Here is a 115343-nt window from a genome sequence, read left to right as displayed (position 1 = left end):
ATCGTGCCACCGGAAAAATCGAACACAAGATATTTAAGGATCTCATCAATTATTTTGACAACGACGACGTCTTGATTTTCAACGACACCAAAGTGTTTCCGGCGCGACTTTATGGTAATAAGGAAAAGACCGGTGCTGAAATTGAGGTGTTTCTGCTGCGCGAATTGAATCAGGATCAGCGTTTGTGGGATGTTCTGGTAGATCCGGCCCGGAAAATTAGAATCGGCAACAAACTTTACTTTGGGGAGGACGATGCCCTAGTGGCTGAAGTGATTGACAACACCACTTCCAGAGGACGCACCCTGCGCTTTCTGTACGACGGACCCTACGAGGATTTTAAGAAAACCCTCTATGGTTTGGGAGAAACCCCGCTGCCCAAATTCATTAAGCGGGAAGTGGAGCCAGAAGACAGTGAGCGCTATCAAACCATTTTTGCTCAGAACGAAGGGGCTGTGGCAGCGCCCACAGCCGGTCTGCACTTCAGTCGTGAATTACTCAAACGCCTTGAAATAAAGGGCGCTCATTTTGCGTACATCACCCTGCATGTGGGCCTGGGTAACTTTCGCTCGGTAGATGTGGAAGACCTGACCAAGCACAAAATGGACTCCGAGCAAATCCTGATTTCGGAAAATGCAGCCAACATCATCAATCAGGGCAAGGACAAAAAGAAAAGGGTTTGTGCCGTGGGTACAACTGTAATGCGGACCCTGGAGAGTTCGGTGAGTACTTATGGTCATGTTAAGCCTTTTGAAGGGTGGACCAACAAATTTATTTTTCCGGCCTACGACTTTAATGTAGCCAACTGCATGGTCTCGAATTTTCACCTGCCCTACTCCACCCTCCTGATGATGTCGGCGGCTTTTGGTGGCTACGATCTGATTATGAAAGCCTATAAAACAGCTGTGAAAGAAAAATACCGCTTCGGAACCTACGGAGACGCCATGCTCATCATATAAAAGAGAACCTTCCGATGAATAATTTAATAAAAAGCACAAAGGGAGCAGAGGCTGCCTTTGTGCTTTTTTACTTACCTTTAAGCTTCGTTGACCCCATTTAAGGCTGAGCTATGATTAAATTTCTGGTGCCGGTTATTTTTACGGATTACTCGCTCCACGCCGTGCATTACGCACTGACCCTGGCAGGGAAATTTCCTGCAGAGGTGACACTCTTGCACTGCTTTGGCGACTATTTGCCACGTGAAGCGAAGGAGGAAGGCGAGCGATCGGACAACAAGCATCTCGAGAACCTCGAAAACCAAGAGCAGGCTGCCCGCCAGCGTTTGGAGCAATTCCGTGAGGAAAATTCAGCCCACTTAAGGGCTGGTCAACAACTCTCATTGCAATGCCGCTTCGAATATGGCTACCCGGAAGATTTAATTCCGAAAATCAGCACGAAGGAACGCTTCGATGTGGTGGTGATGGGGACCAAGACCAAAGGCGAAACCATTAAAGAAACCCTTGGAAGCATTACCGGAGATGTGATTCGGAAATCTACCGTTCCGGTACTGGCGGTTCCTGCCCAGGCGGCAGCACACCCCGAGTCGCTTTCCCGCATTTTGTTTTTACTGGAACGCAACGACAGAGACTACCTTTCCCTGCACCACCTCATCCGACTTGTCTCGGCCTTTCCCACCGAAATAAATGCCGTTTTGTATTGCAAGACCCGTGCCGATAAAAACGACATTCGCAGGATGGATCAGCTCCGCAGTTACTGCGACAGCACTTACCACCATGTGAAAATTAATTTTGACATTATCACCGGCAGGAACTATATTGAAAGTCTGGAAAGTTACCTGGCAGAAAATCCGGCCGACTTGCTGGCCATGACCCGCCAAAAGCGCAAGAGTTTGCGCAAACTGTTCAGTCCTTCCATAACCCGTCAGCTCTTGTTCCGATCCGACCAGCCTTTGCTGGTGTTTCAAAAATAAACCATTATACCGCCAAGCATTATGGGAAGCAAAAAAATGAGAATAGGAATTTTGTCGGCCGGGGGCGACTGCCCCGGTATCAATGCGGCCATTCGTGGTGTGGGCAAAACCGCCATTGTGGAATACGATATGGATGTGGTCGGCATTGTCAACGGCTTCAGCGGATTGGTTGAAAAAGAGACCATAGAGCTGAACGAGCAACTGCTCTCGGGCATACTTACCCTGGGAGGAACCATTTTGGGAACTTCACGCCTGAAACCCTTCAAGGTGGTGGACGGGGAAGACCCGCAACACAAGCCCGGCTTAATTAAAAAGCACTATGAAGAACTGGGCCTGGAAGCCCTGGTCTGCATAGGCGGCAACGGCACCCAAAAAACAGCAAATCTACTGGCCCAGGAGGGACTGAATGTGGTTGGGATACCCAAGACCATAGACAACGACATTTGGGGCACGGATTTGACCTTTGGCTTTGATACAGCCGTGCACATTGCCACAGAAGCCATTGACCGCCTGCATACCACCGCCAACTCGCACAAACGCGTCATGGTTATTGAGGTGATGGGCCACCATGCAGGCTGGATTGCCTTGCATTCGGGCATAGCCGGAGGTGGTGACGTAATTCTGGTACCCGAAATACCCTATTGCCTCGAGAGTGTTTTCGACTGTCTTTTAGAACGCAGCCGCAAGAAAAAACCCTATTCCATTGTAGTAGTGGGCGAAGGAATAGAAAGAGCCAGTAAAAAATCAGCGGGGGCCTACATTGCCAAGCAAATTCGTAAAAACACCGGCCTGGAAACCCGTGAAACCATATTGGGCTACATACAGCGAGGTGGCAGTCCCACTTCCACCGACCGCATCCTGGCCACCCGCTTTGGGGCCCACGCAGCGGCCCTCATCCATGAGAAACAGTTCGGCACCATGGTGGCCCTGCGCAACGGCGAAATCACCTCCATACCCCTGGAAGAGGTCGGCGGAAAAACCCGCCTGATTCAGCCCAACAATTCGCTGGTACTAAAAGGGCGGCACCTGGGGGTATGCTTCGGCGATTGCAGCGAAATCAAACAAAAATCATAAATAGTTGAAGAGAGATATGACCCAAGAAGAAATAAGTAAACTGAATGCGTCTCTAGAGGGGGCGAGTCCTCAGGAAGTATTGAAAAAAGTCCTCCAAAAATTTGGCGATAAAATAGCCCTGTCGTCCAGTCTGGGTGCCGAAGACCAGGTGTTGACCGACATGCTGATGAAGATAAATCCTCAGGCACGCATCTTTACCCTGGATACGGGGCGGCTCTTTCCGGAGACCTACGACTTGATTGACCGCACCTCGCGCAAATACAAAACCAAGATAGAGGTGTTTTTTCCCGAACATCAAAAGGTGGAAAAAATGGTGAATGAAAAGGGCATCAACCTCTTTTACGAGAGTGTGGAGAACCGGAAGTTTTGCTGCCACCTGCGTAAAATAGAACCCTTGCAACGTGCCTTTGCCGAATTGGATGCCTGGATTTGTGGTCTTCGTGCGGGACAGGCCGTTACACGTAAAGACATTGCCCTGGTAGAATGGGATGAAAACAATGGTCTGGTAAAGGTAAATCCGTTGGCCACCTGGAGCGAAGAAGCGGTTTGGGCCTACATTCACGAGCACAAGGTGCCCTATAATGTGCTGCACGACAAAGGCTTCCCTTCCATTGGCTGTCAGCCCTGTACCCGTGCCATAGAGCCCGGAGAAGATGTACGGGCCGGTCGTTGGTGGTGGGAGAACCCCGACACCAAGGAGTGTGGCTTGCACAAACGCTGAAAACCAAAAAATTTAAACGCAATAAAAAGACCGGCCCAGTGGCCGGTCTTTTCTATTTTATCTCCTCGTAATCGACGTATTCCCCTTCATCTGCAACTTTTCCGGATCCGCTGTGACCCTTCTTAGGTGCAGTATGAATGGTCACCTCTCCCTCCTGCTTTTGTTGCTGCTGCCTGAAATTATCGAAACGACTGCCGTGCTGTTCCTGCATTTTTCTTAAACGCCTGGCCAAAAACCAAGGTAAAACCACCCGAAACAACAAACGAAACAAATAGTAAAAAAGCGCAAAAATCAGCAGTATTCTTAACAAAACCATAACTAACCTCCTACTTACTTAACGATAGGCCAAAATCTCCCTCCCTGTCCTTATCTCGTTCAGGGCGACATTCAACACCTCATCCACCTCACTAAAAATAGGATAAAATCCATCGTTGTCGAAAATATTGCGGGCAATATAGGCATTCAACTCCACTTCAATCAGCCGTTGGGACAGACGGAAATCCTCCGCACTATAGGCCACCCCTTTTTCTTTTGCAAAAGCAATGAGCTCCTTAATGAGCGACTGGGCTTTAAGATGCTCATGCAAGGCGTCTACCGTCTCAAAACGCTGCAATTGAATGCGATTGTCGTCGCTGTATTTGAGCGCATACTGGTAAATCACCCCCTTGTCGCGCAGCTGAAAATAATACTCTGAAAAAGCGGTGGTATCGCGCGCTACAAAAACATCGGGCATAACGCCCCCTCCGCCAAAAACCAGACGACCACCCCGGGTGGTAAAACGCAGCGACTCGTCCAAAGTAATGCTGTCCCGCTCAAAAAACTCACCATGTTCAAAACGGTCCAGGATGTCGCGATGATAATCTTCTACCCCGTTGCTGTAGGGCTTCTGAATGCCCCTTCCGCTGGGCGTATAATATCTGGCCACCGTCAGGCGCAAGGCCGATCCGTCGGGCAGCGGAACTTGCTGCTGCACCAGGCCTTTGCCAAAGGATCGTCGCCCCACAATGAGGCCCCGGTCGTTGTCTTGCAAGGCCCCTGCAAAAATTTCACTGGCCGAAGCGCTGAATTCATCAACCAGCACCGTTACACCCATGTCCTGACAAGAGCCCATGCCGTTGGCAAACACATCCTGGCGGGGACTGGCTTTCCCCTCGGTGTACACAATGAGGTCGCCCTTGGCCAAAAACTCGTTGGTCATGGCAATGGCCACATCCAGATAGCCCCCTGAATTACCCCTTAAATCGACAATAACATTTTGGCAATTATGGGCTTTTAACTTGGCCATAGCAGTAAGAAATTCCTGATAGGTATTGCGTCCAAAACGGCTTACTTTGATGTAGCCCACCGTATCGGTGACCATGTAGGACACATCTACACTGTAAACGGGAATGGTCCCCCGAATGATTTCAAAGTCGATGAGCTCAGGTCGATCGCTGCGCTGAATGCCGACATTAACCCTGGTTCCCATTTCGCCACGCAGCATACCAACCACCTTGTCGTTACCCAAACCCACCCCGGCAATAAGACTGTCGTTAACGGTAATGATGCGGTCACCAGGAATGATGCCCAGCTTTTCGGAAGGCCCGCCGGAAACCACACTGATCACCAGCACCGTGTCGTTTTGCATGCTGAATTGAACGCCAATCCCGCCAAAATTGCCCTCCAGTTCCTGGTTGGCTTCCTCCAAATCTTCAGCGGGAATATAAACGGTATGCGGATCAAGCTGCTTCAACAATTCGGGGATCATTTCCTCCACCAAATCGTCTTTACGAATGGTATCCACATATTCCTCTTCGATAAGATTTAAAATGGCATCGAGTTTATTGGTTTGAGGATAAATAAACATACCTCGACCCTGTTGGCCGGGACCGGCGGGTTGCCACGACTTGCCCAGCAAAAAACCGCCAGCCAACACCAGGGCAAAAAAGAAGGGAAGTAGAATTTGTTTTAATGTGTTGTTGTAACGCATGGATGGTTCTGCTTTTCCTGTAAAAATATAAACACTAGGGAATCTGAAGCACTTCAATACCGGCTCTACGGAGCAACTGAATGCCGTCCTCTACCCGATAGGACTCACTAAAAACCACCCGAACGATACCGGCCTGAATAATCAGTTTGGCACATTCGATGCAAGGAGACGAAGTAACGTAGAGGGTAGCCCCATCGCTGCTGTTGTTGCTGCGGGCAACCTTGGTTATGGCATTGGCTTCAGCATGAAGCACATAAGGCTTGGTAACATCAGCGGCATCTTCGCATTCATTTTCGAAGCCGGAGGGCGTTCCGTTGTACCCATCGCTGATGATCATTTTGTTTTTTACCAGCAAGGCGCCCACCTGACGGCGTTTGCAATAAGAGTTTTGGGCCCAAATGGCCGCCATGGCCAAATAGCGCTTATCCAGCAAATATTGCTTGCTGGTAGTATCCTTGGCTGCGTCTTGTTCCATGTAGTTGAATAAAAGTCTTACAAAAGTAACAAAGATAAACGGTTTGAGTTGGTGATATTTTCATAATTCGTAAAAAAATGAAAACTTGCACACTGTTTGATTACAAGCAAACAACTAAAACTCATTTAAACTCAAAACCATGAAGAAAAGTTTTTTTTTGTTATTGATGGTGTGCTTCACCGCTTCAGCAGCCTTTACCCAGACCAAAATGTGGGTAGGCGGAACCCTCAGCGTAGCCAGCTCGGACAATGGCACCAGCCAGTCGGCCACCACCTTTATGCCTCAGTTTGGCATGCACCTCAATGAAAACTGGTCGGCAGGAGGCAGCCTGGGCTTCAGTTCCTCCAAAACAGAAGCTGGAGGTATAGAAAGCAAATCAAACGTCACCTCCATCGTGCCCTTTGCCCGCTATTGGATCAGTCAACCCGGAACCTTCCGCTTCTTTGGCCAGGGCGAACTGCCCCTGCGTTTCTATGGTGGAGAAGTAGATGGCAACGACTTGGACAGCTACAACTCTGTGGGCCTGGTGCTGCGACCCGGTGTAGGCGTTTCGCTGAGCGAACGCTGGGGCTTAACCATGTTGATGCCACCGGTCTTTTCGTTTGTTAACACCGACGGCAACAGCAATTTTTACCTGGGCATCAACGACGGATACAATATCCAGGACTACATTCTGGATACTTCCCTGGGCATCATTTATAAGTTTTAAAGAATCGGGGGGCTGTTTGCAAAAACAGCCCCCTTTCTTCATCGGGACATCTGTGACTTTTTAAATTCACTGGGCGCTTGTCCGTACTTCTCCTTAAAACATTTACTGAAATAACCGGCATCCGAAAAGCCAGCTAAAATGGCCACTTCGGAAATGTTGTAGGCTTCCTGCTCCAATAAGCTGAGCGCCTTACGTAAGCGATATTCCTTTAGAAATTCACTGGGCGCCTTACCGGTCAGGCGCTTCATCTCCTCAAAGAATTTGCTTCTGCCCATACCCAGTCGCTGATAAACCCAGGCCATCCGAAAGCCGGGCTGCGTATGCAATTCCTCCAGTATCTTGAGCACTTCCATTAAAAAAGCATTGTGCTGCCACTGCGCAAGAACTTTATCGGCGGCCTTTTGCTCGCGCCGCTGCAGCCAAAGCAGAAGCCGTTTCCTGATCAGAAAAAGCAGTCCCACAGCCAATAAAGCATAAAGCCCATAAGCCCAGTTTTGCTGCCAGGGAGGATGCTGAATGTAGACAGGAATTTTCAAAGAAGCTGTCTTCTCCTGCAAATCGGCCTGCTCAACACCAATCTCCAAAAGATAGCTACCAGGTGGCAAACGGGCATAATCCACACGGTGCTGCTCGCCCAAACGACGAGGTGCCTCATCGTAACCCCTTAAAAAAGCCGTGTAGCTGGCCCGCTGCGACCATTGGGGATGCAAGGCAGTCCATTCAAAACCCAGGGTGTTTTGCCTGTGCTTCAACCGCAAGCCATCCATAAAGGGCAAGGCCTGCGGAAGTGCCGGGGAAGTCCCCGGCCGAAGCTCCTGTCCGTGTAGATAAAAACGTGTAAACCGCAACGCAGCATCTGCAGCTGGACTTTCGAGCGCCTCGGGCTGAAAATAGTAAACGCCATCCATAGTGCCATAATAAAGAACGCCTGAGGGCGAACGAGCCACTGCACCTTCCGAAAAAGTCGCCTCCCGAAGCGCACCCGGTAGCGCGAAGCGCTGAAAACTGTTCCTGTCGGACTGGTAACGCAACAATCCCTTACCCGACGACAGCCACAAGTCGCCCTGCAAATCGTTGCACAAGGTCAGTACCGAGGCGCCTGCTGGACCTGAAGGGTCGGCCAGTCTTTCAAAGACCCAGGGGCCCTCCGGCCCTTCCTCGGAGCACAACTGCAAGAGTCCAACACCAAGCACCGCGAGTAAAAGGATCCCCCGGGAGCTGCGACTTACCCAAAACACATCGCTGCCCTGGAATCCGGTCACCTGGGGCGACTGATGATGAAGATGCGAAAAACGAAAGGTGGAGGCCGAAGACGTGGTCCTGTCGGGCGTGCCAACCAACAGGCCCTTAGTGCTGGCCATCCAGAGTCTGTCGTCTGTGTCCACAAACAAGTGTCTTATCCTATCCGCCAAATCAACAGGGTAGCCCAGCTCTTCGGCCGACCAAATACGTCCCTGCGCATAACGGTTGAGTCCGCCCCCGAAAGTAGCCACCCAAACACCGCCACCGGCATCTTCTGCGAGACTGTAAATATGGTCACTACCGAGTCCGTTTCCGCCGTCACCCGAATGAAAATGATCTACCTTAAAACCCTCCTGCAAATTGCCACTCAGAATAAATAAACCCTGTCCACGGGTCCCCACGAAAATCCGTCCGTCGCTGTGCTCCATTAAGGCATAAATACGCCCGCTGTCCACCCCGCCCAAAGATTCCGTTTCCCATAAAACGTCTCCTGCCTCATCCATCACAAACAAACGGGGAGCCTTGGTGGCCACCCACAAATTTCCCTGGCTGTCGCACATCAGCGCCCTAACCTCATTATCTATACTCAGTCGCCCCTGCCCACCGGGCTGCCATTGACGAATTTGCGCCGAGGCCAAATCTACCTTCTCCAATCCTTTAAAATAGGTGCTCATCCACACCACATCCGCCTCATCAATGTAAAAACAATGCACAAAATTAGAAAAACGACTGTCGGGCTCACCAGGCTGGTTAAAAAACCATGCCAGGCGATCTTCTTCAGGCAAATAGCATCCAAAGCCGCCCCCTTTAAGCGTGGTCCATACACGGCCCCGCGCATCCTCCACTATCCCCATCTGCGCTTCGGAACGTAAATCTTCAGGAACAACAAGCTGCTGCAAAAAGTGCTTAACCTCCCCCTTGTCCAAATCGATTTTAAAAACTCCGGCCCGATTGGTTTCAACCCAAAGCCGCCCCCCGGAATCGGGAAAAGTCTTCAATACCATGCCATTTCCCCTTAAAGGAAAATGCTGCATCAAACGACCGGTGGCAACATCAACCACCCACACCCCCTGCCCCCGCGTTGCTGCATAAAGTTGGCCCTGATGGTTGCTGCTTAAGTGTCCCAAAGCGGACTGCCCGGGCAAGGAGACTTTCTGTAACAGCTCGCCTTCCCCACGCCACAACCACAAACTGCCTTCCTCGGTACCCAAAGCCAGGCCCTCCTGGGTTTTTAAACTACACAAGACTTTCTCGCCATCGAGAGAGAAAGCCTTCAAGAAAGAGAGCTTCTCCCCCGGACCAGCAAGATGATAAAGCCGGGCAGCACCAGGGGCCGTCAGCCAAATTTGTCCCCGCGCATCCTCTGCAAGCACCGGCATAGGCGTTGAGGGGTCCCACCCGAGATCCTCCAGCTCATATTCAACAGCTTGCACCGCCAGTCCGGTTTCCTGAGTACAAAGCTGCAAAAGATTCCCTCCCTGGGACAGCAAAAAGACACAACCATTGGAAGCAAAAAACCAGGAGGCAAGGGGACCCTCACCGGGTCCGAAATACTCCAGTTGCTCCAACTTATGACTCCACCTAAAAACCTGTTGATCGGAGGTCCACAACCACAAATACCCCAGTTTATCCTCGTGCAGGCGTTCAATCCGATTGGAGGTTCCCGGACGAAGATCTCCGGGCTTATAAACCACAAATTCTCGACCATCAAAACGATTGAGACCATCCCAGGTAGCCAGCCAAAGAAATCCACGTCGGTCTTTAAGCATGGCAGAAATATTTCCGTGCGAAAGACCATCGCGCGTGGAATAGTGCGCAAAATGTGCAGCCTGAAAAGAAGCCTGAACATCGCCATAAGAAGAACAAGCCAAAAGAATCATCAGGCTAACGAGACCTATTTTAGTATTAATGGACATGGTACGAAATTAAGCATTGGGGCCCTCAACCAAGGGGGGAGAAAATACCCCATTAAGATAGAGGATTTAATGGGGAAAAAAAGAATGCACCGCAACAAACTCCTTTAAACCGCTCAGCAACAACACCAACAGCCGAACCAGCAAAATGACTCAAACAAATGGTTTGCCTGGTATCGCCGGACAATATTACTGCTTATCCGGCAAAATTTTCAAGTCGCAAGGCCGAAAGCTCTTTACATTTAGCTCAGGTTCAACCAAATCTATTAACACAATAATTTTTAAATTATGAAAGTAAAAATCTACCCCTTGGGCACAGCCCTTCTGCTGCTGTTGACCCTTTTATCGGCCGGCCGACTGACCGCCCAGACCAAAGCAGAAGTGTGGGATTTCGGAGCAGAGGTCCTGGACACTGAAGTTTATGACAACCAGCTTAGTGTTGCCACCATCAACGGCTGGTACGACACGGGCATTACTCCCGGAAGCAACGGCAACGTACTGCCCTCGGCATGGACCGCAGGACGCGTGAGCTGGACCGGTGGCGGCAACGATCGTTTGCGCTCGACCAACACCGAACTGACCCGCTACGATGAAAACATTTCCAATTCAGATGGGTATACGGGTCGACTCTATGTCAACTCCGGCGCCAATACCACCCGCTATCTGAGTCTCCAACTGGAGGAAGACGATGAAATAAGCCTGGTGGTGAAAACCGATGCAGGTGGAAATTTGGTCTTTACCCACGAAGAACAGCCCGAAGTCCATACAGAGGAAAGGGCGCTGACTTCAGATGTAACGACCCTCGAATTTGTAGCCCGCGCAGCGGGGACCTATCGGATCTACGACAATCAGGGTAAACCCAGCTATTTCCGAATTATTCGCAAGGCGGCCCGCTACATCACAGTCAATGGCAGCATCGACCGTACGGCTGCAACTGATTTGCCGGCCAGCTATGCCTTGACTTTCACGAATGAGGCCGGCAAAAGTTGGACAACCACAGTCAGCGACGATGCTTACAGTTTGGCTCTGCCCGCAGGCTACGCTTATACTGTGGCGCTGAAAGACACCCCGGGCTTTATTCTCGAAAGCGGTGAAACACTGGCCGCCAGCGATACCGACTTTAACCACAACCTGGCCGTTAGCAGCATCGAACTGGTAAGCGTGAGTGGAGCCTTGGAAGGACTGGCCGCCGGAGACCTCATCGAAAGTCTGGTGTTTAGTCCCGCCCCAAATGAGGGCAGCGGCTTTATTCCCCAAGCCCTTGTAGATGTGGACAACAACAGCTACAGTGTTGAGCTGGAACCGGCTTGCACCTATACCGTGCACGCCACTGGGATCAACGACTACTACCTGAGCACTTCTACCATCTTGGTAAACGAAGCAGCTACGCAAAACCTGGTGTTTACCAGGAAGACCGTACACCCGGTAAGCATCACCACCACCGGGCTGCCCGAAGGGGCAGTGACCGGACTGCAACTGATTTTCAGCAACCTGAATGAGGAAGGTTACAATTACAGCTTTAGCGGCACCGATGGGATCAGCTTGCGCAACGGCATTTATGAAATACAGGTGGGTGGACTGGACAATCAGCCCCTCCAACTGGCTCCGACATCCTACCTGCAGGTGAACGACGAGGCAGCAGAGAAAAATCTGGAATTCAGACCCCTGACCACCTGGTCCTTCGACGACATGACCATCACCGCCTCAACAGCCAATTACAAGGGCTTGTTGTTGCAAGGGACATTGGCCAACGAAATTGCGAAGGGACACCTGGCGGCCAAGCCGGGAGCAAGCATTCAGGTACCTGTGGATCCAGGTCAAAAACTGGTGGTGGGCTACTACTATGCGGCAGATTTCAGCATAGAAGGGGGTCCCGCCATTACCACCGCCAGCGGAAGCACCAGTCAGCACGAAAGTGCGGAATACCTCTACCAGGGAAGTACGGCCGGCACCGTGACCCTTACCATTGGGGAGGGCGCCGGAACCACCTACCTGACCAGCATCAGCCTCCGTCCGGCGGTCGCCTACAGCGCCACCCTTGAGGTAGGAAGCAACAAAACCTACCCGAGCATTTCAGAGGCCTTGGAAGCAGTGCGTAACATGAACCGGACAGCCGACCAGCGCGTTACCTTACTCATTGATCCGGGCAACTACGAAGAGATGCTGGTGGTGGATGTGCCCTCCGTCACTTTAAAAAACGCCGGGTCCAATCCCTCCATCCAGCTGGCCAACAGCGGCGTTGACATTGAAGACGGCGCAGTACGCATCACCTCCTATTATGGTCACGGCTACAGTTACTTCAGCATGGCGAGCAACCAAAAGTGGGATGCCGATGTGCTTCGGGTGAACAAGGAAAACAATGCCTTATCCTATGAGAATAAGGGTGCGGGTACCACCAATGGGTCCTACTGGAACGCAACAGTGGTGGTGACTGCCGATGGATTTGAAGCGGAAAACATCATTTTCGAAAACTCTTTCAATCAATACATTTCACAAAAGGAAGCCAACGACGTGGTGGTTCCGTGGATCAGTGGCAGCAAGGGCGACCGTCCCACCGATTACGGAAATACCGCCGTACAGGACAAGAGCTTTGTGGAAAGAGCGGCGGCGCTTGCCATCGCGAAGGGAGCGGATAAGGTGGTCCTCAACAACTGCCGACTGGTTGGCCATCAAGACACCTTCTTTGGGGGTTCTGGTGCACGTGTAGCTGTTTACAAGGGAGCCATAATGGGTGGAACCGATTACATTTTTGGTGATATGAATGCCACATTTTATCGGAGCGACTTAGTGTTGAACACCAGCGACGCGAGCAGTGATGTAGCTTACATAACGGCAGCTCAGCAATCTGGCGGTCGCGGCTACCTGATGTACCAGTGCAACATAGTCTCTGCCGTACCGGGTCGCGACAATGCTTCGGCGCAGCCCTCCAAGCCCGGCTACTTTGGCCGCCCCTGGCAAGCCAACACCAGCGAAGTCGTGTTTTTTGAAACACAAATTGCGGCCTCTGAACATCCTGATTTCAGTGGACAGTCGCTGATCTACCCCGTGGGCTGGATGAGCACATTGGGCGGCGAATCGCCATATATGTACGAGTATGCTACTCAGGAGGCTGCAGGGGTGGACAATCAGGCCTCCCGTGCCAGCTGGTCGACCCTGCTGGAAGCTCCCCGTCTCTCCGACGATACTGAAATTACCCTTCTGAATTTCACCAAAGGAAGCGATGGATGGGACCCACTGAGTGCACTCATTGCCGACGAAACAACCGGGCTTCTTTCACCCAAAGCAGAATTGGATGTGGACCTGACTGTGCTTGGTGAAACCCTGCATGTGAACGGGGTGCAGACTCCCCTTCAAATACAGGTCTACAACCTGCAGGGCAGTTTGCAGGCCCGCTACTTTGTGAGCGGCAACGCCGTACTGTCGCTGAGCAAAGGCTTCTGGATCATCAGAGCCACAGCAGGAACCCAACAGAAAACAATGAAAGTCTGGATCCCTTAAGGTTTAGTACCTTTCAACGAGAAAAATACACTCAGCAATAAATAACAGAGGGTGTCCCGAAAATCGGGACACCCTCTTCTGCTGTAACAGGCATAATTCCGTAGAAACAAGCTGGTATATGTTTAACTCCGGGCCGCCATAAGAAAAGCCGCTTTCAGTCCACAAGCATCATACCGGGATGGCTGCCGGTAAGGCAGCGACCACCACCCTCTTCCACCACAAAAGTATTTTCGATGCCGACCATCCCCACTCCTTTTATGCCTTTTTTGGGCTCTACGGCAAAAACGGTACGGGCTTCCAGAGGCTCATCAAAACCCTCGGCCAAAACAGGCAGTTCATCCACAGCCAATCCAATAGCGTGCCCCAAAAACTTCACGCGTCGCGCACCATAACCCATAAAGTTTTCCTGAAACTGGGGCGACAAACTTTCCATAACACTGCGATAGATGTCTGATGGCCGGGCGCCGGGCTGTAGGGCTGCAGCAATCCTGTGCTGTATATCCACGCATTGCTCGTGAATCCGCAGCGCCTCATCCGGCAGGCGTCCCCCAAACTGATAAACCAGGGTTTTATCGGTATGGTATCCATTCACAGCCAGCCCCATATCCACAAAAACCAACTCTCCCTTTTTCAGGCGCCGCTCCCGGCTGCCCAAACCGGGCATGGCGGGTTGTTGACCGTAGTTCCCTCCGGGACCGTTAAAACTGGTTGGGTAAAGGGAGCTTTCGCCAAAGCCCAGCTGCCCCACCACCATTTCCGTATCGAACATGTTAAAACGGGCCACACCCATGTGCCCTTCCTCCAACATCACCCCGTACAAGCGTCCGGCCAGTTCAAACTCCGTCATTCCCTCTTCCAGAATCTCGGGGACCCGCACCTCAAGAACCCGCTGGTGGCGACGACCGGCCTCCTCCATGTGGGCCAATTCCCAAGGGCTTTTCACCGCCTTAGTCATGCCCAGGTCGTAATCCATACTGTGGTACTCCGCAAAGGGAAAGTGTTTTTGAAAACGTTGATACATCGAAAGGGGAACAAACTCCGTCTCCAAATGCACACTCCCGGGCAAGTTCGGATAGGCAGCTGCCGCATCCCGGTAACTGTTCATGGGCCGAATATCCTTAAATGCTGATTCCTCGCGGCTGCGCTCAAAGCTGCGGCGTACCCAAAGTACAGGCTCGCCTTCACGGGGCAACACCAGCATGCCCTCCGGCATACACCCACAGAAATACAACAGGTTCATTTTACTGAAAACCACGGCCATTTCCCATTTCGGATGGCGCGCATTCATGCGCTGACGGAAACGAAGCAGACGCTCTTCCAGTTCAGTTAATGGAGTAACACAAATCATTATATTCAAGTTAAATATTTATTTTGAGTAAAGTTTTACTTTAATTTATTCGAAGACTGCTGATCCTCAAGTGCTGTCGGCAACCAGGTGGATGTTCCCCGGCTGAAAAACACTTCCGGACAAAGTTCCGCAGCGGCTTTGGTGCTCAGTTGCTCCGACCAAGGCACCCTTTCACAAGTAGCCGCGCCCGCCCCCGTATTGTTGTACTCGAAATAGCGGGCACTTTTATCGCGTTGGGTGCCCGACCAGTTGCTCCAGCCTTCCGCTGCAATATGTGCACCCAGGGTAGAACTGCTCACCAAAACCCAGGCATGGTCGCGCCAGGGCCGACCCAGGTAAACCTTAGAGACGTCTTCAGCCGCGGTAAACCGACAAGCCCGGAACCAATATCCGTAGGCTTCCTTTTCAGGGGTACTGGCGGCGGTGATGTAGGAGTTGGCCAGACTGTGAATTTCGCAAGCGTCAAACAAAGCGGTGGAAGCGCCGAAAATAAAATCGGTGGTGCCGCTGATAAAGCAGTGCTTAAAATACTGTCGTGCCCCTTCTCCGGCAGCGTAAACCGTATCCTGGTGACCCAGAAAGCGACAATTCACAAAACTGCAACGATCGCCCTCCACATGCAGGGCAACGGCTTGCCCTACAGGACCAGCGGCATTTTCTACCGTAATGTTCTCCATATGAAAATCATTGGCCTCCACCTTAAGCGTATAAGTGTGAAAGGTGCTGTTGCGACCCAGGGCTATTTTATCGAAATAATCACTGTAGGTAATAATCACACTGTCTTTATTTTCACCAATTAGCGACAGATCTGTATTCCAGGAATAAACCCTTACCTTTTCTGCATAAATACCATTTTTGATGAAAATCTGAATGGGGGCATCAGGAAAAGCCTTGGTGGCATCAATGGCTGCCTGGATGCGCTTAAAATCCCCACTGCCATCGGCGGCCACTGTATAATCGTAAAAGGCCTCCGCCTTTAAACTTACAGAGCAAACAATGCCCATAAACAGCAATGAAAAGAAGCCGATCTTTTTACCTGTATTCATGTCGTCTAAATAAAATATCAACAATTAATAGAACAATTGAAACATCAAACATACCTGGTTGTATTTAAATTAGCCAGCTACCTCGATAACGCTCAAGGCGTTAACTGCAAACAAATTAAAGGTGGTGTGGCTTTGTTAAACCTTTGGGTTTGTGTATTTTTGCGAAGCCCACATTTAGAAATTTCAGTTTCCCACCATGAATCATTCTGTTCTTCTTATTATTGCGCTCTTGTTAATGAGCCTTCGCATCGATGCCAAATCTAAAGAAGTAGACTCACTGCTTTTGGTCCTCGACAAAGAAATGAAAAACAGAGCAAACTACACAAAGAAAAGGGAGACGAGAATCAGCTTTATAAAAGAGTCTTTGACCGATAATGCCGTTTCGAAAAATCGGTATGACCTTAACAACAGACTGTTTGAAGCCTACAAGCCCTTTGTTTGTGATTCAGCCATCCACTTCTTAGAACTCAACCTGAAAATATCTAAAAATCTGGGAGATAAAAACAGTTACTACGATACGGCTGTTAGGCTGGCTGTCCTTCTTTCATCCAGCGGTATGTACAAAGAAGCTGTAGATATTTTGGACCAGGTCCCTAAAGATTCACTTCCAGAAGAATTGGAGATACAGTTGTTTTACGCCTATGATCATGTCTATGGTGAGTTGGCATTTTATTCACGGTCTGAGCTACTTAAAGCCACCTACAACAAAATTGCCCATGGCTATAAAAACAAACTGCTGCAACTCCTCAACACCCAGTCGGACCTGTATTTGAGCATGTTGGAAACAAGCTACCGTGACTCAGGAAACATTGATTTGGCATTGGAAACCAACGACAAAAGAATGTCTCTACTATCACCAGAGGACCCCAGCTATGCCGTGGTTGCCTTCCACCGCTCTCTTGCCTATCATAAGCAGGGGAATCAGGTTTTAAGAAAAAAGTATCTCATTCTTTCAGCTATTGCCGACACCCAATCTGCCATCAAAGACAACGCCTCCCTTACCCTTTTGGCCAACATACTGTTTGAAGAAGGGGACCTCAAAAGAGCCTATAAATACATCAGGTACGCTATGGAGGATGCAAATTTCTATAATGCGAAACTTAGAAACATACAGATATCGGAAGTGCAACCGATCATCGACCGTACTTACAACTTGCGCAGTGAAAAGCAGAAACAGCACTTGCGTTTATTTTTGAGCCTATCCATACTGCTCTTTGTTTTCTCCATCCTGTCACTATGGATTATTAATACTCAAAAACGTAAACTTCAAATAACACATGGCAAGTTACAGAAATACAATGGACAATTGCAACGGCTAAATCTTGAACTGCAGGAGATGAACGACCGAATGCAACACATCAACAACAGTTTGGCTGAGGCCAACCACGTTAAGGAGGAATACATTGGCTTATTTTTAAACATTTGTTCTACCTACATAGATAAAATGGAAGAAATGCGAAAAATGGTCAGCCGGGAAATCACCAAAGGACGAGTGGCTGAACTGCTTACATACAGCAAGTCGGGCAGCTTCATCGACAATGAACTCAAAGAATTCTACAACAACTTCGACAACACCTTTCTCCATCTCTACCCCAACTTTGTCAAAGAATTTAACCATTTGCTGCAACCCGGGGAGCGTATAGAACTCAAACCTGGAGAATTGTTGAATACAGAGCTTCGGATTTTTGCCCTCATCCGGCTGGGAATCTCCGACAGTTCAAAGATTGCAGGATTGCTGCGCTACTCCGTCAACACCATCTACAACTACCGGGCAAAAATTAAAAGCAAATCTTTAGTACAAAGAGATGATTTTGAAAAATTGGTTATGGCCATACATGCACCGACCAAAGAAACGTACTACAGGGCACGATAACTAAAGTATTACTTTAAGCATTTTGCCCGAAGCAGATGTTCCTGACAAAGGCCTAAAATTACACTTTTAAACACTCCTGGAATTCCACGACGCTTCTAGCCCCTCCACTTTTTTCAGAAATAATCACACCTTTATTTGCTTGATAATTTGATGTTTAACCCCATTCATCATCGTTCAGAATCCACATTTCACCTATTCTGAATTGACGACGCCATGCGGTGACAATATCTTTGATTTGTTAATTTTTGCAAAATCATATCAAACGACAAAGGAATGAAAAAGACAAGCGCAAAGAAACGTCTGTGGTTTACAGCCATGACCTTTTTAATAATGCTTCTGTCAAGCCACAACCTCATGGCTCAGAACGTTACCATAAATGGTCAGGTGCTTGACACAACCGGCGAGGCCTTACCCGGGGTAACCATTTGGATACAGGGAAGCCAAACAGGAGCAATCTCCAATGCAATGGGCGAATATTCGATCTCAGCAAATGAAGGAGATGTGTTGATTTACACTTTTATAGGCTACACCAATGAAGAAAGAGTGGTGGGAGAAGATTCTACCATCAATGTAATTATGAGTTCTGACCTAATTGGTCTGGAGGAAGTTGTGGTTATTGGTTATGGTTCAGTAAAAAGAAAGGACGTGACCACCGCCATCTCCACAGTTTCGACAGATGACCTGGACCAGCGCCCCATTAACATGGTCTCTCAGGCTCTCCAGGGAAAAGCAGCAGGAGTATCGGTTACCCGTCCAAATGGGGAACCGGGCGCGGGCATGGTAATTCGCGTACGCGGAACCACTTCTATTAATGGCAGCAACGATCCCTTGTATGTAGTAGATGGTGTGCCCATGACCGATATCGCATTTCTTTCTGCCAACGATATTGAAAGCATTCAGGTATTAAAAGACGCCTCATCCGCAGCTATATATGGTTCAAGGGCGGCCAACGGGGTAGTAATTATAAGTACTAAAACAGGAGCTGTTGACAATGCCAGAATTACGCTTACTGCTCATACAGGGGTGACGCGTCTGGCAAACAAAATCGAACCGCTAAATGTGAGTGAGTACCGTGAGCTGTTGAGCGACATGGGATCTACCATTACCCTGCCCGACAACCTGAGCGACCAGACCGACTGGTACGACGAAACGTATCAGACGGCCAGAACTGAAAACTACCAAGTATCGGTCTCGAATGCCACGGAAAAACTTAGCTATTACATTTCTGGAGGATATACACAGGAAGAGGGCATCATCAATGTGGCCTTTTTTGAAAGGTATAACTTTAAAGCCAACATCGACAACCAGATAAAACCCTGGTTAAACATTGGCGCCAACATCTCCTATTCCGATTATGCCTCTAATGGGATCATATCGGGACAGGGTGCAAACCGTGCAGGGGTTGTTTTGTCGGTGATTAATACACCAACATATGCAGCTATTTGGAATGCAGAAAACCCGGGTCAATACAACAACCAGTTCTATGGAGCCAACATCACCCATCCGGTAGAGAACATGGCCCGGAGCGAAGACAACCGCAATGGCAATAACCGTTTGATAGCAACCGGGAATGCCCAAATCGACTTTTCTAAAAACCTGAGATTCAAGTCGACCTTAACCATGGATCGGAGCTATAACCACTCAACCACATTTCTGGATCCCATAAAAACCTCATGGGGTCGCTCTCAACATGGGGAAGCCAGCGATAATAGGTCTCTTGGCACGGTGATGATTTTTGACAACATCCTAACTTACAACAAGGATGTAGAAGCCCACAACTTTGATGTGATGTTGGGTAGTTCAGGCACTACCTCCAAGTGGTCGCAGAGTTCACAATCCGCTACCCATTATATTGATGGCAGCATTAAAACCATCAATGCAGGTAATAAATTGTCGCAGGGCAATGGCTCCTTTGCCGCCAACTGGGCCATCATGTCCTACCTGGGACGTATTGCATACAACTTTAACAGCAAATACCTTGTAACCGTTAATATGCGTGCAGATGGCTCTTCCAAACTGCACCCCGATCACCGCTGGGGTTACTTTCCTTCAGCGTCGGCTGCGTGGCGCTTATCTTCCGAACCCTTCCTTAAGGATGTCTTCTGGCTGGATGATTTAAAAATCAGAGGAGGGTGGGGTCAAACCGGGAACCAATCAGGCCTGGGGGATTATGCCTACCTCGAGCGTTATGGCATTTCGCGTCAGAATTGGTGGGAACCCGGAAAAGAAAACGCCACGGTAAATCTGTATCAAAACAGTTTACGAAACACCGACCTTACCTGGGAAACAACCACGCAATCCAACGTGGGTGTGGACCTAACCCTCTTTAACAGCCGGGTTAATCTAAGTGCAGACTGGTACTACAAAAGCACTACCGACATGCTGATGAATGTTTCGCTTCCTTCAGGATCGGCCAACGCCAGCTCCATAATTCGGAACGAGGGAGAAATGACCAATTCGGGTTTTGAATTCATGATCAATACACGCAATTTAACGGGTGCATTAAACTGGAATACAGACTTTAACATCTCCTTTAATCGCAACGAACTGAAAAGTCTGGCCCTCACCCAAATCTATTACGATGCCCGCACCAGCGACAACCTCAACGAGTTTGTGGTACGCAATGAGCCCGGTCGACCCTTGGGAGGCTTTTATGGTTACATTAGCGACGGGGTAGATCCTGAATCGGGTGAATTGATGTACCGCGACTTCAATCAGGACGGAGTGCTGTCGAGTTCTGACCGGACCTACATAGGTGACCCCAATCCGGATTTCACCTTTGGCTTAACAAATACCTTTGAGTACAAAGGCGTTTCGCTCAACATCCTCCTTCAAGGAAGTTATGGTAATGATATTTTTAATGCCTCACGCATTGAAACCGAAGGGATGTACGATGCTAAGAACCAATCGCGCGAAGTACTGAAGCGCTGGCGCATCCCCGGTCAGTTAACCGATATGCCAAAAGCGGGTTACGACATGAAAGTGTCTTCCTACTTTGTGGAAGATGGCGGCTTCATTCGGGTAAAAGATGTTTCGTTGGCCTACAACTTCTCCGGTGGCCTTTTGGAAAAATGGAACATTAACCGCATACAACCCTATTTTACGGCCAGCAATCTACTGACCTTCACCAATTACTCGGGCATGGATCCTGAGGTCAACCAGTGGGGTAATAGCGGGGCTGTTCAAGGCATTGACTGGGGCACCTACCCGCACACCAAATCTTTTGTTTTAGGTGTCAATGTTGAGTTTTAAACAAAAAAACTATTACACATGAAAAATAAATTCACATCTCTAATATTCATTTTGAGCCTGCTGGTATTTAATACTGCCTGCTCTCTGGACGAGGACCCGATTTCAGAATTTTCCGAAGTCGTTCTCGGATCAACAGATGACTCTGGCGACCGCATCAGATACAAAAACCGCAGCGAAGCACTCACCGCCTATGAAGGCCTTTACAACACACTTAAAGACCGTCAGGAACATTGGTACCTGGATTACCTCTTGCTGTCGGAAGTGCGTTCGGACAACGCCTATGCCGGGACCACGGGCTCGGAAGTTGTACCCGTTGAAAACAACTCTCTGGATGGGGGTAACAGCGTCATTAATCGTGACTGGAACAACTACCTGGCAGATATTGCCAAGGCCAATGTCCTCATCAACAACCTTGATTCGGTATCCGATGCTTCCCTGTCAGCTACAGAACGCCGCCAGTGGAAGGCAGAAGCCAAAATATTTAGAGCCATGATCTTACTCGACATGGTGCGCTTTTGGGGAAATATTCCCGTCATTACTCAGGAAGCTGGTGATATAACTGCTGAAAACATAGAAGAAGTATATCCCAGCTACTTCCCCAATCAAAAATCGGCCGAAGACGCTTACGCCCAAATCATCCACGACCTGACAACGGCCATCCCCTATGCGCCAACAAACAATGCTTCAAACAAAACCAAACTTTCTAAATCCGTAGCAAGAGCCTTGTTAAGCAAGGTCTATGCCGAAAAAACGGTGCAAGATCTGGACAAGGTCATTGCCTATGCCGACTCCGTGGTGGCAGATGGCTTCAGTCTGGTGGACGACCTGTCCATGCTGTTTGGCATGAATGAGGAAAGTACCGATGTAAAGGCACGCAACACTTCCGAATCCATTCTGGAAATCCAGTATTTCACCGGGGGTGGCAACTGGGTGACCTGGATGTTTGGACGCGACCTTCTAAATTATGATACACAATTCGAATGGGCCAAATGGATCACTCCCTCACGCGACCTTATCGCAGCTTATGATGCGGAAGGGGATGCGATTCGTAAAAACCAGGCCATAGTCTATTACCAGACCACATGGGCCAATTATTATCCATCGGACAACTATGCTTTCATGTATAAGCTGCGCTCAGCCAACAGCAGCATCATTAAGTTGCGCCTGGCCGACATTCTTTTACTTAAAGCAGAAGCTCTGGTAAAAAAAGGGGGTTCCGCCAACCTCGGGGCCGCAGCTGATATTGTGGACCAGATTCGCCAAAGAGCCCAGTTAGATGGTTTGGAGGCCTCTGTTAAAGCCTCTCCTGAGCAGATGCTTGACGCCGTTTTAAACGAGCGCCGTCTTGAGCTGGCCTTCGAGGGACAACGCTTGTTCGACCTCATCCGCAACAACAAGCTGCAAGAAGTGATGAATTCATTAAATCAACGTGACAGTGGCCGAATACCACAAATACGTGCTTACAATGATTTTTCTGAATTACTGCCCATTCCCCAAACAGTACTGGACAACAACCCCAATCTGGTACAGAATCCGGGGTACTAAACACCAATGCCAAGCATCCGGAATAAACCCGGATGCTTGGCCTTCAAAAAGAAAAGACGATGAAAATAAAATTCAAATTTACCTATCTAATTCTGGCGTTCAGCTTTTTAATGACTGCTTGTGGCTCTACCTCCTGCGATTCTAAAGAGGAAGCAATTAATACCGAGCCTGAACCGGGAATTATAGAGAAGGACGTGTATGTACTGGTTACATCAAACAACAGGGCCTTCGATCTAATGCGCAATGATGTGGACTTAAGCACCACCTCCAACATGTCGCCAAATACCATCACCCTGCAAACAGACACTAAATTTCAGGAAATGGATGGTTTTGGGGCTGCGCTGACCGGCTCCTCGTGCTATAACCTGATGCAGATGAGTCAGGCAGACCGCTCTAAATTCCTTATGGAAACCTTCTCACACGAAAAAGGTTTCGGCTTCAGCTACATTCGCATCGCCATTGGTTGTTCAGATTTTTCACTCAGTGAGTATACTTGTTGCGACACCCCTGGCATCGAGAATTTTGCACTGCAGTCAGAAGAGCTTGATTTTGTAATACCCATCCTTCATGAAATTCTGGAAATTAATCCTGAATTAAAGATATTGGGTTCTCCCTGGACTTCGCCGCGATGGATGAAAGTGAACAACCTAACCGATCTGCAACCCTATAACTCATGGACCAGCGGTCATCTGAATCCAGCTTATTACGACGACTATGCCTCTTACTTCGTGAAATGGATACAGGCTTTTGCCGGACACGGCATCCATATTTATGCCATTACCCCACAAAACGAACCCCTTAACAGGGGAAATTCGGCATCCCTGTATATGGGTTGGGAGGAGCAGCGTGATTTAGTTAAAAAGCTGGGACCCGCCCTGCAGCAGGCCGGCCTGGAGACCAAAATATATGCCTTCGACCACAACTACAACTACGACAATATGGCTGATCAAGTGGACTATCCCGTTAAGATTTACAACGACGCGGAAGCCGCTCAATATCTGGCGGGTGCCGCCTACCACAACTATGGCGGCGACAAAAATGAGCTGCTCGACATCCGGACCAAGGCACCGAACAAAGATTTAATTTTTACAGAAACATCCATCGGCACCTGGAACAATGGCCGAGATTTGAGTTCCCGCCTGATCGACGACATGGCAGAAGTAGCGCTTGGAACGGTCAACAACTGGTGCAGAGGAGTGATTGTCTGGAACCTGATGCTGGATTCGGAGCTCGGCCCCAACCGAGATGGCGGCTGCCAGACCTGCTATGGCGCGGTTGACATCAACAGTTCGGACTATAAAACGATCATTCGCAATTCGCATTATTACATTATCGCCCATCTTTCTGCCGTGGTGAAGCCCGGTGCCTGGAGAATAGGAACAAGTGGACTATCCGTAGAGGGGCTTACCTACTCAGCCTTTAAAAACACTGACGGCAGCTACGCTTTTGTCGCCTTGAACAATCGCGACCAGGCCCAGCCGGTCACCTTAAGCGATGGGGATAGACACTTCTCTTATGAAGTTCCGCCTAAGTCGGTAGCTTCATTCAGGTGGTAAGAATTAACAACTCATAAACACAAACAGCATGAAAAAACATCATTTAATACTCCTATCCCTGTTGTTTCTCTCCCTCATTTGGGCTTGTGATGATGAAACAACCACACAGGGACAGCCCCAATTAACAGTAAGTGGGGTGACGTCTACCGCATTCTTTGGTGACAGCCTCACCTTCAGTGCTCAGGTCAGCGATCTGGAGAATGTGCCTCTTTCGACTCTGAAGGCTCGTCTCTATTTTGGCAGTGAGCTGGTTTCAGAAACTATTATTCGAACCAAGAGTGAAGGGACTTATTCGGGTCAGCTGTATGTCCCATTTTTACCCAACATACCTAACGGCACAGCTGCTTTAGAATTTGTGGTGCAAAACATTGAATTTGCGACCAAGGTGCACAAGGTGGACTTAGCGCTATCACGGCCCGACTTCCCATACCTGACTTTGGTAACAACCGATGGCGAATACCCAATGGAAAAAATAGGTGCCAACCAATATGCGGCCACCGAAGATTTCCCCCAAAAAGTAAAAGCCATCATCAAAGCACCCGCTTTCGGCGAAAGGGGTAATGAACTGACTTTCGGGTGGAAAGAGGGTACGGTGCAGCACCATTCAGAAACGCCCATCTCCTTTTCCAACTCCAACGCCGGCACCTACGCCATCACCTTCAACACATTAACCTATGTTGCCTCTCCTTTCATTATCCTGCGCTTTGCAGGCTCTGAAATGGCGATGGTGGATGACAACAATTATAAGGTTGAAGAAGAACTCGAACAAAACACTGCGCTTTCCATTGAGGGCTTTAGTGATTTGGACGACTGGTGGATAGACCCGGATTTTCTGGAAGCTAATGGTGACGGAACCTTTACTTTTGTACCTGCCAGTGGAAAATACCGTGTAACGGCCAACTTCGAGCAGAAGTACTTCATTTTTGAAGTGATGTCGGGCAACGAACTGGCGACCCTGCAAGCAGACGGGACCGGAACGCTGTGGATTATTGGGGACAACATCGGCAAACCCTCACTGAGCAACACCACAGGCTGGAATCCGGATAAGGGCATATGCTTTGCTCCCCTCGGTGACAAGAGGTATCAGGTTACTTTGGTGGGCGGAGAAAACATCAGCTTCGACTCCATAAACTTTAAATTCTTTCATCAGAAAAACTGGGGAGGAGAGTTCAATCACAACACCTTACAAACAGACAGTGACCTGATATTCGTAGGCGATGGAGAAAACGGACGTGACTCTGGCAACCTCGGTTTAAAAGAGGGTGTTGTTTTGGAGGAGGGACGCTCCTATGTCTTGACCGTTGACCTGAGTGGCGGCATAGAACACGCGACGTTACATGTAGAAACCCTGTAAGCTTTCACACCTAACAGGATACCTGGAGACTGTTCCCTGTAGGAGCAGTCTTCAGGTTAAGCAGACAGAAACACTAATCATGTACCAATTAAATTCTTATCTTTAAAAGTTTCACAATTAACATTGAATCATATGAAGAAAACATTATTGGGTATTGTAGTGTCCCTGGGACTGGGAATTGGCACAACAATTGCCCAAGAGGTGCCGCTTTATCTGGACGACAGCCAAGAGCTGGAAACAAGGGTGGAAGACGCCTTACAACGACTCAGCACAGAGGAGAAAGTCGCCCTCCTGCATGCCCAGTCGAAATTCAGCTCGGCGGGTGTACCCCGTTTGGGTATTCCGGAAGTATGGATGACCGACGGGCCCCACGGCATTCGGCCGGAGGTACTGTGGGACGAATGGGAACAGGCGGGGTGGACCAACGACTCCTGTACGGCCTTTCCTGCGCTTACAGCTTTGGCAGCCACCTGGAACGAAAACATGGCGCTGCGTTACGGAGTGGCCATTGGGGAAGAAGCCCGCTACCGAAAAAAGACGGTACTCTTGGGGCCCGGCGTCAACATCTACCGCACCCCCTTAAATGGACGCAACTTCGAATACATGGGCGAAGATCCTTTTCTGGCCTCGAAAATGGTGGTTCCCTATGTAAAGGGCGTTCAAAGCAACGGCGTCGCTGCCTGTGTCAAGCACTTTGCCGTAAACAATCAGGAAACGGAGCGGGGCTCCATTGATGTTCAGGTGGACGAGCGCACGCTGCGCGAAATCTATCTGCCGGCTTTTAAGGCGGCGGTACAGGAAGGGGGCGCCTGGGCAATAATGGGTGCCTACAACAAATTCAGGGGCGAACATTGCTGCCACAACGACTACCTGCTGAATCAGATCCTGCGGGAGGAATGGGGTTTTGACGGCGTAGTCATCTCCGATTGGGGTGGCGTGCACGATACGCGTGAAGCCATTTTCAAGGGACTGGACATGGAGTTTGGCACATGGACCGATGGCCTGACCTGGGGCCAGGACAATGCTTACGACAATTACCATTTGGCCCTTCCCTATCTTCGTCTGATTCGCTCGGGGGAGGTGGGCACTGAGGAGCTGGATGCGAAGGCGCGTAACGTGCTGCGTCTCATTTTCAGAACGGAAATGAACCGAAACCGCCCCTTTGGCGCCTTTACCGGAGAGGAGCATTCTCGTGCTGCACTGGAAATTGCCCAGGAGGGAATTGTACTGCTCAAAAACGACAAACAGCTTTTGCCCCTGCAGGTAGCGGCGGGACAAAAAATAGCGGTGATTGGTGAAAACGCCATCAAAATGATGACCGTTGGCGGCGGCAGTTCCTCCCTGAAGGCACTTTATGAAATATCGCCCCTCGATGGACTTAAAGCTGCGCTGGAACCTCAAGCAGAGGTGTTGTTTGCCCGGGGCTATGTAGGAGATGTGGGCACCGAGTACAATAAGGTGAGCACAGGCCAGGATTTAAGCGATGAGCGCAGCGAAGCAGAACTTTTTGAAGAAGCTGAGGAGCTGGCCGCTCAGTGCGACTACGTCATCTTTATTGGGGGATTGAACAAGAGTCACCAACAGGACAGTGAGGGCAGCGACCGTCTGGCGCTCGACCTTCCTTACAACCAGGATGCCTTGATCCGCCGTCTGGCCGCCATCAATCCCAATCTGGTGGTGGTCAATATTTCAGGCAACGCTGTGGCCATGCCCTGGATCAACGAAGTGCCGGCCATCGTGCAGGGCTGGTTCTTGGGATCGGAGGCAGGAAATGCGCTCGCAAATGTACTTACCGGCAAAGTAAACCCCTCGGGCAAACTGCCTTTCAGTTTTCCGGTAAAGCTGAGCGACAATGCTGCGCACGCCCTGGGGGCCTACCCGGGTGAAAACGGCAACGTGGAATATAAAGAGGGCCTGCTGGTGGGCTACCGATGGCACGATGCTGAAGAAATAGAACCGCTGTTTCCCTTCGGACACGGCTTAAGTTACACCAGTTTCAGCTACGGTAAAATCCTCCTAAGCGACCGCGAAATGAAGGACCAAGGAAGTCTGACCTGCCGCATTACCCTTACCAATACCGGAGATCGCGCGGGCAGCGAGGTGGTTCAGTTGTACTTGTCGGACAAAAAATCGTCGCTGCCCCGACCTCCTAAAGAACTGAAGGGTTTTCAAAAAGTCACCCTGAAGGCAGGTGAAAGCCAAGAGCTGACCTTCACCATTAGTGCGGATCTGCTCCAATTCTATGACAACCAAAAAAAGGCCTGGGTAACGGAACCGGGTCGCTTTGAAGTGCTGCTTGGCTCCTCGTCTGGCGACCTCAGAGCCAAGGCCGGTTTCGACCTGAGATAACCGCTTTCTAAAACAAGAAAAATAAAGCAGTTTCCCCGGCCGGGCAAACTGCTTTATTTTTAAAGGGCTATATTTGATAAAAATTAAGGGTCCCGGAAAACAATTATCCCCTAACTTTGTCTCAGCTTTTTTAAACCCGGTCGTTTATGGAACTTCTTTCTCAACCCTATTTTGCTCTCTTCGTCATCATCTGCCTGGGCTTTGTGCTCGGCAACATCAAATTGGGCGGCGTATCGCTCGACATCTCAGCCATCATCTTTGTGGCCCTGCTCTTTGGCCACCACGGCGTGGTTATCCCACCGGTTATTGGCACTTTGGGACTCGTGCTCTTTATTTATACCATCGGGATGCAGGCGGGACCGGGCTTCTTCGATTCCTTTCGCAAACAGGGACGTTCGCTGATGGTACTCACAACCATAGTTGTTGTTTCCGCCTCTCTGCTGGCTTTTGGCGCATTTTACTATACGGGTATAGAGATGCCTGTGGCCCTGGGCTTGCTGACCGGTGCCATGACCAGTACGCCGGGCTTGGCAGCTGCTACCGACGTAACCTCATCGCCCCTGATTTCGATCGGTTACGGTATCGCCTATCCCTTTGGCGTAATTGGTGTGATTTTATTTGTCCGTCTCTATCCAAAGATTACCCGTGCCAACATCAAGAAGGCAGAAGAAGAATACGAAAAGGAAAGCCACCTGGGTTTCCCGGACATCCAAAGCCAGACTTTCCAGGTCGACAACGAAGCCATCATAGGCAAGTCGATCAAGGACCTGCGCATCCGCACGATGACCGGAGCGGTCATTTCACGGATCATGCACGAGGACGAATCCTTAATTCCCTCTCCCGAAGCCATCTTGCACAAAGGCGACCTGGTGAAGGCAGTAGGTACCGAAGAGGCGCTGGAAAAAATAAAGCTCCTGATTGGACATGCCACCGATAAAGAAATACCCCTGCACAAATCCTACGAAGTGCAATCGGTGCTGGTGACCAATAAGGATGCCGTAAATAAACCGCTGGGCAATTTCAACCTCTGGGCCAACTACCAGGCAACAGTTACCCGGGTGCGACGCAGTGGCATCGACATCACCCCATCGCCCTCTATGCGCTTGCAAATGGGCGACAAGTTGATGGTGGCCTGCAGCCGTGAAAACATGCGACAAGTGGGCAGCTTCTTTGGCAACAACGACAAAAAACTCTCCGATACCGATTTCTTTCCCATCGCCTTGGGCATCGTGCTGGGAGTGCTGCTGGGTAATCTCTCGCTGAGCTTTGGCAGCGGAACAGCCTTTACTTTTAATCCGGGTTTAACGGGCGGAGTATTATTGGTGGGCATGATTCTGAGTAGAATCGGACGCACCGGACCCATCATCTGGAGCATGTCGGGTGCTGCCACTCAGCTCTTGCGTCAACTGGGACTGATGTTCTTTTTGGTGGAGGTCGGCACCAAAGCCGGGGCCAATATGGTGGAAACCTTCCAGACTTATGGCATCAACCTCTTCCTGATTGGCGGGGTAATCACCCTGGTTCCGATGTTGCTGGCGGTGATTGCCGCCCGCTTTTTAAAGGGCATGAACTTCCTGACCCTTATGGGCACCATTACGGGAGCCATGACCAGTACGCCAGGCCTCGCAGCGGCCTCGCCATTGACCGACACCAATGCGCCAGCCGTGGCCTACGCAACCGTTTACCCCGTGGCCATGGTCCTGCTCATTGTCTGCATTCAAATCTTGTCCTTTTTCGGCTAAAAGCTCATTTCAACAGCAAGTTGTACTTTTTTGCCTGCCGCTTTTCCTGTTTAAGGCACGCTATGCTGCGGCATCAGCCTCCTTTGGTAATGAACTTTTGTCTGTGGGCGCAAATAATTGACAATTAATCTTAAATTTGTAGATTCAGGCTCGTTAAAACAACATAAGGGAACGATAGTTGCAAGACTGAGCACCTGTTAGGTGACGGTATTCCAAAAAAGCAAAAACAATGACAAGAAGACGTGGATTAAGCCCCAGAGGCTGGGTGGCAACCATCCTGGCCAGTTTGGTTATTTCGGTAACATTCATTGCCGCAGGCAACGACAAACGGAATTTTGAGATAGTAAAAAATCTGGATATTTTTTACTCCCTGTTCAGGGAACTGAACAGCTATTACGTAGATGAAACCGACCCGGAAAAATTGATCACTACAGGCATCGAAGCCATGTTGGAATCGCTCGATCCCTATACCACCTATATTCCCGAAGAAGATATGGACGATTTCCGTTTTATGACCACCGGAGAATATGGCGGCATAGGCTCCCTCATTACAAAACGGGGCGATTTTGTGGTGGTGTCGGAACCCTATGAGGGCATGCCGGCGCAGCAATCGGGACTCCGGGCAGGCGACCGCATCCTAAAAATTGACGGAGAGACCATGGAGGGCAAGGAAACCGGCCAGGTTAGTGAAAAACTTAAAGGTCCGGCCGGCACTGAAGTGAAAGTAACCGTAGAACGCCCCGGATCAGATAAAGAGTTAGAAATCAATATTGAACGACGCGTCATTCAAATCAATCCTGTACCCTATTACGGGATGCTCGATGAAAAAACCGGCGTTATCATTTTAAACAACTTCACCCAAAACTGCGCCGCAGAAGTGGAGAAGGCGTTTAAGGACCTAAAGCAGAACCAGAACATGGAACAATTGGTACTGGATCTGCGGGGCAACCCCGGTGGCCTGATGGACGAATCGGTGAAAATTGCCAACCTCTTTTTACCCCGGGGCAGTGAGGTCGTGAGTACCCGGGGCAAGGTTGAACAATGGGACAAAACCTACCGGGCCCCCCGTGAGCCGATCGACACCCTGATGCCTATGGCCGTTATGATCAACCGCGGATCGGCCTCTGCCTCCGAAATTGTAGCCGGCGCCTTGCAGGACCACGACCGGGCACTGATTATTGGTCAACGCTCCTTTGGCAAGGGCCTGGTGCAAACCACCCGCAGTCTGGCCTACAATTCCAGCCTTAAAGTAACCACCGCCAAATACTACATTCCCAGCGGCCGCTGCATTCAGGCGGTGGACTATGCCAAGCGCAACGAAGACGGCAGTGTGGCCCTGATTCCCGATTCGCTGATGAAGGAATTTCAGACCAAGGGCGGCCGGGTGGTACTCGATGGTGGCGGCATCTCGCCCGATGTAACCCTTGAACCTGAAAAGTACAGCAACATTACCATAGCCCTTATGATGCAACAAAGCATCTTTGACTTTGCTACGGAATACGTCGTTAAAAACACCAGTATTCCACAACCGCAAAACTTTTCAGTAAGCGATGAGCTCTACCAGAATTTCATCGGCTATGTAAAGAGTTTGGACGATTTTCAATATGAATCGGAATCAAACGACCAATTTAAGAAACTCAAAAGCGCTGCCCAGAAAGAAGAATACTATGAACTGGGTGAGGAAGCCTTCGCCGAATTGGAAAAAATTTTGCAGCCCAACGTTGAACGCTCCCTGGAGTTGGCCCAGGACGAAGTCAGCGAACTGCTGGCTATGGAGCTGATGCGCCGCTATTACTACCAACGTGGAGCTATCCTCTACAATCTGCGCTTCGACAAGGAGATTAAGAAAGCTGTGGGCACCCTCAACGATGCCGCCGCCTACCAGGGCATGCTCCAAGGAAGCATTCTTAGTCATGCCGGCGACCGGCGTTACAATTAAGGCATGTCAATCGAAATAGAGAAGGGCGTAGTCGCTGTTGCGACTACGCCCTTATTTTTTTCTACGGACTAAGTGCTTAAGGCGTCGGGTTCTGCTCGCTTCAAAAAAGCACCCCGGTTCCTCCTTAAAACAGCCATTCCACGAAAAAGTACCAGGTAAATACCCCAGTTACCACCAATTTCAACAAAACCCCGGTAAGCAGTCCCACAAAGGAGCCGAAGGCCGCCTTGAAGGCATGATTGGAATCGCTGCTGTTCAGCACTTCGCCCAGATAGGCACCCAGGAAAGGACCCAGGATAATACCGGGCAGACCAAAAAACAAACCCACCAGCAAACCTAAAGTGGCCCCCCAAACTCCGGCCTTGCTGCCGCCAAAGCGTTTGGTGCCCCAAATGGGCACCACATAATCGAGCAGCGTAACAACCACAGCAGCCACTGCAGACCACAGTAAAAAAGAAGGACTGAAATCGCCCCAGCGGCTCCAATGCAAAAACAACAGGGCTACATAGCCCAGCGGGGGACCGGGCAACACGGGCAGCACACAACCGACCCAGCCGGCCATCAAAAATAAAATCCCCAAAATAAGCAATACAAGATCCATAGCATTTGTGTTTGGGTTCTTTTAATGCGCCTCCAACCAAGAGCTGCCCTCACCCATATCCACCACCAGGGGCACCTTCAAGCTGCAAGCTTGCTCCATGGCTTCTTTCACCAGGCCCCTAAGCGCCTCCAATTCTTTGCGGGGCACGTCAAAGTTGAGTTCATCATGCACCTGCAAAATCATACGAGCGCCAAAGTTGCCGGACTTAAGTTTATTTTGAATGGCGACCATGGCCATTTTAATGATGTCGGCAGCCGTTCCCTGTATGGGTGCATTGATGGCGTTGCGTTCGGCCATACCACGAACCACCGCATTGCGGGAGTTGATGTCGGGCAAATGGCGTTTACGTCCGAAAAGCGTACGCACGTAGCCGTTTTCACGAGCCAGTCGCACACTCTCCTCCATATAACGTTTCACCCCCGGAAAACTTTCGAAATAGCCGTCGATTATGGCCTTAGACTCACTCCGCGGAATATTGAGTCGCTCCGATAAGCCGAAGGCCGAAATGCCATAGATAATGCCAAAATTTGCGGTCTTGGCCTTACGTCGCATATCGCTGGTGACCTCCTCGAGAGGCAACTTAAAAATGCGTGCAGCGGTAGCGGCATGGATGTCCTCCCCCCTGTTAAAGGCCGCCAACATACCTTCGTCCTCGCTCAAATGTGCCATCAACCGCAGCTCCACCTGCGAGTAGTCGGCACTCAAAAACACATGCTCTGCATCGGTGGCCGTAAAAGCCTTACGAATCTCCCGCCCCTCCTCATCGCGAATAGGAATGTTCTGCAAATTGGGATTGCTGCTGCTGAGTCGACCCGTAACCACCTGCGCCTGATTGTAACTGGTATGCAGGCGACTGCTTTGAGGATCGACCAGCTTGGGCAAGGCTTCAATATAGGTCGACAAGAGTTTCTTCAACCCTCTTTGTTCCAAAATCTTTCCAATAATGGGATGCTTATCGCGCAACTTTTGCAAGGTCTCTTCATTGGTGCTGAATTGTCCGGTCTTTGTCTTACCTGCTTTGGCATCGATCTTTAAATCTTCGAACAAGACTTCTCCAACCTGACGGGGACTGTTTACATTAAAATCGCGACCGGCCATGCTGATGATTTCTTTTTCGAGCGCCGTCAACCTTTCTTCCAGAACTTTACCCGATTCCTGAAGAGCCGGGACATCGATCTTCACGCCCACCGCCTCCATCTCAATTAAAACTTGAAGTAAAGGCATTTCTACTTCTGTAAAAAAGGAAGTAAGCTGCTCCTCTTCCAGGGCCTTTTGTAAGAAGTTCCGCAGCTGAAAGGTCAAATCGGCATCTTCTCCGGCATATTCTTTCACCTGCGCTAAGGGTACATCGCGCATACTGCCCTGCTTCTTACCCTTGGCACCTATCAGACTTTCGATGGAAACGGGTTTGTAACCGAGGTAAATCTCGGAAAGATGGTCCATATTGTGTCTTTGCCCGGGCTGCACCAGATGGTGCGCAACCATGGTGTCGAAAAAGGGACCGGCCAGTTTAATGCCGTAGCTGCGCAGCATAAGGGCATCAAACTTTAAGTTTTGCCCGATTTTCTGTATTCCCTCTTCTTCCAAAACAGGTTGCAATACGGCAAGGACTTTCGCCGCCTCTTCGCGTTGGGCGGACAGTGGGACATAATAGGCCTCGTGCGCCTTCCACGAAAAAGCGATGCCGACGAGAGCGCTGTCGCGCACATCCAAACCAGTGGTCTCTGTATCGAAGCAAAAGGCCTCCTGCATACCCAGCTCCACAGCTAGGGACTCCAAGGCCATTTCATTGTCGACCAGATAATAATTGTGCTTTACTTCATCTATAGTTTTAAGTGTTTCTGCAACGGCAGCCTGGGGCAGTTGCTCCTCCGAAAACAAAGACCCCTGCGCCGGGTTGCTTTTGGCGGGAGCTGCTTTGCCGCCACCGATGCGTTCCCACAGACTCCGAAACTCCAACTCGTCGAGCACTTTCTTAAGGGCATCCAGATCGGGCGCCTTTCGTTCAAAATCGGCAATTTCTGCCTCTACCGGCACATCGGTAACAATGGTGACCAGTTTCCGGGCCAACTCTACCTGCTCACGAAAGTCCAACAAATTCTGCTTTTGTTTGCCACTGAGCTCATCAATATGGGCATATACGCCATCGATGTCGCCATATTTCTCAATCAGATCCTTGGAGCGCTTTTCTCCAATACCGGGGCAACCCGGTATGTTGTCGGCCGTATCGCCCCAGAGCGCCAATACATCAATCACGTTTATGGGCTGCTGTACCCTGAAGTTCTCCTTTACCTCCTCGGGACCCAAAATTTCTACATCATTGCCGCGAGATTTGGGCTTGTACATTTTAACATCCTCTGCAACAAGCTGTGCATAATCCTTATCGGGAGTAACCATATAGGTATCGTAGCCGGTGCCACTGGCCTTTGTGGCCAGGGTACCGATGACGTCATCGGCTTCAAAACCGGGAATTTCAAGCAAAGGAATATTCATGGCCGACAGTATCTGCCGGATATAGGGAACGGCTGCTTTGATGTCTTCCGGTGTAGCTTCCCGATTGGCCTTGTACTCCTTGTAGAGTTCATTGCGAAAGGTGGGACCGGCATAGTCTATAACCACAGCCAGGTGACTGGGATTCTGATTATTAAGTATGTCGAGCAGGGTATTGGTAAAACCATAGGCGGCAGAGGTATTCTGTCCCCGCGAATTGATCCTTGGCGCCCGGATAAAGGCATAATAAGCCCTGAATATCAAGGCATAAGCATCAAGTAAAAAAAGTGTTTTTCTGTCTTCAGCCATTACAAAATAGTTTAGCTGCTAAATTTACACATTCAAAGGCAAATAGCCATAACCACCCCTGTACTACACAAAATAAAAATCTTCAAAAGGATTTGGAACAAACAAAAAGTTTGCTCTATATTTGCCCCAGCTATTGGTAAATCCTTCTTGTTCGAAGGGGGATTGTAAGGGAATGCCGTGAAAATCGGCAACAGTACCCGCTGCTGTAATTCCGTCTGTCGTTCGACAGAAATGCTTTCAGCTCTTCATGCCACTGCAGTAAGCCTTTTTAAAGGCGAATGTGGGAAGGCAGCTGAAAATCGGAAAAGTCAGAAGACCTGCCTTTATAGCTTTACACGAATTTCTTTGCTTCCGGGATTAGAAGCAGATGTTCAGGACAAACTGGTGACATCACCCCTTTATTCTGTACATTTTTTCATGGGCGCCCATATATAGGCAGCAGGGAATCGTGGCTTTAAATTGTTAACTTTAAACACTTTGTCATGCCTGAACCCGAAGAAACAAGAGCTCAATGGCCATCCATCGGCAACCGCTTTCGGTTTTATTTGTTGTTCTTTTTGCTGCTGCCAATTCTCTGTACCATGAAAACACCTGCACAAACACCTCGAAAAGCCCTGATATTGACCGCTTTCGGAACAAGCATTCCCGAAGCCTGGGCCACCTATGAAAGCATCGAAAAACGTTTTGCGGAGGCCTTTCCCGATTACGATATCCGGTGGGCCTTTACAGCAGCCTTTGTCCGCAAAAAATGGCGCAGCCAGGGACGCCATATCGATTCTCCGGCAAGTGCGCTGGCCCGCCTGGCTGACGAAGGTTACCAGGAGGTGAGCATGCAGTCCTTGCATGTAATCGGGGGGCACGAATACCATGACCTGATAAAGACTGTGCGAGCCTTGGAAGGCCTACCAAAGGGGCTGCAGAGGATTCACCTGGGCCGGCCTCTGCTTGCTTCGGACGAAGATTACCGGGAGCTTGCCCGTATTCTTACCCGTTACAGCCTAAACCATCGTCAGCCGGAAGAGGCCTGGTTAATGATGGGCCATGGTACGGGCCACGGTGCCAATATCAGTTATGCCGGACTCCAACTCTACCTGCAGGAAGAAGACCCCTTAATGCTTTTAGGGACCCTGGAGGCCTTTCCTGATTTGGAGCGAGCCATTCGAATTTTAAGCGACAAAGGATGTAAAACCGTTTGGGTGATGCCCTTGCTGACCGTAGCGGGCGACCACGTGGTGCGCGATATGGCCGGATCGGAATCGGACAGCTGGAAGTCCCGTCTCGAAGCAGAAGGTTATACGGTAAAAATTCACCCCCTTCCGCTGGGAGCCATACCGGAAATCGTAGACCGTTGGATAAAAAAAGCGAAAACTGCTGAGGCCAGCGCTCCTTAAACAGCACCAAGGCTTACAAATAATCATCTGACAATCACTTACTAAACCTACTTATGCAAACATTCAAAATGCTTGCACTGGCCTTGCTGTGCGCCATTGCAAACAAAAGTCAAGCCCAGAATATCGGACCCAATCCTCCTGCTGGTCTCATCAATCACGAGCTGAACGAAGTCGTTATTACGGGAACCTCAACGCCTCATGCCCTGAGCGAAAGTCCTATACAAACCGAAGTGTTGACCCGGCAAAAAATAGAAACGCTGCAAGTCGCCTCTCTCGAAGATGCCTTAAGTATGTTGAGCCCCTCCTTCAGCACCCAACCCAATGTAATGGGCAACAACCTCAGCATGAATGGACTATCGAACGACTACATCCTTATTTTGCTCAACGGAAGAAGGGTAATTGGCGATTTTTCAGGAAGCGTCGACCTGAGTCGCATCGATATGGACCAGGTAGAACGAATTGAAATAGTTAAGGGTGCGGCAGCTGCCCTTTATGGATCCGATGCTATGGGAGGAGTGATCAACATCATTACACGCAGCCAGCTGATCAACCCTTTGCAAGGAAGTTCGGTGAACCGAATTTCTGCATTCGGGACACGCAGCAGCAGCACATCGGTACAATGGCAGCAAGAGGGATTCAGCAGCCGTACCGGTTTTGTCTTCAAAACCACCGACGGTTGGCAGTTGAGTCCCTGGGAACTGGGGAAAGAAGAAAAGGTGCCCACTAAAAAAATGGCTATGCACCCCCAGAAAGATTTCCGTCTGGATCAGCATCTGGTCTATAACTACAAAAATTTGGAAGTGCAAGTGGGTGGAGCTTTGTACAAAAGAGAACTGTTTCGACCCACCGCCCATTACAGCAACGATTACCGTTTTGATGATCACCAATGGGAGGCCGCCCTGAATTGGCAACTAGCCAGACAACAAAAGCTAAAACTGGAAACCACCAGCCAGACCTTCAGCTATACCAAAGTGTTTACCCAGGAGACCGACGGATTTAAACAAGGAGAGGAAGATTTATCAAAACTTCAAAGACTCAACCAGCTGCGCCTGGTTGCCCAGCTTTTTCCCGGCGAAATGCAGCAACTGATTATTGGGGCTGAGTGGCAGGGCCATCACATGGAGAGCCCCAATTTACCTAAGACCGGGGTGCAGCGAACCGGGAAGGTACAAAAACAAGAATTGGGCTTATGGATCCAGGAAGAATGGGCTGCATTGCCGCAGCTGGACCTGGTGGTGGGATTCAGACACTCTTTTCACGAAGACTACGGTCACCACAGTGCGCCTAAGGTGGCGCTTCAATACAAACCGGGGCCCTTTCGCTTCAGAGCCAATGTGAGCGCAGGTTACAAAACGCCCACGCTGCTTCAACTCTACTATTCTGCCTTATCGTCACGGGGGTTACAAACCTACGGGAACACCGAGCTGGAGCCTGAAACCGGAATGTACACCAGTCTCTCTGCCGAGTACGTTAAAACCAACTTCTCCCTGGTCTTGAGCGGGTTTTACAACGACATACGCAAAATGATTGAGCTCCAGCTTCTGGATGAAGTCATCACCGAAAGTGAGTATCAGCAAGGCATCCGCAACAAAAAGCGCTACCAAAACCTGGGTGAAACCTACACCCGCGGAGTGGAGGCCATGACGGAATGGCGTCCTGCACAAGACTTCCAATTGTCGCTGGCCTACAGCTATACCCATGCCCGCGGTCGCAGCGAAGCTGGAGCCCCCTACTTACCCCTACCGAAAATCAGCGAACATGCAGCCACCTGTCGCCTGGGCTGGAACCGCACCTGGCAAAGCTACGTACTTCGACTCTCGCTCAACGGACGCTACGAAGGAGAAAAATATTTTGCAGATGGCAACAGCAAAGCTTATCAGCAATGGGACTTAAACAGTCTGCATACCTTCAAAAAACATCCCAAACTGCCCCTGACCCTGGGCGTGGGCATTCGCAACCTCTTTGACCAAACCGACAACAGCCCCTTCGGAAGCAACTACGCAAACATCGATCCGGGGCGCCGCCTTCAACTGAGTCTTCAAATTGCTTTCAATCGCTGAATCCCCACTGTCATGAAAACAAAAGGAAACAACCGCCTTTTGGCCGGGCTGATCCTGGTCCTCCTGAACGCCTGTTCGTCTCCGGCAAGGTCACCACAGCAGTCCCTTGGGCAAACTGAGATAAAATATGCAAGTGGATTCCGAATAGAGGCCATAGCCGGAGGAACGCTCATTTACCTGATGGAACCGGCCGACTCAACCCAGGTCCTTGCCAGAGTGGCATTGATGGAGCCTGGGGCCAAGGCCCCCGATGGCACCACGGCATTAGAGCTGCCCTTAAAGCGAATCGTGTGCCTTTCAAGCACCTACATGGGGTACTTCCTGGAACTAAATGCCCGCGATAAAATTGTAGGCGTTAACAGCTTTCGTCACCTGAACGACAGCACCATCAGGGCCCGTATTCTGAATGGTGAAATCCTTCAAGTTGGCAAGGAGGGTCATTTCAACGGAGAATTGCTGATGGCCTTAAGACCCGACGTGGTTTTCGTGTCTCCCTATAAAACAGGCGGTTACGAAGCCTTGCAGCATCTGGGACTTCCGCTGGTACCCGTGCCTGCCTATTACGAAGAAACTCCACTGGCCAGAGCAGAATGGCTGCGCTTATTCGGTCGCTTTGTATCTGAAGTGCACCGGTCCGACAGCCTTTTTGCCCAAACTGAGAAAGCCTACCTGCAACTGAAAAAACTTACGGCTTCCATCGACCAGCGTCCCACCATCTTCTCGGGTCGATTAAAAGGAAATGTTTGGTATGTGCCGGGCGGAAAGAGTTTTTACGCCCACTATTTTGCCGATGCCGGAGCCTCCTACCTTTTTGCCGACAACCTGGAACGCGGCGCCTTGAGGGTCGACTTTGAACAAGTGTACCAGCGGGCTGCCCGGGCCGATTTCTGGCGCATCTATTCCAACGTACCCGGCAACTACAGCCTCAGCCAATTTGCCGCAGAAGACCACCGTTACCCACTTTTTGACGCCTTTAAAAATGGACAAATCATTTACTGCAACATCCACGACCGGCCCTACTACGAGTTGGGACCGGTTAAGCCCCATTGGATTTTGGCCGATTACATCCATCACTTTCATCCCCAATTATTGCCCCATCATCAACCTTTCTTTTACCAAAAAATAAACTGATGCGCCCTACGCTTATCCCCCTAAAAACGCGGATCCTCCCGCAGAAGAACCTTCTTTTCCTGCTTTTGCTGTTCCTGGTTGCATTGTCCTTCCTGGCCAACCTCGTTTGGGGTTCGGTAAACATTCCTTTGGACTTCTTTTTTGGGGGCGATGAGGGCGACGAATGGCAAAGAGAAATACATGCTAATATCGTGACACGTACCCGACTCCCACAAGCGCTTGTAGCCACGGGAGCAGGTATGTCCTTGGCGCTGGCTGGCTTAATGCTCCAAACGCTATTCAGAAATCCTCTGGCCGGGCCCTCGGTACTGGGGATTTCCTCCGGAGCCAGTCTGGGCGTTGCTTTTGTTATTCTGCTGGCAGGTCCCCAACTCAGCACGCTGTTCCGACATTTTGCACTTTGGGGCGAGTTGTTGGTCATTGCTGCGGCCTTCACAGGAGCGCTACTCATTTTGTTGCTCATCTTAGGAACTTCCCTGCGTCTGCCCGGTACCCTGGGCATCCTGATTATAGGAATAATGGTGGGCTATTTGTCGAGTTCGCTGGTAAGCATGCTCAAATTTTTCAGTTCCGAAACAGATCTCCACAGCTACATCATTTGGGGACTGGGAAGCTTTGCCCGCCTATCTCCCCAAAGGGCGGTAATCTTCATTCTGCTGGCAGGGCTCCCTTCACTGGGGTTGCTGACCCTTGGAAAAACCCTTAATCTAATGGCTCTGGGCGAAAACTATGCCGCCAATTTGGGCCTCAACACCGCAAAAGCGCGTATAATAATCTTGCTGGTGGCAGGCTATCTCACAGCAGTAGTAACCGCTTTCTGCGGTCCCATTGCCTTCATTGGAATGGCCGTACCCCACCTTTGCAAATTTCTCCTGCGTACGGGCGATCATCGAACCCTTCTGCCGGCCACCCTGCTTTTGGGTGCAGCCACGGCCCTGCTCTGTAACCTCGCAGCACGTTTACCGGGCATGGACGCCACCCTGCCCATCAACTCGGTCACCGCCTTTGTTGGTGCTCCCGTAATCATCTCCCTCATTTTGTCGCGCCGCTTCCAGCATTAAAAAGCTACCAACATGTCCACCCTATTAAACTTTAATCAATTGACTACCGGTTACCTCCAAAACCGGAAAACACAAGAAGTAAGCACTCAACTCTCGGCCCTGCTGCGCAGGGGCGAACTAACGTGCTTACTGGGTGCCAACGGATGTGGCAAGAGCACCCTCCTGAAAAGTCTGTGCGGCTTCCTTCCTCCCCTATCGGGACATATCCAAATAAACGGTCGACCCCTTGAAATGCTCAACCGAAAAGAACGAGCACGTCAAATCGCTGTGGTGCTCACCGATCGGGTAGATAATCCCCTGCTTACCGTAGCCGAAATGGTGGCCCTGGGCCGAAGTCCACATACTAATTTCCTGGGCAAGATGAAACCCGCCGATCATGAAAAAACCTGGACGGCCATGGAAATGGCCGGAATTGCCCACAAAAGGGAGTCTCCCCTGAATCAACTCAGTGATGGCGAACGCCAAAAGGCTTTAATAGCCAAGGCTCTGGCACAGGACACTCCTCTAATCGTACTCGACGAACCCACCGCCTTTTTAGATCTTCCGGCCAGAGTAAGCGTCATGCATTTGCTTCGAAAACTTTGCAAGCAACACGAGAAAAGCATTCTGCTCACTACACACGATCTGGACCTGGCCCTACAAATGGCCGATCGACTTTGGTTACTCGGAAAGGGCCCCGGAATAATGACAGGTGCTCCCGAAGACCTTTTACTGCAAGGAAAACTGCAATCGCTCTTCGAAAACCACGGCATCGAAATGGATCCCAAAACAGGCCTGTTTCAGGTCCGCCACAGTTGCTTTCAAAAACTCCGTGTAGAAGGCCATGGCTATCCCTATGTTCTACTGCGACGGGCACTGGCCCGTCACGGCATTGCCCCTGCACCAGCCAACCATCCTCATCCACTCCATGTAAAAATTACGGGCCACGAAGTGCCGCTGTTTCATCTGCACTACGATGAAACCAGTCTGGTTCAGAGTCCCTCCATAGAACCACTGCTTCAAAAAATTATTCTTTTAATGAAACAAGACCCATCACTTTTCCAGGACCACAAGCACTTTTATAATAACCCAAATTCTGTACAATGAATAAACCACTGTTAACGCGCGCCCAACGAATACCATTGACCGCAGTAGGCCTCGGTCCGGGAGATCCCGATTTGCTGACGCTGAAGGGTTTAAAAACCCTGCAAAAGGCCCAGGTTATTTTTTACCCTGCCACCCTCAGTAAGGATGGCAGTTTCCACAGCTATGCCCTCCGGATTTTGGAAGCCCACTCTTTTAAAGCCCGCCTGTCGCCACTGATTTTTAGTATGCAAACCAGCCAACGAACAAAGGATTACGACAGTGCCTGGCTGCAGATAAAAAAAGAATTGGACAAGGACATAGCAGTCTGTGTAGTGAGCGAAGGGGATCTGATGCTCTATTCCACCTTTGGGAACCTGTTGTCGAGGGCTAAAGCTGCGAACTACCCCTGTAATTTGGTGCCCGGCATCACCTCTTGGCTACACGCCGGCGCCTTGGCCCAAAATCCCCTGGTGCAGGAACAGGAAAGCTTGTATATTATTGCAGCTCCAAACAGCATTGACGAAGTAAACCGGAAGCTGGCTGCCCACAGCTGCGTAGTTGTAATGAAACCCGCTCGACTGAACCACGCGTGGAGCGACCATCTGGCAGCTTGCGATCGACCCTTTTTCTACATCGAGCATGCAGGTATGCCGGAACAATTCTTCACCCACGACGCAGGTGACCTTAAAAACAGAACCATGCCCTACTTCTCCCTACTGATATTTTTTCCAACAAAAAGAAATACTGAAAACCAACTGAAATGAAAGCCCCAAAAATATACATCATTGGCATTGGGCCAGGCCACGAAAAATACCTGACCACAGAGGCTCTGGCCGCGCTTAACCATTGCGAAGTTATCATCGGTTACAAGCGCTACCTGCAGCTCATAAACCAAACAATAGAAGGCAAAACCCTCATCAGTTCTGGAATGATGCAGGAAAGAGAAAGGGCCGAAAGCGCCTTCGAAAGGGCCGAAAGCGGCCTGGCCACCGCAGTGGTCAGCAGTGGCGATGCCGGGGTATATGGCATGGCCCCACTGTTGCTTGAGATGAAAAAGGAGCGCCGGTCGGTGGTCGAATTAGAAATAATCCCGGGAATCAGCAGCCTTTTTGCAGCCGCAGCCCTCTTTGGCGCTCCACTGGGTCACGATTTCTGCGTGCTTTCACTATCGGACCTACTGACCCCCTGGACCACCATCGAAAACAGAATAGAGGCAGCCGCCAAGGGCGATTTTGTTACAGCAGTGTACAACCCCGCCAGCAAAGAACGATATTGGCAACTTCTGCGTCTGAAGGAAGTGTTTTTAAAATGCCGAAAAGCAGAAACTCCGGTTGGCATAGCCCGGCAGGTTGGTCGCAGCGATCAGGAGCTGCGCATTGTACAACTGAAAGACCTGAAAGCAGAAGATGCCGATATGCTTTCGATCCTCATTATTGGCAATAGTCAAACCGAAAGCATTGACAAACAACTTCTTACGCCACGAGGCTACGCCACCAAATACAACAATATGCCAAAAAAGAAAGGCAAAGTAGGAAGGCGCATCATGAAGGAAAGCTTCTCCCTCATACGAAAACAATTGCAAGGAGCCGACCACATGGATGCAGAAACCCTTTGGGCCAGTCTTTATGCTATTCATACCACCGCTGACTTCAGCCTGGCTCCCCTCATCGAGGTACAAGCCAACAGCATACGCCAACTTCATGCCTGGCTCACCCAGAATGCAAGTACACATATAGTGTGCGATTCTGAAATGGCCGCAGCAGGAATTCGTAAAGGAGTATTGGCACCCCACAACATACACCTGCACTGCTACATTTCGCACCCGGAAGTCATCGAAAAAGCAGAAAACAAAAACATCACTCGTGCCCAGGCGGCCTTGCACAAAGCCGCGGAAATACATCCCGATGCTTTATATGTTTTCGGAAATGCACCTACCGGCCTCAGGGAACTCATCAAACTAAGCAGAAAAGGACTTATGAAACCATCAGGAATTATAGCTGCCCCAGTGGGTTTTGTCAATGTACTTGAATCAAAGCTTGAACTAAAACATGGTTTGCCCGCCACAAACAAGATCATCATAAAAGGAAACCGGGGAGGCAGTAATCTGGCTGCCACCCTGGTAAATGCAATTTTAAGTTGGGACCAGGCCGAAGCCTTTAACCCAGGCGAAGGGATGTAAAAAGAATACATGCAAAGAAACAAACCCGATTATATTTTAGTGGGAATGCCAGATGCAGCACCACTTGCCTGGGCAACGGTTCACAGGAATCTATTATTGAGTCACCATTGGTTTGCCGGCGGCACTCGTCATTATGAATTGGTTAAGCACCTTCTGCCACCCACACACCATTGGATCGAAATCCGGATGCCTCTGAAAGACTTTCTTAAACAACTGAGCAAGGTCGACGGAACAGTGGTGATCTTTGCTTCAGGCGATCCTTTATTTTTTGGTATAGGCAATACCATTCAAAGATCTTTCCCTGAGGCTACAATAGAAAACCACCCTGCACCCGGCTCCCTCCAGCTTTTGGCCATGCAACTGAGGCAGAACTTTGGTCTATTCCGTTGTGTTTCCTTAACCGGCCGACCCTGGAAGGAACTGGATCGTTGCCTGCTTATGGGAGAAAGAAAGCTGGCGATACTCACCGACAGAAAAAAGACACCGGCAATCATAGCTCAGCGAATGTTGGAATATGGCTATGGACACTACCATATGACGGTAGGAGAAAGAATGGGGGGAACGGCTGAAAAAATAACGGAGGGAACCCTTGACGAAATAAAAGACAAAAGTTTTGACCATCCCAACTGCTTGCTGTTGCAAGCCGGCGAAGAAAGCGGCTTTGGCCCACACAAAGGCCTGGATGAAAGTGAATTTATTCACCTGGAGGGTCGACCAAACATGATAACAAAATTGCCCGTACGCCTGACCGTATTGGCGGCCATGCAACTTTCACGACGCAGGGTCTTCTGGGATGTGGGCTCCTGCACAGGAAGTATGGCCATTGAAGCACAATTACAGGCACCTCATCTGCTGGTCACAGCCTTCGAAAAAAGGGTCAACAGCAAACAACTCATCAAAGCCAATGCACGTCGCTTTGGCGCTCCGGGCATTCAAATCGTAGAAGGCGACTTTTTATCCAGCGGGGGCCTGCAGACAGATCGACCAGATGCAGTGTTTCTGGGTGGCTATGGTGGAAAAATGACTGCGCTCCTCGATGTCATTCACAACCAATTAAAGGTTGGTGGGGTACTTGCCTTTAATGCGGTAAGCAACCAAAGCAAGGAGCGCTTTTGCCAATGGTTGGCACAGCACCAATACCCCATCACTACTTCCTACCAGGTGCAACTTGCACCCCATCAACCCATAAACATTATACTTGCACAAAAACCAAAAGAAAAATAACGACACGCCATGCGACAAAAAAAACATTCCCTTACTCAATGGGCCCTGCTTTATGCTTCGGCTGCGGGTCAGGCCTTAGCGGTAGACCTGCTTAAAAACGGCCTGAAAGCCGATGTCTTTCCCATAAAAGAAGCCGACCTCGCAGCCATCACCCGGAATTATTCGGCCATCCTTTTTATCGGAGCCCTGGGCATTTGTGTCCGCAACATTGTCCCTCATCTCAGAGACAAAAAAAGTGACCCGGCGCTGCTCAATACCGATGTGCAGGGCCGCTTTGTACAAACGGTGTTGGGCGGCCACCAGGCCGATGCCAACCGCTTAACCCAAAAACTGGCTGCGCGACTGGGTGCCCTGCCGGTACTGAGCACAGCCAGTGAAAGTCTGAATCTGTGGCCGCTGGATTTGCTCGCCCGGCGCTTTGGTTGGAAAACCGAAGTGCGCGGAAACCTGAACCAGCTGATGGCCCGTTTTGTGAACGGAGCTCCTACTGCACTCCTCCTCGAAGCCAGAGATTCCGGAACCTTGTATTTGGAAAACAGCCTGCCGGATCACGTCACCTGCTTTTATCAACAAGAAGACCTCCATCCAGAGACCTTTGAACTTTTAATTGTCGTCAGCCCATTCAACAGATTTGATAATCAAGAAGGTATATTTTTTCGACCGCCCATACTTTACCTTGGCGTGGGTTGTCAAAAGAACATTTCAGGACCTCTACTGTACGAAACAATACGCGACAGTTTAAGTCAACAACAACTCTCCCCTCTCGCACTGGCAGGCATAGGTTCCATAAGCCTCAAAAAAGAAGAAAAAGCCCTAAAAGTCTTGAGTCAGAAATTCGAAGTCCCCCTGCATTATTTTGAAGCCGACACCCTCCGGAAACATACGGTACCTCACCCGTCCATTCGGGCCGAAAAAGAGACGGGCAGTCCTTCGGTAGCCGAGGCAGCAGCCTGTGAAATGGCACAAAACACCTTACTCGTCGGCAAACAAAAGCTAAAAGCAGGGCCCCAAAGTGCAACCATCGCCCTGGCCTTGTCGTCCCAATACGAGCGAAAAGGCTTTGTTCATTTTGTAGGTGCCGGTCCGGGCCACCCCGACTTTATCACCGTTATGGGCCAAAAACTGATTAGAACCGCCGACTTGCTCCTTTACGCAGGCAGCCTGGTTCCGGAAATTCTTACCCACGAGGTAAAACCAGGTTGTCTCGTTAAAAATTCTGCCGAAATGGATCTGCCCGGACAAGTCGCTTTAATGAAGGAATTTTGCGATCGCAAACTACAGGTCGTACGTCTGCATACGGGAGATCCATGTATTTACGGAGCCATTCAGGAACAGATGGCGGTCTTAGACCAATTCGCCATTCCTTACGCCATTGTACCGGGCGTCAGCTCCTTTCAGGCCGCTGCTGCAATGCTAAAATCTCAGTTTACCATTCCCAACGGCACCCAGACCATCATCCTGAGCCGAGTCGCGGGGAAAACCCCTACTCCAGCAGCCGAATCGCTTACGAATCTGGCCAAATCGCAAAGCACCCTCTGCCTTTTCCTGAGTGCCGCCATGGCAGCACAGATTCAAAAGGACCTGCTGCAATCTTATCCGGCCCATACCCCCGTAGCCATTTGCCATAAACTCACCTGGCCAGAGCAAAAAATCATCCGCTGTAAGCTGAATCAGCTGACCGAAAAAATGCAAGACAGCGAATTACATCTTACTACCTTATTGGTCGTAGGCCAGGCCATCGATAACCGGAAAGGGAAATCTCAGTTGTACCATCCTGATTTTAAACACCTCTTTCGACCATGATTCTACTCTTTGGAGGCACCACAGAGGGAAGGGCAACAGCGCATCTGCTGGACCACCTGGGAATGCCCTATCTGTACCATACCCGTACACCTGGCAACCAAAGCGTAAAGGGGAAGCACCAATGGGGACTACTGGACCAACCTGCCATGGTAAAATTATGCCGTCAAGAAAATATCAGTCTGTTGATCGACGCTGGCCATCCGTTTGCAGAACAATTACACAAGAATGTAACAAACACCGCACAAATAACCGGACTTACTGCCATCCGAATCGAACGCCCTGAGCTGTCTCTAGAGCAACGACACCTGAGGGTATTCGAATCCTGGCCCCAGATGATGGACGCCCTCGAGAAACTGCCCATACAACGCATTCTGGCCTTAACCGGTGTACAAACCATAGGTCATTTTCAAACACTCAAAAGCCCCCACAAAATCCATTTTCGCATTCTCGATTCGGCACTTTCCTTTCAGAAGGGCTTACAGACCGGTGTACCAAAAGCCCATCTTCACCCTGCTCCGGCCCATCTGAATGCACAGAATTTGAATCAAATGCTGAAATATATAGATCCCTCTTTACTCATAAGCAAAGAAAGTGGTACCAGCGGATATCTTCAACTAAAAATAGATACAGCAGCGTATAATAATCTGCCTTTATGGATTATAAAACGACCAAAACTACCAAGGTATGCGCATTTGGTTTATCAAATTTCTGAACTCCATCAATTGTTGTTGCGAATGCGACGAACCAAACGACAACCAGACTTGCCCCTAAGAAACGGCTACACCACAGGAGTTTGTGCTACAGCAGCAGCCTTGGGCGCATTTGAATGGCTAATGACCAACCAATGTCCAGCGCAAACCAAACTTTTTCTGCCAGATGGGGCTGAGGTAGAGCAAAAAATCTATGCAGAAGCTGCACCACTGAACAATACAGCAAGTTGTACTGTAATTAAAGATGCAGGTGATGATCCGGATGTAACTCATGCTGCTGTAATTGGATGCAGGGTAAAACTCCTCTCCTCTTCAGAAATAAGGTTCGAAAGAGGAGAAGGCGTGGGCCTGGTTACGCTACCCGGGCTAAATTGCCCTCCCGGAGAGCCCGCCATCAATGAAGGGCCCAAAAAAATGATGGTTCATAATCTAAAAATTTTGGCGCAACGCTATGGTTACAAAGGCGGGTGGATTCTTTGTCCCTTCATTCCGGAAGGCCGCACATTGGCCCAGAGAACCTTCAATCCGAGAATTGGCATAACAGGCGGCCTAAGCATAATTGGAACCACAGGAATCGTACGACCTTATTCGCACAGCGCCTTTGTAGGGGCACTGCAAAAACACATGGAAGTCGCCAAAGCTATGGGTCATCGCCAATTGGTAGCTACCGCGGGCCAACGAGGAGAAAACCTCTATAGAGAAATCTTTGGCGACCAGACCGAAACAGCATTCGTACACTATGGCAATTTGATCGGAGAGACAATACACTGCGCCATAAAATGCAACTTTGAAAAAATCAGCATCGGCATTCTGCCTGGAAAAGCCATAAAATTGGCAAGGGGAGCCCTCGATACCCACAGCAAAAACGCTGCGTTGGACCCTGCTTATGTTCAGGAACTGGCCCAAAGAGCAAAACTGTCACTGCGAGGAAGAAAAGCGCTGAAAAAGATTATACTTTTCAACGAAGCCGAAAGTTTATTAGCCCCCTCCGACCTCCAAAGACTTTATCACGAAGTGGAACATGCCTGCCAGGAAACGCTCAATAAAAAATTTCCGAAAAACATCAAGATAAAGGTGATGCTGTTGCATTGTCCTGGGCATACCACTCGGCAAAAGAATTCGCCGTTTCGTGCAACTTAAGGCTGAAGAGTTCTACTTGGGGAGGAAGAGCCTTTTGCAAACGATCAACAAAATCGATGAGCATGTTTTCGCAAGTCGGCTGATAATTCAGAATAAAATGACGTTCGCCCATTTGACCTAAGGAGGCAATCAATTCTGGCGCAACTTTATTGCTGACGACAATGGCATGGTCGAGATCGTTCACGATCTCGCGGTTTACAATCGCCTTTAAATCACCAAAATCCATAACCATACCCAATTTGGGACTGGCGGGATTTTGTTCGGGAACCCCCAAAACGGTTACCTGCAAAATATAGGAATGCCCGTGAATGTTTTTACACAAGCCGTCGTAATTGTACAAGGCATGCGCCATTTCAAAGCGAAACTCTTTGGTTAAACGTATTTTTGTCATTATTTCCTGCTCCTCTATCCTACTGAACACTTACTGACACAATCGATGATGTTGCGGAGACTGTCGTGCCGCAAAAAATAAAAGGTGTTTTTACCCTCCCGTTGGGAAGCCAAAACCCCCTTATCCTTCAGAATACCCAAATGATGAGAAGTCGTGCTTTGCTCAATGTTCAACAAGGTATGAATTTCCGTTACGGTCAGTTTTTTCCCGTCTTCCAGGTGAGAAAGAATGGCGATGCGCATGGGGTGCGCAATGGCTTTGAGCATACTGGCGGCACGCTCCAACACCTCGGGTTGAAGATCGGTGATTTTCATATTCGACGACTTATTAAAAGAATACTTCTCCATAACTAAATAATGCTGGATTAAGCTTACAGTCAACAACAAATAAAACCTTCTTGCGCAAAGATAACAAGATTTGCTCAGTTGATATCGAAATTCTAAAAATATTTACATACATCTATATGTTTTCTTAGGCAAAACAAGTTCTTTGTCCGACTGTTGTTCATGCAGAGCAGGTCAACAAATAAACAAGGTCATTGCTGCCGAATTATGCGGCAAATTGCTATTTTTGTTACTTATCCGGTAAAAATGAGTGCAACTGCAAAAATAAAAGCCCCCATCAGCAAGGAAATGCGTGAGTTTGAGCACTATTTTAAGCAGCAGCTCAACTCCAAAATTCCTTTGCTCAACATCATTACCAACTACTTACTGCGACGCAAAGGAAAGCAGATGCGCCCGATGCTCGTTTTTCTGACGGCAAAATTAAACGGTGAAATCAGCGAGGCCAGTTATACCGCGGCGGGACTCATCGAATTGTTGCATACAGCAACGCTTATTCACGACGACGTGGTGGATGAAACCTATCAGCGCAGGGGATTTTTCTCCATTAATGCACTCTGGCGTTCAAAAATTGCCGTATTGGTGGGCGATTACTTTTTATCGGCGGGACTCATCAGCGCACTTAAAACCAAACAGATAGGCGTGCTCGAAGTGGTTGCGGATGCCGTACGAGAAATGAGTGAAGGAGAATTGCTTCAAATCGAAAAATCGCGACGTCTCAACATCACGGAAGAGATTTACTACGAAGTGATTCGTATGAAAACCGCCACCCTAATTGCTGCCTGTACCAAAGCAGGAGCCTATTCGGTAAATGCCGGAGAAGAGGCCTTGAACAAAATGCAGGAGTTTGGAACTTGCCTGGGAATGGCTTTTCAGATAAGGGACGACCTGCTCGATTATGAAAAGACCAACCTTGCGGGCAAACCAACAGGCAACGATCTGAAGGAAAAGAAAATCACCCTGCCCCTGATTCATGTGCTCGATCAGATGTCGCCTGCCGAACGAAGGCAGACTTTACAAATCATCAAACGCCACCACAAAAAAGAGCGCAAGATTGCACCCATCCAGCGAATGGTCAAAGAACGTGGCGGCATTGCCTACGCCAAAGCAAAAATGACCGAATACCGCGACAAGGCTTTGGATATTTTACACAGCTATCCCGAATCAGAGACACGCAGTGCGCTGGAAGAACTGGTTTATTTTACCACCACCCGCAAACTTTAAAAAAGTGCGGGGTCGTCTCAAAATCAGAGACTCCCCCATATGTAGTATGCAAGTTACTTGAAAGAATGGCCCGTGGCAGTAAGCTATAATCAGCCCGTAGCAAACGCTGCCACTTTGTACCTTTAAGTCTTTTAAAAATACTTTTGCGTTCTGCCACTGAGGGCCGTCAATAAGTTGTTGGCCAAACGACTGGCACCAATTCGGAAGCGTTCAGACTGCAACCACTCTTCACCCAGGACCTCGGCAACGATATGCCAGTACAGCAACGCATCTTCCACGCTGACAATGCCCCCGGCCGGCTTAAATCCCACCACCTTTTTACGCCGAGAAGCAAAAGCCTTAATGGCATGCGTCATAACCCAGGCTGCTTCAGGAGTAGCCGCCGGTGTATGTTTTCCGGTAGATGTCTTAATAAAATCTGCCCCCGCCTCCATGGCTAAAAGACTGGCCTTCCAAATGTTTTCGGGACTTTCGAGCGCTCCGGTCTCTAAAATAACTTTTAAATGAGCCGAACCAATGGCCGCTTTTATGCTCGAAATTTCGTCGCCAACCAACTCATAATTCCCCTCTAAGAACTCTCCGACCGAAAGTACAATGTCGATTTCATTGGCCCCAAAGAAAACAGCCTTGCTGCACTCTGCCACCTTATTGTCCAGAAAAGTCTGCGCACTCGGAAATCCACCCCCTACCACAGCCCGTTGAACCGGAAGCTCCTTCAAACGGGAGTAAAGTATCGAGGCAAATACCGGATACACACAGATTGCAGCCACATTCGGAAAATCGGGAAATGCCTCCGGAAAGCCCACAACTTTGGAACAAAACAGTTCTATATCCTCACTGCTGTCGCTTGTATTTAAACTTGTTAGGTCTATACAGCTAAATATTCGCATTAACACATCGTCCTCACCACTTAACTGGGTAAAGCGCGAGGGATCATAAGCCGGCAGTACAGCAAAATCCTGCAAAAACTCATCAAACAAAGGAATGGTATCCATGATTGGTCTATTAAATGTTGGTCTAAAATATACTATTTCAATTTTGAATTAGTCAAATGTCGCTGCGCATCTCTTCTCGTTTTCTTTTCTATACTTTGCCGCAGCGCCGAATCCAAGTCAACACCGGTTTGATTGGCCAGGCAAAGTAAAACCCAAAATACATCCGCCATCTCGCCAGGCAAATCCTCCGGATTCTCGCCCTCCTTGAACGATTGGTCTCCATACTTGCGGGCCATAAGGCGTGCCAGTTCACCCACCTCCTCCATCAATATGGCCGTATTGGTTAACTCACTGAAATAGCGGACGCCATAATTTTTTATCCAGTCGTCCACTGCTCGCTGCGCTTCTTTAATGGTCATAGGCCAAATGCTATAATTTATTTTCGGTATCAATAATCAAAGTAACCGGGCCATCGTTAATCAATTCGACGCTCATTTGAGCACCAAAGACTCCCCGCGCAACACCTTGTCCGCTGAGACCTTCCATAACTTGCAAAAAATATTCGTACAAAGGAATGGCCTTTTCTGCCCCGGCTGCATCCACATAAGAAGGCCGATTGCCCTTTTTGGTTCGGGCATGCAAGGTAAACTGACTCACTACCATCAGTTCGCCACCCGCCTGTTCCAAATTGAGATTCATCACCCCGGCTTCATCATCAAATATTCGTAAACCCAGAATCTTTCGTGCCAGCCAATCCACATCTTCTTTTTCATCACTATGCGTTATCCCAACCAAAATTACCATTCCTTTGTTAATTTTGTGGCAATGCCCTTCCGGGGTACGCACCGTGGCCGAACCAACTCTTTGAACAACTGCTTTCATCCGCTAAAACTAACTTTAAAAATGCCCCATTTTGGGTAAAATTAAGAAAAATGAACCACACCATCATCAGCAACTCTATGGATCCGGCCTTTAATTTGGCAGCGGAAGAATACCTATTAAGACAAAAAAAGGAAGACTATGCCTTTTTTTATATCAACAAGCCCGCTGTGATTATCGGAAAGCACCAAAATGCACTGGCCGAAATCAACCTGCCCTATTTGGAAGAACAAAATATTCCGGTTTTTCGGCGTATGTCGGGCGGAGGAACGGTATATCACGATGAAGGAAACTTAAATTTTTGCTTTATAAGAAACGGAAATAATTCTGACCTTGTGAATTTTAAAAGAGAAACTGAACCCATCGTAGCAGCCCTCCAACGAAGAGGCCTTCCTGCTCGTAACGGAGAACGAAACGACCTCTTACTTAACTACAAAAAGATTTCGGGCAATGCCTGTCATGTTTTTAAGCGACGGGTAATGCATCATGGAACACTTCTTTATCGGTCCGACCTGAACCGCTTAACAGGCAGCCTAAAAAGTGATCCAACGCGCTTTGAGGACAAGGCGGTAAAATCGGTTCGCAGCGAGGTGGTGAACATCAATGAGCTGCTACAATCAAAGGAGACGACCCCCGAATTTTTACACAACCTGGTGGAGGATTTATTGCGTCATAATAACGATTGGGAAAAAGCCAGCTTTAGTACGACCGATCTGGAAATGATTGAACAACTAAAAAAAGAAAAGTACGACAACAGCGAATGGAATTACCGTTATGGACCAGCCTACACCTTTAAAAAACGCTTTCAAAGCGGTCGTTTGGTTTTGGGGGTAAAGCTGCGTGTAGAAAAGGGGAGAATAACACAAGCAGAGATCAAAGGCAACCATCAGCCCACAGAACACTTAAGCATCCTGGAAAATAAACTAAAAGGCTGTTATCACGACAAAACCAGCCTGTTTGAAATATTGCTGAAGGAGGAGAACATACTGCCCTTACCGGCCAGTGAATTAATTAATTCTTTTATATAAATAATTATCTTATAATTTTGTAAATCAAGTATATATAAGTTGTTTTTGTGCTAGCTCTTTCCATCCAACCAATCCCTCAGTTTACGGGCACGGGCTTGACCAATTTGTTTGGCCAGATCGTCAACACTGGCTTGACGTATGTTGCGCATCGACTTAAAATGACGCAATAAAAGCTCCTGACTTTGAGGCCCTATACCGGGTACATCCTCCAATTCAGAAACTAAGGCCCCCTTACTTCTCTTGTCGCGGTGAAAAGTTATTCCAAAACGGTGTGCCTCATTTCTCAAATGCTGAATAATTTTCAGGGAACTGGTATTCTTATCCAGATAAAGAGGAACCGGATCTCCCGGGTAGAAGATTTCTTCCAGACGTTTGGCAATGCCAATAATGCTGATTTCGTCATCCAAACGCAAGGATCTTAGTGCTTTTACCGCAGCCCCTAGCTGACCCTTACCCCCATCAATAACAATCAATTGTGGGAGTGAACTCCCCTCCTCCTTTAAGCGTTTGTAGCGTCGGAAAACGACTTCTTCCATAGAAGCAAAATCATCGGGCCCAACTACGGTCTTAATATTGAAATGCCGATAATCCTTTTTAGCAGGCTTTCCGTTTTTAAAAACAACACAAGCAGCCACCGGATAGGCCCCCTGAATGTTGGAGTTGTCAAAACACTCTATGTGCACCGGAAGTTTCTTTAAACGCAAATCCTTTTGTAACTGCTCCAACAACACAACATGTCTGGGCGTTTTCAATTGATTGGCCTCCTGTTTTAATTTTTCCAGACGGAAATACTTCACGTTACGCTCCGATAATTCAAGCAATTTCTTTTTATCTCCAATTTGCGGAACAGTAAACTCCACCTCTTGGAGGTCGGCACTTGGTTTAAAAGGAACAATAATTTCGCGGGCCGTACTGTTGAAGCGTTCCCGCATGTCAACAATGGCAAAAGCCAGCAATTCTTCCTTCGTTTCCTCGAGCCTTTTCATTATTTCTACTGTGTGGGCCTGAATAATGGCCCCATTCATAATACGCAAAAAATTGACGTAGGCCGATTTTTCATCATTCAACAAACTGAAGACATCTACATTGTCAATCTTTGGATTTACAATGGTAGATTTACTTTGAAAACCCGACAAAATCAGAATCCTTTGTTTTAAGGATTCCGCTTCTTCAAAACGATAAGCTGCAGCCATTTCATGCATACGCGTTTTCAAATAGCGAAGCACCGACTGAATGTTTCCCTTAAGAATATTACGGATGTCTTCTATATAAGTAAGGTAATCTGCTTCACTTTGCAGTCCTTCACAAGGTGCTTTACAATTTCCAATATGATACTCCAGGCAACGTTTAAATTTTTGTTGGGCAATGTTGTCGTGGCTCAATTGTAGACGACAGGTGCGCAGCGGATACAAATGACGAAAAAGTTCCAAAAGCGTACGGACCATCACCACAGAGGTATAAGGTCCAAAATACTGGCTGCCGTCTCGAATAAACTGCCGAGTTTGATGTACCCGCGGGAAAGGTTCATTTCGTATGACAATCCAGGGGAAACTCTTATCGTCTTTAAGCAGTACATTGTAGCGCGGTTGATACTTCTTTATTAGATTGTTTTCCAGAAGCAAGGCGTCCTCTTCTGAGTTGACCACAATATGACGGATGTCCCGAATCTTTTTAACCAAAACACGGGTTTTCCCATTATCGGGTTCCCGATTAAAATAGGAAGCCACCCTCCTTTTCAGATTTTTGGCTTTACCGACATAAATAATGCGATTGTGCTCATCAAAAAACTGATAAACACCAGGGCCGGCTGGAAGAACAGCAATAATGCCACGCAAGACTTCTATTTGCGGATTTTGCAACACAGCAGATCGCTTTATTCAAAAAGGGACACAAAAGAGAACTGGTCAACATCGAACAAACCCCGGTCACCCAACTTTAAGGAAGGAATGACTAAAAGGGACAAAAACGACAGTGTCATAAAAGGTGCTTTTAAGGAGGTTCCCAAAGCACGCGCCTGTTGGCTCAGCGAAACATAAGCTTCAGCCACCTGCTTACCCGGCTTTGGACTCATTAGTCCGGCAATGGGAAGGGGTAATATTTCAGCTTGCTCCCTGGACCGCCAACCGATACCTCCCCCCGAAGAGATTAAGTCCTTTAAGAGCGCAAGGATATCCTCATCATTGGTGCCTACTACAATTAGGTTGTGGCTGTCGTGAGCAATGGTGCCGCCTATGGCTCCTTCTTTAAGCCCGACGTTTTTTACAAAACCTACGGATGGTTGAGCTGGGGTGTAGCGATTAAGAACAACCATTTTAAGAATATCCTCTTGAAGGGAAGCTTCAATAAGATCCCCTTTCTTAGCTGCAGGCTGCCAAAAATAGGTTCCGGTAAGCAACTCGCCATCTTCCACCTCAATGACTCGCAGTCGTGCATCATCGGAAGGCATCCTAAGCATCAAATCTTCCGGCTCAGGGATACGGGCATTAAATTTATTGGGGAGATCTGTCTCTGGGAGCGAAAAAGACAGGCCCCCTAATTTATTATAAACCTCTTTTCCGTCAATATAGGTGGCTTCTACCGCGAAATCACTAAGATTGTTTACTACCACAAAGTCGGCCGAATCCCCCACCCTCAGCAAACCTACCGGCAGATTATAATGAAGTACCGGAACCAGACTGGCGGAACGCAAAAGATCAAAAACATCCAAATTAAACTCCTTGATGCCCCTACGCAACAAACGGTCGATGTGGCCATGATTAAGAATTTCATCAGGATGACTGTCGTCGGTACACAGCATCAATTGATCACCATAGTTGGTATACAAGGAATGTAAGGCCTCAAAATTACGTGCAGCACTACCCTCTCTAATTTGAATCTTCATTCCCAGACCAATCTTTTCAAGGGCTTCTTGTAGATTTGCACATTCGTGGTCGGTAGAAATTCCAGAAGAAACATATTTATTTAGATCGGCCCCTTTAAGACCGGGGGCATGCCCATCAATAGGCTTTCCGCTGTCCGCTGCAGATTTTAGCTTGGCCAACACCTCCTCCGAATCATGAACCACACCTGGATAGTTCATCATTTCAGACAAAAACCAAATATCCTTTCTTTGCATCAGAACCTCTACTTCGGAAGGGCCCACGACAGCACCGGAGGTTTCAAAGGGTGTAGCTGGAACACAAGAAGGAGCACCGAAAAATGTTTTTAAGGGGGTCTTTGCGCTGTTGTCGATCATAAACTCTACGCCTGCCACTCCCAGAACATTGGCAATTTCATGTGGATCGGTTACGACGGCCACAGTTCCACGTGGAACCACCAACTCGGAAAAACCAGCCGGGGTCAACATCGAACTCTCAATATGTACATGGGAATCTATAAATCCAGGAACAATATAGGACTCACTTTTTACAGGCTTTTCCACAATATCTACGATACGTCCCTCTGCAATATGAACCTCCCCTTTAAAAACACGTCTGTTGTGAATGTCCACAACATTTCCTCGAACTATTTTCATGCCAAAACAAATAAACTAATTAAAATACTGCTGACTCCTGGCGAAATAATAAGGCAAATAAATCGGCCTAAAACGATCAAAATACAAAGCACTATAAAATCCGTCAAAAACGAGGGTGTCAGATTGAGTAAAAGTCGTACACCCCCAAAAAATAAAATTCAAAAAAAAACAGTTTGCCCCATCTACAAAACTCAGCCAAAAATCAATTATTGTCGCTTCATCTAAACTGCATTAGTACTAAAATATCCCTTACAATGCTCGCCATCTTCGAAATCTGAGGATCCACTCTAAAATTGTTTGAAAAACAATTTTGTATTTATCTCATCTGTTTTCTTTGCGCTTGTTTCTATTTGTTGGCCTTAATTATCGTATCGCAAAAACTTATGATTTAAGCAGACTAATCCCATTAAGAGCGATACCAAGTTAAAGAATTAAACAAACCACGCTTAGTCAATCCAAAAACAGGAAACAAAAAAGTTGGATCCAAAACCAACCAAGCAATTAGTTCCACGTGGAACAGCCCTACCTCCCCAACAAGACAAGCAATACATTTACATCGCTGGGGCTAACCCCACTAATGCGTGATGCTTGCCCAATGGTTTCAGGGTCGATACGCTTAAGCTTTTGACGACCTTCGGTACTTATGGTCAAGAGCTTTTCATAATCAAATTTGCCTTTAATTTTTAAATGCTCTAAGCGGCTCAACTTGTCGGCAATTAAACGCTCCCTTTGAATATATCCTTTGTACTTAATGTTTATTTCAGCAGCCTCAATAATCTCTTCTTTTCGGTCTACAGGGAATTCAGAACAAAAGGCAGCCAGGTCGGGAAGCTCATCCAGCAAATCCGTCAAACGAACTTGAGGGCGAGATATTAGATCAATCAATTTTATGCCCTGATTCAAGGGCGAAGTTCCAACTTTCAGCAAATAGGAATCTACATCCTTGCCTCGGATCGAAAACTTGTTCATAAAATCAATTAGGTCGTCACGCAAAGCCACTTTCTCCTGCAAAAGATCGTATCGTTCCTTACTGGCCAATCCTAAAGCAAAGCCTTTAGGCGTTAGGCGCACATCGGCATCGTCTTGTCGCAGCAATATCCTGTATTCGGCACGACTGGTAAACATTCTATAGGGTTCATCTACCCCCTTGGTAATTAAATCATCAATTAAAACACCTATATAGGCTTCATCTCTTTTCAAGACAAATGGATCTTCCCCTCGCTGTGAAAGCACGGCGTTGATCCCGGCCATGAGTCCTTGAGCGGCGGCTTCCTCGTATCCGGTTGTGCCATTGATTTGACCGGCGAAATACAGTCCATTGATTAATTTGGTCTCCAAGGTGGGTTGTAACTGTGTGGGGTCAAAAAAATCGTATTCAATGGCATAACCCGGCCTAAAGTAACTGGCGTTCTCCAAACCAGGAACTTTTTTTAAGGCTGCAAATTGGGTTTCCATAGGTAAAGAAGAACTGAAACCATTCAGATAATACTCAATGGTCGTTTCGCCTTCAGGCTCAAGATAAAGCTGATGCATTTCCTTTTCGGCAAAAGTTACAATCTTTGTTTCGATACTGGGACAGTAGCGCGGACCTAAGCTTTGTATGGTTCCATTAAACATGGGACTCTCGTACAACTTACTGTTAATAATGCCGTGTACAGAGGGATTGGTATAGGTGAGGTAGCAACTGCGCTGCTTCAGTATTCTATTATTAACAGGCAAATAACTGAATTTATAATGGCCCTCCTCGCCGGGTTGTTCGCTCAGCTTCGAAAAATCGATGGTGCGCGCATCAACGCGAACTGGCGTGCCTGTTTTCATTCGACCTACCCTAAAGCCAGCAGAGAGCATTTTCTCGGAAAGTCCATAAGAAGCTGAATCTGCCATTCGACCACCTTCCATTTGAAGGGAACCCACATGCATGAGTCCATTCATAAAGGTTCCGGTAGTCAGCACAACCGCTTTAGCAGATATGCGAACACCCATCTTGGTCAATAGCCCAACAATTTTGCCCTCTTCCAAATCTAAATCCACAACGGCATCTTGCCAGAAATAAAGATTAGGAAGTTGTTCCAGCGTCTCTCGCCATTTTTGTGAAAACACCATACGGTCGCATTGTGACCTGGGACTCCACATGGCAGGTCCTTTACTGCGATTGAGCATACGAAACTGAATAGAGGAGGCATCGGTAACCAACCCCATAAAACCTCCAAGCGCATCTATTTCCCTAACAATCTGACCCTTGGCAATACCTCCTACAGCCGGATTGCAGCTCATTTGAGCCATTTTATTCATATCCATGGTCACAAGGAGGGTTTTAGCGCCCAGTCCAGCGGCGGCAGCAGCAGCTTCACATCCAGCATGTCCTCCTCCAACTACAACGACATCAAAATTAAATTCCATTATAAAAAGTTGTTTCAGTCATTACAACAAAGAAAACACAAATTTGCTTAATGGTCAATTTATTAAACATAATTAAGGCTTGTAGCTTTTCACAAAAACCCACAAGCCGAACAAGAATATAAGACAAAGAGAGTAAGAATTAAAAACAGTGCGTCGATCTGACTGTAACTTACTGATTAAAAACATACTAACCAGCTAGTTCCGAGAAGTGATTCAGCCAAATTTCTTCTTGTTGGCGCATCGTCTTAATATCGCTTTCCTTATGGTCGTCGTAACCCAACAGATGCAGAACCCCATGAATAATAACCCGACTCAATTCAGATTGAAACGTTCCGCCCAAACGAAGTGCATTATCATCGACCATTTGTATACTGATGAAGAGGTCGCCGGAAATAATGCGTTTAGAGGAGTAATTAAAGGTAATAATATCCGTATAATAGTCGTGGTCCAAAAACTGCTGATTAACCTTAAGGAGGTAGCTGTTATCGCAAAATATCACACTTAGTGGTCCACAACTAAGACCGTGGTGCTCGATAAGATTACTTAAGCCTGCACGGACCAATGAATAATCTATGGCCGGCAAATCTACATCTTGTGTAAAAAACTCGATGTTGTGTTCCATAAATGTGTTCCAAAGGCAACTTAAAACTTAAAAGTGAGTTTCACCTCGTTTCCTTTATCACTAAAGGCCAATTCATCGGCAAGATGCTTCATTAAAAAAACTCCTCTTCCATGGGTTCTTTCAATGTTCTCAGGAGTGGTAGGATCAGGAAGTACAGTATGATCAAAACCCTCTCCTTCATCACTAATCGTAAATAAAATACGATTGCTTTCCACCGCGTAGGATATCGACACCTTTTTCTCTGCTACCATTTTGTTGCCATGTACAATGGCATTGTTAACACCTTCAACTACAGCCAACAACAATTTACCATATACATCAGAATGAAAAGCATACTGTTGCGAAAGATCGTCGATTAACTTCTCGACGAGACTAATATTTGAAATGTCAGAATGAATGGTAATCTTACTCATTTAAGTATTATTTACTTACCCAAAAATAGGAGTGTTCAAAACAATTACCCCTTTATACTTAAAAAATCAAAAGAAGTTTCTAAAAAAAACTCCTTTATGGCTTTAACCATGAAGATGGATCTAATTTTTGGTTTTCTTGCCAAAGTTCAAAATGTAGCACTTTGGAATTGGTGCTATCGTCTAAAAAGATACGACCCAAAACCTGACCAGCCTGCACCTGTTGCCCTTGTTTTACAACCACTTCCTGAAGATTGGCATAAACAGTTAAATATTTGCCATGACGAACCAAAATGGCTGTATTATATCCGGGAATGCCAACCACTCGACTTACTTCACCCGAGTGAACAGCGAGTGCTTTGTCATCGGAAATACTTTGTATATCGAGGCCATTATTTTTAATGGTAACACTTTTTAGTACCGGATGGGGATGTTCACCAAAAGCGCTAATCACTAACCCTTTACTAACTGGCCATATGAGCTTACCTTTAAAATCTTCAAAATCGGTACCCGTTAGCCCTGCTTGCGAACTTCGAATGTATTCTAAAATTCTGTTTTCCAAATTCTTTGCCTTAGCTTCTAAATCACTTATTGAGGACCTTAACCAGGATTCATCCTGTTGTAATTTACGAAGTAATTGCTGATAATCTGAACGGGAAGCTGAAAGGGACTTTAAATTTACTTCGATTTGTTGCAAGGCAGCTTCTTTCTGCGCTTTTTGCTGACCAATATCCCTTTGCAAACCCTTTAGTTTTGATTGACTTTTAACCAAAAGCAGCCCTTGCTTGCGCCTATAATCACTGTACTCTTTAAGAAGTCTAAAACGACGATAGGAAGAACTGAAATCGGCAGCACTAAGAAAGTAAACCAGTTCGTCCTGGGCGTTTTTACGAAGATAGGAGTCTTGCATAAGACGTGCATATTCTTGTTTCAATTGATCAAGATCATTTTCAATTTGATTGATTTCTTGCTGTAAGTGATCTATATTACCATCCAAATCGTCTATTTCACGCTGCAAAGTAAGCAGCGCGTTTTCACGTACGGAAATTTCAGTTTGCAATAATTGCATCTCCCGAAGAGATCGAGCTCTAGAAGAACGCGTCTTTTCTAAATCACGGCGCGAACGTTCTATTTCCTCCAGCAAAGCTTCCCTCTCTGATTGAAGATCCTCTACTACCTGAGCAGAAGCAGAGTGAGTCCACCCCAAAAAAATAATAACAAAAAAAACATATTTAAAAATGAACTTCGTCATATCCACTTGGTATAGAGAAATTTAAACTTTGACTCCCATCTACTTCAATGGATGAAAGTTGAATGCTGAGTGTAATACTATCCTGAAGTCTTTGCCCCTCCATAAAAATAAGGCTGGGAAATAAAAACCCTCCATCTACCTTTAGAAAATCTGAATACGCCAATTCCATAACAATATCACGATCCGGAAACTGTACCTCAGAGGATAATAGTCTGTACGCATCGGGCATAAACCGCAAATACTGATGGCTACCGTCTTGATTTGTTCCGGAAGTAAGCAAATATGACATAGAATCACGTTGCATCTTAAAAGATCTTAAGGAACCACGACCTTCGGGAAAAACAAAAACACCATTACTGAGAATCTGCTGAAACTGTAGAAAATTAAAATCAAATAAAAATCGTTGAGACAGGCTTTTATAATCACTTCGCATCACCTTACGGTTAAGACGGTCTAATACAATAATCTCATTTTTAGATAACTGGAGACGATACATTTCGATACCCATCACAGGAATTACAGAAACTATAATGGCCGAGTCCTTTCGTATGTAAATATTGGCCCTGACAGCCTGTGACTTCCCATTTTGCTTAAATTCAACAAAGGCCCGGCGAAAAAATAAATGTTGGTAATCAAGGGCGTTGTCTTCAATCGCCTTAATAAGCTCCCTTTCATTCATCTCCCTTTTAACAACCCCAGGGAAAAAAGTGTCCAGACTTTTACATGCGCTGAACAAAAAAACGAATAAAAAGGGGCACAAAAATATTATAAGCCTCCTAGTCATGATCGAGATTTTCAGGAATGTATTTTTGTTCAGCAATCTTTTGTTCTATAACGGAAGAAACATCTGTACCTAATTCCAGGGCTTTATTCCACATCTCGAGGGCCTTTTCCTTATTGCCAACTTTATAGAGAATATCACCATAATGCTCCCATAAAACGGCACTATCTTCTTCCATATTAGCCACGGCTTGTTCAATAAAATAAAGCGCATCGAGGTACTTTCCCCGTTTAAATAAAACCCAAGCATAGGTGTCGAGATAGGTAGGATTGGTACCCTCTAATTCTATCACCCGGCTGATCATACGCTCAGCCTTATCTAAATGCAAATCTCTTTCACTCAAATAATATGCATAATTATTAAGCACAAGTACATTTTCCTTATCCAGTTGAAGACTTTCTTCATAGGCAGCAAAAGCCTTTTCTGTATCGTTCTCCTGGAAATACAAATCTCCCATAAGGCCATATATTTGAGATTGTAAGGAAGTATTTTCAGCTAAAAGGGGCAGCGCTGTCTCAAAGGAGGCCAGAGCCTCCTTATTTTGTTCTTGAAAAAGATAGCCATAACCTACAAAATAATGAAATAAACCATTCGAAGGAAAGAGAGTGCTGGCCTTAATACTTTCCGTTAAAAATTGATGTTGCGTTTCTTCTTCAAAAAGCAGAATTAAATAATCCTGCCAAACATCCTGATTACTTTCATCAATGTATAAAGCAGTTTGCAGTGCTTCACGGGCCGCAGCAACTTCTTCGATATGCTTGTAAAAATTTGCAGCTAAAATATGCGCCTGCAGATCATAAGGATGCAGTTCACGCAAACCGACAATAATGGTACGCAAATCGGTCTCATTAAGGTCCGCGTCCTCTTCCTCTATAGCCATCAAAAAAGGCAGAATGCGCTGCATTTTAAGCTCAAAAGGCGTATTGGGATGTGCAAAAGCTTTAAAAATACTTTCTTTAAAGCTATCCATTTGACCCTGTGACAGATAATAATTGGCTAAACTAAAATGAACTTGACCATTTGATGGAAATTCACGAGCCACTTCTTGATACAAAGTGTAAGCCATATCGGCCCTTCCAGTTTCGAGATAAAAATCAGCCAAATAAAGCCTGTAATTGCTCACCGAAGGATAATGATCAATCAGTTGTTCCAATTCTTCACGAGCAGCCTTATTATCGCCTTTTTGACGCCAAATCAAGTGCTTCTCCAGACTCAGGAACTCCTGAATACCTATAAGTTTTTCAACAGCAGCAAAAGTAAGCAAGACGTCGTCAAAACGCGCCATCTCAGATTCTATCTCGGCCTGTTGAAACAAATAATCCGGTTCATCAGGGTGAAGGCGGTTCAAGTAACGCACTGCTTGTAAGGCAAGCTGATTTTTTTCCAGATGAAAGTAAAGACGGCTCAATAAAGAAAGATAATGCGGATTATCCGGTGAAAACCGCACAGCTTCAAAAAGAAATTTTTCAGCTTCGGCATATTCACCGTTGCTAATCAGTAAATTACCAACTTCAAAATAACAAACCGCACAAGTGCTATCCAATTTCAGTGCTTCCATATAACTGAGGGCGGCAGCACCATTATCTCCCAACATCTTGAGTCGATTCCCCTCCATAAAGTAGAAATCAAATTGACGGGACGCCACACCATTAACAGGCTCCTGAACCGAAGTACGACCTTCAGAAAATAAAATTGTTTCAAAATCAGCCAGATCGGAAACCGATCGACAACCGTTAACCAATAAAAAAACAACAATTAAGCTCCCGGATAGAACGAGAGATCGCAAAGATAAAGACATAGTATAATTTATAAACCCGTATGACCAAAACCACCACTACCTCTTTCAGTAGCAGACAATACTTCTACGTGTGACCAGTCAAAACGTTCATATTTATTAAGTACCATTTGACAAACCCTATCACCGGGTTCTACAACAAAGGTTTCTTGCCCCAAATTAATTAGTATAACTTTAACTTCCCCACGATAATCAGCATCGATGGTACCGGGAGAATTTAAAACAGTGACCCCATGTTTAATGGCCAAACCACTTCGCGGTCGGATCTGCACCTCATAACCCAAAGGAATTTCCATAAAGAGGCCTGTTGGAATGAGTTGCCGCTCTCCGGGTAAAATAGTTATACTATCCTCCAGATGAGCACGCAAATCAACTCCCGCACTATCCACAGTAGCAAAATCGGGCAAAGGATTGGTACTGGTATTAATAACTTTAATGGTAAGCATTTGAAGGCAAAAATTTTAAATGAATATATCTGATATAAAACAAAAAGCTCAAAATAAGTACAGCTTTAAAAGCAAGATCCAAATAATACGAGGGGATACTAAGCAAAGAATCGGCCAAAACCACAGTTCCGGCAACTAAAAAATGCAAAAAAATCCGCCCCAGGGGATAGGCAATAGGATAAAATCTTTGGCCATAATAATAAGACACCAACATCATGGAACCATAACCCACAGCAAGCGCCACAGCAGCACCCATAAAACCGATACGGGGAACAAGTACAAAATTTAGGGCTACGGTGAGCGCCATACCTAAAAGTCCAAAATAAGCACCATAAATGGTTTTATCGCTCAATTTGTACCACAGCGACAAATTAAAATATATACCATAAAAAAATAAAGCCAACAAAATTAAAGGAATAACCACATTACCCCTTAAATATTCAGGAGTTAGGAGAATATTTACAAAATCCTGAAACAGCAGAACACTTATGAATATCAGCAGACCGAAAAATATAAAATACTCCATGACCAAAGCGTAAGCTGATCTTCCCTTTTCACGATTCTTAAAAAAATAGGGCTCAAAGGCAAAACGAAAAGACTGGGTAAACAAACTCATTAAAACCCCTATTTTAAAATTAGCGCCATAAACAGCCAACTCTAAAAATCCATTCCCTTTTACCAATTTGGGCATCCATATTTTATCCACATTTTGGGTAAGCATACCAGTTAATCCGACCAACAAAACAGGCCACGAATACCTAAGCATGCGCTTGATCAGCGGAAGTTCAAAGGCACCTTTCAAAAACTTCCAATCCGAAAAAAAGAAAGCGAACTGAAAAACACTGCTGAAAGCATTACTTAAAAGTATCCAAAACACACCGCTAACTTGTTCATAAATAGTCGACAAAGAAGAAAATAATCCTATAGAAAATAGGAAAGGAAGCAGCAACAGAAAGAAAAAATTCAGAATAATATTTAAAAAAATCCCGCTCAACTTAATCCAGCCAAAGCGTAAGGATAAATTTTTAAGACGCAATCGTGCGAAGGGTAAAGAAAGAAACGCATCAGAAGCAACAATTATACCCGTTAAAACGATGGCACTTTGATGTGCTCCGTCATAAAAAAATAAACTAAATGGCTTTGAAAAAACTACAGTTAAAATAAACAATAAGGTACTGCTGATACCCAACATTTTAAGTGAAGAAGAATAAACTGCATCTTCCTTACCTTCACGCGCATAGCGAAAAAAACCAGTTTCAAGACCATAGGTAAACAAAACTAAAAGCACAGAAATCACTCCATAAATGTTCACTATGACCCCATATTCTTCGGGTAAAATAACCCGAATATAAAAAGGCATTAATAACCAGTTCAACAAACGCCCAACCATAGTACTGGCGCCATAAACCAAAGTCTCACCTGCTAAACGTTTTATACTTAAACTCATAAATCAAAAAGTGAGGACTGCAAATGACCTGGAGCAATGCCAAAGTGTTCGTAGGCCAATCGGGTGACCACACGGCCCCGGGGAGTGCGCTTTAAAAAGCCTTCTTTTATCAAAAAGGGCTCAAAAACTTCTTCAATAGTACCGGCGTCCTCTCCTACAGCAGTAGCAATAGTAGTTAATCCTACAGGTCCTCCGTCGAACTTTTGCATCAAAGTCAATAAAATTTTACGATCCATTTCATCCAAACCATATTCATCAATATGTAAGGCTTTTAATGAAAAACGCGTAATGTCCACATCGATACGCCCATTTCCCTTTACCATGGCAAAATCACGCACCCTGCGCAATAAGGCATTGGCAATACGAGGAGTACCTCTGCTGCGGCGTGCGATTTCAGAAGCTGCATCCTCCGAAATGGGCACGTTTAAAATGCCGGCCGAACGAACAACAATTCCACTTAAAATTTCAGTATCGTAATACTCTAAATGACTGTTTATACCAAAACGTGCTCTAAGGGGACTGGTCAACATTCCACTGCGGGTGGTGGCGCCAATAAGTGTAAAGGGATGCAAGTCAATCTGTATGGATTTGGCACCTGGACCCTTATCAATAACAATATCGATCCTGAAATCTTCCATTGCCGAATACAGGTACTCCTCAACAATGGGACTTAAACGATGTATTTCATCTATAAATAAAACATCGTTCTGTTCCAGACTGGTTAAAATACCCGCTAAGTCACCGGGTTTGTCTAAAACAGGCCCACTGGTGAGTTTAAAACCCACATTGAGCTCATTGGCAATGATATTGGAAAGTGTCGTTTTACCCAAACCGGGAGGACCATGCAACAAAACATGATCGAGAGCCTCACCACGCATTAAAGCAGCCTTAACAAAGACCTTAAGATTAGCAACGATATTGTCCTGTCCGTTGAAATCAGAAAAAGACAGCGGTCTAAGCTGCAAATCCATATCTGTCTCCCTGGAAGCCTCTTCCTGAAAACCTCTAATATCCATATCCATGCCCAAACCCACGCTATTTTTAGGATTTACTAATACCTAAGTTCTCCAATATGGCTTTAAAAACAGTGAAATCAAAGGGTTTTGCCATATACTCGTCCATACCAATTGCCAAACACTTTTCACGATCGGCATCAAAAGTGTTGGCGGTTAATCCTATAATGGGAGTTGGGTGTACATTTTGTTCTTTTTCAAAAGATCTGATGCTGACAGTAGCCTCGAAACCATCCATAACAGGCATCATTAAATCCATCAATACCAAATCATAGCGCGTTTCCCTTACCTTTTGCACTGCTTCGGCCCCATTATTGGCAATATCAATAACAAAGCCATACTTGGTTAAACTAAGAAATATAAGCTTCTGGTTAAGCACATTGTCCTCTACCAATAGTAAATGCAAACCGTCCATTCTTCAAAGCTTGAATAAAAAACTAAAAGTAAGGAATATATAACAAATATACAGCAGACCAAAACTACAATTTAAGTTGAGCAGATATTTCCAACATACGTTCGATCGGAACAACAGCCTTACGCCTCACGGCTTCGTCAATAAGCACCTCGGGACGCTCATTCTTTAGTGCAAGGTAAATTTTTTCGAGCGTATTAAGTTTCATAAACTCGCAATCGTTACAGGCACAGGTTGAATCAGAGGGGGGTGCCGGAATAAACTCCTTGGCCGGTGAAGCTTTTCTCATTTGATGGAGAATGCCCGCTTCAGTGGCGACGATAAAGGAAGTGTGCTGCTCGTTTTGCGTGTATTTCAGCAGAGCAGCAGTACTTCCAACAAAATCGGCCATCACAAGCAAGGGTTGCTTGCATTCAGGGTGTGCGATTAACCGTGATTCAGGATGCGCCTTTTTAAGCGCCACAATCTTTTCAATAGAAAACTGCTCATGCACATGACAAGCCCCATCCCATAATACCATTTGTCGCCCGGTTAAACTCTGCAAATAAGCCCCCAAATTTCGATCGGGACCAAATAAAATGGGCTGATCAATAGGAATACTGTTGATAACCCCTACAGCATTGGTACTGGTAACAACTATATCGGATAAAGCCTTTACATCAGCCGTAGTATTTACGTAAGTAACTACAGTGTGATCGGGGTGTAGCGCTTTAAAAGCAGCAAAATCGTCGGCCGGACAACTGTCGGCAAGGGAACAACCCGCCTTTACATCCGGAACCAACACTTTCTTTTGCGGAGATAAAATTTTGGCGGTTTCACCCATAAAGTAAACACCCGATAAAAGAATGATGTCTGCATTGGTTTTTGCAGCCTGCTGTGCCAGGGCCAAACTATCTCCCACTACATCGGCCATATCTTGAATAACATCTTCCTGATAGTAATGCGCCATAATAACAGCATTCTTTTCTGTTTTCAATTGCGCAATGGCCTCTCTTAGTTCCGCTCCCTTCAACATACTATTATTATTTATAGTTTAATTTTAATAGAAAAATAAGATAATGATAATACCCTGTTGATATTGTTTAAAAAAAAACGCTAAAGGTCTTGCAAACTCCTTTAGCCTATTTTTATTCATAGGCTGTCAACAGCTGTTATTCTTATACTGTACTGAAAATAAGTGTTTAGCATTCAGTATTAAGAAGCTGTTAATAACTTCCAAAGTTAAGAAAAAGTTTGTGGTTGCTTTTAATAATGGCCCTTAAAACCGTTGGTAAAAACAAGGAAAAACAAAAGCTTAAATTTTGCTTTTCGCTTGATAAAGCTGGCTTAGTTGTTTCAAGTTAGAAAAACAAGTTTTATTTTTTAGTAGTTATCCTCCTATATCCACAAGTTATTAACGAGCTCTTCACCGATTATTATTTTATTTCAGGTTTTCAACTCCTTTGCAATTAAGTATATTTGTATCCGAAAATTTACCATTAATCCGAAACAATGAATAAGCAACGAATTGCCATTGCCTGTGATCATGCAGGTTTTCCCCTTAAGGTGGTGCTGAAAAAGGTTCTTGAAAGCAAGGCTTTAACGGTTATTGATTTTGGTACCGATTCTGAAAATAGTGTGGATTATGCTGATTATGCACATCCTTTAGCCGAAGCTGTAGAAAAAGGTGATTGTGCCTTAGGCATTACCATTTGCGGCAGTGGAAACGGCATTAATATGACGGTTAATAAGCATCAGGGTATTCGGGCCGCCTTATGCTGGAATGCTGAGATTTCACGTTTGGCCCGGGCACATAATGATGCCAATGTATGTAGTTTGCCCGGACGCTTTGTCACCGAGGAGGAAGCCATTAAAATTGTTGATTTGTTTTTGACGACGCCTTTCGACGGTGGCCGACATGAAGGCCGGATAAGAAAAATTAGTTGTAAATAGTCTGTTGTGGCTTTAAAGTAAATACTATGCTTTCCAATACCTGTAAGTACGCATTACGATCCATTATATATATTGGCATCAATAGTTCTCCCGGTAAATATGTTAATGTTAAGACCATTGCTGCCGAGTTGGATGTACCCATGCAATTTTTGAGTAAAATTTTACAGGTGTTTGTACGTAAGGATATATTGGTAAGTGTAAAGGGACCCTTGGGTGGTTTTCGATTTAAAGATGACCCGTCAAAGGTTAGTTTGTATGACGTGGTGGCCATTATTGATGGACCCAATTTATTTGAGCATTGTTTGATTGGCACCCGCCCTTGTAAAAGTCATGATGATGCTCAAGATAAATGTCCTGTACACGATAACTTTTCAGCCATTCGTAAGGATCTGATTGCTTTTTTTAAGGAAGAAACATTTGGTAGTATAATAGCTAATTACCAAAATAACTCAAAAGATTTTTTGGCCCTTTAGTAAGGGCAGAATGCCTTTGTGTAAATAGAAACCCAACACTACTCCGGTAGTGTTGGCTACAAAATCCCCAAAATCCCTGGCACGATCCGAAAGCAGGGGCTGTAAAATCTCCAGGAGTCCTCCCATCAAAACAGCCATGAGCAGCAGCAGCATATTATAAACCTGTCCTATTTTTTGATTTGGACTTACATTGTTCCAGTTTTTTTCCAAAAATAAAACCATCGATAAACCTGTGTACATGGCAAAATGAACCAGCTTATCGAGATATGGTATATTTAAGAAAGGTGTAGAAGGCAGGTTGGGCGATTCTGCCATACTTAAAAAAATAATGATGCTGCTGGTAATTATACTGAATTTGTATTGGAAGATTTTTTGCCTCATGTTATATATTTTTCTCTTTTTCAAAGCTACGCATTTTTGTTTTTTGGAACTTAACTCATTTGCTTATAACCACATTTTGAGCTTATATTTTAACCTGCTGTATTCATAAGTTGTTGTTATGAGCTGCTCAAATACCAAAAAGTATGGATAAGTGCAAAGAAAATGGACGCAGGGAATAAGAGAATATTTTCAAGTCCTTTTTATTGAGGACGTTTGTTTTTAGCAAGAAGTTGGGCATGGTAATAGATAATTTATGCATAATGCCGTTTCGTTTTGATAAGTATTTAAACAGTGTGTTTGTGTTGTTTGTTAATAAGTAAAATTGAATGTTTGAAAAACGGTTGAAAAACTGTTGATAAGCTGTTATAATCCTTTGTTTTTAAGTGTTTCACGTGAAACATATCTACTTGTATGGCTGGTTTGTATTTTCATATTCCTTTTTGTTTTACCCGTTGTGGTTATTGTGATTTTTATAAGACCACGCGTCTTGAATTTATGGATGCTTTTCTGAAAACTTTGTTTTCCGAAGTAGATCATTATAAGGAGGATTTTAATCATCCGCTTTCTTCCATTTATTTTGGAGGGGGTACACCTTCGCTCGTTAAAGGAGCCGATTTTGCTGCCTTATTTGCTGCTGTTAAAAGCGCTTATCATTTACAAAGTGATGCGGAGATTACTATTGAAGCCAATCCGGATGACCTGACAGCTGAATATCTGGACGACTTACTTGAATTGGGTTTTAACAGGATAAGTATAGGGATTCAAAGTTTTCACCAACGTGATTTACAGGAAATGGGGCGTCGGCACAACGCACAACAGGCTCGGAATGCAGTTGAGTTGGCTTGGCAAAGAGGTTTTAGAAATATTGGAATGGACCTGATTTACGGATTGCCTTGGAGTTCGACAGCCTATTTTAAACAAAACCTCGAAATTTTTACTCAATTGCCTGTTCAACATTTATCTGCTTATCATCTTACTTTTGAAGAGGGTACGCCTTTTCACCGGCTGCTTAAAAAAGGTATTTATCAAGAAGTGAGTGAGGAGGACAGTTTGGAGCAATATCATTTGCTTCGTGCCTTTACCCGGCAAAAAGGTTTTGAACATTATGAGTTGTCTAATTTTTGTAGCCCCGGTTTTCGTTCACGGCACAATTCTTCGTATTGGAATGGGGTGCCTTATTTGGGTTTCGGACCTGGCGCACATTCGTATTTTGGAAATACAAGACGTTGGAATAAATCGGATTTGAATTTGTATTTGCAAGGTGATTGGACTAAAGTCTGCGAAGAAGAACAGTTGAGTGAAGCAGATGCTTTTAATGAAACGCTTATGTTGGGTTTACGAACCTGTGAAGGTTTGGATTTAAAAGAAATGCGGACGCGATTTCCAAAATTTTACGCAACTTTGATGGAGCAAAGCAGCAGATGGATTTCGGGAGCAGCTCTTGTGCATGAAAACGACCGCTTGTTTTGTACGCCTGGTTCCTGGTTTGTTGTTGATGGTATTATTGAAGATTTGTTTGTTTCAGAATAGCTTATGCTGGTTCTTCGATTTTTTCTTATTTTGGCTTGGTTTCGGTCGGCCGATGTGGAGTACCTCCAACCGGAAGTCTTTTATCAGCGACTTCATACCGAATCATCCGTACTCTTGCTTGATGTGCGACCATTTTCGATGTACGCTCTGGGACATATTGAAGGTGCAGTTTGGGCAGGAGAAGCTGCTGTTTTGGACGTACTCCTCCAAAATTGCGAAAAGGATACTGCCCTTTTTATTTATTGTAGTAAGGGAGAACGCACCCGGGCGGTTCAGAAAATCTTAAAAAAGAAGGGATATAAAGCTGTTTTTGAGCTTAAAGATGGTTATAAGAATTGGGTCGAACAGGGATTTCCTGTGTTTCATCCCTGAGCCTGTATATTTGACTTTTTAGCTGATGAATTCATATAGAAAACCGATTATACTGAGTTGGCTGTCGATAGTACTTAATTTACTGTTATTTGGGCTTAAATATTGGGCTGGCGTGGTATCTAATTCTGTTGCTCTTATTGCCGATGCCTGGCATACGCTATCCGATTCCATCAGCTCTTTGGCTGTTTTAATTGGTCTTAAATATGCTCAACAACCCGCCGATGAACAGCATCCCTATGGCCACGGTCGGGCTGAATTGATCGCATCGCTTGTTGTGGGGGTTTTGTTGGCGGTAGTGGGTTTCAATTTTTTGGCCGAATCGGTGGTGCATTTGCGTAATCGGGTTGCTTTTTCTTATGGACCGGCAGCTATTTGGGTTACTGTGATATCTGTTGTGGTAAAGGAAATAATGGCCCGTTATTCCATTACTACCGGTAAAAAACTTAAGTTGAGTTCACTTAAAGCCGATGGTTGGCACCATAGGTCCGATGCACTGAGCAGTCTGGTTATACTGTTGGCGATTTTTTTGGGTCGAAATATTTGGTGGATGGACAGCGTATTGGGGATGTTGGTTTCGCTCCTTATTTTTTACACCACCTGGGGTATTTTAAAAGACACCATGAGCGCTTTATTGGGAGAGGGAATGGAAGCAGATATGGAACAACGAATTGCAGGCTTGAGTCGACAAGTGGAACCCTCTTTGACTTTGCAGCCACATCATTTTAAATTGCATCGTTACGGTAATCATACTGAACTGACTTTTCACATTCGTTTACCTGGTGAATTGAGTTTGGATAAAGCACACGAAATTGCCAGCAGATATGAAATTTTGGTGGAAGAGCAACTGAATATGGTGGTTACCATTCATGTTGATGCACGCACCCGTAGGGAGGCCTGATTTTGTATTTTGATGAACTACGAGCCAGGAAGCAACAGACAACATCTTGCTAAAATCAGTATTTAACCTGCATTATTCATAAATTATCTATTACGATGTCCAACTACCTGCTAAATCCGGACGTCCTCAATAAAATGGATTTGAAAATAATCTATTATTCCCGGCGTCCATTTTCTTTGCGGTTGTCCATGTTTATTGGGTATTTGAGCATCTCATAACGACAACTTATGAATAAAGCAGGTTAATGGTGTTTTTGACGAGTTTCAGTTTTTTACAAGGGTTTGTTGGCCTTTTGAGCTGCTGTTGCTTTACCACTTATCTGTGAGAAAGCTTTTTTAGCTGCTTAGAAATTCATTTCGCCTTCTGAATATTGCTTAACCAGTGAGAGCACTGCCTCAGCACAACCCTCCTGACCGCCTGCAAAGGAAAATACCAATTGGTAAACCTTGGTGGCACGACAAACAAATTCGAAACCGGCGTATTTTTTACCGCCCTCGAAATTGCTGCTGAGGAGCTCTTCCTTATCGTACAACTGCATGATGATGCCGTCGGGATTGGCAGCACCGTTGGCCACATTAAATTTGTAATGGTTGCGGTTGTTTAAAAGTACATTGAAACGCACCATACCGGTCTTGGCCTCGTTGGGAGCTTTTTCCAGTGTAACGGAGAAATCCTTGATGTATTGGGCATCTCCCATCAGTTCCAAAACCGCTTTCTTCACCGACTCGTTGCACTGGGCATACGTAGTGGCAGAAATGGTGGAAAGGAGAATTATAAGACTGAATACGAACTTTTTCATTGGTTAATTATTTTCAGTTGACAATTTTTGCACGTATGTTTTCGATGGTAGCCATAATGTTCTCCAAATCCTCAGGGGTATAGTGAACAGTACTGACTTCAGCCTGAATGAAAATCAGGGAACCATCCTTTTCAATTCTTTGGGGTTCACCCAACTCGGTAGTAATGCGTACAGGGGCATAGGCTGCTTTCAGGTCTTCGACCGACTGCACCAATTCTGCAAAACCGGCATCCGAAGCGTAGTTGCTGAGGATGATCTCCAAAATATTGACTACGTTTTTCTGCTCGGCAATACGGTCCGAAAGTTCTTTATCGCCCGATTCACGTACAATGCTGGATGCAATGTACATACCTTCTACCCAGGCACCGGTAACGATGAGACTACTGACATTGCTTCGGTTTTGTTCGCGCAGGTACGAATCCATTTTGTTGAAACTGGTCTGTGACATTTCCATCAACGAATCCAGGTTGGTGGAGCTGGAAGCCATACGACGAAGCGCGTTGAAATCGAAGAATTGACCTACACGGATGCCGTCGGCAAGATTTTTAACGGCCAAGAGGTAGGAAACCACAATGTTGTTTTTATCAAAGGTATTGATGTAACCCAAATCGGCACTGTAAACCCCCAGGTTGAGCGCTCTTTGGTAAGAGGTTTCGTAATTGGATACATTATCGGGGTTATTGAGTATGCGCTGGGTAAAATCTACACCGGAATTCTTAAACAAGCCGGCCATTTCAACCGGAGAAGAAATGTTGCCAATGACTTCGTTCATGATTTCTTCCGATAAGCGCAAGGGGGCGTCTGAAATAAGGGAATCGGGCAATGTAAGGGCATCTTCATCGCCTTGTGATTTTTTGCCCGAATCGGAACATCCTGCACAGGATGACATCAATTGCATTCCGGCCATTATCAGCAGGGAAAAAAGTAAATTTTTGTACATGGTGCTTATTTTTATGTTTTCGGTAGTTAATGCTTGTTATACTGTTGGTTTTATACTGTTTTAAAGGGTTTAAAGTTTCTTTTTACGCCATTTTATTCCGCCCAGGTAATTCATCGACTTCTTCAGCAGGTCGAAATACAGCACCCCGTAGAGCACTATAGTCAATAACCATACCATAGTGATGTTGAACCACAGGGTTTCGTAAAAGTGGCCCCAAAAATGCTTGGCCGGAGCAAAAAAGTGGGTACGGAAGGACCAGGGATTTTCGGGTTCGGGCAACTGGTAGATGGGGTCGGCCATCTGCACCAGCGCATTGCCCTGCCGCAGCATTTTATTTTTCTCGAATTCGCGACGTACAATGGACGAAACACTTTCGTTGTAGTGGTCGTCCTTAATGCGATTGAAGCGCTCGGGATCGGTATTCAGATGGTGCGTAATAAACTGGTCTTTCTTTGCATTGGCGGTATTAAACAGATCGCGGTAATAGATACTCAGTTGATTCAGGTAAGCTTCTATGCTGTCGCCGGTTTTGCTGTCGAAATCTTCGGGATTAATCGCCTCCAGCTTTTCAAAGGCAATGGAGGGGACTCTGCGGACTTCCTTAGACAACTCGTTTTGCAGCAGTTGCAGGTCGTTTGTAAATTCTTTCTCTCCCCGATCGCCGTCATCGAGTACGTGCACCACGCAGCTGTTTAACAACTCACGCAATTCAGGCAGGTAATGCACTTGCTTAAAGTCGGCCATACTCTCCTGCTGCTCGATGTCGAAAAAATTCTTTTTATAGTTGTTGTGCTTGTACTGGTGCACAATCAAGCCCTCGTAGATGTACCGCGATGGCATAAATTCTGCGATGGCCGGAACCTTGTCCACACTGGTAAAATCTTTGTTCAGCTTGTCGAAGGTAAACATGGCTCCACCCAGTACCATTTGCGGAATCATTACCAGGGGAATGAGGATGTAAATGGTCACAATGGAGTTGAAGGAGGCCGATAGGATAAGGCCCAAAATATTGGCAAAAGCTGAAATGGAAAACAGGGCCATCCAGAATTCAAAGTTCATATTTTGTATGCCCAACACGCCGTTTCCTACCCACACAAAAAGGAACATTTGAATGGCCGAAATGGTAAAGAGCAGTAATATTTTGGAGGCCAGGTAGCTCGAGCGACTCAGATTCAGAAAGGACTCGCGCTTGAGTATTTTGGCATCTTTAAATATTTCTTCGGCACTGATGATGAGTCCGAAAAACAGCGCCACCACGATACCCATAAAAATGTAGGGTGGAAAGTTTTCGTTTTCGCGGAAGAGGTAGACGTTGGAGGTGGGGTCGGCAATGTAGCGAATCAAATAAGCCAAAATGAAGCCCAGTAAGGGGGCTTCCAGCAGATTTAGCGCAATGTATTGGGTGTTGCTGATTTTGGCAAAGAAATCGCGCAGGGTATAAATTTTAAACTGGTTGAACCACGAAGGGATGTTCAGGCTTTTTGGTGGTTTGGTTTCCACCCTTTTTACCTGGGGCAAAGTCACTTCTTTTTGATAGTGCTCGTGCCATTCGGTGGGACTGACCTTGCGCTTATTGGTGTAATTGCCGTACTCGTCGATGACACTGGCATCGAGGATGTTGAATATCAATTCGGGGTTGAGGTTGCCGCAAGTGGGACACTCGCCCTGATCGCTGTTGATTTGGGCGTCGAGTTGCTTAAAGTAAATAAGCGATTCACCGGGATTGCCATAGTAAACGGGATAGCCCCCCGTATCCAAAATAAACATCTTGTCGAACATCTTATAGATGTCCGACGAGGGCTGGTGAATCACCACAAAGATCAGCTTCCCCTTCAGCGCCAGTTCGCGCAAAAGATTCATCACGTTTTCGGAGTCGCGCGACGAAAGTCCGGAGGTGGGCTCATCTACAAAGAGGATGGCGGGTTCACGAATCAACTCCAAGGCAATATTCAGGCGCTTGCGCTGGCCTCCGCTGATCATTTTATTCAGGGGCGAGCCTACTTTAAGGTCCTTGCGCTCAAATAAGCCGAGATTTTGAAGCGTGTCGTGCACCATGGCGGTGAGCTCCTCCTCACTCTTATCCTTGAAGCACAGTTTGGCGTTGTAGTAGAGGTTTTCAAAAACGGTCAACTCTTCAATCAGCAGGTCGTCCTGCGGTATGAGTCCAATAACTCCTTCAATTTCCTCTCTTTCGGTATGCAGGTTGTAGCCGTTGATGAGGACTTCACCTTCGGTGGGACTTTCAATACCGGAGAGTACGTTGAGCAGGGTGGTTTTACCTGCTCCGGAGGCACCCATTATGCCTATCAGCCTACCCTGCTCCTCGGCCAGATTGATGTTGCGCAGTCCCACCGTCCCGGTTTTAAATCGGAAGAGCACGTCTTTGACCTCATAACTGATGCGCGGCGAATCGGCATCGGTCAGGAAGTGGCCTACCACATCGGTATAATAGATGGGTTTGCCCTTGGGTATGCGAATGAAGCTGCCCTTGGGAAATAGGTAGATACGCCGGTTGCTGATGGTCATTCCGTTCAGAAACAAATCCTGATCACCGGTGTAGCGCATGAAGTACAAATCGGCACTCTTTACCCGCAATATGATGATGCTGCCATCCAGACCGATGGTCTGGATGTGCTTATTTTCTGTGTCGCCGCCTTCTTCATTGTTCACCAACATGAAATCCGGCTGATTCAGCTTTGCTGCTTCGTTGTGCAAGACAAAGCTTTCGATGGCCGAAATTTCCTCCTTAGGCAGTTTAAAGACCTGCGCCACAGTGCTGATGATGGCCATGCGCTGTTCGGTCAGCTTCATGTCCATACTGATCAGCTCGTAGAGGCGCACCAGTACCACGACTTTTTGTTCGCGGTTGAGCTGCTTATTGATTTTTTTACAGATGCCCAAAATCCGTACAGAATCCTTCATGGAGGTAAGGCGCACCTTACCGGCCTCCTCTCCTTCGTCCTTGTTTTCGTCTTCAGAATGCTTTAGAAACAAGGCAAAGTATTCCTCTACAGCCTCCGTATTGAGCTGTTGTTTGAGAAAAACCCGGACATATTCCGTTTCATTGGATCCCACGCCACCGTCCTGTTTGGTCAGCAGACCAAACAGTTGCATCAGCGCTTTTAGAATTTCTTCACTCATCTTATAAAAAAATCAATAATTGCTCCCGGGGGACAATTATCTAGTCGGTGTAAACAATGTAATCAAAGGGAATCTCCACAATGTCGGAGTATTCCTCTCCTGCTTCCAGCATGTCCTCTTCATCTTCGTGGTAGTGCCACTTAATGATCACTTCCTTGCCGTTTTCAACAATCTCCTCAAATTTGAGCAGGATGTCAAGAATCACTTTGGAAGAGGCTGTGTTGAAGTATTCCAATTTGAAATTAAATTCAGTGTGATCCAAAGGATCTTTGGCGTATTCATCGATCCAGTCGAGGATCTGCTCGTAAAACTGGTTGACATCTTCAGGAAGGGACCTGCCTGATAACTCAAATTGCCCGCTCGCTTTGTCCAGAATTACATTTGGGGTATCGTCTGTGCCCTTGATGTTAATTACTTCCATTGTCTGTATTGTTTATGCGTTTCTTTTAATGGTGGAGGTCAGAATAAAGAAAGACACCTGATCGTTCAGCTCCTTAAACTGATAGCTCAACTTGCTGCCGGTTTTCTTGGCAATATCGATCAAACCCAAACCGGCGCCTCCTTTTTCCGAAATGGTCGATTCCTTAATTTGCTGCTTAAACAGATTCGACAAACCTTGCTTGTCGAGGCTGTTGATGAGTTCGAGGCTCTCTTTAAGACCCGGTACGCGTTCGTTTTTAATGATGTTTCCGGTAATGATGTTGTAGCTGTCGTCGCCCTTGCTTACCATTACGATGCCCCGGCGCTCTTCTTCCTCATCACTCAAAGAGTCGGCGTGCTTGCTGATGTTTTGCAAACATTCTACCATTACATTAAAAACTTTCTTCTGAACCGTATTGGATTCAGCGTTTTTAGAAAGGCTTTTCTCAGTCAGTGAGGTAAAGGTCTTGGTAATTTCCTGGGTTACCTCGCCTTCGTAAACCAGACTGATTTCGTTGGTTTTCATGGTTTTGTACAACTGGTAGGCAAAATCCAGAAAGCCTTGTTTTTCCTGTTCCATTTTATGTAAATTCAAAGGTTCTAAAAACTATGTAAATATAACTACAATTCAATTCCTATCAATAAAACATCGTCAACTTGTTTCTCGTCGCCCATCCATTCGTAGAATTCCTGTGAGAAGGCCCGTGAAAAATGAGCCATACTGGTGCCGGGTTCTGCGGCCAGGATTTCACGAATGCGCCGGGGTTGAAACTTTTTGCGATCGGGTCCCCCAATCTGGTCGGGCAATCCGTCGCTGAAAATGAAAAGCTGGTCGCCCGGCTCATAGTCAATGATGTGATTCTCAAAGTCTTTTTCTATTTTTTTACGTAAGGGGATACCGCCAATGGCCTTGCGGCTGCCGTTGTATTCGTTGAGTTCGCCGTTGCGCACCAGGAAAAGCGGACGGTGTGCGCCTGAAAATTGCAGGGTCTGTTTTTCCTTGTCTACCATCAACAGCGCCAGGTCCATCCCGTCGCGCCCCAAGGCACCTTCCTGATCCTGTTTGAGGGTGGTGCGTACCTGTTGGTGTAATTCGTCGAGAATTTGAGCCGCCGTGTAGTCGGTTTGTGCATTCACAATGTTGTTCAACAAAAAGTAGCCGATGAAACTGATCAGGGCTCCAGGAACGCCGTGGCCCGTACAATCTACCGCAGCTATGTAAGATATGCCCTCTTTCTGGAAAAACCAGGGGAAGTCGCCACTGACCACATCCTTGGGCCGGTAAAAGATGAACGAGCGCGGAAAGTACTCCTGAATGTGCCGGGTTTGTGGCAAAATGGAGGTCTGTATGCGCTGGGCGTAGTTGATACTGTCCGAAATCTTTTTGTTTTTCTCCTTGATGTCCTGTTCAATTTTCTTGAACTCGGTCATATCGTGGGCCACAAAGAGGATGGTTTCCAATTCGCCCTCCTCTCCCAATTCGGGGATGGACTTAATTTCCATGATGCGCTCACCTTCCTGGGCGTTCATGGTTACTTCAGTGATGGTCTGCTCCTGGTTTTGTCGTATGTTGCTGAGGGCCTCTTCAGCAAATTCGATGAAGCGGGCGTCTATTTCCAGTTCGTTGATTTTTTTCTTAACCAGCTCCTGAGGGGCCACTTCAACGAAGCGGGCTACTGCAGGGTTAACATACACCAGTTTACCCAGCAGGTTGATGCGAATGATCATATCGGGAGAGTTCTCCGAGAGACTCTGCATCCGGCTCTTCATGCGCTCCTCCTTCTCGGCGCGCTTGCGTTCGGTAATGTCCTGGGTATTAAAAATAATGCCCTTTATGGCCGGATCGTGCAAGAGGTTTTTCCCCTTGGTCTCCAAAAAGAGTTTTTCGCCGTTTTTGCGCAGGTAGGTGTATTGGGCACTTTGTTCGCCACCCGGTGTTTCCAGGAGGTATTGAAACAGATTGTTGATGGTGCGTAGTCCTCTGGGCGTTAAAATATCCGGGTCCATACCCGAAATTTTGTCCTCATCGTTGTAGCCCAGGATGCGTTTCACCGAGGGACTCTCGAAGAGCAGTTCCTGGTTTTCGTTGTAAATAGAGATGAACTCCGAGGCGTTGGTCAGCAAGGCCTCCAGGCGCTTACGGGCGTGAGCCACCTCCTGAATCTGGGTTTCCAGCAATTTGTTGGAGCGCTCCAGTTCCTCCTGGGCAGCAATCATTTCCTCAGCATTCTTTCTCAGCTGGTCCTCGTTTTCACGCAGGGTAGCCGTCATCTGCTGCGATTCGACCAGCAGCTGCTCGGTACGGGTGGTAATGCGCAAATTGTAGATGGTCTGACCAATAATCGAACTGATTTCATTGGCAAATTGCAACACATAACCGGGTAGAGCTTTCTTTACAAAGGCAATTTCAAATACCCCTTGCAAGTCCTCCTCCTGCATCAGGGGCACCAACAAAATACTGCGTGGCTTTTGCTCGCCCAGCAAACCGGATGTAATGCTGTAGTACTCTTCTGGTATTTCTGTTCGGTAAATAAGTTCCTTTTCGTAGGCCACAGCCCCCAATAATCCTTTACCTACCGGAACTTCGTGGTATTCGAAGCGCCGGCGCCCGTAAGCGTACATGGCGTGTCGTTTCAGCACTTTGCCCTCGAGAATATAAAAGGCCCCCTGAATGCCTTCGGTATAGTCGATGACCGCACGGATGGTCTGCAGGGCCAGTTCGTCGAGGTGGTGGCTGTTGCGCAGGATGTCCGATATTTTTTCTTTCCCGCTGGTGATCCAGTTTTGTTCGTCCTCCTTGCGTTTGCTTTCCCGGATATTTTGTCCCAGGTCAAGCAGGGTTGCGGACAGCGGGTCCCCCTGGGCCTCAATATTGTCCCAGTTGTTACTTTTCAATGCATTGGCCAGGGCAATGTTCCGTTCAATGCGTTGGCGACTGTTTAAGGATTGGCGGGTGGCCTCAGCGGTCTTCTCGTTAAGACGGTTGATGAAGAAAAGCAGGGAAAGGGGCGCTGCGACAATGAGCGCATTTACCAGCCACACCGGAAAATAGCCGTGGAGGTAAACGATGTTCAGAAAGGACAGAGGGCGGTCCAGTAATGACAGGAAACCCGACCAGGACAGCAGCAGGAGCAAAATTACCCCAAGCAACAAAAACATTTTGTCGCGTGGATGCAACACCTTTGGCGAAAAGTACTTCTTCAGCCAAAGGAGGTAAGCGTTTGTATTTTGGTTTCCTTTAATCATGTTCTATAAAATTGCTTGACTTACCAGACGACTGGCAATTTCATTCCACATTTTTTCCACTTCCACTTCCTGAAAACAAACCATCTCAATCAGGTGGGTACAGTGCCCGTCCTTACAAACGGGCAGCAGGTATAGCCATCGACCATTTGTCTGGCCCAGGCCCGAGCTTATCGGAAGCATTTCCTCGTCGAGTCCGCTCACCACCTTCACCTGGGCGTCGGCAACAGCCTGTCCGTTGAGACCTTCTCCTTTTGAAAAGGGGGCCACTTCAAAATCTTCAGGAAGGGCATAACTCTCTTCTACGATAAATGTTCCCTCGGGTTCGCTTTCCCGGTAAAGAACTGCTGCTCCGGCTTTAAAGGTCTCGGCCAGCAAAAACAAAAAATGATGGCGATTGGTTTTACTGCGGCTCCCCTCAAAGAGTTCCTTAAGTATTTTTTCACGATAGGAGGCAAAACGCTGCGCATCGTTTTGCAAAGCCTCGTAGGCCGCAATCCGTTCTTTAAGGAGCTTCTTTTCTGAGTCCCAATCCTTGCGCTCCGACTGGTATTGCTCCTTACTTTTGGTCAATTGTTTATCGGCCATACGGTAATTTGCATCGGCCAGATATACGATGGCCAGAAACAGAAAGAGGGCCATAAATTCAAGTATATATACTGCAGCAGGGGTGCTTGCCGGCAGGAAAAGGAGTTTTCCGATTACCAGACCAAAGGCCAGTGCTGCCAGGAAAAAGACCTGCAGCAGACGTTTTTGCAAACTGTTTTTAGGACTTAGTTTATTTTTCATCCGGGCAGCGCATTTAAAAAGTGAAGTATATCTTCAGGATTCATCAGTCGGTCGGGATGGAACAATTTCAGGGCCTCGTTGGGCATAGTGGCTATATCGCAGCTGAGGGGGTCCTGCACAATGGTAAAACCTTTGTTGTCGGCTATTTCCTTCATGCCTGCTGCCCCGTCACGGTTGGCGCCGGTCAGCAAAATGCCCAGCAGCTTATCTCGGTAGGCATAGGCTGCCGAGCCCAGGGTATGGTCGATGGAAGGTCTGCTGTGGTTGTGGCTTTCTTCGGTCGACAGGGCCACCGTACCGTCCAGTTCAACAAACAGGTGATAATTGGCCGGTGCCAGGTATACGGTGTTTTGTTGCAATTTTTCCTTGTCGTTGGGTTCAATTACCCTAAGTTTCGATTTCAGACTCAAACCCTCTACCAGACCCGATCGCACATGCTTAAGCCGATGCAGCGAAAGCACAATAGGCAGTTTAAAGTCGGGCCGTAAACCTGCCAGGATGTGGGATACTACAGAAAAACTGCCGGCCGATCCCCCAACGACAATGAGTTTAAAATCTGTGGATTCCATAGCTGGGTTCTTTACTTAAAGGTTTTTGGTAGATGCGTTCGGCCGAATCGCAAACCATCAATTCTTTTTCCAAATCAGTCGGCAAGTGGTCTTTTAGTCCAAGTACCAAGTAGCCCCCCGGCATAAGGGCATCGATGAGCAGACGCAGCGCCTTGTGGTTCAGTCGGGGATTGAAGTACAAACCTACATTGCGAAACAGGATCAGTCCTATATCTTTACGCTTGGGTTGCCGGTTTAAAAAGTGGCCTTGCACGCAGTTAATGTTCTGGCGCAGGCTTTGTGCAATACAGCTTTTACCCGCCTCTTCTACCAAGTAGTTTTCGTAGGCATCGCGGTCCTCCAGTCGCTTGTAATTGCTTAGGTTTTGTTCATGGTGCTGCTGGTTGATCAGGCCCGCTTCAACAGCTTGACAGTGTTGGTGGCTGGGACTTTGAGCAATAATTTGAAACGACCCGGGCAATTCTGCCTCATGTAATATCAGGGCCAGGGAGTAGCTGTCCTCGCCACTTGTTTCGTGCGGCAGCCACAGGCAAGTGCATTCCTGTGGCAGCGCGGGTAAAAACTTATCTCGCAGAAGGCGCCACAGGGCCGGATCGCGAAACATTTCGGTATTGGCTACGCAGAGTTCGGTAAGCAGCAAGGCCCTAAAATCTGCTTCGTGCAGTCGTTCCAAAAATTGTTCTTTGCGCCTAATGCGTTGCTGTGTAGCGAGTCGCGTCAGTCTTCGTTTCAAAAACGAAAGGGAATACTCCGTATAGTCCATGCCGGGATATTCCAGCATAGCTGTGGTGATTTCCTTTATATCGTTTATTCCGAGCAGCACGATGTTACGCTTAATATTTAAAGTGAAAGGAATTGGTGCGGTGGTAAACCGGACCGTTTTTTGAAAATTTGGTTTTGAAAAATCCGCCCAGACTCTCATGGGATCCCAGTACCATGGTTCCACCTGGAAACAGGTTTTCATGGAAACGTTCAACGATTTTGCTTTGCAGACTGCCCTGGAAATAGATCAGTACGTTGCGGCAAAAAATAAGGTCAAATTTGTTGTAAAAGGGCAAGGGGCCCTTTACCAGATCGTGTTTTATAAAGTGCACCTTTTCCGAGAAATCGGGCCTGATTTTCAGGTGATCCTTGTCCGGCTCGGCCGAAAAATATTTGGAGAAATCCGGCTCGCTTTCTCCTTCAAAACTGGCGCTAAAATTCTCACGGTACTTATCGGCATTGAAATTGTAGAAATAGTGTCCCTTTTTGGCTTGTTCCAACGCTTTTTTACTGATGTCGGTGGCGTATACTTCGGCCCGGTCGAGCAGTTGCAAATGGTCCAGCAGAATCAAAAGAGAATACACCTCCTGACCCGTGGAACAGCCTGCGTGCCAAATGTTGATCTTCTTTTGATGCTTTAAGGTTGGAAGCACTTTTTTTAAGAGGTGGTTCCATACTTGCGGATCGCGAAACAGCTCGGTTGTATTTACCGTTATGGCTTCCACCACCTGTTCAACAAAATCAGGTTCCGTACGGGTTTTCAGGACGAGTTCTTCCATATTCAACCCCTGGTCGCGCATAATTTTTTTTATGCGTCGATCTATCGAGTTGTCCGAATACTCACTGAAATCGTAGGGAGAACATTCCTTTAGAATCAGCAGATATTCCTTATAGTCGTAATCTTTCTCACTATTCTGCATTTAAGGTCTGCGGGTTTAAAACAATTCAACTTCAACATTCTGAATAAAGGCGGTGTGTGAGTATTCTTCGCCCACCTTGGCTTCAGACAGCAACATCAGTACCGGGATATCTTCGCCATACTTGTTGCGAATGGGAACCTCCCGTCTTTCTCCCACAATTTTTTGTCCCCCTACCGAAACAAAGGCGGTGACAAATTCGTCCGTTTTTGCCGTTTCTTTAGAAAAGAGCATGGTAGAGGGCTGACCCAGTACTTCTTGTCTGTCGTAGCCCCACAGCTTTTCAGCAGCCGCATTAAAAAACTCGATGAGACCGCCGTTGTTGGTCGTGATAATGGCATCGAGTGCTCCTTCGAGCATTTTTTCGTTGCGTATTTTCACCGACTCAATTTCGGCAAATTGCTCTTTGACTTCATTACGGGCCTCTTCGAGCATCTGTCCCAGTTCCTCCTTAGAGTGTTTCAAGGCCTCCTCCATTTTCACCTGATCGGTAATGTCGTTTTCGAGACTGATGATTTTGAGGATGTTGCCGTGATGGTCCATAACGGGACTGTAGGTCGACAACAAGTAAATTTCACTGCCGGTTTTGGTTCTCCGGCGCACCCTTCCCCTAAAGTTCTGTCCGTTTTGCAGGTCGGCCAAAATACGGTCCAGCTCACTTACATCGTCTTTAAAGAAAAAGATTTTGAGGTTTTGTCCCTCTACTTCTTCGGGCTTGTATTTAAAGGTCTTAAGAAAGTTCTCATTCACCGACAGGAGATTTCCTCCATGGTCGAATTCGCAGCTGATGGCTGCATGGTCTATGGCATCCAAAATACCTTTGCGCTCAATTTCCCGGCGGTCGCTTTCTTCCTGAGTCGCCCGCATTTCTTCGAGGTTTTGACGAAGTTCTTCCTCCTGTTGGGCCATTTTTTCAGCCTGAATCTGCGTCTCCCGCAGCAGCTTGTTGGTCTGAATGTTGTTTTTCACCATGGCTATGGTGGAGGCGATGCTTTCGGCCGATTTCTCGACCAATTCGACTTCGTAGGGCTGCAAAATCTGGAAAGAGGCCAGCTCAATGACTCCAAAGAGCTCGTCGTTGCTCTTGAGCGGAACCAGCAAAATGGTTCCCGGATTGGCGCCTCCCAATCCCGAGGTAATGTGTATGTAATCGTTGGGTACGTCGGTAATTAATATGGTTTCTTTTTCCAGTCCGCAACGGCCAATGAGTCCTTCGCCCCAGTTGATGGTTTTGTCGGCAAATTTTCTGCGGTCGAAGGCCACGCTGGCGGTCATTTCAAAGAAAGGGGTTCCGCCCTTATCGTGGTTCAGCAGAAATACCCCGCCCTGGTTTATTTTCATGTAATCCACCAGGTAGCGAATGATTTCGTAGGAGAGTTCTTCCAGATTGTCGTTCGATTTTCTCAGAATCTCGCCGAACTGGGCCAAGCCGTGGGTAACCCAGTTGCGTTGTTCTTCTTCAATGCGACGTTGCTGCTGTTCCTGCTTGCTTTGTACCATATATTCCCGCAATTTAAGCAGGGCACGGGTAAGGGCATCTTTTTTCTTTTGCTCATCGATGGGCACATCCAGTTTATCCTGACGCAGGTTTTCGATAAAGGACAGCACCATTTTGGTGCGTTGGGCCTCTTTTTTAAGTTGCTTACTTTGTTTGGCCACAATGCCGGCAAAGCGCTTGGAGAGATAAAAGCTGACGACTCCGAAGAAAATGGGTAAAAGAACTACTGCCCAAAGGGCAGGAAAGACCATAAACAACCCCCTGAGATTGACCGGATTCTGGGCAAAGAGGGGGGCATCCAGACTGATGAGGAGGATCAACACCGCCAATACAAAACCCAAACCAGCTCCCTGAAGGGTCGCTTTGGATATCAGTGCTTTAATGTTTATTTTTTTCATCTGCATAATGGGGTTTTCTTTTCTTAGTCTTTGCCTATTCAAAAAACTGTCGGATGAGGAAGGGCGCCATTTCACTTATCCCTAAAATGTGATTGGCTGCCCCTAATTTGGCCGCCTCTCTGGGCATCCCGTATACGACGGAAGAGGCCTGGTCCTGCGCCAGGGTATCGGCTCCGGCTTCTTTTAGCTCGAGCAAGCCCTTGGCGCCGTCGGCCCCCATTCCGGTAAGCAAAATGCCGGTGGCATTTTGTGCGGCATAACGGGCTGCGGAACGAAAGAGCACGTCTACTGAGGGGCGGTGCCGGTTGACCAGCGGTCCCTTCTTGATTTCTACCGAATATTCTTTTCCACTTCGCTTCAGCAACATGTGAAAACCGCCGGGAGCAATTAAAACCCGGCCCTGGTAAAGGCGGTCGCCGTCCTCGGCTTCTTTAACTTCGAGCTCCGAATTGGCATTGAGGCTGTTGGCGAAGGACTTGGTGAAACCGGCCGGCATGTGCTGTACAATGGCAATACCCGGCATACGGGCCGGCAAACTTTTCAGCAGCAGACGGATGGCTTCGGTACCTCCTGTAGAAGCGCCCAGCGCGATAATTTTTTCGGTATCTACAATGCGCGATTTCAGAGAGGCACGTTCCAACATAATGTCGGCATTGTGCTTGGGTTTCACCACCATAGCTGTTGGTGGCGAACTGATTTTAAGGCGCGAAAGTTTGGCTTGTGAAGCCGCTTTTACCGCATCGCAGAGCATGATTTTCGACTCGTTAAAGAACTGAGCCGCATTCATGGCTGGTTTGCCTATAATCTCTGAGGCCCCGTACTCCAGAGCTTTCATAGCCACTTCTGTCCCTTCTTGCGTCAGCGAAGAAATGACGACCACCGGTATGGGATGCTGCGACATGATTTTGCGCAGGAAAGTGAGCCCGTCCATACGCGGCATTTCGATGTCGAGGGTGATTACATCCGGAATCTGCTTCATTATTTTTTTGACAGCAATCAGGGGATCGGCAGCCGTGCCCATCACCTCTATCTGGGGATCAGACTCCAGAATGGTAGTCAGACTTTGCCGTACCACGGCAGAGTCGTCCACAACTAAAACCTGAATTTTTTTCTCCATATCGCTGTCCTCAGTAAGCTTAAGATGCCTTAATACGTCCTTTTGTCGATGAATTTATGTCGGACTTCTCCACTGTCGGTAAAAAACAGAATTTTCCTTCCTTTCCGTCCTCCTGTGCTGGAGGCCACCACAGGAATGTTTTTTTCTTCCAGCATGATGCGGGCTACCCTGATGTTCCTTTCTCCGATGAGCATAGCACTTCGGTCGGCTGCAATCAGGTCTCCGCCTCCAAATATTTTTGCCTGCAGGTTTTCCCGACGTGAGCCCAGCTGAACCATGCGTTCGATGAGCTTTTCAATGGCAATGTTGCCATACTTGGGCGATGCCAGGTCGTTCCCGTTCCAGTTGGGCAGCATGTAATGATTGATGCCCCCAATCTTGGTCACAGGATCCCACAGGCAGATCGCCACGCACGAACCCAGGATGGTCTTAACCATATAAGGTTCCTTGCTGGCAAACAAGGTGGAAGGATACAAAAAATGTTGTAAGTATTGATTCATTTAATCTTCCTTAAAAAATCTCATCATCATCGTCGAAGAAGATGTCGTTGCCTTCTCCACTAAATCCATCCACCACATTTTTCGCCTCGGGAACCTTTACGGTAAAGGTTGAACCCTCTCCTTTTTTGCTGTTGATTTCGATGGATCCGCCCATAACATCCAACAGGGCCTTGGTAATGGATAAGCCCAAACCATGTCCGCGGTTGATGGAGTTGATGCCCGAATCGAGGCGCTTAAAGCGTTCGAAGATGATTTTTTGATTTTTCTCGGATATTCCGGTGCCAAAGTCCTGAACATCAATGGTCAGGAAATCCTCATCGGCTGTAACATTAATGATGACTTTACTGTCTTTGTAGCTGTATTTGAGCGCGTTGTTAAGCATATTGCTCAAAATCAACTTCAACTTTTCACTGTCTGTTTTAAAATAGAAGTTTTTGCCAAAACCGTATTCAATATTAAAGTTGAATTCTATTTCAATAGCCATTTTTCGGGCTACCAGACTAAAGGAATCGATGATGGTTTGAATCACATTGCGAATGTTTACCTTAGCAATGTTCGGAACCACTTCACCCGCTTCAATTTTAGCCGCTACAAAAATGTTCTTCAGCTGAAAGTCGAGGTTAAAAGCTTCGCTGTGGATCAGCGCCACCATACTGACCACTTTTTTCCAGTCGTTTTTCTCCACCGACAAAATGGACTTGGATAAGCCCAGGATGGAAGTAAAAGGGTTAACAATTTCATTGGAAATGTTGGAAATAAAGTGGCTCTTGAGCGCCTCCGATTCCTTAAAGCGTTTGGTCACTTCCTGCAGTTCCTGAGAAAGCAGTTTGATCTCCTGTTCGTATTTGGAACGCTCCTGGAGCCGGTCTTTGAGCTCTTTTAGTAATTGTCTGTCCGAAAGATTCGTCATAATGTTGCTAAATTATGGATGACTTGTTGTTTATATTTTTTCGAAAATGGTTGGTTTTATGTGCTTGAGTGGAACATCCATGCCCGAAAGCGACTCTGAATGTCCTATGAAAAAGTGCCCTCCCCTTTTCAGGTTCTGACACAATTTATTGATGACCCGCTCCTGGGTAGGCCGATCAAAATAGATCAGCACATTGCGGCAAAAAATTACATCGTAAGTCTCTTTGACCCCATAACTGCTCTCCATTAAATTGAGGTAGTTCAGTACCAGGTTTTTTTGCAAGAGGGGATGCACCCTAACGGTTGGGTTACCTGCATCCTTACTCTTCAGCAAGTAGCGCTTTTTGAGCTCGAGCGGGATCGTAGCTACCTTAGTCATCGGATAAACCCCTTTGGCTGCCTTCTCGAGCATTTGCGTGGAGATGTCGGTGCCCGTAATTTGAAATTTAAATAAGGGGTTAAGGCGCTGAAATTCGTTCAGTGTAATGGCTATGGTGTATGGCTCCTCCCCACTGGAGCAGCCCGCACTCCATACCTTAAACATTTGCTTGGTATCCTGCTCCTGAAAGGCAGGTAAAATATTTTCTTTTAAGAAAATAAAATGCACCGGTTCCCTAAAGAAGTCGGTTTTATTGGTGGTGACCACATTTAAGAAATGGAGCAATTCCTTTTCCTGACCGGCCTGACTGAAAAAATACTCTTTATACTCGGAGTAGGATTTCATGTTCAGTTCACGTATGCGCTTGAGCAGACGACCTTGCAGCATGATGCGCTTAATGGGAGGCATTTTGATGCCGTACTCCGAGTAAATGAATTTACTGAAGACCTCAAAATCCTTCTCGGTAAGCTCTGCCTTAAAGCAGGCAAGTGCCCCTTCCGGGTTGCCGTGTCTGTTCGTTGTGGTCATTTATGCTTTAGTTCTTTTCCTGATTTTTTTGCAAGTACTCCTGAATGGCAACGACTTCTTTTTGATTAAACACCGCATCGGCGTTAAGAATATACACAAATTCGTCCTTGTAGCTGAGCGTGGTTGAAATGTAATCGGGCCGGTAATCGTCGCCGATGGTTTTCATATCCTCCAACTCTGCCTCCATAACATCGGCCACATTGTCGACCAAAACCGCGACCCGATAAATTTTACCCAGGTCGGTGTTTTCGAGCTGCAGCACCACAATGCAGGTGGCTGCGCTCAGCACAACAGGTGCCATACCAAATTTGATCCCGGTATCGATCAGGGGAAGTACTTCGTCCTGGTACTCCACCACACCGCTTACATAAGGCAGGGTTTGCGGGAGGGCTTTGGGCGCCTGATATTCTCTGATCTCCATAACCTTGGTAACATTTACTGCAAAGGTCTCCGCCCCAATTTTAAAGCTCAAATAAGTATGTTTTGCTTCAGCCATTTTTGGTGTATTATTTTTCAATGATTTCGCACAAATGGGCGATGTTGATAACGTGCACAAAGTCCTCATTAAAGACCAGGGTTCCTTCAAAATGTTCGATGAGCCCCTTTTTTCCTTCGGTGATGGTTTCCTTTAGCGCCTCCTTTTTCGTTTCAATTACTTCCTCCACTACATCTACAAGTATACCTATGCGGGCATCTTGTATGTTGGAGGGGTTGAGCACAATAATGGAAGCGTCTGACCGCTTGTCCTGGACTTCCTTGTCCATAATCAAACGCATATCGGCCACCGGTATAATATTACCATGCAGGTTGATGATGCCTTTCATATAGTGGGGCGTGTTGGGAACCGCGGTAATGATGGGCGGTAACTCCAGAATATGATCTACCTGTAGGGCATCCACTGCAAAGAGGTCGTCCTGAATCTTAAAAGATAAAAGGGTTATGTTTTGTGTTTCCATATGCAGTGTGGCTTATTTCCTGTTTTTTTGTTTTTGGAGCAAACGCGTGGTGTCTATTACCAGGGCGATGGTTCCGTCGCCCATAATGGAGGCGCCGGATAAAATTTCCTGTTTTTTCAGATAACGTCCGAGCGGTTTTACCACCGTTTGGTACTCGCCTATTACCGCGTCGACCAGCAAACCGGTTAGTCGGTCTTCGGCCTTTACCATTATCATTTGCAGTTGTTCCCTGTCTTCGGCATCCGACACTTTAAAAACCTTTCTGAGGTCGATGTAAGGATATTGTTCATTATCAATGACCACCACCTGGTTGAAAGATTGTTTTAATTGTTCCGGTTGCAGGGCATATAGTTTATCGATGGCCGATATGGGAATGACGTACTGGTTTTCGCCTACGCCCACCAACAATCCGTCGATGATGGAGAGGGTCATAGGCAGGGTAATGCTGATGAGGGTTCCCTTGCCTTTTTCCGATTCGATGCTGACTTCTCCGCGGATGTTGGCCAGTTTGCGTTTGACCACATCCATACCAACCCCTCTGCCCGATACGTCGGACACCACTTCGCGGGTGCTGAATCCACTTACAAAAATCAAATCGAGCACCTCCTTTTCTGTGAGCGCCGCGTCGCTTTCAATCAATCCTTTAGCAATGGCTTTCTGTCGGATAAGCTCTGCATCAATGCCTTTGCCGTCGTCGGATATTTCTATGATTACGTTGGCACCGGAATAAAAGGCTTTAAAGAGGATGTTGCCTTTGGGCGCTTTTCCTGCCTTAATACGGTCTTCCGGAACCTCAATGCCGTGGTCAATGGAGTTGCGCAAAATGTGCAGCAAGGGGTCCGTTAGGTTTTCAATAATGTTCTTATCCAGTTCCAGGTCGCCCCCTTCAATTACAAAGTCTATGTCCTTGCCCTGGTCTTTAGACAGGTCCCTGACCAAGCGCTGAAAGCGCATGAGTTCGCTTTGCAGCGGAATAAGGCTGATGTCGAAGGCATTTTCACGGAGTTGTCGCGACAGCTTCTGAACATTCTCGCTCATCGAGAGCATGGTGGCATCCTGAGTGTTTTCGGCATACAGACTCAATTGGGCCTGGAGGGTTACCAGCTCACTGACCAGGGTTACCAGTTCATCAATTTTATGGGAAGAAACACGTATACTTGAAATCTTGTGTTCCTTAATGGCTGCCTTCTTTTTTTCTTCGGTTTGTGGTGCAGGGCCTGCTACCGGCGCCTGGTTTTCCAGTTTAAAATCCTCTACCGTTAACAGGGTGCTGTTTTTGACAGCTTTTTCAGTCTTTTCCAGCACTTCCTTATCCTGGAGAATATTGCGACCGGCCACCTGGTCGATATGCAGTTCACACTCGTCCTCTACAAAGATGAAAACGTCCTTTATTTCGTTGATCGATTCGGCGGTGCTCACCAGAATCTGCCAAAGACAGTAGTTGGCCTCTGCATCGATGAGGTCCAGGGAAGGAACCTTGTGGGTATAAGCCAAGGTCAAAGCCTGGCCCAGAGCATGAATGTCGTCCAGCAGATACAGGGGATTGGTTCCGTTTTGCAGGAGTTCTTTCTGGGGGATGAAGCTGATCAGATAGGTCTTTTCGTCTGATTCTTCCGGCGCTGCAGCGGTCTGCGAGGCAGCCGCTCCGCTCGGTCCGGTGCTTCCTTCGCCCGACAGGAAGGCCTGCAGGCGCTGAATAAAGTTCTGTTGCGCATTGAGGTCTTCCGCAGCGCTTAGATCACCTGTTTTAAGCAGAAATTTAATTTGATCAATGGCCGAAAAGGTCAGCGTAATCAGGTCGGTAGTGACTTTGAGTTTGTTGGTTCTAACCCAGTCGAAGATGGTTTCGAGGTGGTGCGTGAATTCACTCAAATGGTTGAATCCAAACATGGCTCCGCCCCCTTTCAGAGAGTGCATAGCCCTGAAAATACGCTCAATCAACTCCTTATTGTCCATGTCTTTTTCCAGAAGAAAAAGTGCTTCCTCCAGATCGTGGACATTGTCGGTCGACTCTTCAACAAATTTTGCCCTAAACTTATCTATCATATTCGCTCCTGCCTTAGGCCATTTAATTAATTATTCTCCCTGCTCCTTTTGCAGCACCTCCAAAAGGTTTTGAATGGTACGCTGTGTTTGTGTCAGCAGCTGTGCTGTAAGCGTACGTTTACCCGAACGGATTTCGTAGAAAGTACGTTCCAGTTTTCTCGAAAGGAGCGCACTGTTGTCGAAACCCAGCATGGGTCCTGTGCCGCTGATTTGATGAGAAACAGTAAAAACTCTTTCTACCATATTGCGCTCTTCCTCCCCCTCCGGTGGTGTTTCCGACAAGGCCTCCTGAATCGAGATCAGGGTCTCCAGCGTATCGTTGTAGAACTGATTCTTTATTTCCGTAAGCATGTTTTTGTTGCTTATCGAATTACTCTTGAAATGGCAGAAAGCAGTTTGGCGGGTACAAAAGGTTTGATGATCCAGCCTGTGGCACCTGCCTCTTTGGCTTCCATTTTCTTGGCCGCCTGTGATTCGGTGGTCAGGAATAAAATGGGAATGTGTTTGTAGTTCTCCATTTCACGAACTTTGCGAATCAATCCCAGGCCGTCGAGGTTGGGCATATGCAGGTCGGTAATGATGATATCGATATGTCGTCCGTCCAGAAACTTCAGGGCGTCCTCACCATCGATTCCCACTAAAACATCGTAACCCTCGTTTTGCAGGGTGAAATTGACTACTTCCCGGATACTTTCTGAATCGTCTACGATTAGAACCGTTTTTGCCATAATAAATGTGTTATTGTTATTGTTTGCTTCTGTTTAGTTTTTCTTCTCTTGGTTCAGGAGTTGACCAAAACCGGCATTGACCATTAAGCTGCTCAGGTCGTCGGGCAACTCCATTTGCAAATCAACCGGATAACCCAGTTTTTTCCCGGTGTTTTTTAGTGCATACAGCAATTGAATGAAGGTCAGGTCGATGTTTTCCACTTCCTTCACCACCAGATGTAAAGCCTTAGGCTGGCCCAGCTTTTCCTTCACCTCCTGAGTCAGCTTTTGAATAAAAGGGATGGTTAATTGACCACCAAAGACAATGGCGGTCTCGCCATTGTCTTCTTTAAACGCTATGCTGAAATTTTCTGTCATAAACTGAATTTTAAGGGCAGCATTTTAGAACTTCTCATAATTGTCCAGGTCAAATTCCTTGCCCAGATTCGAAAGGTCCTGTTTCAAATCCTTTTTGGCCGAAGACCCCGGAGCAGTCGCTCCGGCCTGCTTGGGTTTGGGACTGCTCGCTGTGGCGGTTTCCTTTGCCTGGTTCTTTTGTTTTTGTTCTTCAATGCCAATGTTGAAATAGCCCACGGCTTCCTGAAGATTCTGTGCCAATACCGACAGTTGGTCTGAACTTTGAGTCAGTTCATCGGAGCTGGAAGCATTTTCCTGAGTAATCATATTGAGTTGTTGCATGGCCAGGTTGATCTGATCGGCTCCGGTCTTCTGTTCCATACTGGCAGCTGCAATTTCCTTAATCAACAAAGTGGTCTTTTCGATGTCGGGCACCAACAGGCGAGCCTTTTCTCCGGCCTCATGTGAAACCTTGAGTCCACGGCTTACCAGGGTAACAATTTCATCGGCAGCCACCTTACTGCGTTCGGCCAGCTTGCGTACCTCTGCGGCAACTACCGAAAAGCCCCGGCCATGCTCGCCGGCACGTGCCGCCTCAACAGCCGCATTCAGTGCCAGAATGTTGGTCTGGAAAGCAATGTCGCTGATCATCGAAATTTTCTCCGAAATGGCCTGCATCGCCTGAGCCGCTTCTGAACTCAACTCATTGGCAATGTTAACGTCCTTGGCGGTTTCTACCGTAATTTTCTCGGTCTGAATGGCGTTATCGGTATTTTGATCTATGTTGGCCACCATTTCTTCAATAGAAGTGGATACTTCCTCGGCAGAAGCAGCCTGATCGGCCGAACCGCGGGAAAGTTGCATAGAGCTGGTTTTAAGCGTGTCGCTCGAGTAAACCAGATTGTTGGCATTCTCCTTGATCGAAAGAACGGTTCTTTTAAGGTTGCTGGCCATGTTGCTGAGCTCGGTAGCCAAAATCCCAATTTCGTCGTTTTGACGGATGTCCACCTCGGCGGTCAGGTCGCCCTTACCAATGGCCTGGGCAAAGGTCACGCCCTTGGTCAGCGGCACCACAATGGCAGAATACAGCAGCCAGGCGATGGCCAATGAAGCCACGATGAGGATAATTCCCATCAATACAACAACCCAGCCCAAGGTGGTAAAAGCACTCTCCATATCGGCCAAGGCATCATTGTTGAGCTGTTCCGATTGGCTGGCCAGTGCACCAACTTTCCCTGCAATTTCATCCGAAAGGGACATGATGCCGCGGCCCTCCATAACCATATCTTCCGCTTCAAAAAACACCATCACATCTTCGTAGGCATCAAAGGAATTGAGACTCTCCATCACGTAGCGGTGCATCCCAAAGAGGGAGTCCATCTGGTGGGTAACTTCCTGGAGCAAGGCTACATCTTCTTCCTTTTCCCAGTTTTCGGTCAGGGGCAACAGCCTTTCCTGAAGCTCGGGCCAGTCCTTCGCATGCAAATCGGCCAGGCGCACTTTATCGGGCGTGCCCGGCTGCTTGTCAACAAACACCCAGTTGCGGATCAACATCTTACTTTGGGTAATCATGTTATCCAAATCGCCCAGCGCCTGTACGGTGGGGCTATAAGTCTCTGTCACCAGATTGTTCAACCGGGTACTGCGTACCAGGGTAGTTACCGAGAGAATGGCGTTCAGCAACACGACCACCAGGATCAGGCCAAATCCGTACAATAGTTTATGGCGGATTAAAAAGTTCTGGCCCAAATTCAGTTTCATCTTCATGCCTTGCAGATTTCTAATAAATATAAGTAACTATTTTAAAAACGACACCCTGCTCCCTTTCTGAAAATCATCAGCAGGGAAAGGGAGTCCTTATTAGGTATACCTCAGCAGAAAAGCTGCTACAGGTTGATGGCTGCGGCCATCCCTTCCAAACGGGAACTGAACTGCAGACCCATCCAGGCGGCATTGCCCTTATGCAACTCAAATTTCAACACCCCGTCGCGGACCACAAAATTGATGGCCGCTCCATGTGCCGTAGCTCCTTCAGCTTCGGAAACGATAAGGCTGTTGGTTTGTCTGGCCTTTTCGATCAATACTTCCGAGTTGTTTCGAATGTTGATGGCCGAGGACACAAATATAACCTGGCAGCCATCGACTTCTTCAATACTTCGGTATTCCCTGACCACAATGTCCTGGAAACCGAATTTTTTGCCGGCAGACTGGTCTCTGATCCAGTCGGCCACCTCCCTGTTGCGTACCACGCCGATCACAAAATCGCCCTGCAGCGACTGATCCGGCCAACCAATATAGCGTATAAAATTCAGGGTAAAAACCGCCTTAAATTTCGCTTCCTGTGCAACCATGGTGGCCATGGGCAGCATCAACAACAGGAGTAAAACATAAATTTTCTTCATATCGTCCGTCCTTTAATCAATTTTATGCTTGAGTGAATGTTACGAATACTTTGTTTTTTGGTTACTCTTTTAGATTTTTTTTTAAAAGTTTAAGCCCTTATTGGTCAAGTATTGCCACTTCTTATACCGGCTTGTGTATCTTTTTTTTAAAAATCAGGACTTGTTTTAACAGAATCCGCAAAAGTGAGGATTTTCTGTCAGACCTGCAATTTTGGGGTGGCTTTATCAATTAGTTTGGGTTGTTGGTGGAGAAAAACTGCTTTCTTGTCTGGTCTTTGGTGGTGCTCCTCAAAAAAGATCCTTCTCCTTTTAGAGGCGCCTAAGTTGTTATTTTTTCAGTAAATTCGCAGCATTTTTCACGACGAACCGTTTATTGGGCCAATTATGTGGGTAAAAGTAGCCGGAATCATTCTCCGAAACAGAGTCAGTATTCTCATTCTTCTGGCCATTATGACGCTGTTTATGGCTTTCCAGTCGCAGCGCATCGAGATGTCCTACCAATATGCCCCCCTATTGCCCGAAGACGATCCCGTATTTTTGGACAACGAATATTTTGTCCAGGAATTTGGGAACAACAGCGAAATGGTGGTGCTTGCTGTACAGGATTCGGCCTTCTTTAATACGGAGCACCTGCAGCAATGGTTGCAATTGAAAGACGAGCTGGTCGCGCTGGAGGGGGTAAGCGGCGTTTTTTCAGTTTTGGATGCCTACGACCTGGTGCGCAATGCCGATGAGCGGAAGTTTGAAGTTCAGTCGCTGTGGACAGAAGGGAAGGCTGAAAGCATCGCTCAGTTTACCCAACGCCTGAGCGAGCTGCCCTTGTACGAACACTTACTCTACAATCCCGAGACCCACACCTACCTCATGGCCGTGTTTTTGGTGCCTGAGATCCTTCAAAGTCCCGAGCGTGTAGCGCTTATAGAAGGCATCCAAGCCGCCGGGGCCCGCTTCGATGCAAACAACGGGACCCGCCTGCATTATTCCGGTCTCCCCTACATTCGTGTAGAAACTGCCGAAATGGTCAAGCGCGAACTCAACATGTTCATATTCCTGACCCTGGGCGTTACCGCCCTGGTCATCTTCCTCTTCTTCCGCTCTTTCAAAGTCGTTCTGTTTGCCATGCTGGTCGTCGGCATTGCCGTTATCTGGGCCCTGGGCAGTCAGGCCCTGCTCGGCTACAAGATCACCATCCTCACCGGCATGATTCCGCCCCTGATCATAGTCATCGGCATTCCCAATTCGGTGTTCATGCTCAACAAATACCATCAGGAATTCCGCCTGCACGGCAACCGCATCAAGTCGCTGCAACGCATGATCCGGAAAATCGGCAACGCCACCTTTCTGACCAACCTCACCACCGCCAGCGGATTCATCACCTTTGTCTTTACCAGCAGTCGTTTGCTGGTCGAGTTCGGCATCGTGGCCGCCATCAACATCATGGTGGTCTTCTTGCTTTCGCTCTTGCTCATCCCCATCGTCTTCAGCTTTTTGGGCGACCCCAAAGAAAGGCATGTAAAGCACCTCGACCGAAAATGGATGAATGTGCTCGTCGAACGCCTGTTGCAGATTTCCCTTTACCATCGGGGCAAAGTGCTGCTGTTCACCCTGTTTTTACTTTTGGCAGGCTTTTACGGCATCGGCCGCATGCATACCACCGGCTATATGCTCGACGATGTGCCCCACGACAACAAGCTGTATACCGATTTGCAGTTTTTTGAGCAGCATTTCAGCGGACTCATGCCCCTCGAGATTCTTATAGACACCCGAAAGCCAAACGGCGTATTGCAAAGCAGCACCCTGCAAGGTCTTAATCGGGTGCAGGAGCGGCTCGACTCCCTGCCCGAACTGTCCAAGCCCCTCTCCTATCTCAATGTGGTAAAATTTGCCCGTCAGGCTTATTACAACGGACATCCCGATTTTTACGGCGTTCCCAACAGTCGCGAGCGCAACTTCATCATGTCGCACCTGCAGGGCGGTCAGGACGGTCCCCGTGCGCTGATGGCCACCTTCATCGACAGCACACGACAAAAAGCCCGCATCAATCTGCGGATGGCCGACGTGGGTACCGGACAAATGGCGCGTCTCGATGCCGAAATCCGTGCCATCGTCGAAGCAGAATTTCCGGCGGAGGACTACCACACCCTGCTCACCGGCGCCAGTGTGGTCTTCTTCAACGGCACCAGCTACCTCATACGCAATCTGCTGCTCAGTCTCGGTTTGGCCGTCGTCCTCATCGCCAGCTTCATGGCCTGGATGTTCTCTTCCAAGCGCATGGTGCTGGTCTCACTTATTCCCAACCTCATTCCCCTCATCACCACCGCCGCCCTCATGGGCTATTTCGGCATCCCCATCAAGCCCTCCACCATCTTGGTCTTCAGCATCGCCTTCGGCATCTCGGTCGACGATACCATCCACTTTTTGGCCAAGTACCGTCAGGAGCTCAGCGAAACCAACTGGAACATACGTGCCGCCGTAATGCTGGCCACCAAAGAAACCGGACTGAGTATGATTTACACCTCCATCATCCTCTTCTTCGGCTTCGGCGTCTTCAGTCTCTCCGAGTTTGGGGGCACCGTCGCCCTGGGCCTGCTGGTGGCCTTTACCCTCTTTGTGGCCCTCTTCTCCAACCTTATATTGTTGCCCACCCTGCTGCTTACCCTCGAGCGCTTCATCACCAACCAATCGTTTAAGGAGCCCCTCCTGGCCATTTACAACGAAGAAGAAGACATCGAGCTCAGCGAGCTCGTAATTGCCCGGAAAGGAAATCCTCAAAGCAAGGACCGGTCTGTCGACGATCCGCTCGACTAAGCCCCCTTCGACCCATGTACCACCCCCAAACGGAAAGCATCATGACATTGACCGAAAAGTACCGACAGCAAATTGAAAGTGAACTGGAGCGCCTGGTGCGCGACCGTCGCCCCGAGGGCCTCTACGCCCCCGTATCCTACGTTTTATCGCTGGGCGGAAAGCGCATCCGGCCCGTGCTCTGCCTCCTGGGCTGCGCCCTGTACAACGCCGATCGGGTAAAGGACAGCCTTTACCCGGCCCTGGGTCTCGAAGTCTTCCACAACTTCACCCTCCTGCACGACGACATCATGGACCAGTCCGACATGCGCCGCAATCGGCCCACCGTGCACAGGAAGTGGGACAGCAATACCGCCATACTATCCGGCGATGCCATGACCATCCTCGCCTATCAGCTGGTGGCCCGTGGTCCCTCCGAAAGTCTTCGCGCCGTACTCGAGCTCTTCAGTCGCACCGGCCTCGAAGTCTGCGAAGGCCAGCAATACGACATGGAATTTGAGCAAAGCAGCAGCGTGGGCGTCAAAAATTACCTCGAAATGATACGACTCAAGACCGCCGTACTGCTCGGGGCCAGTCTCCAAACCGGCGCCCTCATTGGCGGCGCAGGCGAAGCCCAGGCCCAGGCCCTCTATCGCTTTGGCATTGCCGCCGGCATTGCCTTTCAGTTGCAGGACGACTGGCTCGATGTTTATGGCGATGCCGCCACCTTTGGCAAAAACATCGGCGGCGACATCATCAACAACAAAAAAACCTTCCTTCTGCTTCAGGCCCTCGAAAGTCTCTCTCCCGCCGGCCGTGCCGAACTTCAAAACTGGATGAGCCGCAGCGATTACGATCGGGAAGAAAAGATTGCTGCCGTACGTAACCTTTACGACCAGGTCAACGTTTCTGATACGGCCCGAAAACTCATGGACAGCTATCATCAGGAGGCCCTGGCCCATCTGCAGGCAGCAGGCGGCAATGCCCAAGTAGCCGATGAGTTAAAAGATTTTGCGCGTGGATTAATGGAAAGGGTACGTTGAGGTTTTTCGGGAAATGTTTTGTACCTTTTCACCTTACAAACAACTTTATTTTTACCGCACATGGCACAATTGACCGGCAAAGTAGTTCAAGTCATCGGCCCGGTGGTCGATGTCGAATTTGAGGCAGGTATTTCCGAATTGCCCAATATTGACGAAGCTCTTGATATCGTCAGTCACGACAACCAAATGGTTGTAATAGAGTGTCAGCAGCACATTGGGGAACACACCATACGCTGCATTGCCATGGATGCGACCGACGGACTGCAGCGCGGCATGGAGGTCAGAGCTCGCGGCACCGCCATTACCATGCCCCTGGGCGACAACGTCAAGGGGCGCCTCCTCAGCGTAACAGGGCGAGCCATCGACGGCCTGGGAGCGGTGAAAACCGAACGCTATGCCCCCATTCACCGTGCGGCACCCGCCTACGAAGACCTCTCCACCGAAACCGAAATCCTTTTTACCGGCATCAAAGTCATCGACCTGATCGAGCCCTATTCCAAGGGCGGGAAAATTGGCTTGTTTGGTGGAGCCGGCGTAGGTAAGACCGTACTCATACAGGAACTCATCAACAACATCGCCAAAGGCTATTCCGGTCTTTCGGTTTTCGGAGGCGTAGGGGAACGTACCCGTGAGGGCAACGATCTGCTGCGCGAGATGATCGAATCGGGCATTGTGGATTACGGTCCCGCCTTTCGCGAAAGCATGGAAAAGGGCCAATGGGATTTGACTAAAGTAGACCAAGAGGCCCTGCAGAACAGTCAGGTCAGTATGGTCTTCGGACAGATGAATGAACCGCCCGGCGCCCGCGCCCGCGTAGCCCTTTCGGCCCTGACCATCGCCGAAGGCTTCCGCGACGGAGACGGCAGCGGACCCGGACGCGACGTGCTGCTTTTTATCGACAACATCTTCCGTTTTACCCAGGCCGGCTCTGAAGTCTCCGCCCTTCTGGGTCGCATGCCCTCCGCCGTAGGTTATCAGCCCACCCTCTCGAGCGAGATGGGGGCCCTGCAGGAGCGCATCACCTCTACCCGTCACGGTTCCATCACCAGCGTTCAGGCCGTGTACGTCCCCGCCGATGATCTTACCGATCCGGCCCCGGCCACCACCTTTACCCACCTCGATGCCACCACGGTGTTGAGCCGAAAAATTTCCGAACTTGGTATCTATCCCGCCGTAGATCCCCTCGATTCCAGTTCGCGCATCCTGTCGCCCGACATCGTAGGCGAAGCCCACTACCGTACCGCTCAAAATGTGAAAGAAATCCTGCAACGCTACAAGGAGCTGCAAGACATCATCGCCATCCTGGGTATGGAAGAACTCTCCGAGGAAGACAAGCAGGTGGTACACCGTGCACGGCGCGTGCAGCGCTTTTTGTCGCAGCCCTTCTTCGTAGCCGAACAGTTCACCGGTCTGCCCGGTCAGCGGGTCAGCATCGAAGACACCATCAAAGGCTTCAACATGATCATCAATGGCGAGCTCGATCAGTATCCCGAAGCCGCGTTTAACCTGGTAGGCACCATTGAACAAGCCATCGAAAAAGGCGAAAAACTATTGAAGGAGGCCCGACGCAAATGAACGATCTCTACCTCGAAATAGTCAGTCCCGAGGCCATCCTTTTCGAAGGACCCGTTGGCATGGTGGACATCCCCGGTACCGTGGGGCGCTTTACCATTTTACGTGATCACGCCCCCATTGTCTCCACCCTTAGCGCCGGCAGGGTTCGGGTCATCAGTAAAGACGGCCGGGAATTGTTCTTTCCCTGTCGCGAAGGGGTGGTAGAGTGCAAAGACAACCACCTCACCCTCTTGATCGATCACCACCAGAGCGAGGGGGTTAAGCCCTCCGATTTCTAAAAGGCAATAGCCCCCCGGGTCCTGCGCAGATACGATAAAATTTGGTACCTTTGTAGATGTAACTTTAAAAATGCGCATTATGAGCTTTAGTGAACGCTGCAACCAAATTTTCGATGCCACCACCGAGCACTATCATACCTTCGACGATGTAGATGCAAAGCCGGTTAATCCCTATGAGGAGGGAAGTATTGAGTTTTTGTTGTTTTCAAAAAACTGGATCGATGCCGTACAATGGCACCTCGAAGACATCATACGCAATCCCGAAATTGATCCCGTAGAAGCCTTAAAGATTAAGCGCAGAATCGATGCCTCCAATCAGGATCGCACCGATTTGGTAGAGTTCATAGACGGCTATTTCATGAACAAGTACCAGGATATTAAGGCGCAGGACAAGGCCGGACTCAATACGGAAACACCCGCCTGGGCCATCGATCGTTTGTCCATTCTGGCCCTTAAAATATACCACATGAAGCAGGAGACCCTGCGCAGCGACGCTTCGGCCGAACACCTGGCCGCCTGTGGACAAAAGCTTGACGTACTGATGACTCAGCGCACTGATTTAAGCGGCGCCATCGACGAATTGTTGGGCGATATCGAAGCTGGAAGAAAGTACATGAAACTGTACAAGCAAATGAAGATGTACAACGATCCGGCCCTCAACCCGGTTTTGTATCAGAAGAAGTAAAAACACGGAGTACGTGAACCAGACCGGTAAAATCTTGGTATTCAGACTCAGTGCCTTTGGCGATGTGGCCATGACCATTCCGGTCCTTGCTTCATTTTTAGCGGCACATCCCCAGGCGGAGGTGGTATTTGTCTCTCGTTCCTTTGCGGCAGCACTTTTGGCACCCTTTCCTCAGGTTCAGTTTGTTGCCTTCGATGCCAGGGGCAGGCACAAGGGGCTGCCAGGACTGTGGCGCTTGTTCCGGACCCTTCGGAAAATGGGGCCTTTCACCAGCGTGCTCGATTTGCACCAAGTACTCCGTACCCGAATCTTGAGCTTCCTTTTTCGCTTAAGCGGTCGCCCGGTCTTTACCCTCGATAAGGGCAGAGCCGAGAAGAAGGAGCTGGTTCGAAAAAACAATAAGTTGCTGCGGCCATTGCCGAGCATGTTTGAACGCTACCGTGAGGTATTTGTCCGGGCTGGCTTTGATTTTTCCCTCGAACCCTTTGACGGAAGGATGCATTATTTTAAGGAACCGCTCCCACTGCCTCATGCAGCCTTCGCCCTCGAAGGCAAGCGCATTGGCGTTGCTCCCTTTGCCGGTCACCATTGGAAAACCTGGCCTTTTGAAAAAGCAGAACTCTTGGTTCAGGAGTTGGCTGCTCGTGGTTATCAGGTCTTTTTGTTTGGCGGAAGAGGCAAAGAACAAGAACAACTCGAAGCCCTTGCTTCAGGCAAGGACCGGGTACACAACCTGGCAGGCAGTCTGAGTCTGCAACAAGAATTACTGGCCATGTCGCTTTTACATGTGATGGTGGCCATGGACTCGGCCAATATGCACCTGGCGCGCCTGGTGGCAGCGCCGGTGGTCAGCATTTGGGGAGCGACCCATCCCTGGGCCGGTTTCTACGGCTACGATTTGCCGGGCGATTGGGCTGTGCAAAGTGATTTGGATTGCCGGCCCTGTTCGGTATTCGGCAATAAAGTTTGTCATCGGGGCGATTTTGCCTGTATGCAACAAATCAGCGCCACCGTGGTCCTTAAGAAAATTGAAAAAGTAATAGGCAGCCCAATGGCGCCTGCCAAATTATAAAGCATGCGGGTTCTTTTTTTAAATTCCATAGGAAGGAAAAAATGGGGAGGTGGTGAAAAGTGGATGCTGATGGCCGCAGAGGGACTCGCTGCACGAGGTCACGAAGTGCTTATAGGCTGTGCCCCTGGTAGTATTATTCGGGAGAACGCGCAAAAAAAAGGATTGCCCCTTGCGCATGTACACTTTAAAAGCGATTTTGACCTGCCCGGTTTTCTTCGACTTTTGCAGGTGCTTCGGCGCCGGCAAATCACCCATGTGATTTGCGGACAAAACAAAGACACCAAAATAGCCGCCGTTGCCGCCATGCTGGTGCCAGGGGTGCGCGTATTGGCCCGCCACGGGTTGCAGCTCATAGCAAAAAAGTGGAAGTACAAATTCATCTTTACCCGTTGCATACACGGTATCTTCACCAATTCTGAAACCATCCGTAAAGAATACCAAAGCTACGGCTGGTTTCCCGAGGGTTTTGTGCAAGTTATCCACAACGGTTTTACCCCGCCCGATGAGGTGGAGCCTTTCGATTTTAGAGCAAAGTATGGCCTGGATAAAACGGCCCTGGTGCTTTTTAGTGCGGGACGCCTGGCCCGTCAAAAGGGCTTTGACGTAATGATTGAAACAGCAGAGCAGGCACGGCAGGATGGGTACAACTGGTACTTTTTTGTGGCCGGAACCGGAAAGCTTGAGCGGGAACTGCAACAGCTGGTGCGACAAAAACAGCTTGAAAAGCATTTCATTTTCCTTGGTTTTGTGGAGGATGTATTGCCCTATGTGAAGGGGGCTGACGTATTTGTGCTGTCCTCCTTTTACGAAGGCATGCCCAATGCCGTAATGGAAGCCATGGGTTTGGGCAAATGCTGTGTAGTGACCGCCGTTAATGGCAGCACCGAGTTGATAAGGAATGAAAAGGAGGGGCTGCTTATTGTCGCCGGAGATGCCGATGCTTTGTATCGGGGACTCGTAAAAGTAGCCCAGTCCGCCGAATTACGCGAAAGCATGGGCGCGAATGCTTCTTTTCGCATGAGAGAAGTTTTTTCTGAGCGCCGCATGGTCAATGACCTGGAAGCTTTTTTACAATCTAAAATGCTTTAATAGCTTGAGTTCATCTACTAAAATAGGAAAGGTTTTGATAACCGGTGTGGCCGGATTTATAGGCTTTCATGTGGCTAAAAGACTCTTGGCATCGGGCCTTGAGGTCTTTGGCATCGATTCTATGAATGGTTATTATTCCACACAGATTAAACAGGACCGACTTGAGCTGCTGAAGCGTTTCGCCAATTTCAGTTTTTCGTCGATCAACATTTGCCAACGTAATGATCTGGAGAGTTTGTTTGCCGCCAATCCATTTGATTTGGTTATACACCTGGCTGCTCAAGCGGGTGTACGCTATAGTCTGGATGCGCCTCACAAATATGCCGAAAGCAATCTCATGGGATTTGTGAATGTTATCGAAGCTTGTCGTCAACAGGGCGTTACTCGTTTTCTCTTTGCTTCCTCCAGTTCGGTTTATGGCAATCAGGAAGGTGGTGTCTTTTCTGAAGATGGCTTTACGGATGCCCCTGAGTCCTTGTATGCAGCCACCAAGAAGGCCAATGAGCTCATCGCCCATTCCTATTCAAAACAGTTTGGTATGCAGACCATTGGACTGCGTTTTTTTTCGGTGTATGGGCCTTGGGGGCGTCCCGACATGGCCTACTTTTCCTTTACAAAGAAAATTCTGTCGGGGGCACCTATTTCCGTCTTTAATAGGGGTCAAATGGTTCGGGACTTTACCTACATCGATGATATTGTAGATGGTGTTGATCAGCTGATAGCTAACTTGAATCAACTGCCCGGATATAAGATTTATAATTTAGGGAATAACCATCCTGTTAAAATCATGGATTTTATCGGGGCTTTGGAGCTGGCCCTGGGCAGAGAGGCACTGATTGATTTTCAACCGATGCAGGCTGGTGATGTTGTTTTCACCTGTGCCGATATTTCTTCAGCACAACGCGATTTTGATTATAAGCCTTGCGTAGATATGGAAAGCGGGCTAAAGGTTTTCGTGAAATGGTATCGTGGTTATTTTGGTAAGGGAGAGGCAGCAAAAAGTGAATAGTGAAATTGAGCTATGGGAAAAAATAAAGTGCTTTACTATTCAAAAGGGTTCTTTAAACTTCTGGTCCCACGGTGGGTTTACAGACGACAGTTGCCCAAATTGTTGGATGAGGCCAAATCCATAGATCAGAATGCCTTATGGGAGCGTGTTAATTATTACAATAAGTTGCCCAATAGCAGCATTCTCCCTGGTGATGCTACAACTGTTGGGGCTTTTAGGTATCGCAAGAAGTTGAAGACTTATTTTTTTGATTTGCTGGATTCCTTGCGCTACTTCCCCCGCGAATGGCGGTTTATGTATCTTTTTGGCGATATCACTACTGTTCCTTTGGCGCCCACTTTTGTCAAGAGTCGGCCCATTGTCAGGGGTAATGAAAACTCCGTATTATTGAAGTTAAATGCGGTTCGTCATTTTAATTTCGTAAATGATACGGTTCCTTTCCAGGATAAACAGGACAAGTTATTTGGCCGAGCAAAGGTCTTTAAGCGGCAGCCGCATCGTGAAAGATTTCTGGAAATGTACTGGAATCACCCGTTATGCAATATTGGGAAAATCAACAACGACGGCAGAAACCCGCACTGGTTGGTGCCAAAGACGAGTATCCGGGAGCATCTTCGTTACAAATTTATTCTTTGCCTTGAAGGAAATGATGTCGCCACCAATCTGAAATGGGTAATGGCTTCCAATTCTATTGCTGTAATGCCTCGACCTAAATATGAAACATGGTTTATGGAAGGAACGCTTATTCCCGATTATCATTACATTGCTGTTTCTGATGATTATTCAGATTTGGAGGATAAGCTGCTTTATTACATCAAGCATTCTGATAAGGCTTTGTCCATCGTTGCACATGCCCATGAGCATGTTGCAAAGTTTGTTGATCTCAAGGCCGAAAAAATGGTTGCACTCATGACCGTAAAGCGTTATTTTGAAAGAACTCAGCAATAGACATTCCATTGTAAATTAAAGTACTATGAAGATAGGATACGATGCCAAGCGAGTTTATCATAATCGAACTGGACTAGGTAATTACAGCCGCGACCTGATCAGGATTCTTAGTACTTTTTTTCCCGAGCACAGCTATGTTCTCTTTAATCCAAAGCGGAATTTTCCTCTTTTGTTCCAAAGTTCCTCGGAGGCCGTAATTGAAGTCCTTCCTTCAACGCGTTTGACGCGTTTTTTTTACAATTTATGGCGACAGTTTTTTATCAAGAGTGATCTGTTGGTGCAGGGCATTCAAATTTTTCACGGTTTGTCGGGAGAAATTCCGTTCGGACTTGGGCGCACGGGTATAAAAACTGTTGTTACCGTTCATGACCTTATCTTCTTAAGATATCCGCAGTTTTATTCAGTTTTCGACCGTTATATTCACAAGTTGAAGGCCAAATATGCCGTTAATCACTCAGATGTCATTGTGGCTGTTAGTGAGCAAACAAAAAAGGACATCGTATCCTTTTTCAAAATCAATCCCGATAAAATAAGCGTAATTTATCAGGGCTGTCAGGAAGTCTTTAAACAACGTTTTAGTCAGGAGGCGCACGAAAGCGTCTTGAAAAAGTATGGTTTGCCCGCTCGTTTTATCTTGAACGTGGGAACCATTGAAGCGCGTAAGAACATTCTTTCCGGGGTAAAGGCCATTCGGGATATGGCCATCGACCTTGTTATTGTTGGTTCAGAAACGGCCTATACCCAGCGTGTGAAGGATTTTATTGCCGAAAACAAAATGGGGACAAGAGTGCATTTCTTGAAAGGGGTAAGCAGTGAAGAATTGGCGATATTGTACCAAACTGCGCAGGTTTTTGTGTACCCTTCCTTATTTGAGGGCTTTGGTATACCCATCATAGAAGCCCTATTCTCCGGAACTCCTGTAATTACTTCAAAGGATGGTTGTTTTTCCGAGGCTGGCGGTCCCTCCAGCATTTATGTCAATCCCCATAAACCAGAGGAATTGAAGGCTGCGCTCGAATCGGTCTTGAGTGACGAAAACTTACAGGCGCATATGCGTGAGGAAGGTTTGCGCTACGCCCAGCGTTTTACCCCGGCGTATATAGCCGATGGTTTTCAAAAGGTTTACCAGCAATGTTTAAAAGGTTAAATATTCACTAATTATATAAGCCTTTCATGAAGGGAGTTATTCATATCAATTTGGCAAGGAGCTGGAGAGGTGGGGAACGTCAGGTTGCCCTGTTGATGAAAGAGCTTAAAAGGGCATCCGTCCCCCAGGTATTAGTTTGTTTACGTGGCAGCTCCTTGCACAAGTATAGCCGGGACAATCATCTGCCCCATAAAAGCTTCTCCAATGTAGGACTGTTCTTTTTTGTGCCCTTGCTGATAAGGATTTGGGGACTACAGAAAAAGTACGATGTGGTGCACTGTCATGAGTCAAGGGGGCATACATTGGCCTTTCTTGCGCGTTATTTGTTCGGTAGCAAGATTAAAACCGTGGTTCATCGTCGCGTACTTTTCCCCATTCGCTCTAAACCTTTCACTTTATTAAAGTATTCTCCCAAGTATGTTGACCGGGTGGTGTGCATATCCAGGGCGGTAGAGCTTGTCGTTAAACAGGCGGTCCCTCATGCCTCTACGCTGGTTATTCCCTCGGGGGTGCCCATACCAACAGAGGTAGGTGAAAAGGAATTTGATTTGCGCATGAATTTTGGTGTTGCTTCAGATATAAAGATTGTTGCTTATATAGCAGCCCTTTCTGAAGAAAAGGACCATCGCACTTTTTTGAAAACGGCCAAAATCGTTCTGGAATCGCGGAAGGATGTCTGTTTTATGCTTATCGGTGACGGAATTCTTTTAGAAGATTTGACCCAATATACTCGGGAATTGGGCATTGAGGACAAGGTGATATTTGCTGGATTTCAGACGATGATCAATCAGATCATCGGGCAAACAGATCTTCTTTTATTCACGTCCAAATCGGAAGGACTTGGTTCTACAATCCTTGATTACTTTGTACATAAAAGACCGGTTATCAGTTCAAGAAATGGAGGCTCCGAAGAGCTGATCTTTGAAGGAGAAACGGGTTTTTTGTGTCCCGTAGGAGATGCCCAATGCTTTGCGAAGAAGTTGTTGAACTTGTTGTGGGATGAGAATGCCATCCAGCGTATTACACAGAATGCTTACGGTTTTGCGTCAGAGAATTTTTCTGTAGAAATCATTGCGCAGCGTACCTTAGAATTATATGAAAATCTATAGGTCTTCGTTGCTTATTTCGTTCATACCCTGTTTGGCTCTTGATCTTTGGCTTTTTATGGTGTCTTCAAAAATAAGCTGATTGGTTTTAATGAGATTCCTGCTCAAGGGTTCGTGATAAAGGTGGTATTGGATTATTCTGAATTTGGGTAGAAAAACTTCGTAACCCAGTAATTTTAATCTGTATTCAATATCGGTATCTTCACCAACGCAGGGTAATTCATAGCGCATATCAAAGCCGTTAACCGCCAATAAGCCTTTTTTGAATAGTGAAAAATTGCATCCTTTAACTCCGCGCGTGGTGCTTCCAAACCACCTGTTGATTCTTGGGATGGGTAGGTACAGCCCGCTTTCGGCATGTCTGGTCTTTTTGCGCAGACTGTCGGCTAAAATCTTTAAAAAGAAACCAAAGGAAAAGAGCTTTTTGCGTTGAATGAAGTTTGGTTCTATCTTTTGAGAAAGGACGTTTGACATCATTACTCTGCGTCCTGCAACAATTCGTTCAGGTCTACTAAAAAACAGGTGATCTTTCACAAAAGATCGGTGGGGGATGCAATCCCCATCTACAAAGATGATGTAGTCTGCCTCTGCCGCAATGATGGCTTTATTTAATATTCTGTTTTTTCTGAAGCCTTTATCCTCCTGCCAAATATGTTTTAAGGGGTAAGAAAAATTGTTTTTCCAGGCGTTTATTTGTTCGACAATTTCAGGCTTGGAACCGTCATCGGCAATAATTACTTCAAAGTCGGAAAAATCCTGTTGTTCGAGTGCGGTTAAAATGAGCTGGAGCGCCCTTATGTTGTTGTAAAATGAGACGATTACAGAGGCCTTTGTGGTCATGGTTGTTTTTTGACAAAGATAAATTATTTACTCCGGTCTGGCTTTCCGTGTTTGTGTTTTTGTGGTCTGACTTTTCCCCGATAAGTTTTGTTATTTTTGCAGCAAAGCTTTTGTATGATTAAATATTTGAAATACCTGCTGCAAACAGCCTTGTTCCTGCTTCTGTTCTTTGCCTTTTATCAGGTGCTGTTTCTGTTTTTTAACCGGAGCTACGCCGATGGGGCGCCCTTTGGTGTGTTGGCCCGTTCGCTGTGGGTGGGTTTGCGCCTTAACCTTTCCATGAGCAGCTATGTTTTGTTGCTGGTTGGCGTCATTCAAACCGTCGTATTGTTGTTGACCGGACGCTTCAGCTATAAAGTTGTCAAAGGCACTACTGTTTTCTTTCTTGTGGTTTTCAGTGGCATTTTGTTGGGCAACATTAATCTCTATGCCTATTGGGGGCGCTTGCTCGATGCGGAGGCCTTTGCTTTTTTAAAAACGCCCTGGGTCATCCTGGCCTCGGTGAGCTGGTATGAGAGTCTGGCCTTTTTTGGCCTGTGGCTGTTGCTTGGCTGGACGGCAGCCAAAGGCTACCTTTGGCTGACAAGCAGTTCGGCAGCCTCCGGCGTGTTGCGCTGGCCGGCACGGGGACTGGCAGCTTTTTTCACGCTGTTTATGGCGGCTTTTATGTTGCTGCCCATTCGGGGGGGACTGGGTGTGGCACCCATCAATACCGGGGTGGCCTATTTCTCGTCCTACAATTTTGCCAATCATGCGGCGATTAATCCGCCCTGGAACCTGTTTTACAGTTTTAAGCGGATGGATGCGCGCACGCATCACTATTCCTTTATGGAAGAGGATGAGGCCCATGCGGTGTACGATCAAATGCGGGCGAGGGCTGACGACGCACCGCTTGCTGTGCTCAACACCCCTCGGCCCAATGTGGTGGTGATTTTGTTGGAGAGTTTTTCGTCCCAGGTGGTGGGGATCCTCGGCGGGGAGCCCGTCACGCCGCATTTGGACGCCCTTGCGCGGGAAGGCATCCTCTTCGACAACATTTATGCCGCCAGCGACCGGTCCGACAAAGGTCTTGTGGCCACCATGGCCGGCTACCAGGTCTTGCCCGGCTATTCCATTATTCAGTATCCCCAAAAGTCACAGTCGCTGCCCTTTATGCCCGGTAAATTAAAGGAGGCGGGCTACGATAAGCTCACTTATCTTTATGGTGGGGACATCGGTTTCAAGGGGATGAATTCCTTCGTTACCCTGGCAGGTTTTGAGGAGGTGTTAACCATCAACGATTTTCCTGCAGAGACAAGGGGGGAAAAGTGGGGAGTGCATGACGAGTTTACCTTTGAGCGGTTGTTGCAGGAGATGGAAAAGAGTGCCTCAGCGGAAGCGCCATTTTTCAAATATTATTTTACCCTCAGCAGTCACGAGCCCTTCGATGTACCCATGGAAAAGATCCTCGACGATCCCTATCTGAATTCGGTGGCCTATACCGACCGTTGTCTGGGCACTTTTATGCAGGGCGTGAAGGAGCGTGGCCTCTGGGACAATACCTTGTTTGTGCTGGTGGCCGACCACGGGACCCCTGGTCCCAAAAGGGCCACTTCGCAGATGCGGGAGCGTTACCAGATTCCTATGGTGTGGACCGGCGGGGCTTTGGCTGTGAAAGATACGGTGGTGCACACCTTGGGCAGTCAAAAGGATGTGGTGGCCACCTTGTTGGGGCAGCTCCAAATTGATGCTTCTGATTTTATGTTTAGTAAGGATTTATTGGTCCCCGATCAGGAAGAATACGCCTTTTTCACCTACCCCGATGCCTTTGGCTATGTGAGCCCTCAGGGCTATCAGGTCTACGACAACGCCGCCCGCCGTTATGTGGTGCAGGAAGGCAGCATCAGTGCCCTCGACAGCATCCGTGGCCGGGCCTACCTGCAAGTGGTGTCGGCCGATCATTTAGAACGATAAGCAAAGTAAGTACAAGTTGATACAGCAAAGTATGACCAGGAAAGATTTTGAGATTATGGCGCCGGCAGGTTCTTTTGAATCCCTGCACGCCGCCATTCAGGGAGGGGCCGATTCGGTCTATTTTGGCGCCGGTAATTTGAACATGCGCTCGCGCTCCTCGGCCAATTTTTCGGCCGACGATTTAAAAGAAATTGCCCGAATTTGTCGGGAAAATGGGCTTAAGTCCTACCTCACCCTCAACATTACACTGTACGACCAGGATCTGGAGGAAATGCGGCGAATGGTAGATGTGGCCGTGGAGAGTGAGATTTCGGCCATCATTGCCAGCGACATTGCTGCCATTCAGTATGCGCACAGTCGCGGTATGGAGGTTCATCTTTCTACCCAATGTAATGTGTCGAACATCGAGGCCCTTAAGTTTTACAGCAATTATGCCGATGTGGTGGTGCTGGCGCGGGAGTTGAATATGGATCAGGTCAAAGCCATTCATGAGGCCATCGAACGCGACCAGGTAAAGGGTCCTAAGGGGGAGTTGGTACGCATCGAGATGTTTGCCCACGGCGCGCTTTGCATGGCCGTATCCGGGAAGTGCTACCTGAGTCTCCACCAAATGAACAGCTCGGCCAATAGGGGGGCTTGTCTCCAGCCCTGTCGCAGAGGCTATGTAGTTACCGAAAAGGAAACAGGAGATGAGCTGGAAGTGGACAATGAATACATCATGTCGCCCAAGGATTTAAAAACCATCCACTTTCTGAACAAGATGATCGATGCCGGGGTGCGGGTTTTTAAAATTGAGGGAAGGGCACGCGGCCCCGAGTACGTCAAAACAGTCTGCCGCAACTACGATGAGGCCATTCACGCCTATCTCAAGGAGGATTTCAGTCCCGAGCGCATCGCACGCTGGGACAGCAGTCTGGCTTCGGTTTTCAACCGGGGGTTTTGGGATGGTTATTATCTGGGACAGCGCCTGGGTGAGTGGAGTGCAAACTACGGCTCTCTGGCCACCCATAAGAAGGTCTATTTGGGCAAAGCCACCAACTACTTTCCCAAAATTGGCGTGGCCGAATTTGTTATGGAGACCCAAAATCTGGCAGTCGGCGAGTCTATTTTAATAACCGGTCCCACCACCGGCGCCCTCGACTTGAAAGTGGACGAATTGCGTTATGAGCTGGAACCGGTTCAGGAAGTGGTCAAAGGTCAGCGCTTCTCTCTGCCGGTGGCCACCAAAGTGCGGCGCAACGACAAACTGTATAAGATGGTTGCCAACACAAAAAAGTAAGATGACTTACACAGGCAATATACAAAAGATGGGGGCCTTGGCCGATGAGCAGGGGCGTGTGCATTATACCCTTCAAATGGGTGGGGACGAATTGGATATGAATGCTTTGATGGGAAAGGAGCTGGAAATCAGTTTTCTGGGAGAGATTTATTGCAGGTCCTGTGGTAAAAGGACCCCCAAATCGTACGCTCAGGGTTTTTGTTTTCAATGCATGCAAACGGCGCCCGAGGCCGAAGAATGTGTGCTGCGTCCGGCGCTTTGCAAGGCCCATTTGGGCGTAGCACGCGATATGGATTATGCGCGACAGCATTGTTTACAGTCGCACTATGTCTATTTGGCCAATACCGGGGAGCTTAAGGTGGGTGTTACCCGGGCCTCGCAGATTCCCACACGCTGGATCGACCAGGGTGCCGTGGCGGCTGTTCCCCTCTGTATTACGCCCAACCGGCACATTGCCGGTCTAATAGAACAGCAGCTGTCGGCCCATATTTCGGATAAGACTTCCTGGAAAAAAATGGTCAGCAACTCCATCAATGGCGACATCGATTTAATGGAGGAGCGCGATCGGGCGGCAGCATTGCTTACGCCGGGGATGCGTCGTTTTGTATGTAGTGATGTTGCGCTGCGCCACTTTATTTACCCGGTGGCCGCCTATCCTGCGGCTCCAGTGAATCATAATTTGGATAAGCAGGCGAGGCTAAGCGGCAAGCTGTTGGGTATTAAAGGGCAGTACCTCCTGTTTGACGGAGACCGGGTGCTGAATTTACGCCGCTTTACCGGCTATCGCCTTTCCATAAGTGACTGAGTCGCTCGTCCTGCCAGGGGGGCAGCACTACAGGACCGCCTCTTTTCCGGCCCTCCCTGTTGAAGGAAAGTTGAGAACTGATGGGATGATGTCCTCTGAAAAGCTGCTCCAGAAAAGGCGTTTGGTGTACCTGGTATTTTTCTATCTTAAAAAAACTGTTGATGAAAATATGGTCGGTCAGAATCAGGGGAAGGTTCTTTTCCAAGCCGGGTTCTTTGGTTTCCATCAGTCGCACACTGTTTTCGAAGGAGTAGAGTGGATCCCAATTTGCCGCCAGTAAGCGTTCGGCAGGACCATCGGTCAGACTGTTAAAGTTGCCGGTGATAACTACCGGAGCATGGCCGGCAATTTCATTAATTTTGCGAAGCAGGAGTGTGGAACTCATCATGCGGGCATCTTCGTTCAGATGGCAAAAATGGGCATTAAAAACGAAGAAGATATGTCCCGTTTGAAGGTTCACAAACTTACCCCAGGTGACCGTTCTCGGAAACAGTGCCCCCCAGCTCTTGCTGCCTGGAATATCCGGTGTTTCAGACAGCCAGAATTGCGAATCGGCCAGAAGCTTCAGGCGATGGGGTAAGTAAAAAATCGGACAGGTCTCCACCAATTGCGACAAATGGCTGTCAACGGCCGGAAGACTTTTATATGCCTGCAACTCTTCGGATAGTATTTGCAGGCGTTCTGGATGGATTTCCTGCAAACAAAGCAAATCAAAGTCGTGGGCTGCCACCAATTTGCCAACGGTGGTCCATCGCTCTTCCTGCAAGGTCTCCACCGGCTCATTGTAACCGGCCCCGGTATAAAGGGTGCACACCTTAAGGGGCGCCTGCGGCGAACAGGCCGTCAGCAAAGCTGCTGCGCCCATTCCTAGTAAAAGTAAAATCTTCCTCATGCTTCAAATCCTGGTTGAAGCAAAAGTAAGCGCAAAGCATTTAGCTGCTGTTTTTTTTACAGGAAGGGTCGGTTTTATTTGACCGCCAGCCTGTTTTGCGTCGATATGTCGAATAGACTAAAGGCCTGTTGCTGCCCAGGTCTGTTCGGTGTCGGATTTTCGGATGGCATCAATAACACGCATATTGTTTAGGGCGTCTTCGAGACTCAGCGGCATTACTGTTTTGTTTAAAACAGCATCGGCAAAGGCCTCGAAAATCAGCTGATAAGGATCGGCGCTTGGGAAACTG

98 protein-coding genes and 1 riboswitch (2 of these 99 cut by a window edge) are annotated in these 115343 nt (G+C 47.6%); of the genes, 45 read left to right on the top strand and 53 right to left on the bottom strand.

Going from position 1 to position 115343, the window contains the following annotated elements:
* From queA to B4W65_RS03120, 4 genes are all read left to right on the top strand, one after another.
* On the top strand, positions 1-956 hold the 3' portion of the coding sequence (gene queA, locus B4W65_RS03135; protein WP_088653665.1) for a tRNA preQ1(34) S-adenosylmethionine ribosyltransferase-isomerase QueA. 94 nt of this gene lie to the left of the window's left edge; the window shows 956 of its 1050 coding nt (coding positions 95-1050); the start codon falls outside the window, past its left edge; its stop codon occupies positions 954-956.
* 110 nt (positions 957-1066) lie between these two features.
* Positions 1067-1927, top strand: a complete 861-nt coding sequence (locus tag B4W65_RS03130) for a universal stress protein (protein ID WP_088653664.1) — start codon at positions 1067-1069, stop codon at positions 1925-1927.
* Positions 1928-1963: 36 nt separating this feature from the next.
* On the top strand, positions 1964-3001 hold the full coding sequence (locus B4W65_RS03125) for a 6-phosphofructokinase (RefSeq protein WP_088653816.1): 1038 nt from the start codon (positions 1964-1966) through the stop codon (positions 2999-3001).
* A 16-nt stretch (positions 3002-3017) separates the two neighbouring features.
* Positions 3018-3722, top strand: coding sequence for a phosphoadenylyl-sulfate reductase (locus tag B4W65_RS03120; protein WP_088653663.1), 705 nt, complete (start codon positions 3018-3020; stop codon positions 3720-3722).
* Positions 3723-3774: 52 nt separating this feature from the next.
* Here the strand turns inward: B4W65_RS03120 and B4W65_RS03115 are convergent, their stop codons facing one another.
* Genes B4W65_RS03115 through B4W65_RS03105 form a run of 3 tightly spaced genes read right to left on the bottom strand, consistent with a single transcriptional unit; the run spans position 3775 to position 6166 of the window.
* Positions 3775-4038 carry a DUF4834 family protein gene (locus B4W65_RS03115; protein WP_088653662.1) on the bottom strand — a complete coding sequence of 88 codons (264 nt, stop codon included), beginning with the start codon at positions 4036-4038 and terminating at the stop codon, positions 3775-3777.
* 18 nt (positions 4039-4056) lie between these two features.
* Positions 4057-5691, bottom strand: a complete 1635-nt coding sequence (locus B4W65_RS03110) for a S41 family peptidase (protein WP_088653661.1) — start codon at positions 5689-5691, stop codon at positions 4057-4059.
* Positions 5692-5725: 34 nt separating this feature from the next.
* A complete protein-coding gene (locus tag B4W65_RS03105) occupies positions 5726-6166 on the bottom strand; it encodes a dCMP deaminase family protein (RefSeq protein WP_088653660.1) in 441 nt (146 codons plus the stop codon).
* A 139-nt stretch (positions 6167-6305) separates the two neighbouring features.
* Between B4W65_RS03105 and B4W65_RS03100 the strand changes: the two genes are divergently transcribed.
* Complete coding sequence (locus B4W65_RS03100; RefSeq protein WP_088653659.1) at positions 6306-6875, top strand: outer membrane beta-barrel protein; 570 nt, start codon at positions 6306-6308, stop codon at positions 6873-6875.
* 38 nt (positions 6876-6913) lie between these two features.
* Here B4W65_RS03100 and B4W65_RS03095 read toward each other — a convergent pair whose 3' ends face one another.
* A complete protein-coding gene (locus B4W65_RS03095; protein ID WP_088653658.1) occupies positions 6914-10033 on the bottom strand; it encodes an AraC family transcriptional regulator in 3120 nt (1039 codons plus the stop codon).
* Between the two features lie 285 nt (positions 10034-10318).
* On the opposite strand from B4W65_RS03095, the gene B4W65_RS03090 reads away from it, so the two are divergent.
* Entirely contained in the window at positions 10319-13528 is a 3210-nt protein-coding gene (locus B4W65_RS03090) for a pectinesterase family protein (protein ID WP_088653657.1), read from the top strand.
* Positions 13529-13682: 154 nt separating this feature from the next.
* Here B4W65_RS03090 and B4W65_RS03085 read toward each other — a convergent pair whose 3' ends face one another.
* Positions 13683-14876 carry a M24 family metallopeptidase gene (locus B4W65_RS03085; protein ID WP_088653656.1) on the bottom strand — a complete coding sequence of 398 codons (1194 nt, stop codon included), beginning with the start codon at positions 14874-14876 and terminating at the stop codon, positions 13683-13685.
* 35 nt (positions 14877-14911) lie between these two features.
* Positions 14912-15922, bottom strand: a complete 1011-nt coding sequence (locus B4W65_RS03080; protein ID WP_240509464.1) for a pectinesterase family protein — start codon at positions 15920-15922, stop codon at positions 14912-14914.
* Between the two features lie 196 nt (positions 15923-16118).
* Between B4W65_RS03080 and B4W65_RS03075 the strand changes: the two genes are divergently transcribed.
* The 8 genes from B4W65_RS03075 to B4W65_RS03040 all read left to right on the top strand — a co-directional run bounded on the left by B4W65_RS03075 (position 16119) and on the right by B4W65_RS03040 (position 31532).
* Entirely contained in the window at positions 16119-17795 is a 1677-nt protein-coding gene (locus B4W65_RS03075) for a DUF6377 domain-containing protein (RefSeq protein ID WP_146697692.1), read from the top strand.
* A 273-nt stretch (positions 17796-18068) separates the two neighbouring features.
* Positions 18069-21047, top strand: coding sequence for a SusC/RagA family TonB-linked outer membrane protein (locus B4W65_RS03070; RefSeq protein WP_088653654.1), 2979 nt, complete (start codon positions 18069-18071; stop codon positions 21045-21047).
* A gap of 18 nt (positions 21048-21065) precedes the next feature.
* Positions 21066-22592, top strand: coding sequence for a RagB/SusD family nutrient uptake outer membrane protein (locus B4W65_RS03065; RefSeq protein WP_088653653.1), 1527 nt, complete (start codon positions 21066-21068; stop codon positions 22590-22592).
* 59 nt (positions 22593-22651) lie between these two features.
* The gene (locus B4W65_RS03060; RefSeq protein ID WP_240509463.1) at positions 22652-24148 is read left to right on the top strand and encodes a glycoside hydrolase family 30 protein; all 1497 of its coding nucleotides are present in this window, start codon (positions 22652-22654) and stop codon (positions 24146-24148) included.
* Positions 24149-24176: 28 nt separating this feature from the next.
* Complete coding sequence (locus B4W65_RS03055; protein ID WP_088653652.1) at positions 24177-25502, top strand: DUF5125 domain-containing protein; 1326 nt, start codon at positions 24177-24179, stop codon at positions 25500-25502.
* Between the two features lie 132 nt (positions 25503-25634).
* Positions 25635-27851: a glycoside hydrolase family 3 C-terminal domain-containing protein gene (locus tag B4W65_RS03050; RefSeq protein WP_088653651.1), complete on the top strand. Its 2217-nt coding sequence runs from the start codon at positions 25635-25637 to the stop codon at positions 27849-27851.
* 146 nt (positions 27852-27997) lie between these two features.
* Positions 27998-29593 carry an aspartate:alanine exchanger family transporter gene (locus B4W65_RS03045; RefSeq protein ID WP_088653650.1) on the top strand — a complete coding sequence of 532 codons (1596 nt, stop codon included), beginning with the start codon at positions 27998-28000 and terminating at the stop codon, positions 29591-29593.
* 229 nt (positions 29594-29822) lie between these two features.
* Positions 29823-31532, top strand: coding sequence for a S41 family peptidase (locus B4W65_RS03040; protein WP_088653649.1), 1710 nt, complete (start codon positions 29823-29825; stop codon positions 31530-31532).
* Positions 31533-31656: 124 nt separating this feature from the next.
* Here B4W65_RS03040 and B4W65_RS03035 read toward each other — a convergent pair whose 3' ends face one another.
* Entirely contained in the window at positions 31657-32133 is a 477-nt protein-coding gene (locus B4W65_RS03035) for a DUF456 domain-containing protein (RefSeq protein WP_088653648.1), read from the bottom strand.
* Between the two features lie 21 nt (positions 32134-32154).
* Entirely contained in the window at positions 32155-34932 is a 2778-nt protein-coding gene (gene polA, locus B4W65_RS03030) for a DNA polymerase I (protein WP_088653647.1), read from the bottom strand.
* 117 nt (positions 34933-35049) lie between these two features.
* Positions 35050-35271: riboswitch (cobalamin riboswitch) on the top strand.
* A gap of 143 nt (positions 35272-35414) precedes the next feature.
* Between polA and B4W65_RS03025 the strand changes: the two genes are divergently transcribed.
* The 10 genes from B4W65_RS03025 to cbiD are packed head-to-tail and all read left to right on the top strand — an operon-like array spanning position 35415 to position 48696.
* The gene (locus B4W65_RS03025; RefSeq protein WP_088653646.1) at positions 35415-36323 is read left to right on the top strand and encodes a sirohydrochlorin cobaltochelatase; all 909 of its coding nucleotides are present in this window, start codon (positions 35415-35417) and stop codon (positions 36321-36323) included.
* A 53-nt stretch (positions 36324-36376) separates the two neighbouring features.
* The gene (locus B4W65_RS03020; protein ID WP_088653645.1) at positions 36377-38383 is read left to right on the top strand and encodes a TonB-dependent receptor plug domain-containing protein; all 2007 of its coding nucleotides are present in this window, start codon (positions 36377-36379) and stop codon (positions 38381-38383) included.
* A gap of 12 nt (positions 38384-38395) precedes the next feature.
* Positions 38396-39514 (top strand): ABC transporter substrate-binding protein, encoded by a 1119-nt coding sequence (locus tag B4W65_RS03015; RefSeq protein ID WP_088653644.1) that lies wholly within the window; start codon positions 38396-38398, stop codon positions 39512-39514.
* On the top strand, positions 39514-40575 hold the full coding sequence (locus B4W65_RS03010) for an iron ABC transporter permease (RefSeq protein ID WP_088653643.1): 1062 nt from the start codon (positions 39514-39516) through the stop codon (positions 40573-40575). The genes B4W65_RS03015 and B4W65_RS03010 overlap by 1 nt, the downstream gene beginning before the upstream one ends.
* A 12-nt stretch (positions 40576-40587) precedes the next feature.
* Positions 40588-41661, top strand: a complete 1074-nt coding sequence (locus B4W65_RS03005; protein ID WP_088653642.1) for an ABC transporter ATP-binding protein — start codon at positions 40588-40590, stop codon at positions 41659-41661.
* Positions 41658-42404: a precorrin-2 C(20)-methyltransferase gene (gene cobI / locus B4W65_RS03000; protein WP_088653641.1), complete on the top strand. Its 747-nt coding sequence runs from the start codon at positions 41658-41660 to the stop codon at positions 42402-42404. The genes B4W65_RS03005 and cobI overlap by 4 nt, the downstream gene beginning before the upstream one ends.
* Positions 42401-43819: a precorrin-3B C(17)-methyltransferase gene (gene cobJ, locus B4W65_RS02995; protein WP_088653640.1), complete on the top strand. Its 1419-nt coding sequence runs from the start codon at positions 42401-42403 to the stop codon at positions 43817-43819. The genes cobI and cobJ overlap by 4 nt, the downstream gene beginning before the upstream one ends.
* A 9-nt stretch (positions 43820-43828) precedes the next feature.
* Positions 43829-45043: a precorrin-6y C5,15-methyltransferase (decarboxylating) subunit CbiE gene (gene cbiE, locus B4W65_RS02990; RefSeq protein WP_088653639.1), complete on the top strand. Its 1215-nt coding sequence runs from the start codon at positions 43829-43831 to the stop codon at positions 45041-45043.
* A gap of 9 nt (positions 45044-45052) precedes the next feature.
* Entirely contained in the window at positions 45053-46846 is a 1794-nt protein-coding gene (gene cobM / locus B4W65_RS02985) for a precorrin-4 C(11)-methyltransferase (protein ID WP_088653638.1), read from the top strand.
* Positions 46843-48696, top strand: a complete 1854-nt coding sequence (gene cbiD / locus B4W65_RS02980) for a cobalt-precorrin-5B (C(1))-methyltransferase CbiD (RefSeq protein ID WP_088653637.1) — start codon at positions 46843-46845, stop codon at positions 48694-48696. Before cobM ends, cbiD begins: the two co-directional genes overlap by 4 nt.
* On the opposite strand, the gene B4W65_RS02975 is transcribed toward cbiD, so the two are convergent.
* Positions 48620-49087: a 6-pyruvoyl trahydropterin synthase family protein gene (locus tag B4W65_RS02975; protein ID WP_088653636.1), complete on the bottom strand. Its 468-nt coding sequence runs from the start codon at positions 49085-49087 to the stop codon at positions 48620-48622. The genes cbiD and B4W65_RS02975 overlap by 77 nt on opposite strands.
* A 14-nt stretch (positions 49088-49101) precedes the next feature.
* A complete protein-coding gene (locus tag B4W65_RS02970; protein WP_240509462.1) occupies positions 49102-49434 on the bottom strand; it encodes an ArsR/SmtB family transcription factor in 333 nt (110 codons plus the stop codon).
* A 243-nt stretch (positions 49435-49677) separates the two neighbouring features.
* On the opposite strand from B4W65_RS02970, the gene B4W65_RS02965 reads away from it, so the two are divergent.
* Positions 49678-50652, top strand: coding sequence for a polyprenyl synthetase family protein (locus B4W65_RS02965; RefSeq protein WP_088653812.1), 975 nt, complete (start codon positions 49678-49680; stop codon positions 50650-50652).
* Positions 50653-50783: 131 nt separating this feature from the next.
* Here B4W65_RS02965 and deoC read toward each other — a convergent pair whose 3' ends face one another.
* Genes deoC through dtd form a run of 3 tightly spaced genes read right to left on the bottom strand, consistent with a single transcriptional unit; the run spans position 50784 to position 52469 of the window.
* A complete protein-coding gene (deoC, locus tag B4W65_RS02960; RefSeq protein ID WP_088653635.1) occupies positions 50784-51647 on the bottom strand; it encodes a deoxyribose-phosphate aldolase in 864 nt (287 codons plus the stop codon).
* A 32-nt stretch (positions 51648-51679) separates the two neighbouring features.
* Positions 51680-52006 (bottom strand): nucleotide pyrophosphohydrolase, encoded by a 327-nt coding sequence (locus B4W65_RS02955; RefSeq protein ID WP_088653634.1) that lies wholly within the window; start codon positions 52004-52006, stop codon positions 51680-51682.
* Positions 52007-52016: 10 nt separating this feature from the next.
* Entirely contained in the window at positions 52017-52469 is a 453-nt protein-coding gene (dtd, locus tag B4W65_RS02950) for a D-aminoacyl-tRNA deacylase (protein ID WP_088653633.1), read from the bottom strand.
* Between the two features lie 50 nt (positions 52470-52519).
* Between dtd and B4W65_RS02945 the strand changes: the two genes are divergently transcribed.
* On the top strand, positions 52520-53494 hold the full coding sequence (locus B4W65_RS02945) for a lipoate--protein ligase (protein WP_088653632.1): 975 nt from the start codon (positions 52520-52522) through the stop codon (positions 53492-53494).
* A gap of 50 nt (positions 53495-53544) precedes the next feature.
* Here B4W65_RS02945 and uvrC read toward each other — a convergent pair whose 3' ends face one another.
* The 13 genes from uvrC to nadA form a co-directional block, all read right to left on the bottom strand.
* Complete coding sequence (gene uvrC / locus B4W65_RS02940) at positions 53545-55356, bottom strand: excinuclease ABC subunit UvrC (RefSeq protein WP_240509461.1); 1812 nt, start codon at positions 55354-55356, stop codon at positions 53545-53547.
* A gap of 11 nt (positions 55357-55367) precedes the next feature.
* A complete protein-coding gene (ade, locus tag B4W65_RS02935; protein WP_088653631.1) occupies positions 55368-57008 on the bottom strand; it encodes an adenine deaminase in 1641 nt (546 codons plus the stop codon).
* A gap of 522 nt (positions 57009-57530) precedes the next feature.
* On the bottom strand, positions 57531-59408 hold the full coding sequence (gene mnmG, locus B4W65_RS02930) for a tRNA uridine-5-carboxymethylaminomethyl(34) synthesis enzyme MnmG (RefSeq protein WP_088653630.1): 1878 nt from the start codon (positions 59406-59408) through the stop codon (positions 57531-57533).
* Between the two features lie 187 nt (positions 59409-59595).
* A complete protein-coding gene (ybeY, locus tag B4W65_RS02925; RefSeq protein WP_088653629.1) occupies positions 59596-60030 on the bottom strand; it encodes an rRNA maturation RNase YbeY in 435 nt (144 codons plus the stop codon).
* 20 nt (positions 60031-60050) lie between these two features.
* Entirely contained in the window at positions 60051-60443 is a 393-nt protein-coding gene (locus B4W65_RS02920; RefSeq protein WP_240509459.1) for an ATP-binding protein, read from the bottom strand.
* Positions 60444-60537: 94 nt separating this feature from the next.
* Entirely contained in the window at positions 60538-61692 is a 1155-nt protein-coding gene (locus B4W65_RS02915) for a murein hydrolase activator EnvC family protein (RefSeq protein ID WP_088653628.1), read from the bottom strand.
* Positions 61673-62371: a DUF4292 domain-containing protein gene (locus tag B4W65_RS02910; RefSeq protein ID WP_158522759.1), complete on the bottom strand. Its 699-nt coding sequence runs from the start codon at positions 62369-62371 to the stop codon at positions 61673-61675. The genes B4W65_RS02915 and B4W65_RS02910 overlap by 20 nt, the downstream gene beginning before the upstream one ends.
* A gap of 97 nt (positions 62372-62468) precedes the next feature.
* On the bottom strand, positions 62469-64271 hold the full coding sequence (locus B4W65_RS02905; RefSeq protein ID WP_088653626.1) for a tetratricopeptide repeat protein: 1803 nt from the start codon (positions 64269-64271) through the stop codon (positions 62469-62471).
* 8 nt (positions 64272-64279) lie between these two features.
* A complete protein-coding gene (gene dut / locus B4W65_RS02900; RefSeq protein ID WP_088653625.1) occupies positions 64280-64714 on the bottom strand; it encodes a dUTP diphosphatase in 435 nt (144 codons plus the stop codon).
* Positions 64701-66161, bottom strand: a complete 1461-nt coding sequence (locus tag B4W65_RS02895) for a lipopolysaccharide biosynthesis protein (protein ID WP_088653624.1) — start codon at positions 66159-66161, stop codon at positions 64701-64703. The genes dut and B4W65_RS02895 overlap by 14 nt, the downstream gene beginning before the upstream one ends.
* Positions 66158-67183, bottom strand: a complete 1026-nt coding sequence (gene ruvB / locus B4W65_RS02890; protein WP_088653623.1) for a Holliday junction branch migration DNA helicase RuvB — start codon at positions 67181-67183, stop codon at positions 66158-66160. Before ruvB ends, B4W65_RS02895 begins: the two co-directional genes overlap by 4 nt.
* A 19-nt stretch (positions 67184-67202) precedes the next feature.
* On the bottom strand, positions 67203-67589 hold the full coding sequence (locus B4W65_RS02885) for a response regulator (RefSeq protein WP_088653622.1): 387 nt from the start codon (positions 67587-67589) through the stop codon (positions 67203-67205).
* A gap of 64 nt (positions 67590-67653) precedes the next feature.
* Positions 67654-68601: a quinolinate synthase NadA gene (gene nadA / locus B4W65_RS02880; protein ID WP_088653621.1), complete on the bottom strand. Its 948-nt coding sequence runs from the start codon at positions 68599-68601 to the stop codon at positions 67654-67656.
* A gap of 476 nt (positions 68602-69077) precedes the next feature.
* Here nadA and rpiB point away from each other — a divergent pair, with 476 nt between their 5' ends.
* Together rpiB and B4W65_RS02870 are read left to right on the top strand one after the other, a co-directional pair.
* Positions 69078-69518 carry a ribose 5-phosphate isomerase B gene (gene rpiB / locus B4W65_RS02875; protein ID WP_088653620.1) on the top strand — a complete coding sequence of 147 codons (441 nt, stop codon included), beginning with the start codon at positions 69078-69080 and terminating at the stop codon, positions 69516-69518.
* Positions 69519-69544: 26 nt separating this feature from the next.
* Positions 69545-69991 (top strand): RrF2 family transcriptional regulator, encoded by a 447-nt coding sequence (locus B4W65_RS02870; protein WP_088653619.1) that lies wholly within the window; start codon positions 69545-69547, stop codon positions 69989-69991.
* Here the strand turns inward: B4W65_RS02870 and B4W65_RS02865 are convergent.
* The gene (locus B4W65_RS02865) at positions 69968-70372 is read right to left on the bottom strand and encodes a VanZ family protein (protein ID WP_088653618.1); all 405 of its coding nucleotides are present in this window, start codon (positions 70370-70372) and stop codon (positions 69968-69970) included. The two genes, B4W65_RS02870 and B4W65_RS02865, sit on opposite strands and share 24 nt — an antisense overlap.
* Before the next feature lie 411 nt (positions 70373-70783).
* Between B4W65_RS02865 and hemW the strand changes: the two genes are divergently transcribed.
* From hemW to B4W65_RS02850, 3 genes are read left to right on the top strand one after another with little or no spacing between them, the layout of a single operon-like run.
* The gene (gene hemW / locus B4W65_RS02860; RefSeq protein WP_088653617.1) at positions 70784-71902 is read left to right on the top strand and encodes a radical SAM family heme chaperone HemW; all 1119 of its coding nucleotides are present in this window, start codon (positions 70784-70786) and stop codon (positions 71900-71902) included.
* A gap of 3 nt (positions 71903-71905) precedes the next feature.
* Positions 71906-72274, top strand: coding sequence for a rhodanese-like domain-containing protein (locus B4W65_RS02855; RefSeq protein WP_088653616.1), 369 nt, complete (start codon positions 71906-71908; stop codon positions 72272-72274).
* Between the two features lie 25 nt (positions 72275-72299).
* Positions 72300-73172 (top strand): cation diffusion facilitator family transporter, encoded by an 873-nt coding sequence (locus tag B4W65_RS02850; protein ID WP_088653615.1) that lies wholly within the window; start codon positions 72300-72302, stop codon positions 73170-73172.
* A gap of 343 nt (positions 73173-73515) precedes the next feature.
* On the opposite strand, the gene B4W65_RS02845 is transcribed toward B4W65_RS02850, so the two are convergent.
* The 23 genes from B4W65_RS02845 to B4W65_RS02735 all read right to left on the bottom strand — a co-directional run bounded on the left by B4W65_RS02845 (position 73516) and on the right by B4W65_RS02735 (position 96549).
* Positions 73516-73971 carry a hypothetical protein gene (locus tag B4W65_RS02845; protein ID WP_088653614.1) on the bottom strand — a complete coding sequence of 152 codons (456 nt, stop codon included), beginning with the start codon at positions 73969-73971 and terminating at the stop codon, positions 73516-73518.
* Between the two features lie 13 nt (positions 73972-73984).
* Positions 73985-74911 carry a hypothetical protein gene (locus B4W65_RS02840; protein WP_088653613.1) on the bottom strand — a complete coding sequence of 309 codons (927 nt, stop codon included), beginning with the start codon at positions 74909-74911 and terminating at the stop codon, positions 73985-73987.
* A gap of 69 nt (positions 74912-74980) precedes the next feature.
* Positions 74981-78052 (bottom strand): ATP-binding cassette domain-containing protein, encoded by a 3072-nt coding sequence (locus B4W65_RS02835; protein ID WP_169713471.1) that lies wholly within the window; start codon positions 78050-78052, stop codon positions 74981-74983.
* 40 nt (positions 78053-78092) lie between these two features.
* Positions 78093-78473: a DUF1987 domain-containing protein gene (locus B4W65_RS02830; protein WP_088653612.1), complete on the bottom strand. Its 381-nt coding sequence runs from the start codon at positions 78471-78473 to the stop codon at positions 78093-78095.
* Between the two features lie 12 nt (positions 78474-78485).
* A complete protein-coding gene (locus B4W65_RS02825) occupies positions 78486-79052 on the bottom strand; it encodes a SiaB family protein kinase (protein ID WP_088653611.1) in 567 nt (188 codons plus the stop codon).
* Between the two features lie 41 nt (positions 79053-79093).
* Positions 79094-81718: a PAS domain S-box protein gene (locus B4W65_RS02820; protein WP_088653610.1), complete on the bottom strand. Its 2625-nt coding sequence runs from the start codon at positions 81716-81718 to the stop codon at positions 79094-79096.
* Between the two features lie 3 nt (positions 81719-81721).
* Positions 81722-82504: a hypothetical protein gene (locus B4W65_RS02815; protein WP_088653609.1), complete on the bottom strand. Its 783-nt coding sequence runs from the start codon at positions 82502-82504 to the stop codon at positions 81722-81724.
* On the bottom strand, positions 82501-83073 hold the full coding sequence (locus B4W65_RS02810) for a chemotaxis protein CheB (RefSeq protein WP_088653608.1): 573 nt from the start codon (positions 83071-83073) through the stop codon (positions 82501-82503). The genes B4W65_RS02815 and B4W65_RS02810 overlap by 4 nt, the downstream gene beginning before the upstream one ends.
* Positions 83054-83896 (bottom strand): CheR family methyltransferase, encoded by an 843-nt coding sequence (locus B4W65_RS02805; protein ID WP_158522758.1) that lies wholly within the window; start codon positions 83894-83896, stop codon positions 83054-83056. Before B4W65_RS02805 ends, B4W65_RS02810 begins: the two co-directional genes overlap by 20 nt.
* Positions 83897-83906: 10 nt before the next feature.
* Positions 83907-84755 carry a CheR family methyltransferase gene (locus tag B4W65_RS02800; protein ID WP_088653606.1) on the bottom strand — a complete coding sequence of 283 codons (849 nt, stop codon included), beginning with the start codon at positions 84753-84755 and terminating at the stop codon, positions 83907-83909.
* Between the two features lie 15 nt (positions 84756-84770).
* Positions 84771-86648 (bottom strand): PAS domain S-box protein, encoded by a 1878-nt coding sequence (locus B4W65_RS02795; protein ID WP_088653808.1) that lies wholly within the window; start codon positions 86646-86648, stop codon positions 84771-84773.
* Positions 86649-86682: 34 nt separating this feature from the next.
* Entirely contained in the window at positions 86683-87765 is a 1083-nt protein-coding gene (locus B4W65_RS02790) for a protein-glutamate methylesterase/protein-glutamine glutaminase (RefSeq protein ID WP_088653605.1), read from the bottom strand.
* A gap of 29 nt (positions 87766-87794) precedes the next feature.
* Positions 87795-88265 carry a chemotaxis protein CheD gene (locus B4W65_RS02785; protein WP_088653604.1) on the bottom strand — a complete coding sequence of 157 codons (471 nt, stop codon included), beginning with the start codon at positions 88263-88265 and terminating at the stop codon, positions 87795-87797.
* Positions 88266-88275: 10 nt separating this feature from the next.
* A complete protein-coding gene (locus B4W65_RS02780; protein ID WP_088653603.1) occupies positions 88276-89175 on the bottom strand; it encodes a sensor histidine kinase in 900 nt (299 codons plus the stop codon).
* A gap of 30 nt (positions 89176-89205) precedes the next feature.
* Positions 89206-90081 (bottom strand): CheR family methyltransferase, encoded by an 876-nt coding sequence (locus tag B4W65_RS02775; protein WP_088653602.1) that lies wholly within the window; start codon positions 90079-90081, stop codon positions 89206-89208.
* 7 nt (positions 90082-90088) lie between these two features.
* Positions 90089-90577: a chemotaxis protein CheW gene (locus tag B4W65_RS02770; protein ID WP_158522757.1), complete on the bottom strand. Its 489-nt coding sequence runs from the start codon at positions 90575-90577 to the stop codon at positions 90089-90091.
* Between the two features lie 10 nt (positions 90578-90587).
* Positions 90588-91037 carry a chemotaxis protein CheW gene (locus B4W65_RS02765; protein WP_088653600.1) on the bottom strand — a complete coding sequence of 150 codons (450 nt, stop codon included), beginning with the start codon at positions 91035-91037 and terminating at the stop codon, positions 90588-90590.
* A 12-nt stretch (positions 91038-91049) separates the two neighbouring features.
* Positions 91050-93083 (bottom strand): chemotaxis protein CheA, encoded by a 2034-nt coding sequence (locus B4W65_RS02760; protein ID WP_088653599.1) that lies wholly within the window; start codon positions 93081-93083, stop codon positions 91050-91052.
* Between the two features lie 30 nt (positions 93084-93113).
* Complete coding sequence (locus B4W65_RS02755; RefSeq protein WP_088653598.1) at positions 93114-93434, bottom strand: Hpt domain-containing protein; 321 nt, start codon at positions 93432-93434, stop codon at positions 93114-93116.
* A gap of 11 nt (positions 93435-93445) precedes the next feature.
* Complete coding sequence (locus B4W65_RS02750) at positions 93446-93811, bottom strand: response regulator (RefSeq protein ID WP_088653597.1); 366 nt, start codon at positions 93809-93811, stop codon at positions 93446-93448.
* Between the two features lie 33 nt (positions 93812-93844).
* On the bottom strand, positions 93845-94168 hold the full coding sequence (locus B4W65_RS02745) for an STAS domain-containing protein (RefSeq protein WP_088653596.1): 324 nt from the start codon (positions 94166-94168) through the stop codon (positions 93845-93847).
* A 24-nt stretch (positions 94169-94192) separates the two neighbouring features.
* On the bottom strand, positions 94193-95914 hold the full coding sequence (locus tag B4W65_RS02740; protein WP_088653595.1) for a methyl-accepting chemotaxis protein: 1722 nt from the start codon (positions 95912-95914) through the stop codon (positions 94193-94195).
* Between the two features lie 119 nt (positions 95915-96033).
* A complete protein-coding gene (locus tag B4W65_RS02735) occupies positions 96034-96549 on the bottom strand; it encodes a YfiR family protein (RefSeq protein WP_088653594.1) in 516 nt (171 codons plus the stop codon).
* A gap of 384 nt (positions 96550-96933) precedes the next feature.
* On the opposite strand from B4W65_RS02735, the gene B4W65_RS02725 reads away from it, so the two are divergent.
* The 11 genes from B4W65_RS02725 to B4W65_RS02675 all read left to right on the top strand — a co-directional run bounded on the left by B4W65_RS02725 (position 96934) and on the right by B4W65_RS02675 (position 109288).
* Entirely contained in the window at positions 96934-99357 is a 2424-nt protein-coding gene (locus B4W65_RS02725) for an efflux RND transporter permease subunit (RefSeq protein ID WP_088653592.1), read from the top strand.
* A gap of 41 nt (positions 99358-99398) precedes the next feature.
* The gene (locus B4W65_RS02720) at positions 99399-100376 is read left to right on the top strand and encodes a polyprenyl synthetase family protein (RefSeq protein WP_088653807.1); all 978 of its coding nucleotides are present in this window, start codon (positions 99399-99401) and stop codon (positions 100374-100376) included.
* Positions 100377-100436: 60 nt separating this feature from the next.
* Entirely contained in the window at positions 100437-101951 is a 1515-nt protein-coding gene (gene atpD, locus B4W65_RS02715) for a F0F1 ATP synthase subunit beta (protein ID WP_088653591.1), read from the top strand.
* Positions 101948-102229 carry a F0F1 ATP synthase subunit epsilon gene (locus tag B4W65_RS02710; protein WP_088653590.1) on the top strand — a complete coding sequence of 94 codons (282 nt, stop codon included), beginning with the start codon at positions 101948-101950 and terminating at the stop codon, positions 102227-102229. The genes atpD and B4W65_RS02710 overlap by 4 nt, the downstream gene beginning before the upstream one ends.
* A gap of 79 nt (positions 102230-102308) precedes the next feature.
* Complete coding sequence (locus B4W65_RS02705) at positions 102309-102914, top strand: DUF4254 domain-containing protein (protein WP_088653589.1); 606 nt, start codon at positions 102309-102311, stop codon at positions 102912-102914.
* 13 nt (positions 102915-102927) lie between these two features.
* Entirely contained in the window at positions 102928-103986 is a 1059-nt protein-coding gene (locus tag B4W65_RS02700) for a glycosyltransferase family 9 protein (RefSeq protein WP_240509457.1), read from the top strand.
* 3 nt (positions 103987-103989) lie between these two features.
* Positions 103990-105075, top strand: a complete 1086-nt coding sequence (locus B4W65_RS02695) for a glycosyltransferase (RefSeq protein WP_088653588.1) — start codon at positions 103990-103992, stop codon at positions 105073-105075.
* Positions 105076-105079: 4 nt separating this feature from the next.
* The gene (locus tag B4W65_RS02690; RefSeq protein WP_240509456.1) at positions 105080-106084 is read left to right on the top strand and encodes an NAD-dependent epimerase/dehydratase family protein; all 1005 of its coding nucleotides are present in this window, start codon (positions 105080-105082) and stop codon (positions 106082-106084) included.
* Positions 106085-106096: 12 nt separating this feature from the next.
* Positions 106097-107032, top strand: coding sequence for a glycosyltransferase (locus B4W65_RS02685; protein WP_088653586.1), 936 nt, complete (start codon positions 106097-106099; stop codon positions 107030-107032).
* A 25-nt stretch (positions 107033-107057) separates the two neighbouring features.
* Complete coding sequence (locus tag B4W65_RS02680; RefSeq protein ID WP_088653585.1) at positions 107058-108179, top strand: glycosyltransferase family 4 protein; 1122 nt, start codon at positions 107058-107060, stop codon at positions 108177-108179.
* Positions 108180-108205: 26 nt separating this feature from the next.
* Positions 108206-109288 (top strand): glycosyltransferase, encoded by a 1083-nt coding sequence (locus B4W65_RS02675; RefSeq protein ID WP_088653584.1) that lies wholly within the window; start codon positions 108206-108208, stop codon positions 109286-109288.
* On the opposite strand, the gene B4W65_RS02670 is transcribed toward B4W65_RS02675, so the two are convergent.
* Complete coding sequence (locus B4W65_RS02670) at positions 109283-110125, bottom strand: glycosyltransferase (RefSeq protein WP_088653583.1); 843 nt, start codon at positions 110123-110125, stop codon at positions 109283-109285. The genes B4W65_RS02675 and B4W65_RS02670 overlap by 6 nt on opposite strands.
* A 114-nt stretch (positions 110126-110239) precedes the next feature.
* On the opposite strand from B4W65_RS02670, the gene B4W65_RS02665 reads away from it, so the two are divergent.
* Genes B4W65_RS02665 through B4W65_RS02655 form a run of 3 tightly spaced genes read left to right on the top strand, consistent with a single transcriptional unit; the run spans position 110240 to position 114162 of the window.
* Positions 110240-112078 carry an LTA synthase family protein gene (locus B4W65_RS02665; RefSeq protein ID WP_088653582.1) on the top strand — a complete coding sequence of 613 codons (1839 nt, stop codon included), beginning with the start codon at positions 110240-110242 and terminating at the stop codon, positions 112076-112078.
* Between the two features lie 31 nt (positions 112079-112109).
* Positions 112110-113357 carry a peptidase U32 family protein gene (locus B4W65_RS02660; RefSeq protein ID WP_088653581.1) on the top strand — a complete coding sequence of 416 codons (1248 nt, stop codon included), beginning with the start codon at positions 112110-112112 and terminating at the stop codon, positions 113355-113357.
* A 1-nt stretch (position 113358) separates the two neighbouring features.
* Positions 113359-114162 (top strand): DUF2797 domain-containing protein, encoded by an 804-nt coding sequence (locus tag B4W65_RS02655; protein ID WP_088653580.1) that lies wholly within the window; start codon positions 113359-113361, stop codon positions 114160-114162.
* Here the strand turns inward: B4W65_RS02655 and B4W65_RS02650 are convergent.
* Both B4W65_RS02650 and B4W65_RS02645 read right to left on the bottom strand, forming a co-directional pair.
* Positions 114131-115054, bottom strand: coding sequence for a hypothetical protein (locus B4W65_RS02650; RefSeq protein WP_146697690.1), 924 nt, complete (start codon positions 115052-115054; stop codon positions 114131-114133). The two genes, B4W65_RS02655 and B4W65_RS02650, sit on opposite strands and share 32 nt — an antisense overlap.
* A gap of 117 nt (positions 115055-115171) precedes the next feature.
* Positions 115172-115343, bottom strand: partial view of a Gfo/Idh/MocA family protein gene (locus B4W65_RS02645; RefSeq protein WP_088653578.1) — the 3' end only. The gene runs 821 nt beyond the window's last position; the window shows 172 of its 993 coding nt (coding positions 822-993); its start codon lies off the right edge, out of view; it ends in the stop codon at positions 115172-115174.

It is taken from the genome of Geofilum rhodophaeum (assembly GCF_002210225.1).
In the GTDB taxonomy this organism is placed as follows: Bacteria; Bacteroidota; Bacteroidia; order Bacteroidales; family Marinilabiliaceae; genus Geofilum; species Geofilum rhodophaeum.
This window is presented reverse-complemented; position numbering and strand designations above follow the sequence as displayed.

Bases quoted from the DNA above. Each gene is read 5' to 3' on its own strand.
- B4W65_RS02650 (WP_146697690.1), bottom strand. From the start codon at position 115,054: ATGAGGAAGATTTTACTTTTACTAGGAATGGGCGCAGCAGCTTTGCTG.
- B4W65_RS03110 (WP_088653661.1), bottom strand. From the start codon at position 5,691: ATGCGTTACAACAACACATTAAAACAAATTCTACTTCCCTTCTTTTTT.
- B4W65_RS02685 (WP_088653586.1), top strand. From the start codon at position 106,097: ATGGGAAAAAATAAAGTGCTTTACTATTCAAAAGGGTTCTTTAAACTT.
- B4W65_RS02885 (WP_088653622.1), bottom strand. From the start codon at position 67,589: ATGGACGGTTTGCATTTACTATTGGTAGAGGACAATGTGCTTAACCAG.
- B4W65_RS02830 (WP_088653612.1), bottom strand. From the start codon at position 78,473: ATGGAAGTAATTAACATCAAGGGCACAGACGATACCCCAAATGTAATT.
- B4W65_RS02740 (WP_088653595.1), bottom strand. From the start codon at position 95,914: ATGAAGATGAAACTGAATTTGGGCCAGAACTTTTTAATCCGCCATAAA.
- B4W65_RS02655 (WP_088653580.1), top strand. From the start codon at position 113,359: ATGACTTACACAGGCAATATACAAAAGATGGGGGCCTTGGCCGATGAG.
- B4W65_RS02790 (WP_088653605.1), bottom strand. From the start codon at position 87,765: ATGGAGAAAAAAATTCAGGTTTTAGTTGTGGACGACTCTGCCGTGGTA.
- hemW (WP_088653617.1), top strand. From the start codon at position 70,784: ATGGCTGGTTTGTATTTTCATATTCCTTTTTGTTTTACCCGTTGTGGT.
- B4W65_RS02920 (WP_240509459.1), bottom strand. From the start codon at position 60,443: ATGAGTAAGATTACCATTCATTCTGACATTTCAAATATTAGTCTCGTC.
- B4W65_RS02755 (WP_088653598.1), bottom strand. From the start codon at position 93,434: ATGCTTACGGAAATAAAGAATCAGTTCTACAACGATACGCTGGAGACC.
- B4W65_RS03055 (WP_088653652.1), top strand. From the start codon at position 24,177: ATGAAAAAACATCATTTAATACTCCTATCCCTGTTGTTTCTCTCCCTC.
- cobI (WP_088653641.1), top strand. From the start codon at position 41,658: ATGAATAAACCACTGTTAACGCGCGCCCAACGAATACCATTGACCGCA.
- B4W65_RS02825 (WP_088653611.1), bottom strand. From the start codon at position 79,052: ATGGAACAGGAAAAACAAGGCTTTCTGGATTTTGCCTACCAGTTGTAC.
- B4W65_RS03085 (WP_088653656.1), bottom strand. From the start codon at position 14,876: ATGATTTGTGTTACTCCATTAACTGAACTGGAAGAGCGTCTGCTTCGT.
- B4W65_RS03020 (WP_088653645.1), top strand. From the start codon at position 36,377: ATGCAAACATTCAAAATGCTTGCACTGGCCTTGCTGTGCGCCATTGCA.
- cbiD (WP_088653637.1), top strand. From the start codon at position 46,843: ATGATTCTACTCTTTGGAGGCACCACAGAGGGAAGGGCAACAGCGCAT.
- B4W65_RS03120 (WP_088653663.1), top strand. From the start codon at position 3,018: ATGACCCAAGAAGAAATAAGTAAACTGAATGCGTCTCTAGAGGGGGCG.
- dtd (WP_088653633.1), bottom strand. From the start codon at position 52,469: ATGAAAGCAGTTGTTCAAAGAGTTGGTTCGGCCACGGTGCGTACCCCG.
- deoC (WP_088653635.1), bottom strand. From the start codon at position 51,647: ATGGATACCATTCCTTTGTTTGATGAGTTTTTGCAGGATTTTGCTGTA.
- B4W65_RS02855 (WP_088653616.1), top strand. From the start codon at position 71,906: ATGCTGGTTCTTCGATTTTTTCTTATTTTGGCTTGGTTTCGGTCGGCC.
- B4W65_RS02785 (WP_088653604.1), bottom strand. From the start codon at position 88,265: ATGAATCAATACTTACAACATTTTTTGTATCCTTCCACCTTGTTTGCC.
- B4W65_RS02675 (WP_088653584.1), top strand. From the start codon at position 108,206: ATGAAGGGAGTTATTCATATCAATTTGGCAAGGAGCTGGAGAGGTGGG.
- B4W65_RS02845 (WP_088653614.1), bottom strand. From the start codon at position 73,971: ATGAAAAAGTTCGTATTCAGTCTTATAATTCTCCTTTCCACCATTTCT.
- B4W65_RS02705 (WP_088653589.1), top strand. From the start codon at position 102,309: ATGAGCTTTAGTGAACGCTGCAACCAAATTTTCGATGCCACCACCGAG.
- B4W65_RS02800 (WP_088653606.1), bottom strand. From the start codon at position 84,755: ATGCAGAATAGTGAGAAAGATTACGACTATAAGGAATATCTGCTGATT.
- B4W65_RS02870 (WP_088653619.1), top strand. From the start codon at position 69,545: ATGCTTTCCAATACCTGTAAGTACGCATTACGATCCATTATATATATT.
- ybeY (WP_088653629.1), bottom strand. From the start codon at position 60,030: ATGGAACACAACATCGAGTTTTTTACACAAGATGTAGATTTGCCGGCC.
- B4W65_RS02970 (WP_240509462.1), bottom strand. From the start codon at position 49,434: ATGGAGAAGTATTCTTTTAATAAGTCGTCGAATATGAAAATCACCGAT.
- B4W65_RS03065 (WP_088653653.1), top strand. From the start codon at position 21,066: ATGAAAAATAAATTCACATCTCTAATATTCATTTTGAGCCTGCTGGTA.
- B4W65_RS02910 (WP_158522759.1), bottom strand. From the start codon at position 62,371: ATGAATGAAAGGGAGCTTATTAAGGCGATTGAAGACAACGCCCTTGAT.
- B4W65_RS02720 (WP_088653807.1), top strand. From the start codon at position 99,399: ATGACATTGACCGAAAAGTACCGACAGCAAATTGAAAGTGAACTGGAG.
- B4W65_RS02850 (WP_088653615.1), top strand. From the start codon at position 72,300: ATGAATTCATATAGAAAACCGATTATACTGAGTTGGCTGTCGATAGTA.
- B4W65_RS03095 (WP_088653658.1), bottom strand. From the start codon at position 10,033: ATGTCCATTAATACTAAAATAGGTCTCGTTAGCCTGATGATTCTTTTG.
- dut (WP_088653625.1), bottom strand. From the start codon at position 64,714: ATGCTTACCATTAAAGTTATTAATACCAGTACCAATCCTTTGCCCGAT.
- B4W65_RS02765 (WP_088653600.1), bottom strand. From the start codon at position 91,037: ATGGAAACACAAAACATAACCCTTTTATCTTTTAAGATTCAGGACGAC.
- cobJ (WP_088653640.1), top strand. From the start codon at position 42,401: ATGAAAGCCCCAAAAATATACATCATTGGCATTGGGCCAGGCCACGAA.
- B4W65_RS03035 (WP_088653648.1), bottom strand. From the start codon at position 32,133: ATGGATCTTGTATTGCTTATTTTGGGGATTTTATTTTTGATGGCCGGC.
- B4W65_RS02660 (WP_088653581.1), top strand. From the start codon at position 112,110: ATGACCAGGAAAGATTTTGAGATTATGGCGCCGGCAGGTTCTTTTGAA.
- ade (WP_088653631.1), bottom strand. From the start codon at position 57,008: ATGAAAATAGTTCGAGGAAATGTTGTGGACATTCACAACAGACGTGTT.
- B4W65_RS03045 (WP_088653650.1), top strand. From the start codon at position 27,998: ATGGAACTTCTTTCTCAACCCTATTTTGCTCTCTTCGTCATCATCTGC.
- B4W65_RS02820 (WP_088653610.1), bottom strand. From the start codon at position 81,718: ATGATTAAAGGAAACCAAAATACAAACGCTTACCTCCTTTGGCTGAAG.
- ruvB (WP_088653623.1), bottom strand. From the start codon at position 67,183: ATGGATATGGATATTAGAGGTTTTCAGGAAGAGGCTTCCAGGGAGACA.
- B4W65_RS02810 (WP_088653608.1), bottom strand. From the start codon at position 83,073: ATGGAATCCACAGATTTTAAACTCATTGTCGTTGGGGGATCGGCCGGC.
- B4W65_RS02945 (WP_088653632.1), top strand. From the start codon at position 52,520: ATGAACCACACCATCATCAGCAACTCTATGGATCCGGCCTTTAATTTG.
- B4W65_RS02710 (WP_088653590.1), top strand. From the start codon at position 101,948: ATGAACGATCTCTACCTCGAAATAGTCAGTCCCGAGGCCATCCTTTTC.
- B4W65_RS02760 (WP_088653599.1), bottom strand. From the start codon at position 93,083: ATGATAGATAAGTTTAGGGCAAAATTTGTTGAAGAGTCGACCGACAAT.
- B4W65_RS03125 (WP_088653816.1), top strand. From the start codon at position 1,964: ATGAGAATAGGAATTTTGTCGGCCGGGGGCGACTGCCCCGGTATCAAT.
- B4W65_RS03040 (WP_088653649.1), top strand. From the start codon at position 29,823: ATGACAAGAAGACGTGGATTAAGCCCCAGAGGCTGGGTGGCAACCATC.
- B4W65_RS02665 (WP_088653582.1), top strand. From the start codon at position 110,240: ATGATTAAATATTTGAAATACCTGCTGCAAACAGCCTTGTTCCTGCTT.
- B4W65_RS02795 (WP_088653808.1), bottom strand. From the start codon at position 86,648: ATGAAAAAAATAAACATTAAAGCACTGATATCCAAAGCGACCCTTCAG.
- atpD (WP_088653591.1), top strand. From the start codon at position 100,437: ATGGCACAATTGACCGGCAAAGTAGTTCAAGTCATCGGCCCGGTGGTC.
- rpiB (WP_088653620.1), top strand. From the start codon at position 69,078: ATGAATAAGCAACGAATTGCCATTGCCTGTGATCATGCAGGTTTTCCC.
- B4W65_RS02695 (WP_088653588.1), top strand. From the start codon at position 103,990: ATGCGGGTTCTTTTTTTAAATTCCATAGGAAGGAAAAAATGGGGAGGT.
- B4W65_RS02750 (WP_088653597.1), bottom strand. From the start codon at position 93,811: ATGGCAAAAACGGTTCTAATCGTAGACGATTCAGAAAGTATCCGGGAA.
- B4W65_RS03100 (WP_088653659.1), top strand. From the start codon at position 6,306: ATGAAGAAAAGTTTTTTTTTGTTATTGATGGTGTGCTTCACCGCTTCA.
- B4W65_RS03050 (WP_088653651.1), top strand. From the start codon at position 25,635: ATGAAGAAAACATTATTGGGTATTGTAGTGTCCCTGGGACTGGGAATT.
- B4W65_RS03130 (WP_088653664.1), top strand. From the start codon at position 1,067: ATGATTAAATTTCTGGTGCCGGTTATTTTTACGGATTACTCGCTCCAC.
- B4W65_RS02965 (WP_088653812.1), top strand. From the start codon at position 49,678: ATGAGTGCAACTGCAAAAATAAAAGCCCCCATCAGCAAGGAAATGCGT.
- B4W65_RS02775 (WP_088653602.1), bottom strand. From the start codon at position 90,081: ATGACCACAACGAACAGACACGGCAACCCGGAAGGGGCACTTGCCTGC.
- B4W65_RS03080 (WP_240509464.1), bottom strand. From the start codon at position 15,922: ATGAATACAGGTAAAAAGATCGGCTTCTTTTCATTGCTGTTTATGGGC.
- B4W65_RS02680 (WP_088653585.1), top strand. From the start codon at position 107,058: ATGAAGATAGGATACGATGCCAAGCGAGTTTATCATAATCGAACTGGA.
- nadA (WP_088653621.1), bottom strand. From the start codon at position 68,601: ATGTTGAAGGGAGCGGAACTAAGAGAGGCCATTGCGCAATTGAAAACA.
- B4W65_RS02975 (WP_088653636.1), bottom strand. From the start codon at position 49,087: ATGACAAAAATACGTTTAACCAAAGAGTTTCGCTTTGAAATGGCGCAT.
- B4W65_RS03025 (WP_088653646.1), top strand. From the start codon at position 35,415: ATGCCTGAACCCGAAGAAACAAGAGCTCAATGGCCATCCATCGGCAAC.
- B4W65_RS03010 (WP_088653643.1), top strand. From the start codon at position 39,514: ATGCGCCCTACGCTTATCCCCCTAAAAACGCGGATCCTCCCGCAGAAG.
- B4W65_RS03005 (WP_088653642.1), top strand. From the start codon at position 40,588: ATGTCCACCCTATTAAACTTTAATCAATTGACTACCGGTTACCTCCAA.
- B4W65_RS02895 (WP_088653624.1), bottom strand. From the start codon at position 66,161: ATGAGTTTAAGTATAAAACGTTTAGCAGGTGAGACTTTGGTTTATGGC.
- B4W65_RS02780 (WP_088653603.1), bottom strand. From the start codon at position 89,175: ATGACGAATCTTTCGGACAGACAATTACTAAAAGAGCTCAAAGACCGG.
- B4W65_RS02915 (WP_088653628.1), bottom strand. From the start codon at position 61,692: ATGACGAAGTTCATTTTTAAATATGTTTTTTTTGTTATTATTTTTTTG.
- B4W65_RS02955 (WP_088653634.1), bottom strand. From the start codon at position 52,006: ATGACCATTAAAGAAGCGCAGCGAGCAGTGGACGACTGGATAAAAAAT.
- cobM (WP_088653638.1), top strand. From the start codon at position 45,053: ATGCGACAAAAAAAACATTCCCTTACTCAATGGGCCCTGCTTTATGCT.
- B4W65_RS03015 (WP_088653644.1), top strand. From the start codon at position 38,396: ATGAAAACAAAAGGAAACAACCGCCTTTTGGCCGGGCTGATCCTGGTC.
- B4W65_RS02865 (WP_088653618.1), bottom strand. From the start codon at position 70,372: ATGAGGCAAAAAATCTTCCAATACAAATTCAGTATAATTACCAGCAGC.
- polA (WP_088653647.1), bottom strand. From the start codon at position 34,932: ATGGCTGAAGACAGAAAAACACTTTTTTTACTTGATGCTTATGCCTTG.
- B4W65_RS02770 (WP_158522757.1), bottom strand. From the start codon at position 90,577: ATGGCTGAAGCAAAACATACTTATTTGAGCTTTAAAATTGGGGCGGAG.
- B4W65_RS02815 (WP_088653609.1), bottom strand. From the start codon at position 82,504: ATGAAAAATAAACTAAGTCCTAAAAACAGTTTGCAAAAACGTCTGCTG.
- B4W65_RS02725 (WP_088653592.1), top strand. From the start codon at position 96,934: ATGTGGGTAAAAGTAGCCGGAATCATTCTCCGAAACAGAGTCAGTATT.
- B4W65_RS02670 (WP_088653583.1), bottom strand. From the start codon at position 110,125: ATGACCACAAAGGCCTCTGTAATCGTCTCATTTTACAACAACATAAGG.
- B4W65_RS03070 (WP_088653654.1), top strand. From the start codon at position 18,069: ATGAAAAAGACAAGCGCAAAGAAACGTCTGTGGTTTACAGCCATGACC.
- cbiE (WP_088653639.1), top strand. From the start codon at position 43,829: ATGCAAAGAAACAAACCCGATTATATTTTAGTGGGAATGCCAGATGCA.
- B4W65_RS03115 (WP_088653662.1), bottom strand. From the start codon at position 4,038: ATGGTTTTGTTAAGAATACTGCTGATTTTTGCGCTTTTTTACTATTTG.
- B4W65_RS02735 (WP_088653594.1), bottom strand. From the start codon at position 96,549: ATGAAGAAAATTTATGTTTTACTCCTGTTGTTGATGCTGCCCATGGCC.
- B4W65_RS03060 (WP_240509463.1), top strand. From the start codon at position 22,652: ATGAAAATAAAATTCAAATTTACCTATCTAATTCTGGCGTTCAGCTTT.
- B4W65_RS02840 (WP_088653613.1), bottom strand. From the start codon at position 74,911: ATGTACAAAAATTTACTTTTTTCCCTGCTGATAATGGCCGGAATGCAA.
- mnmG (WP_088653630.1), bottom strand. From the start codon at position 59,408: ATGGAATTTAATTTTGATGTCGTTGTAGTTGGAGGAGGACATGCTGGA.
- B4W65_RS03075 (WP_146697692.1), top strand. From the start codon at position 16,119: ATGAATCATTCTGTTCTTCTTATTATTGCGCTCTTGTTAATGAGCCTT.
- B4W65_RS02905 (WP_088653626.1), bottom strand. From the start codon at position 64,271: ATGTCTTTATCTTTGCGATCTCTCGTTCTATCCGGGAGCTTAATTGTT.
- B4W65_RS02835 (WP_169713471.1), bottom strand. From the start codon at position 78,052: ATGAGTGAAGAAATTCTAAAAGCGCTGATGCAACTGTTTGGTCTGCTG.
- B4W65_RS02745 (WP_088653596.1), bottom strand. From the start codon at position 94,168: ATGACAGAAAATTTCAGCATAGCGTTTAAAGAAGACAATGGCGAGACC.
- B4W65_RS03105 (WP_088653660.1), bottom strand. From the start codon at position 6,166: ATGGAACAAGACGCAGCCAAGGATACTACCAGCAAGCAATATTTGCTG.
- B4W65_RS03090 (WP_088653657.1), top strand. From the start codon at position 10,319: ATGAAAGTAAAAATCTACCCCTTGGGCACAGCCCTTCTGCTGCTGTTG.